Consider the following 115,343-nt stretch of genomic DNA (forward strand, 5'->3'; position numbering starts at 1 on the left):
GCCATAAAACGTCAGGGTGCCGCCATTCAGGTCTACATTGCCGACAGATTCGGTGGTGGTCACCCCGTTGCTGCCGACCGTCGCATGACTGCCCGTGCCCAGATCCAGCGTCGCCAAGGTTAACGCGTTGGTGTTATCACCGGCGAGGGCAAACAGGGTATTTTGTAAATTCACCGTACCGGCAAACGCACTGCCCACCGTACTGCCAAAGTTAAACCCGCTGTTGTTGGTGTCGACATTGACATCCCCCAACCCGGTCAGCGCATTGTTGAAGGTCAACGCCCCGGTGGTGGTGATATTCAAGTCACTGCCGGTATCGGCCACATTCACTCTGGCGGCACTGTTGAGCACGGTGTTGCCGTCAAGCGTCAGGCTGGCGCCATTGGTGATATCTATAACCCCACTCAAGCCCTGTGCATTACCGCTATTGCTCAGATTGATATGGCTGGCATCCAGCATCCAGGTGCCCGCCCCGCTCAGCGCGTTATCCAGGGTGCTTAATGCTCCGTTGGCATAAGCGCTAAACAGCAAGTTGCTGCCACTGGCGATGGCGACCGAGCCATTGCCCAATTGTGGGGCTTGCGTCACCGTCAGGGTGCTGTTATCCACCAGATCAAACAAACCGTAAAAATTGCTGTTATCCGCAGACAGGGACATCTCAGCCCCATTGCTGATACTGACGGTGGAATCAACCACCCCAGTGAGTGCATGAGCCACATCCTCCGTCACACCACTGAAATTCAGCACCGAACTGTCGGTGGTCAAATCCACGGTGGCGCTGGCGGCCCCCAGATTATTGGCATCAGTAACGGTTAAACGACTGTCTGCGCCAATCACCTGGGCACCGCTAAACGCACTGTTATCACCGGTAAGTTGTACATCTGCCAGGGTATTGAGGGTGCCGGCACCACTGAGTTGGTTGGCAAAACTGCCATCACGGGCGAAATTGAGGTTACCGTCCACGTTCACCTCACTGCTGCCCAAAGTCCCGGCATTGTTCAGCACCAGCGTCGCGCCGCTGTCAATGTCGGTATCAGCGGTTAGCCCACTGTTGGCGGCACTGACGGTGAAAGTGCCGGCTTGTACCTGTAACAAACCCGCACCGGTTAAGCCATCGGTCGCACTGGAGGTGCCCCCCGCAGTAAGCGCTAGCGTGCCGGTCCCCAGGTTAAGGGTGCCGTTGTTGGTTAACGCCCCACTGGTCAGCACACCGCTGCCTAACAGTACCGTGCCCTCATTGGTGGTGCTCCCCACCGTTTGGTTGTAGTTATTGAGGTTAAAGGTACTGCCGCTGTTCACGGCCAGTAAATAGGTACTCCCCAGCGCCCCACTGGCCCCCAGCAACACGCTGCCCCCACGGATGGTGGTACTGCCGCTGTAGCTGTTGGTGCTGTTGGAAAGGGTTAATGGTGCCAAGGTGCCATCCAGTACAAGACCGCCGGTGCCAAACACGTTAACCAGCAAGTCATTGTTGGAGCCCGCCAGCCCATCGGTCGCTATCACCAGTGCATCGTTACCGTCCTCCAGCAACTCCAGGGCGGTAAGGGTATAATCCATATACAGGCCGGCGCCATTATCCCCGCTGTTGCTCAAGCCATAATCATAAATCCCGTTGGCAACATGCACGCCATTCTGTTCAATTTGGTCTGAGGTATTTTGCCCAACGTTAGTACCATTAATCTGCAAGGTCAGCAGGTCAGCCCCCGTCGCCGTGGTGGCACTCACCAGTTGCATGGCATTATTGCCGGTCATTTGATTGAGCAGTGAGCCACTGCCGGGGGTGTTATCTATCGCTGCATTGCCTAAAATATTTACTGTACCGCCGGTGGCGATAAAATTATCGGTACTGAGCAAGCCATCTGAACGCAACCCCGGCAGGTCGCCATAAAACGTCAGGGTGCCGCCATTCAGGTCTACATTGCCGACAGATTCGGTGGTAGTCACCCCGTTGCTACCGACCGTCGCATGACTGTTGGTGCCCAGATCCAGCGTCGCCAAGGTTAACGCGTTGGTGTTATCACCGGCGAGGGCAAACAGGGTATTTTGCACATTCACCGTACCGGCAAACGCACTGCCCACCGTACTGCCAAAGTTAAACGCACTGTTGTTGGTGTTGACATTGACATCCCCCAACCCGGTCAGCGCATTATTAAAGGTAAACGCCCCGGTGGTGGTGATATTCAAATCACTGCCGATATCCGCCACATTTACTCTGGCGGCACTGTTCAGCACGGTATTGCCGTCAAGATTCAGGCTGGATCCATTAGTCAGGTCCACGACACCACTCAAGCCCTGTGCATTACTGCTATTGCTCAGATTGATATGGCTGGCATCCAGTGTCCAGGTACCCGCCCCGCTGAGGACGTTATCCAAGGTACTTAAGGCCTCGTTGGCATAGTCGCTAAACAGCAAGTTGCTGCCACTGGCGATGGCGACTACACCATTGCCCAATTGTGGGGCCTGGGTCACCGTCAAGGTGCTGTTATCGACCAGATCAAACAAACCGTAAAAATTGCTGTTATCCGCAGACAGGGACATATCGGCCCCATTGCTGATACTGACGGTGGAATCAACCACCCCAGTCAGGGCATGAGCCACATCCTCCGTCACACCACTGAAATTCAGCACCGAACTGTCGGTGGTCAAATCCACGGTGGCGCTGGCGGCCCCCAGATTATTGGCATCAGTCACGGTTAACCGACTGTCTGCCCCAATCACCTGAGCACCGTTAAACGCGCTGTTATCACCGGTGAGTTGTACATCTGCCAGGGTATTGAGGGTGCCGGCACCACTGAGCTGATTGGCAAAACTGCCATCGCGGGCGAAATTCAGGTTACCGTCCACGTTCACATCACTGCTGCCCAAGGTCCCGGCATTGTTCAGTACCAGCGTCGCGCCGCTGTCAATGTCGGTATCAGCGGTCAGCCCACTGTTGGCGGCACTGACGGTGAAAGTGCCGGCTTGTACCTGTAACAAACCCGCGCCGGTTAACCCATCGGTCGCACTGGAGGTCCCGCCCTCGGTGAGCACCAAGGTCCCGGTCCCCAGGTTAATGATGCCATTGTTGGTGAATAGCCCACTGGTCAGCACACCGCTGCCTAACAGTACCGTGCCCTCATTGGTGGTGCTTCCCACCTGTTGGTTGTAGTTATTGAGGTTAAAGGTACTGCCACTGTCCACGGTCAGTAAATAGCTACTCCCCAGCGCCCCACTGGCCCCCAGCAACACGCTGCCCCCAGCAATAGTGGTGCTGCCGCTGTAACTGTTGGTGCTGTTGGAGATAGTCAACGGGGCCAAGGTGCCATCCAGTACAAGACCGCCAGTGCCAAACACGTTAACCAGCAAGTCGTTGTTGGAGCCAGGCAAACCGTCGGTCGCTATCACCAGTGCATCGTCGCCATCTTCCAGCAACTCCAAGGCGGTAAGGGCGTAATTCATATACAACCCCTCGCCATTCTCCCCACTGTTGCTCAAGCCGTAATCATAAATCCCGTTGGCAACATGCACGCCATTCTGTTCAATGGCGTCGGAAACATTTTGCCCCACCTCATCGCCATTGATCTGCAAGGTCAGTTGGTCGGCCCCACTGGCGGTTTGGGCACTCACCAACTGCACGCTATCGCCATCGGTCATTTGATTGAGCAGCGAGCCGCTGCCAGTACTATTGGCCACTATTGCCGGACTTTCCAGATCAATAATGCCGCCAGTGGCGGTGAAGTCGTCGGTAGTGATCAAGCCATCTGCACGTTGCCCCTGGATATCACCATAAAACTTCAGCGTGCCGCCATTCAGGCTGACATTGCCGACACTTTCCGTACTGGTCACGTTGCTGCTACCGACCGTGGTATAGCTCCCCGTCCCCAAGTCCAGAGTTGCCAGGGTTAACGTACTGGTATTGGTGCCGATGAGGTCAAACAGGGTATTTTGTAAATTCACTGTACCGGCAAAAGCGCTGCCTACTGCGGTACCAAAATTAAACGCCGTGTTGTTGGTGCTGACATTAACATCCCCCAACCCGCTCAACCCATTATTGAAGGTAAAGGCCCCGGTGGTGGTGATATTCAAATCGCTGCCGGTATCCGCCACATTCACCCTGGCGAGAGTATTGAGTACGGTGCTGCCGTCAATATTCAGGCTAGAGCCATTGGTGAGATCCATCACCCCACTCAAATCCAGCGTTCGATTGTTATTACTCAGATTGATATGGCTGGCGTTCAGCGTCCAGGTGCCTGCCCCGCTGAGGGTATTATCCAAGGTGCTCAAAACACCATTGGCATAATTGCTAAACAGTAAATTGCTGCCACTGGCCATCGCCACCGAACCGTTACCCAGATTCTGAGCCTGCGCCACGGTCAGGGTACTGTTGCCAATCAGGTCATAGAGTCCATTGAAGGTACTGTTATTACCCGACAGGGACATATTCGCCAGAGCACTGAGGGTGACCGTCGAGCCCGCTACCCCGGTCAGCGCATTGGCCACATTCCCTGTCACGCCATTAAAAACCAGGCCAGAGGTGTTGCTGGTTAAATTCACTCTCGCTGCTGACTGCCCCAGATTGTTAGCCGCATTGACGGTTAACCGGCTATTCGCCGCAATGACATGATTACCGGTAAAACTGTTATTACCGGTGAGTTGCACATCCCCCAGGGTATTGATGGTGCCGAGACCACTGAGTTGGTTGGCAAAGCTGCCATTACGGGCAAAATTGAGGTTACCCCCCACATTCACCGCACTGCTGCCCAGGGTCCCCGCACTGTTCAACACCAGGGTCGCCCCGGTGGCAATGGTGCTATTACCGGTTAAACCGCCATTGGCGGCACTCACTGTCAAGGTCCCACCTTGGAGATTCAACAGCCCATTACCGCTTAACCCCCCGGTAGCACTGGACGTCCCCCCCTGGGTCAGTGTCAAGGTACCGGTCCCCAGGTTAATGGTGCCATTGTTGGTTAATGCCCCACTGGTGAGCACACCGCTGCCCAGCAATACCGTGCCGTCATTGGTGGTGGTCGACACACTCTGGTTAAAGCTGTTGAGGTTCAAGGTACTGCCGTTGTTCACCGCCAGTAAGTTGGTGCTCCCCAAAGCCCCACTGGCCCCCAGCAAGACGGTACCCCCACGGATGGTGGTGTTACCGCTGTAACTGTTGGTGCTGTTGGAGATGGTTAACGCAGCCTGGGTGCCATCCAGTACAATGCCCCCGGTACCAAACAGGTTAACCGACAGATTATTGTTAGACCCTACGACCCCATCGGTGGCGATCACCAAGGCATTAGCACTATTGACCAACAACTCTATCGAGCCAAGGTCATAGCCCATATAAAGACCCTGACCACTACTGCCGTTATTCAATAAGCTAAAATCATACAGCCCGTTGGCTACACGCTCACTATTTTGAGTAATGCCATAGCGCACACCTGGGTTCACTGCAGCCCCATTGAGCTGCATGTTTAACCCACTGACACTGCCGGCGCTGGTGGCGTTCACCAACTGAGTCCACTGGGTATTTATATTCTGGTTAAGTAAAGAACGACTCCCTATTAACGTATTGGCATTGATGGCACCATCACCCACAATATTAATGGTGCCACTGGTGGCGGTCAGGGCGGTGGCGCTAATAATGCTATCCGCACGATCACTGAATAAATTGCTATAAAACTCTGCTGTGCCACCGGCTATGCCCAGGTTGCCGATATTTTGCGTACTGGTTGTTCCCGCCGCACCCACCGTGGTCCGATTGCCACTGCTTAGGGTGAGTGTCGCTCGGGTTAACGCTGTCGTATTATTACCGGTCAAAGCGAACTGGCTGTTTTGCAGATTCACGGTACCGGTAAAAGCACTACCGGCATTGGCACCAAAACCAAAGCTCAAATTCGCATTGCTGCCATTGACATTAATTTGCCCTGCACCGGTAATGCCATTATTCAGGGTATAGTTGGCGGTATTATTAATCAGCAAGCGGCTATTCGCATTGGTCATATTAAACCGGGCATTGCTATTTAATGATGTGGCGTTATTCAGGGTTAAGCTGGAGGTGTTAGTTTGGTTAAAAATACCGGTAAAGTTGCTGGCGTTGGTACGGCTGGCCATACTGATATTACTGTTATTTAACGTCCAGGTCCCCGCACCCGTTAATGTATTGACAAATGCTGTCCCGGAATAGCTGTTAAAGAATAACACCGCACCATTAGCAACACTAATTGCCCCATTCCCCAATGCGCCGTTAGTGCTCGCCTGCAATGTACCAGCCGAAATAGTCCATGGCGAAGTAGTAGTACTGCTACCGCTTAGGGTCCAGGTACTCGTGCCGGTTTTTTGTAATGCCGTGAAACTACTGAATTGACCACCGAAAAGGGACATATTAAAGGTAGCGTTGGTCGTACCGCCCAACGTCAAGGTATTGGTTCCCCCCCCCCCGACATTACCGTTAATCGTGTGGCCCGCCCGTAACTCCAGGCGATTAGTACCCGTAGTAAATGCAATGGCATTGCTGCGCGCACCACCGGTGCTAGTTAGACCACCGCTGATAGTACCGGTGTTAATGATGGTCATATTACTGCCAGTGATACCAACGCCACCCGCCGCCAGTGCCCCCTGTGTACCTGTGGCACCCGTGCCACTTGCTCCGCCACTCCCCCCCTGAATAGTTCCGGTGTTGGTGATGGTCAATGATGACCCGGTTATCCCTGCGCCACCGACCCCACCAGAACGACTAGTTGCAGTATAAGTACCACTTGCTCCAGTACCACCAGTGCCCCCGGTAATGGTCCGGCTATTAGTAATACTGACGCCAGTACTCATCAGCCCACTACCACCTCCACCACCAAAGCCAGAACCAGCACCACTACCAGCAGCAGGGCCGCCATTACCCCCCGAACCACCAAAAATATTATTATTCACCGTGGTGGTGCCGGTCCCTGTCAGCACGATACCGGCACCACCGCCACCGCCACTCCCCCCATCCATACCACCACTCGCTAAGGCATTACCGCCATTACCCCCATTACCACCCCGGGCAATCGCTGTAACTGTGTTTAATGTGCTACCCACAAAACCAGCGCCCCCTCCCCCCCACCACCAGCACCAAAACCACTCGTACAGGAAGGTGTGCAGGTAGCATCACCTCCGGCACCACCAACTCCACCTAGCGGATTACCTGCGCTACCGACACTTCCACCTGAGCCTCCCGCCCCCCAAGGGTCACTGTTGTCATTCGCGGTACCTCTTGCGCCAGCGCCGCCAGTACCATTGGCTAAACCAGCGGAACCCGCTATAGAACGGGGACTAGGTTGCCCACCTGCACCATTAGCGCCCCCACCCCCGCCGGCTCCACCATAAGCGCCATTCCCGCCCCTGAAAGAAGCGTTATCGCCACCCGTACCATTGGCAAATACCCCCTGCGAGAATAAAACCAGGCAAACCGCACTCAGCAGTGGCCAACCACGTATTGATAAAGCGCTTTTTTTAATTGTTTGACTCTCTGTAGCGTGACGACCAGCACCTTCAACCACGGTCTGACCAGAGGATGACTTACCCGTACGGCGTGTAAACTCAGAAGCCACCTGCATAAGCCCTAAGGCGTAGTTAAAAACAACACGGTATACACGATTCATAGTGTCCATCCCCTCTATGCCAGCGTTGCTCTAAATGAGGTGACAATATCTTGAATTTATTGGTTATATGATGATGTCACCCATCGTATGACTCTTTGCGTAACACTGACACAGGTTTGTTAAATAAATTGAGTTAATGTTTTATAGAATAGCGTGATAAGGTGTGAACTCTTTATGTCCTGCCACACTCAAGTTACCGGTAAAGCCCTTTCGCACCCACATCACCTCTGGCGCCGAAACGAGTAATTACAGGGAACCAGGCTGAATAACTCAACCAACAGCCCTGCAATTGAGTATAGAGAGCCTCATGAGCATCAGGTTTGAGACTCATTCGCTTCTTAAGAAAGTGTAGTAGAAAAAAAAATCAGTTAACCATTCTTTTACATACCCAAACTTATGCAAAGTGCAGAACAAAATGCAACGACTGGGGCAGTCATAGGCGGGAAGTACCGAATGATAAACATTTGAGCGGAAAATTTTCACTCAACGTATTGAAGGTAACAGCCTGACGTTAAGAACTCGCATTAAGCGTTTGGTGCGTAGAACGATTTGCTTTTTATGCTCAATGAAGTTGCATGAAAAGTCATCGGGGCATTCATCGAAAGTCTATGTTCTACTCATTGGAGTCATTACCTCCCCCTTTATCTCGACAAACCCTGTCATTATTCAGAGTTCAACGTATAGAGCAGGTCGGCATAAATCTCGGCTAACACGCCCCCCGGTTTAAACTGCTTTTTGATCCACTGTGTGACCTGCCCGGTTGCTGCGTGCTGTGTCGCCAGCAACATACGGGAATCCTGGCGCGGGTTATGGATGGTGCGGATGATCAACAGCCCCTCTGCTACCGCATCACTCACCATATACTCCGGCAAAAAACCGATACCCTCACCCAAAATCTGGCACTGGCATTTAGTATTGAAATCTGGCACCAAAATCGCTTCCTGCCCATGTAACAACCAACCTACTTTCTTATTCAGGGTATGTGCCGTGTCCTCAACCATAATGTTTGGGTAGAGCCTGAGTTGGCTCTCTGATATGGGCTGCGGCATAAATGCCAGAGGGTGATCAGGGGCAATGGCAAAGACCCAGCGGATAGCTCCAATATCGGTGTAATCAATACCTCCCCCATCCAGCAGGGTATCTGGTGCCCCAACGGCAATGTTCGCCTGATTATTAATGATGGAGTCCCAAACACCATTGTAGACCTCCGTCGTCACCGTGATATAGCAGGTCGGGAACTGTTTCTTCAGTACCTGCAACAACCGGGCAGTATGGCGAGGGGTATAGAGCAACTGGTTAATGCAAATACGCACCCGAGCCTCTATCCCTTGAGAGATAGTGTCGATGCCACGTTTGATGGCATGGAAATCATTAAGTAGATCAGTCGCTTTACGGTAGAAATAAAAACCTGACTCCGTCAGTTCAATGCTGCGCGTGTTACGATTAAACAGCACCACATCAAGGCCGGTTTCCATTCGCTTGATGGTGTAGCTGATCGCTGAGGTTGTCAGGCCCAGTTCCACCGCTGCCTTGCTGAAGCTGGCAAAGCGCGCCGCGGTGGTGAATGCCAAAAGATTCTCTTCGGTAAAAATCGAGTTCATTGGTTACACTTGGCTCCATTCCCTTGCTGGATGGCGGCGGTAGAGCAAGGGGAGATCTAACCCAACCGCCTTTATACCCAAACTCCTGCCAATGTGGCAAACAAGCGTGGTCACAGTATTGAACGTAATTTAACACTGTCTTTACAACTTACTTGATGGGCTTCACATTTCTGATGATTGGTTTCCCCCTCGACGTTGCAGACAGCGAAAACAAGGGGATTAAAGCAGCATTTACCCTAAAAAAAGAACCAACCCGCAGAAAAATATTGAGCTGTCGCACGCTTTGTTATTGTTGTTGAATAATATTCAACAATCAGCTGCTTTGCAATGAATGCTTTTTAACCGGATGTTCTTCTTAGCTGTTTATTGATACTCTTGCTATCAATAAATAGCAGGCAAAAACACAAGAAAAAGGAACAATATATGTCTGATACTTCAATGAATAGCGAATTCCTTTATGCTGCAGAACAAGGGGATATTGATACATTAAGAAAATGCATCAGCAATAATGTCAACCTTGACTGTACCAACCGTCAAGGTCGTACCGCAATTACTTTGGCTAGCCTCAATAAACACTACGATTGTGTTGAGTTATTAATATCTGCCGGCGCAGATGTTGACAAGCAGGACCAAACTTGCTTTAACCCTTTCCTATTAAGCTGCCTCAATAACGATTTGACATTATTACGCTTGGTATTACCCGCCAAGCCGGACCTGGATCGTTTAACGCGTTTTGGTGGTGTTGGTATTACGCCTGCCAGTGAAAAAGGCCATGTAGAAATTGTGCGTGAATTATTAACGTGTACCGATATTAATCTTAACCACACCAATTTTGTTGGCTGGACTCCGTTGCTGGAAGCCATCGTACTCAACGATGGTGGGCCGAAGCAGCAGGAAATTGTTAAATTGCTGCTTGAGCATGGTGCCAATCCTCATATGACCGATAAATATGGCAAGTCACCACTGACGTTGGCTAAAGAAAAAGGCTATCACGAAATCGCTGAACTGCTGATAGCGGCGGGCGCATAAAGAGGATAAGCGGACAATTGCCATGTTCATTCAAGTTGCTGGTAAGTGGTAATTTGAACTAACCTGGGGCTATAGCAAATAATATACAACACCCCTGTTCTAAGGTTGTTTTATCAGAATAGGGGTGAAATAAAAAAGAATAAATACCTTTATTCTATTTTTTTCGCATTAAAAAACACAAACCATTTTAAATTTCATGGAGCCAACCTTACATAAGGTCATTCGAAAAGGAATATGATCGTCGCATTATATTAAAAGTGCATGACGAACCACCCTATTAGTAACATCACTACAGGCGTTATACATCAAGTTGCTTGGGTATTTGCTATGACGGTGCATTTTTATAAAGCATCCGTACAGCGCTGTTCAAAAACGAGCTAGGTTTTTGTCATACAACTCAAGTTTCTTTAAGTATAACGAGAATTAAAAGAGCGACTGAAATTCAGGTGGGAACATGCTGTATAGCATAGCTGACACCTGTTTATTGGCCTCATATTTTGGAGAAAAATATGTCCATCAGGATTATTGTTAAACAAAACACGTGGTTTGATTCCATTACACTGATGTCGATTTCCACCAAAGCCAACAAATTACCTGGGGTTGAACAGGCATTTGTCGCTATGGGTACGGAAATGAACAAAGGGATACTCAAGGATCTCGGGTTACTAACACCAGAACTTGAAGCGGCTAAAAATGGCGACCTGATGATGGTGATCAAAAGCGGAAGCGATGATGCTAACCAAGCCATTCTGCAAGCCATTGAGGAGTTGTTCACCCATAAAGACCAAAGCACCCACCATGAAGCGCGTTACGCGACTATTGCCAGCGCCAAAGCTCACATCCCAGAAAGTAATCTGGCGATGATCTCAGTAAATGGTTTGTATGCAGCGCGAGAAGCTCGCCAGGCATTGCAAAATGGGCTCAACGTGATGCTGTTTTCCGATAATGTCTCCATTGAAGACGAATTGGCTCTCAAACAGCTGGCGCACGACAAAGGGTTGCTGATGATGGGCCCAGACTGCGGCACCGCCATTATTAATGGTACCGCTCTCTGTTTTGGTAATGCGGTACGTCGTGGCAGCATTGGCATCATTGGTGCTTCCGGCACCGGCAGCCAAGAGGTGAGTGTTCGTATTCATGAGTTTGGTGGCGGGATTTCACAGCTGATTGGTACCGGTGGGCGCGATCTGAGCGAGAAAATTGGCGGTCTGATGATGCTTGATGCCTTGACAATGTTGGAAGAGGACGAAAAAACAGCCGTTATCGTGCTCATCTCCAAACCCCCAGCACCAGCAGTGGCAGATAAAGTGCTGGAGCGTGCCCGAGCCTGCAGTAAACCCGTGGTGGTCTGTTTCCTGGGGCGCAACTCCCCACCCGCAGATGAGGCTGGATTGCTGTTTGCCCGTGCAACCAAAGAAGCTGCATTAAAAGCGGTGCTGCTCAGCGGCATCGACGAGAGTTCCCTCGATCTCCACCCACTTAACTGGCCTTTAATTGAAGAAGTCCGCGCCCGTTTAACGCCGCAACAGAAGTATATTCGCGGCCTGTTTTGTGGTGGCACGTTGTGCGATGAAGCAATGTTTGCTGCGCTGGAAAAATATGATGACGTCTACAGCAATATTCAACCCGACCCCACTAAGCGCTTGCAAAATGTGAACCACAGCGTGGCCCATACCTTCCTGGACTTCGGTGATGATGATTTTACCAACGGTAAACCACACCCGATGATCGATCCAACCAACCGTATCAACCGTTTGTTGCAGGAGGCTCGCGATCCGCAAGTGGGCGTGATCGTGATGGATTTCGTGCTGGGCTTTGGCTCACATGAAGACCCGGTGGGTGTGATGATCGATGCAATAAAAGAAGCCAAAGCGATTGCGGCCCGTGAACAGCGTCCCCTGGAGATCCTCGGCTATGTGCTGGGCACCGATCTCGATACGCCCTCATTACAGCAGCAGTGCCAAATGCTCACCGATGCGGGTGTCATCTGGGCGAGCAGCAGCACCAATACCGGATTACTGGCACGCGAATTTGTCTATCAAGGGGAGAAAGCCTAATGAGCCAATCATTCTTCAATCAACCACTGAATGTCATCAATATTGGTATTGAAATGTTCAGCGACGATCTTAAAGCCCAACATACACCGGTCACCCAGCTCAACTGGACACCCCCTGGACTGGGTAATCTGGCCGTGATAGCCGCGCTCGATCAGATCGCTTCCCCCGAGCTTGCAGAAAAAATTGCAAGCGCCAACCAACTGGCACTGACGCGGATTATTCAATCACATCCGGTACTGGTGGGCTTTGATCAGGCAATCAATGTTGTACCCGGCATGACACGCAATACCATTTTGCATGCGGGCCCACCCATCACCTGGGACAAGATGTGCGGCGCAATGAAAGGTGCGGTTACCGGGGCACTGGTATTCGAAGGTTTGGCCACGACTCTGGAAGGCGCGGCCAATTTGGCGGCCTCCGGTGAAATCATCTTCTCCCCATGCCATGAACATGATTGCGTAGGCTCAATGGCCGGTGTGACTTCTGCCTCAATGTTCATGCATATCGTTGAAAACAAGACCTATGGCAACCGCGCTTACACCAATATGAGCGAACAAATGGCGAAAATCTTGCGCATGGGGGCCAACGACCAGAGCGTGATCGACCGTTTGAACTGGATGCGCGATGTGCAAGGGCCAATGCTGCGTGATGCCATGAAGCTGGCAGGGGAAATCGATCTGCGACTAATGCTAGCGCAAGCGCTGCATATGGGCGATGAATGCCATAACCGCAACAATGCGGGAACCGCACTGCTGATCCAGGCGCTGACCCCTTGGATCATCCAGACCGGTTACCCGGTCGAGCAGCAGCGCGAGCTGTTTGACTTTGTTGCCAGCAGTGATTACTTCTCCGGCCCAACCTGGATGGCAATGTGTAAAGCTGCCATGGATGCCGCGCATGGCATTGAATACAGCACCGTGGTGACCACGATGGCACGTAACGGCGTGGAGTTCGGTCTGCGCATCAGTGGGTTACCCGGTCAATGGTTTACCGGCCCGGCCCAGCAGGTCATTGGCCCGATGTTTGCCGGTTATAAACCAGAAGACTCCGGGCTGGATATCGGTGACAGCGCCATTACCGAGACCTACGGCATTGGTGGTTTTGCCATGGCGACTGCCCCGGCCATCGTGGCCTTGGTTGGCGGCACCGTGGATGAGGCGATCGATTTCTCACGCCAGATGCGGGAAATCACACTCGGTGAAAACCCTAACGTCACTATTCCCCTGCTCTCTTTTATGGGGATCCCGACCGCCATCGACATCACCAAGGTTGGCAACAGCGGTATCTTGCCGGTGATCAATACCGCCATTGCCCATAAGGATGCCGGTATTGGCATGATTGGTGCCGGTATCGTTCACCCGCCGTTTGCCTGCTTTGAGAAAGCGATACTGACTTACGCTATTCGCTACTGCCAATAAGCGGCCCCAACATTTTCAAGGAGCAGCCAGGTGACCGGTTGCCCTCGCTCCGGGGCTCCCTGGGCTGGGCAGCATAAACCAACAACCTGGCTGCATAACTTAAGCACGAGTGGAAAACAGGGCTGGCTCCGATGCTGACCTGGGTCACTAAAACAAAAGTTGTTCATCTGCTGGAACGAAAGTGCTCCCGTCGATCACAACCTACGTTTTAACGACCTGCGAAGGAGGGTTTATGAACAAAATAAAATTAGAGTGGAAACGTGGTGATTGGGCTGCCTACTTTGGGCTGATGACCAATAACCTGACCAACCTGCTAACAATGATGGGATTGCTGATTTTCGTGGTCGGGATCCCCAAAGAGATTGTGTTCGGCCGTATTGCCCCAGCCTTTGGGCTGGCGGTGTTTATGGCCAGTATTTGTTACACCTGGTTTGGCCTGGAGATGGTGCGTAAAACTGGGCGCAGCGATGTGACCGCACTGCCTTCCGGCCCTAGTGCCCCGTCAATTTTCACCGTGACCTTTCTGGTGCTGATGCCGGTGTATCAACAAACCGGTGATGCGGACTTTGCGATCCAGATTGGTCTGGTATGGTGTTTTGTTGAAGCACTGATCCTGGTTGGGGGTTCATTCCTCGGCGAGACCATCCGCAAGATGATCCCTCGTACGGTGCTACTTTCCTGTCTGTCCGGCCTGGGGTTGTTATTGTTGGCAATGAACCCGATGCTGCAAGCATTTGAAGCCCCTACCGTTTCCTTTATTGTTCTCTTGCTGATATTTATTAACTGGTTTGGTAAAAAGCCGATCTTCGCTCGCATCCCGACTGGTTTATTGCTGCTGGTTGCGGGTACGGCTCTGGCGTGGATTTCTGGTTTACAAAGCCCTGAAGCCATTAAAGCCTCCATGTCCTCTTTTGGCTTTAACCCACCGGGGATCCATATTGATGGTTTTCTGCAAGGGGTGCCTCATGCTCTGCCTTATCTGGCCTCTGCCGTCCCATTGGGGTTGGCAAACTACATCTTTGACCTTGAGAACATCGAAAGCGCACACGCCGCAGGGGATAATTACAATACCCGTAACGTCATGATGGCCAACGGCCTCTCCTCGATGCTGGGCTGCCTGATGGGTAACCCGTTCCCGGTGACCGTTTACGTCGGGCATGCCGGCTGGAAAGCCATGGGAGCCAGTATCGGCTATACCCTGGCTTCCGGTGCGACGATGTTTATCGTTCCGCTATTCGGCTTGGGGGCTTTTATGTTGGCTATCATTCCGATGACCGCCATTGTTCCTATTCTGGTTTTTATCGGGGTGGTCACCGCCAATCAGGTCGTGCGGGAAACACCGAAAATCGAAGTTCCGGTGATCTTCATCTGCCTATTCCCGTGGATTGCCAACTGGGCACTCACCATGGTCAATAGCATTATGGGTGCGGCGGGTACCTCAGCGGCCAAGCTAGGCGCCGAGTTGCTGCACAGTAAAGGCGTGTACTATCAGGGATTGGTATTTTTAGGCAGCGGAGCGCCACTGGCCAGTATGTTGTGGGGCTGCATCGCTATCTTCTCCATCCTCGATAAACCATTACGCGGTGCGGTAGCTGCGGCAACCGGTGCCTTACTCGCCCTGTTCGGTATAATTCACTCCCCGATGGTGGGCTTTGCTACCGGTAGCTCGCTGACGTTCACCGTAGCCTATTTGATGATGACCGCCCTGTTTGTGGTGAAACATTTCCTGGATAGCCGCCAAGAGGTTCCTGCCGCTGCGCTATCGCCAAGCAAAACAATCTAACCCTGGCGGGGTTCGCCCCGCTTCTGAACGGATAACGTCAATGAAAGAGCTTATGGTCGTTGCCATTGGCGGCAACGCAATTATTAAAGATAATGCCAGCCAGTCTATCGAACACCAGACCGCCGCTGTGAAGGTTGTAGCCAGTTCTCTATTGGAAATGCTGGCATCAGATTACCATCTGGTACTGACCCACGGTAACGGCCCGCAAGTGGGGTTGGATTTACGCCGGGCAGAAATTGCCCATGAGTACGCCGGGTTACCACTGACTCCGTTAGCCAACTGTGTGGCAGACACTCAGGGCGGTATCGGCTATCTTATCCAACAAGCCCTTAGCAACCAATTGGCAAAGCATGGTGAGCAGAAAGCCGTTACTGTAATCACCCAAGTGGAAGTTGATCCTAACGATCCCGGATTCATGCAGCCCACTAAACCGATTGGTGCGTTCTTTAGCCAAGAACAGCGGGATACCTTATTGCAACAGCATCCAGATTGGCATTTTATCGAAGACTCTGGCCGCGGTTATCGTCGGGTCGTGGCCTCACCCGCTCCACAGCAGATTGTGGAGGCGGCGGCCATTAAGGCGCTGACACAACAAGGGTTTGTCGTTATCAGTGCTGGCGGTGGTGGGATCCCGGTGATCCGTGGCCCGCAAGGTGAGTATCAAAGTGTAGACGCCGTGATCGATAAAGATCTCTCGACCGCACTACTGGCTCAGGAAATCCATGCTGATGTGCTGGTGATAACCACTGGCGTAGAAAAAGTATGCATTAATTTCGGCCAGCCGAACCAGCAAGCGCTCCATCGGGTCAGCGTGGCACAGATGACGGGTTATATGGCGGAGGGGCACTTTCCTCCTGGCAGTATGTTGCCTAAAATAGCCGCTAGCCTGGCATTTTTGCAGCAAGGAGGGAAACGCGTGGTGATCACGTCACCTGAGTGTCTAGCCGCTGCTCTGCGCGGTGAAACAGGAACGCATATCGTCAATACCTAAGAGGGAAGAAAAGATGATCCAGAATAACAGTCGTCGAGATTTCTTGAGCCGCAGCACCAAGATAGCCGCTGCCTGTGCGCTGTTTGGTGTTACTGCCACTCATGCCGCAAAATCAGCCATAGCAAGCGGCGAACCCAACCACGGGATGAAAATTAGCAGCCCGCATTATTATCTGGACAATGTATTGCTGGAAAGTGGCTTTGAGTTTAACGGGGCAACCCCCATTAGCACCCGGACCGAGCTGAAAACGCTGGAGATCAAACAAGGTAAGATCGTCGCCCTGCTGGATAATCATCTCCATGCCAATCACACACTCGCCGTTTATGACGCAGGTGGCAAGCTGATGCTGCCTGCGATGCGTGATATGCATATTCACCTGGACAAGACCTTTTACGGTGGCCCATGGCGATCCCTTAATCGCCCGGCTGGCACCACCATCAAGGATATGATCGCCCTGGAACAGAAGCTATTGCCAGAGTTGCAGCCCTATACGCAACAGCGAGCAGAGAAGTTAATCGATTTACTACAATCCCGTGGTTCCACCATCGCTCGTAGCCACTGCAATGTCGAACCCACCTCGGGGCTGAAAAACCTGGAGGCACTACAAGCCGTTCTGGCTCGGCGGAAGTCAGGCTTTAGTTGTGAGATTGTGGCTTTTCCACAACACGGATTGCTCTATTCAAAATCGGAACCACTGATGCGTGAAGCGATGCAAGCGGGCGCGCACTATGTGGGGGGGCTCGATCCCACCAGTGTTGATGGTGCGATGGAAAAATCCCTGGATACTATGTTCCAGATCGCACTGGATTATAACAAAGGTGTAGATATCCACCTGCATGAAACCAGCCCGGCAGGCCTGGCCGCGATAAATTACATGATGGATACCGTAGAAAAAACGCCACAACTAAAAGGTAAGCTGACCATCAGCCATGCCTTTGCCCTGGCAACGCTAAATGAACAGCAAGTTGATGAACTAGCGAGCCGTATGGCCGCGCAGCAAGTGACTATCGCTTCCACTGTCCCCATCGGCACGCTGCATATGCCACTGAGTCAATTGCGGGAAAAAGGGGTATTTGTCATGACAGGCACCGACAGTGTTATTGATCACTGGTCACCCTATGGCCAGGGTGACATGCTGGAAAAAGCCAATCTTTATGCTCAGCTTTACATTCGGCCGAATGAAAAAACCTTGTCCCGTGCACTGGCTATTGCCACAGGCGATGTATTACCGCTCAATGATCAAGGGGAACGTCAATGGCCTAAAGCCGAGGACGAGGCAAGCTTCGTGCTGGTGGACGCATCCTGCTCCGCCGAAGCAGTAGCTCGGATCTCCCCAAGAACCGCCACTTTCCACCGGGGGGAGATAGTCTGGGGAAGCGTAGAGGGATAAAAGGGAACACGCTGTTCCCCTTCTCTGATCTCAATAACGTCAATATCGCCGATCTGGTGGCAAAATTTCTAAAAGAGAAAAACCTTCAGTAAATAATCCAATCAGGGAGCTATCTACCGCTCCCTGATGCTTTACACCCTTCATACCTCAAACTGCGTGGCTTTAACCACAGTGCCACGTTTGCCGATAAAAAGGCTATTCCAGTGCCAGCATGGCAAAACTTGCTAGCCAGTGCCCACCGCTGTAATGGCTTCCTACAACATGGTCAAGGCTTGCTGCTAAGTGACGGCTAATAGCGGCTTGTAATGCCGGTTGGGTTGGGTGTTTAGCAGGTAATGCCGCAGAAATTCGCTTAAAACACCACGCGCGACTCAGATTAAGACCATCAAGATGGGCGATTTTAGGATCCGCACGATCGCTCACGATAGCGGGTTGCATCAATGTATCAATGCTCGCCAGTTGCGGTAGATAACGGTCAAACCAGGCTGGGAAACCCTCCGTCACCTGGCTCATTAACAAGGCTTCAACTAATGCGCCAGAGATGTATTCATCCCCACCCGGTTCAAAATGAGCCGGGTAATCGACATCTTGTAAATAAAAACGATTAGCACCATCAATAATCGCGTCCTTCAACTCTTTATCATTACTTGAAATAGCGTAGTCCAAGCCCAAAATCAGTGCAAAAGCCGTGTTGTAATGTGTGCCAACACGGATTGGATACGTTAATTTTTCCAGATAACCAATCAAACGCGTGCGGATATCCTGTGTCAGTGGCTCAAGCAGGGCCGACCAGCGCTGAGCCTGCGGGATGGTTGATTCTGCTAATTCCTGTGCCAGAGCAAGAAGCCAGCCATAACCATAAGGCCGTTCAAACGAGGCACGGGATGGTGCTGTGAAGTAAGCCAGTTCACGGGCAACATTCGCTTCGCTGAAGTGTTCATCAAACAGATTGATGATCGCTTCACGGCAAGGGAGCGTAGGGTAGCGTCGCAAACAACGCAGTAGCAGCCAGTAGCCATGCACTGCGGAGTGCCAGTCATAGCAGCCATAAAAAATAGGGTGCAATTCCCGTGGCGGCAACACATCATCATCACCATTAAGCAAATGCATAATATGATTTGGATATTCCTGCCGCAAAAACGTCAATGGCATGCTAGCAAAAGCCTCAGCCTGAAGTGGGCTTAATGACATAAAAACTCCTGTAGACGTATATCGCTATTTAGCGGAATGAGAGAAAGTACATCAGGAATACATTCACCAACAGCAATACTAATGCGGTTGGTATCTGAATCTTAATGACCTGATATTTATCTTTGAGCTCCAGAAGCGCTGCTGGAACCATGTTGAAGTTAGCGGCCATAGGGGTCATTAACGTACCGCAATAGCCTGCATACATCCCTATCGCCAACAATGGGGCTGGATCCGCATGATGGATAGTAATCAGAAACGGTACAGCGATACCCGCAGTTAATACTGGGAAAGCAGCAAAAGCATTACCCATAATCATGGTAAACAATGCCATTCCCACGCAGTAGATGATGACTAATGCGAAACGGTTTTCCGGATTGACAAATAATTCAACGACCTTGCGAACCGACTCGCCGGTATTGGCTACGATAAATACCCCCCCTAGCATCGCCAGCATTTGTGGTAAAATGATCGCCCATCCCACGGTATCGACAATGCGGCGTGATTGCGCAATAGCCTGCATTGGCGAGCCTTTAGTTAACCACCACCCAGTTAAAATTGCCGCTACACTGGCAACGCAAAGTGATGCCAGTGTTAGCTGCTTTTGATCAAGCAAATAAACGCCACCAATGGAGATATTCTTCATGAATAACGTGCATAACACGGTAATGATGGGAATTAATAATGCGGGTAAAAACAGCCAGTTTTTGAGCCGAATGGCTGAAGTTTCACGTTGTTTTTCTGTGGACATCGGATAATGCCCTTTGCCTATCAACCCACAACCTGCCAGTAGGGCAATAATAATGACGCCCGCACCAATCAATCGGTAAGCCAATGATTTTCCAATGTTATCTACCATTAAATCACCGAACAGGAATATTGCGCCAAATAAAAACCAGAATAAAGCCGTGGTAAAACGCTTTGGATTACCTTTATCACGAAGTGTCATCACGACCAGAATCATGACGATAATACCAATCAGATAATAAACTCGGTTGATGGTTAAAAGAGTGCTCATTTTGCTGCCCCTTTCATTTCGAGCTCCTGTTGTACACGCCATGCCATCATATCTCGATGAATGCTGGCATCCAGTCTAGTGAGGCGGAACATATGAATGATTAGAGCCGAAATGGCGGTGGGTATAGCCCAAAGTCCGATATGTAGCGGCTCAATATCGGCGATACCATTTTCTTTTAAAAAAGCATCAATCAGCAGAACAGCACCAAAGGCGATAAAGATATCCTCGCCAAAAAAGACCGCGATATTGTCACATGCGGCGGCATGAGCGCGTATTTTATCGCGAATGTGCACGGGGAGTTCCCCGTACTTATTCAGTGCTGCACCTTCCGCCATAGGTGACAATAGAGGACGAACGGTCTGCGCTTGCCCCCCTAAAGACATCAATCCGAGTGCTGCGGTTCCTTCACGGGCAATAAAGTAGATCATCAATATACGTGCTGAGGTCGCGCTAGCTATTTGGGCAATCCATGTTTGAGTGCGCTCTTTCAAACCGTAATATTCAAGAAGGCCTATCACTGGTAGAATCAGAATAAAGGTTGCCAGTGAGCGGCTGTTATAAAATTTCTCCCCGAAGGTTTCCAACAGCATACCAACGTCCATTCCTACGGAAAGTCCTGTGATTAATCCTGCAATAACAACAACAATTAGTGGATTGAACCGTAATGCAAAACCAATAACAACAACGGGTATACCGATGAGCGGTAAAAGAGTGGCACTATCCATTATTTTCACCCTGCTTATATATGTCGTGTTTTTTAGAGTCCATAAATACCTTTTCCCTCTATTTTTCTGAGGGATAGACATTTCCGTTGATAAAGTCGCTGAATAGTAAAACCTTACGCATCATCGATAGGCGGTACGTTAGTTCACGTATCAAAAATTTTCAATTCCCTATTGCAGTGATACGATGGCACCACCGTAATCCAGGTCACCGGATTCTATTGAAAACGGATCTTTGTGGTGTAAAAAACGAATAAACCACACGATTTTATGTAAAATAAGTCAATGTGCTCAATCTGGCAGCAGACACACTTTGTTCTCACACGAGTGCTTGAACAAAGCCAATCTGCCTCGCTACTATTCGACTACTCGCACGATTGCTCTACAGTTCAGTCAGGCAAAATGGCAGACTGTTGATCCATATGTCACTGATTCGAGCACAGTCAGAGTGTCATATATACCCGAAAATTATTTTGGATATTGACATTACCAAGGTAAACACACCAACTCTTGGCTTTATCACTGACCACAGCCACATTTCGTTCACCATCGAAGTATTTGCCGTTGAAAACGTTATCGTTGTGCCCAGTTAAATACACCGAGGACAATAATATGATTGCAGTGCTTTTCGAGGCAGAAATCGTTCCTCATCAGCAGGCGCGTTATTTCCAGCTTGCTACGGAATTAAAACCGTTACTTAATGAAATTGAAGGGTTTATATCCATAGAACGTTTTCAAAGCCTGACAACGCCCGAGAGGATACTTTCATTGTCGTGGTGGAGGGATGAGGATGCGGTATTAAAGTGGAAAAAAAATGTTCTACACAAAGCTGCTCAGACTGAAGGGCGAGAATCTATCTTCTCTTTTTATCGCATCCGAATTGCCCATAGCGTAAGGGATTACTCATCAGAAACCAGAGGACGCACCGATGTATGATATCCATGTTATTTTGCATAATACGCCAGGTGAACTGGCATCGTTGGGGTCAACATTGGGGCAAAACGGTATTGGTCTTGAAGGTGGTGGTGTATTTACCATTGCTAACCAAGCACACGCACATTTTCTTGTTGAAAACGGTTACCAAGCCAAAGAGGTACTTGAAAATGCGGGTTTTCATGTTGAAAATGTGTGTAATCCGCTGATCCGAAAACTCAAACAAGAGCGTCCCGGTGAATTAGGCGCCATTGCACACGTATTGGCGAGCAATGGCGTCAATATCCTGACTCAATACAGTGATCACGCCAATCAACTGATTCTGGTGACAGACAATGATATCGTGGCTGACCAGGTGACAAAAGAATGGGCAGTATTTGAATAACATGCTTAAACATGTTGGTTTAATTGATAACAACGAGGCTCTCGTTCATTCAATGGCTGCCCTAGCGGCAGCCCTATCCGATCCTTCTCGCGTAAAAATTCTTTGTGCCTTGATGGACGGACGTGCGTGGACAGCGACAGAGTTAAGTGCAGTAGCTGAGATAACGGCTTCCACTACCAGCGCTCATCTGTCCCGTCTTGTTAGTGGGAAGCTGATCACCTCCCTTTCCCAAGGGCGTCATCGTTATTACCGTCTGGTGGGCAATGAGGTTGCTGAGCTGATTGAAAAAATCATGGGAATATCATGGAGAGTTCCATCAGCAGTCAAAATCAGCACCCCATCCTCGTTACAGGTTGCTCGAACTTGCTATGACCATTTAGCGGGTCAAATCGCGGTAAAAATTTATGATTTCATGCTAATTGAAGGTTGGTTAGCAATTGATGGAAACTCTCTCACTCCGTCTGGGCAAAAAATGTTCCAACAGTTAGGCATTGCACTTACCCCCAAACCTCGGCGTAAAGCCTGTATTGCCTGCCTTGACTGGAGCGAAAGGCGGTTTCATCTGGCTGGGGACGCAGGTGCCGCTTTTTTTACCCATTGCGAACAAAAAGGATGGTTAATCCGCGTACCGGGGTTTAGAGAAGTCAATCTCACCCCCAGTGGGAAACGGGCCTTTAAAAAATGGTTCGGTGTGGTTTTGTGAAATCTCTATGATGAGTGAGCTTTGATCGCGGAGATCACTATTTGTCATCAGCAGCCCATCACATACCGTACTTCCTCCGCGCCCTTAATCGCTCTTTGGCTTTTTCCAACGCCAATTTGGTGCGCCCAGGAAACAACGCCCTTAGTTCGTCGTAAGGCCAGGCCAGATGTTTTTCCAACAAACGCCACTCGGCGTCGCTCCAACGCAGGGGCGGTGCTTCTCGGGGTTTTACTTTATGGTATTTCAGCCCTAACTCACTGGCCCTGATTTTAACCGCCTCACGACTTCTAAGGGGGAGTTTTTTGGCAACTTTGGTGCCTAACGTGGGGTAAAATTCGCGTAAAATGCGTTCTTCATCGGCATGCCAACTGCGTACCCGGGTTACCCCTATCTGGTTTGCCATGGCCTCTATGGCGCTTTTCCCCCGACCCGCCAATAAGGTTTGCATATCATCAATGCTTCTACCATCGGCATAGTATTTGCGCAGAATGTCGAGCTCCTGCTCCGACCACGCACCCGATTGTTTTTTGCAAAGCCCCAATGACTGAGCCGCCGACCTCACCGCACTGATCCCCCGGCCCAACGTCGCCGCCATCTCCCGGGTCGATGTTTTGCCGTAGTGGGCTTCGACATAGTTCAGTTCTGTTATCGTCCAGCGTGAGCGGCCATTTCGCGGGGGAGATTCTATACTCACCGCTGTCTTGGGCTCGGGTTTTTGAAGCTCAAGCCCTAACCGATGCGCCATCGTCCTCAACGCGCCAAGCGTACGCCCCAGCCTGACCGCTATCTGGGTGGGAAGTAACTTGGCATGAGATGCCTTAAGAAATTCAATTTCATCCGGCGTCCAGAGTACGCTGTTCCTTCTGGTCTTAGCGGGTTGTTCCATCATCCTCACCCTTCTCCTTAGTTTTCAACCTGACTGCGCTGAATCGGCTGGTCTTTGAGTTATCAGCATATAGCGGTTAAGCAGTTGTGCAAGGCGCTACTGGATTACGGCGGTTTACCGCTGGACAAAAATCGGTGTGAGCGAGCTATCCGTCCCGTGGTAATGGGGTTAACGTCGGTATCGTAACCCAAGTTTTTTTGTTTGATGCTTGATAGCCGGTAGCGTTCTATGGGGTAGTTTAGAAATAATGCTAGAACCCAGAACAGGATAAAACTCTCGCAAAATTATATCTTCATACGGTTGCCAGGGTCGTCTTCCCGTCAGATCCATTTTGCTTGCCTGCGCTCTGATGGCCCCTTTTGTGCGACCAGGTAAGCGTGACTGGACATACGTAATACCCAACCCTCGGTCATAATGATCACTCAACACCGCCATTTCCTCTTCAGTCCATGGCCCAACGGACTTTTTACCCAAGCTCAATTGATTGACGGTCACACGCACTGCGCTGACACTTCGCCCCAGGGTGGCTGCAATTTTCCTGGTGGGCATCTTACCGTAGTGTTCCTTTAGAAAACGCTTTTCACTGGCACTCCAACTCTCTCTTCCGGTGATGCCAAGCTTACTGGCCAGTGCGGCAATCGCACCTCTGGTTCGCCCAGGTAACAGTGATTGTATTTTCCCAAGCCCCGCTCCCTTTTTATAATGGCTGTGCAACAACGCGATTTCCGCTTCGGTCCATGGCCCAACCGACTTGTTACCCAGTCCTAACAAGTGGACAACCCTTCTTATGCCATTGATACTTCGACTCAGTTGATCGGCGATGTCCTGCGCGGGCAGCTTGCCATAGTGTTCTTCGACAAAGTGAAGCTCTCTGATAGTCCAGCGCGAACGGTGATTACGGTATTTCTGCGATGGTTCCATCATCCTTCCCCCTCTCCTTTGTTTTCAACCTTACTGCGCTGAATCGGCTTGTCTTTGAGTTATCAGTATATAGCGGATAAGCCGTTGTGCCAGTTGCTGATCTGCCTGTTACTGCGCACCCTGTTGCTGTACCAGACTCTCCGCTTGCCGCTGGACCAGTGAATCGGGCTCACCCAACTGCCCCGCCGGACGCGGGAGTTCCGGCAACGGCGTTATTGATGCCACCAGTTGTTACTCCACCGCCGTGGGCGAATGCAGGTGCTGCCAGCCCCAGTGCAAGTGCCCCCGAGCTAATTTCATCCCTTAAAGGAGGACAGGGATACAGTCTAATAAAGTGACCGGCTATCCATCAGTTGTTGTTGCCGCAGGTGGCGCAACAACACTTTGCCTTGTGGGGTAAATTCGGTGCCATAGCGCACCAGACCCACACCTTTCAGCTCGGCATCAATGGCATAGCGTAACTCACCGGGGGTGCTCTGTTCCAGCATCAGCACATCAATCCTCTTCAGGCGCGGCTCATATTTCAGCAACACGTCAGACAGGGTAGTGATTAACTGGTGAGCGGTACCGGGCATCCCCTGCAGGATTTTGCTCATATCCGGCAGACCGTAGTCCGGTAAATGCGACAAGGTCCCCGCACGGCAGTTGAGTATACGCTGCATATTGTCCAGCACCGACATAATCAGCTGGTTCTCTTCACTGATTTGGTGTAAATCCAGCCCCCCGGCAAAGTTGCCGTAGAGGGTTTCATATAATGAGGGACGGGGCATGGGTTACTCCTTGACCGGGAGCAGGGTCAGGTGGTTACTGCCCGCTTCAATCACCCGTGGCTTGTCCGGGTCGAGCTCTTCACGCTGCAGCACCAGCTTCCAGTTGTTTTTGGCCATATCCGGGTGACGGAACATCCCCACCACCGCCACAAACTGGGTATCGGGGTCCATCGGTGCATCCAGCGAGGCATCGCCCCCGGGCTTCAACACCACCTCACGGCTGGCAATCAACTCCGCCGCCAGCAACGTCTCCCCGTCCTTCAATAACTGTTGGTAAACCAGCTTATCAAACGCTTTACGGTCTTTAAGCTGATAGACCCGGATAACCACCGACTCTGACAGAGAGTTATTTTCATGGGCATCGATATTGAGTGCTTCACGCGCCGTGAAGTCCAGGCGCAACACCTTTATCTTCTTATAAAAAATCGACGATACGGCGGATTTGGTGCCATCACTGACGCTCTGGGTCAGGCCACACCCTGACAGTGTGCCCACCAGAACCGGCAACAGCAGCCAGCCTGCAGATTTAGTCAAACGGGTACGTAACACGTTGGTTTCCTTTTGTCTCTATTGCCGGGCATAAACCTTTATAACCACCCAGCTCCATGGTGAAAGTGGTGGGGATATCCTCAGGGACACACTCCCCTTCGACCCCCAGTACGCCGCTCATCCCCAGCCAGAAGGGGGCTTCCCCCAACGGCGGTACACTGAGCAAGCGCGTGTTGACCGTCAAGCGTATCTTGGCCTTGAAGCGCCAGCCCAGATAGACGCGCAGCATCACCAGAAAGTCCTGATACAACTGCCCCTCGGGCATCCAGCCGTGGGCTTCATCCTGGTCGTCGGTACTCAATTCAATCAGCAGTTGGCTGCTGGTATCCATCACCTCATCCCCCAACGGGGTGTTGCCATCCAGCACAAAGCCCCCTTCGTCGGTGAACATCAACGGGGTGGTGATGGCGATGGGCCGCAGGCAATAAGGGTGAACACGCACCCGGGTGGCCGGGGCCAGCAGTTGCACCAGCGCCTGCATCCCCTCTTCGGTCTTGCCCGGTTGGCGCAGCACACCGAGCAACGCCAGAAAGCGCGATACCGGGGTGGCAATATGGTTGGCGGTCCCCGGAATGCCCAGCCCCACCAACCCTAATAACGATTGCGAAATGTTGTCGGTGCCCCCCGGCGCAAAGGTGGCCGGGTAGGAGTATTTGCGCCAGATACGGTAGAACTGGGTCAAAATACGGTGGCTGAAGATATCGAGAAAACCTTGCAACGCCTCGTGCCCTTCCCGGTGCTGGGCAATATCATCCAGGTAGGTGGTGGGCAGGGGCGAGTCCACCCCATACAGCCCCATAAAGGTGGTGCGTATCACCGGCGGCGCGGCATCATCCTCTTCATTGTATTCCACCGACTTGAACTCACTGGCGGGAAAGCCCATCCCCGGCCAGGGCGTCAAGCGCACCGGGTCATCCGTCGGGTGGCTACTGCTGCCTAACGGTGGCCGCGCCGGGTGCTGCTTTTCCAGCAACTGGCAGAAGCGGTAAAAGTTCATCCGCGTCAGCTCGGCTTCCAGCCGGGGGGTTAACCGGGAATACGGCGGTTGTGTTTCTCTTCCCATTCCAGTCGTTCTCCGGTCGGTTGCAGAATGATAATCAGGCGGTTAAACAGGTAGATATCAGTATACAGGGCAAAGAAGCGGCTCAACATCTCGCCAAACAGGCTGATATCCCCCCGCCCGGCAAACCCCTGGCTGTCCAGCGTCACCTCTATCTGCACGCCACGCAGCAGGTAACCCTGCTCAAAGCGTTCGGTTTCACTGTGCCGCACCTCGACAATCGCTTCCAGGCGACGGCGGTTCATCTCACTATGGGTCCACTCATACAGGGCCAGCGTACCGCGCAGCACTTCGGCATTGTCCATCATCGACAAAAAGTTGCTGCCCAGGTGGCTTAACACCCGCCAGTGAAAACGGTCACGGTCAGGGGGATAACACGGCAGTGTCGGTGCACACAGGTTACGCACCCGGATACTGGCGGAGGTGGTTTTCATCACCGTATCGAGCACCGTGCTTTGCAACGCCCGGCGCGGCAACTGGCCGTTGGTGCCGGTCAGGGTCAGTGACAGGCTCTCATCGGCTGGCACCGTATGCTGGTCAAAGGCCTCACCACCGAGAATCAGCCAGGTGTTATACAACCCGGAGGGGCCACGGCGCATGCGGGTATGGTAATAATACTCCGGGGCCTCATGGCGCATCATGCCCCCTTTGTGGCGGAAGCTGGAAAACGGCACATAGGTATGGCCCCCCGACGACATCACCGAATCCACCGAGTAAATCTCGGTATGCCCATCCTGCACCCGCATCGGCCGCAGCAGGTATTCGGTCTGCAGCGAATCGAGAGTCAGCGGGTCGGATTCCAGCGGGAACAGGTTAATCACTGGCACACAATTGAGCCGCAGGTGCTTTTCGTTAAAGCTGAAATCATGCTCCCAGCGCTCCGCCAGCACCACGTCCACTTCAAACCACGGCAACTCCGCCGGCAAAGCGACGTTTTCCAGCCCACGCAGGGCGGTGAACATAAACTTTTCCCGGAAGGTAAAATACTCCAGCAGCAACTGATAACCACTGAAGCTGCTGTTGCCTTTTGGCCACAAGTTATCCTCGTTACCAAACCCCAGTGTGGTGAAATGCCCTTCCAGCGGGCGGCGGTCCATCTCCCCCGGCAAACGCAGCCATAGCCGCGCCACATTGAGGGTAAAGGCCTGGTGCATGGCACACGCCAGCGGTGCATCCGCATTGAAGTAGAACGGAATGCGACTCAGGTCGATACGGCTCCAGTCCGCCAGATTGCTGCAGTTAAAGCGCAGGTTGACCACCGAGCGACCATCCGGGTCGGTGGTCAGCCTGGCGTGCTCCAGCGCTAACGGCTGCAAGCTGATTTCTTGGGTGGTGGTATACCGGCAGCGGGTCTTTTTCTCGCCGATGGGGCGGGAGAGCACCTCAAAGCCTTTGGTGATGCGCATCATCTCTTTCATTTCCTGCCAGTCGGGTGTGAACTCCACCACTGACAGGGAAGGAATGGTGCGTAAATAATGGGGCCACAGCAGGCTGACCAGCCCTTCGGTGAGTTCCGGCAGGTCGTCATCGAGCTTTTCACGCAACCGCCCCATCAGAAAGGCAAAGCCCTCAAACAGGCGTTCAACGTAAGGGTCTCGCGCATCCGCTTTATCGAGATTCAGCATCGCCGCACGGTCCGGGTGAGCCTGGGCAAATTCTTCACCGGCTTCAAGCAGGTAGCGCATTTCGGCGTCGTAATAACGCAGGGTTAAGTCGTCCATAGGAACCTGAGTGATGTTGGGTTACAGTACGCTACTCCAACGCAGGGATACCCCTGAGAAAAGGAGAAAAGCGCAACACAATGCACAAATTTTTAATGATGTCAGGGCTCGTAAGTCCGCTCTAACAGTGACGGAACCAATTTCGCGCTACAAGGACAACTGCTGACGCTGTTCAGCGTGCCAGCATATTTCCGCCCATTCACCGAGTTCTGCGGTATATGCCCGACAATGGCATAGGTTCCGGCATGTTTACCACAGGTCACGGGATCACCTTCACGTGCCACGGCGATCCCCATCAAGGTGTTGGTCGGATCACCTTCGAGTATTTTTCCACCACAGGTTGTCGCATCGCCTTGAACCAGATAATTGCCTTTTGCCATGTCATTTCCTTTTAATTATGAAACCATTCAACCACACAACACCGCCAGACGCACCGGGTCGGGGCTGATAAGCCCGGAGAGCAAGTACGCCATCTCCGGTTGCAGGCGGGTTTTATCCGCTTCACTGCGCGCCGCTTTTAGCCGCAACAGTGTCAGGCGGCAGGCCTTCACTGCAAACATCGGTTCCGGCGTCTATTGGCCTGGGTCTGTTTCCCCGCCTAGCTAGCCGCCATTAAACTTGCAGGTCGGCCATTATTGTTCCCCCTCCTTCAGGGCAATATTACTGTTACCGCTGCTGTTACCGGACAGGGCGTTCTCCGCCACCCCGGCGTCAACACTGAAAATCTGATCCGGCAGGGTAAAATTGCGTAGCTGCAACAACGCCAACGGGCCATTGCCCAGTTGTGAACGCAGTGCCCATTGCAGGGTCTGGCCGTCTGGCGTGGTAAAGCTCATCATCCACTGGCTGTGGTCCAGTTGCTGGCGTTTACCTTGCTCCAACCAGCGGATAAAGCCCCAGGTGCCGCTGTAATCACCAAACAGCCTCGCCCCGGCATTGGTGGTGGTCCAGGTCAGCATGGTGCCCGGTTTATAGGTATCACCGGGCCAGCGGAAGCTCTGCCAGTCCGCCATCTGGTTAAAGTAGTGCAGTTTCTGCCCATCAATGGTCAGTTGGGTTTCCGTAACCTGCGGTGCCGGGCGGGCCTGCAGTTCAAAGCTGATCCCCTGGCTACCGTCGGTAAACAAAATATCGGACAACTGGCTTAACTGGTTGATAGACTTAAGGAACGCCGGGTTAAAGGTCAACCCCTGGCTGTGCGCGGTGTCCACGACCCAGACACTGCCTTCCTTATGCAGCACCCCGCCCAGTTCGCTGGTGAGGAAGCGCTCAAGGCGGCCACTGTCCTTGCGGATAAACTCGGCCAGCATCGGCAGCGAGGAATCACTCTTGCTGGCGGCAAACGGATAGCGGCCATCAAAGGCGGTATGCCAATTGGCCACCACCGCCCGGCTCCAGCGGTCATTAAGGCTGGCGGCCGAGGGTTGCAACACAGTTTGCCACGCCTGGGCCAGCGGTTGCACAAACAGGGTGCGGCCAAAGCTGCTCCACTCTTCCCCCAGGCTGGCGGCCACCAGGCTGCCGTATTGCTGGGTGTCGGTCAGATCAACACTTTTCCCCTGAAACACCGTTTGGGCCAGGGTTTGCATCATCTCCTGCGGATCTGAACTGCTGGCCACCTGTTGCAAACGCAGTCGCACACGGGTGATGCGCGTCAGGTAAGTCTGCAGGCTGAGGCTGTTATCCGCCGACATCACGTTACCGGCCTTGTTTTTCCCCATCAGGGTCAACAACGGGCCGAAGGTGTCATCCAGTGGGCCCTGAGGCCCGGCGGCATTCTGGTCAATGGTCGGTTTCTCCTTGTTATTGATCAGGTCCTTAGCCGACTTGATAAGGGAATCCGATAACCCTTCACTCTGCTGCCCGGTCTGCCCCTGCCAGGACAGGGTATTCATCAACGCAATCATCGGTGATTGGCGGACATCACTCATCAGCGTCAATTGGTCGGTGACATCGGCAATATTATTGGTGGGGTTGAGGCGCAAGCTGTTGAGGAAACTGAGCCAGCTACCGGCAAAATCGGCAAAATAACGTTGGGTCAGGCGGGCTTTCAGCGCCTCGGGGGAAATTTCGGCCGTGATGTTATGACCGCTGTCGCTAAGCACCCAGTCGATTTCATCGCGGCGGGAATTGGCGGCCTTCTCAATTGCCGGTTGAATGCCCCCTTCCCAGGCCTGACGGGTAAACATGCCCGGCACCACTTCATCAGTATTGAACAGGCGGCGAGCGTCGGTACCGCTGGTCATGTCCTCCAGCGTCACATCGGCAAAATTGCGGCGTACCGATTTAAGCATGTTTTCATACAGGGTCCCTTCGGCATTACGCCGACCAATCTGTTGCAACAATACCTGGCGGCTCTGATTCACCAGCGGTGCCTCCGGGGTGATTTTCCACCCCGGTTGGTGGGGCAGCTCGGCAATATAAAATGCCCATAAATCCGGTGCCAGGCTCTGCCATAACCCGGGGGAGAGCCCCTGGCGGGTGGGTTGCACCGTGTTCAGGGTATCGGCATAGAAGCTGGCATCCACCTTATCGGGGCGTGCCATCATCAACCAGGCTTTCAACGCGTCATAACCGGATTTGGCCAGCTCCGCACGCTCTGGCGTGTTGGGGGCCGAGTTGACCAGGGTGGTCAGTTGCTGTTTAAGGGCCAGGCTGGCGGGGTCACGGATCAGGCGATTATTGGCTTCACCATACCAGGGCATCATCGCCGCCAGCAGCGAGGCATTGTGGTCCAGGCCGAAGCGCAAGTACCACGGCGTCCCTTGCTGAACACGGTACTGCAGCCGCCCTGCATCGTTACGCAGATCATGCAATGCGGTCAACTGCTCATCAGTGACCGCCGGTTGCGCCACCAGGGTGTGGGCTTTCTCGGCAATAGTGATCATCTGCTGGCGGTTAAGCACAAACGACAGCAACAGACCCGCCCACCAGAGCCCTATCACGGTCATCAGCGACCAGACCAGGGTGCGTTCCCAGGCCGTCCCCACCCGGCGACCACGCACCTTGCCACACTCGTCAATCACCCCTTGCCAGATGGCCGGCAGGGTCAGTGCATGGGGAACGGCGTTCGGCGTACCCGGCCCAGCGCGCTCGGCACTGTTGGGCTGCGGCAGGCTGAACATCAGGCCACGTAACGGCACCCGTTGCTGCGCGGCAAACAGCCAGGGGGTCAGTTGAACTTGCCAGCGTTCGATACCACCGGCTTGCAGTTGCTGCCCCAGACGCAACAGAAAGTCATGCTGCTGATGCTCCAGCACCTGCTCTACCCCCTGCTGGCGTAGTTGCGGCAACAGTTTATTCAGTTGACGGGCAACATCATCGGGCATGGCACGCCAGGGGAACGAGGCCCCCACCGCCTGCTCGATACGCCCGGCTTGTGACCAGGAGCTGTCACACAGTTGCCATAACCACACCGGGGGTTGGTAACGCAACAGTTCGCCGATTTTCTCCAGCCCGCGCAGGTCATTGTCACTGACTTGCGGTGTCAGGTTCTGCTGCGGGCCCAGTACCCGGATAATGCCATCCAGCGGGCGACCCCGGCGTAACTTGCGCAGCGCGGTGTATTGTTCGCTATCAACCTGGGTGGTCAGGCTGCCGCCATAAATCAGCACCGTGCGGCTGCCTTCCTGCCACTGGTTCTCTTTCAGGCCCGGTGCCAGCAATGCCAATTCACTCTCATCCCCAGTGACCAACAGCAGGCGTACTTTACGCCGCCAGAACAGGCCATAACGGCGGGCGAGGTGTTTTTTGAGTTGGGTGAGTGAGTCTGGCCCCCCACTTTCTCCCTTCACGTCTTTTGCGGGCGCACGCTCGTCGTCCCCATGAGCCTGATAGCGTACCTCATCAAATTGCTTTTTCCCGGACTGGCGTGTACCGATAAACGACAACAATGCACTCAAGGCCAGCACCCCGGTACCCACCAATGACCCGGTCAGCCAGCGGTTATGCGCTGGGGTCCCCTCAATTAACCCCACCCGATCCGGATGTTGCCAGACCAGCCAGCACAACACCGCACCCGCCAATAAAAATAGCAGGGCGACCATCCAGAACCAGGTTTCTGGCTTTTTAATCGGTAAGGCAATACGCTTCACGCTTGATTCTCCTTGTGAGAAGCGGTGGGGGCGACAACAGTGCACCAGACAGCATCACTCTCGCTGCCGGTGTCACCACTGATAACCATATGGGGTGCTGGGGAATGGCTGATAACTTGTGCTGCCGCCGCTATCGCCAGCCAAGGCCCGGCACTGCCAGGGTCACCCAGAAATTCATCAAAATTATGTACGTTAGAGCCTACTTCAATCAGGGATAACGGTGCCTTGCCCTGAACGTTAATCGCATTTCGATAAGCTTCGCTTTCAGCAGGCAAGCCCGACAGCCAAAGGTGCTGGATCACATCCGGGGCTAAGGGTACCCAATCAGCCGCTTGCAACACAGCTTCCTGTAATGAGGCCGATGATTGAGGTGTTCCCTCAGGCCGATGTAATAAAGCTATCGGGGGGATAATTTTTTGCGTCAACCGGTTGCCAAACAACAGCCCCACCATCGCTTCACCGGTCATCTCGGGATTTTCAGGGGCAATTTGCATGGCAATCACCAACAGGAGTGCATTATCTTTAATACTGTAATCGAGCCAATGGTCAATCACTGCCAACCCTTTGCCTTGAGCAAAAGAGATAGGGTGAGGTAAAGCGCTCGCTTGCCAAGCCTGTTGCCAAAGCCGCTGTATCGTCTCTTCTTTAATCGAGGAGTTAGAATCCAGCAAAATGACAATCGGGTTATCTGGTGGAACAAGAGATAAAACCGCAGAAAAATTTGCCAAAAGACTTGAAAACACCATCAATACTTGCACTTCCGGTAACGGATCGCCGTCATGTGGCAACCTACTATGCAGCATGTCGTTTCGGCTATTCCAGGCCGGCTGATGTGTTATTTTGTTCTGATTACTCAGTAACGCATCGGAAATTTCAGTAAATTGGTTATCCACAGCATGTGCCGTACTACAGGTTGCGGCCAGAATTTGCAGTGCTCTGCGCCCACGACGGGTTTCCTGTAAAATAACCTCTTCACGACGTTGATCCCAGGCGTTCGCCTGGATCAACTGCATCGTATAAATAGCCAAACGAAAACCCATAATAACCAGCCAGAAAACCGCAGGAACTCCGATGGCAAACCACCAGAAAGTGTTTTCCTCCACCAGTTTCCCCAGAAAACGCATCAGTAATATCCCTGCTGCAACCAAGCTAAGTAACGCTACCAGCCAGCGTAACGGTTTGGGGGGAGAGGACGCCAGGCAGGGCCGGGTATAGTATTTAATTTTACGGGCATCAGAAAGACTCAATCAACATTCTTTAAAAGGAAAATGATGGAGGCACATACCTCAATTCATTCAGATTTAACCAAAACACCAAGGCAGTAACAAAGGGTAGACCTCAGAAGTGTTCGTCATCATCCCTAACTCCTTGAACTAACTAAATGAAATCAATGAAAAAGTCAACCATAGAATAGTCTCATTCTACTCAGTTATCACCACAATAATAAGGGTAACGCCATAGCACTAAACAATATCACTGACAATATCGCATACAGGACCATCTTAAACTTGGTTAAGTAACCACACACTTCAACGATATAGAAAATAAAGGTGAAAAACGCCATAAGGATATAGGGAGAAGCATCCCAGCAGGATTGTCAATATATTTAAATAATGGACCAATGCCACCTGAAATAATATAGAAATCACCTGCATGAAATAAAAAAACCAGTAATTATCATCCATACCCTAGAAATAATATGTGATTTCATTTTTTAACTTCCTTATACTATTTTTATTCACCACCATATGCCTTTAAATCGTCTGGTGCCGTGGTGGACTCAAGGTCCCGTTCTGCAGGCCAGTGAATATTATTGATTGGGCACCAACTCCAGGGGGCTTTGCTCAGCAGAGGTTTTTCCGGTACTGGCTGATACAGCCTATATTGGCAACAGTGGCTCCATAACCCACGGATCACCCGGTAATCTCCCACTGTCCAGCTTAGGGTAAACCGATCGACCACCTCATAATTTCTCGGTTTAACCACCGGTTATAGCCATTTTACTCTCTTCCAATTGCTGTTGCGGAGCGGTGGTAGATTCTTGCTGCATATCGGCAGGCCAGCGGTCCGCTTTACGCGGCTCCCAGCCGACTAATCTGCCACGGCATCCCGGCTCCGCAGGCACCGGCTCATGCTTCATATACAAACATAAATAACTCCATAACTGGTGCATCTGGTTTGGTGTACCACCGGTGACCATAAACCGCTTAATCACGTTATAAGTCCCCGGTTGGCAGATGGAGAAATAGAGCTGAAAACCGCCACTATAACGATCACTGGATAAGCGGATTTCACCATGTACATCCGCCCAGTTAAATGCATGGATGGTGGTGGGCCATTTACCTAAAGGATTCCAAGCTTTTCTTTTATATTCAAAGATATATATTTTTTTTCGTTTTCGATTAAAACGAATGGGTTGATCGCGAGGTTCACAAAAATACATTCTTATAAAAAAAATTATATACGCAATACCCAAAAACTCTGTGATAACAAATGTGGAATTCATACTCAGGTCAGTACTATCAAATGGCAAAACAGTCACGAGACAAATAATCATAAAAAGTAACGCAATGAACATCATAAAAAGCAGCCCATCCCAGGCAATGGGGCTATAACGGGGAATTTCCAGCCAGATATCATCACGATGATTGAGCCATATCAACCGTGGTGGTACCAACTGTGGCTGGTTATTTTCTGGCATATCTTCTTGCCAGCGATAAATAGGGGGATTCAACCTTGGTTCGGGTTCTTTCTCTAATAATTCAAACGGCTGCGGGGACATACGTTAATTTCCTCCATATTCATTGCCCTCCATGGCACAATCACCGTGATGACCTCAGTCATTTCTCGGTTTAACCACCGGTTATAGCCATTTTACTCTCTTCCAATTGCTGTTGCGGAGCAGTGGTAGATTCCAACTGCATATCGGCAGGCCAGCGGTCCGCTTTACGCGGTACCCAGTCACCTGGGCGACCGGGGTATTCCGGCTCCGCAGGCACCGGCTCATGCTTCATATACAAACATAAATAACTCCATAACTGGTGCATCTGGTTTGGTGTGCCACCGGTGACCATAAACCGCTTAATCACATTATAGGTACCGGGCTGGCAAATGGAGAAATAGAGCTGAAAACCACCACTATAACGATCACTGGATAAACGGATTTCACCATGTACATCCGCCCAATTAAATGCATGGATGGTGGTAGGCCATTTCCACCACGGTGCAAACGGCCTTCTTTTATATTCGAAAACATAGATTTTTTGTCGTTTACGGTTAAAGCGTATAGGCTGATCTCGAGGTTCACAAAAATAAATTCTTGCACATAAAAAAACGAATGAAAAAAAGATTAACTCAATAATGACAAGGGAGCTAATCATACCCAGATCAATATGAGAAAATGACAAAATAGTCACAAGTAAAATGAACATACCAAATAACATAATAATCATCAAAAAAATCATCCCTCCCCAAGCCATAGGGCTATAGCGAGGAATTTCCAGCCAAATATCATTCAACTGGTTTAACCACACCACCCGTGGCGGTACCAACTGTGGCTGGTTATTTTCAGGCATATCCTGCTGCCAGCGATAAATCGGCGGATTTAGCCTTGGCTCGGGTTCTTTATCTGATAATTCAAACGGCTGTGATGACATAAAGTCTTTTCCTCCATATTCATTGCCCTCCATGGCACAATCACCGTGCTAACCTCAGTCATTTCTCGGTTTAACCACCCGTTATAGCCGTTTTGCTATCTTCCAATTGCTGTTGCGGAGCGGTGGTAGATTCTTGCTGCATATCAGCAGGCCAACGGTCCGCCTTACGCGGTACCCAGCCGACTAATCTGCCACGGCATTCCGGCTCCGCAGGCACCGGCTCATGCTTCATGTACAAACATAAATAACTCCATAACTGATGTATCTGGTTTGGTGTGCCTCCCGTCACCATAAAACGCTTAATTACGTTATAAGTCCCCGGCTGGCAGATGGAGAAATAGAGCTGAAAACCGCCACTGTAACGATCACTGGATAACCGGATTTCACCATGTACATCCGCCCAGTTAAATGCATGGATGGTGGTAGGCCATTTCCACCACGGGGCAAAGGGCCTTCTTTTATATTCGAAAATATAGATTTTTTGTCGTTTACGATTAAAGCGTATCGGCTGATCTCGAGGCTCACAAAAATAAATTCTGACGCATAAAAAAACAAATGAAAATAATATAAACTCGCCAATAATGACGGAAAAAATCTCAGCGCCATCATCAAATGGTAGCGAAGTAATGAAAGCAATCACCATACAAAAAAACATAATAAATGCCAAAAAAATCATCCCTCCCCAAGCCATGGGGCTATAGCGAGGAATTTCCAGCCAGATATCATTCAACTGGTTTAACCACATCAACCGAGGAGGCACCAACTGTGGTTGGCTGTTTTCAGGCATATCCTCCTGCCAGCGATAAATCGGTGGATTAAGCCTTGGTTCGGGTTCTTTATCGAATAATTCAAACGACTGCGGGGGCATTAGGCTCTCCTGAATTAATTTTATAAGGTGACAGCCAGTGACAAGTTATCATCGGGTTGGGTTTTATCCGGCCAATAAGTCACCTTGAGTTCCGCATGGGTAAACTTGGTTGTATCCAGGGCAAACTCCCCTTTAAGTAATAGCCCGATTTTCTCATCCCAGGTGGGTTTTAGCGTCGTATCAATCGACTTCGTGTTTGAGATGATGACATCCTTGCGTACATATCTTTTAGCTGTATAAGTTTGTTGCATCGCGGTGTTTAATGCAGATTGCTTTGCGGGTGAGGCGGCACTACTAATTAACTGGTTATCGGATTGACCATGGGCAGTCAGTTCAACCAACCAGTCTGAACCAGTGATACTGCAGCCCGGTAATTTAATCAATACTGCCGCCAACTTTACGTTCTCGGCGTGTTGCGATATTTCAGTCCCCCATTGCCGCTGGATTTGCGCTGATACACCGCTAACAATGGTGTAGTAAGCCTTCATGGCTTCTTGCAAGTCCTTAAGACTGTTCGCATCCCAGACTTTATCATGTTCACCGCGAGCAGTGGTGATACCAAAGCAGGTATCACTAAGCCATACTTCCAGTGGCGAGCGCACCGCCTCTGCTGCCATATTAGCCAACACCACCCCTATAATCGCCAGCCCAATAACAATACCGACCGGCCCTAAAAGGGCAAAATTAGCTGTAAGCCCGGCATAAATAGCAACTCCGCCAGAAACAACAGTGGCAATCCCTCCCCAAAAATAATATGTGGCTGCATCACTATCACCTTGTTTTTTAGCATCACTTCTTTTCATAAACATCCCAATCCCATCCACAATGGATGCTACACCGCCAATCACCCCGGCAACGCGGATTAAGGGATGTATATAGAGCTTTGTGGCACCAACGGTCACATTAGGTGCTAAATCCCAAGGAGCCCAGCGCACCACCATATGCCCAAAACCAACCACTTCCACAGCGGCAGCACTGCTGGCCAGTACGCTGGTAGTGAGCTTTAATTGTGCCTGCGGGTCACCGGCGATGGTCTGTTTTAGCGCTTTGATATTATCTGCCGTGGCCTTTGCCTGCAGCCCCAGCATCGCGGCCCCCAGCACCCAACCCAGGCCGTTGCTACTCAGTACTCGGCGCGGCAGTTGGTATTGCTGGCCGGCAATCCTCAGCGACTCACCCAGCCCCATTCTTATCTGCCCGGTCTTTAAGGAGTTATCGACCCTATCAAACTCCGGGATCAAGTCCGGCAGGCTGGCAAGGCGACGACTATCTGTCAGTAGGGTGCCTTTCTTCAAAGCATTGGCGCTGGTGCCCACTCGACGAGCTGCCTGCTTAAAGGCAGGGGATTCAATATCTTTTAGTAAGGTGGCGAAACGCACCTGTATTTTCTGCTCCAATATTTCTGGGTCCGTCACCTGCAGCCAGTTGCCCATTTGCGCGGTGCTGGTGCTGCTTTTGCCCCCTTCTCTAAAGGTCTCCCATTTCGGGCGGCCCAGTCCGTCAAGCTGGTTGCGTAAAATAGCCTGGTATTCACGCACCGTCATTTCACCCACAAAAATGGTCACCGTTGGCCCGCCTTCTGCCACATAGGCCAGTGCCTGCATCACCCGTTCAAAACCTCCATGGGCCTTGTCTGACAATGCCGCATTTACCTGGCTAAATGCGCCGCTCATTGACATGGTTAAGGCGCTAACCTCAACTTTAAATTTTATGCTGTCAATAAAATCGCAAACCTCCTGACTATTTAAGATACCTTTCAGGTTGCTATAAGTCGCCGCTCCCTGATACACCGCATTAATAAGCTCAGGCTGTATGGCCAACAACGCCTTATAGAGGGGGCTCCCGGGGCTTGCAAACCACTCTTTCCAAACTGAATCTTTTTCTAGATCAAACCCTGCGGTGCCCCCCTGCAAGCTGCTGGCCAATGTGCCCAATTGGGCTGACCAACTGATCACACTGGAGGCGGGGGAGTAATCCTGTTCAATAATTGCCCGCCATAACGCGGAGCGATACCAGGCTTCCAGGTCTGTCGCCACCGACTTCATGGTGCGCGTATAGCTCTCAATGGTAGTATTATACAGACTGGCAAAAGACGCCCGATCGGCCTCGTTATAAAACTTCTGCATCCGTTTCATTGCCGATCGTTTTGTGTCTTCAACCATATCGTCACGACTGATGACGTAAGGAGATTCGTATCCATCAGTAGCTATCGGCACCTCAAACTGCTTAATAGATTTATCTGCCTCAATCTGCTTTTTCATCACGGCCTGAATACTGACAATGGCTTCAGAAATGGTGCTCTTATGAAAAATTTCCGGCTTTGAACGGTATTTGGCCAACGCCTCGACCACATCCAGGCGCGCATGATTCAACTCCTGGATTATCCCCACCGCATCATCTAGCACAATGGCCTTGACGGGGGTTTTATATTGCTGTGTCAGTTGGGCTATTTTACCGCCCAATGCTATCTGTTTGTCTTTATCCATCCGAGGGTGAAAACCATGCGCCCCCCCATTGGCCTCTTGGTTATTAGCGATATTGGGAAAAACCGCTGTCGCAAACTCTAATACGTTCGTTTTCAAGGGAGTCAGTGCCGGGTCAAGGGTCAGGCCGCGCCCTTCATCGGGTATCGTCACCTCGTTATCTGACAGCGTCAGTTTAGTAAAGCGGTTAGCCGGGCGTGGGCCTTTTTGATATTTTGCCAGAACTTGTTTGGTCCACGGGTCACTGCTAAAGGCGATTTCCGCTTGTTTATATCCCTTTTCGATGGTGATAAAGCTGGCACTGATATCGTGGTTGGCGGTTCGGCATGCCTGGCTCAGTGGTTCGATTTTTTCGGCTTGCGGCATGTCCATGGGGACAAATGCGCGCAAATAACCTTCTGCCGTCACCTGATAGGCCTGCCAGGCTTTATTATCCAGCAAAACATAGAGGTAACCCGCACGCATTGTACGTAGCGCATATTTAAAATCACCGCCAGTTAGCACTACATTTTGCGCCGGGACCTGGGGCCGCCAAGCGCTATTGACCGCTAATTTTGGTACCACTGCTACACGGAGTGGATAAATGGCTACACCTGGCCGCTGGCAAGCCTTACAACCTGACGGCGTACAGGCCGCCTGCTGGCTCGCATCTGCATTTTTTATTGCTTGTTCTTTTATGCCCATCATTAAAATTCCTTTTCCTACATCACTATTAGCGCTCAAATTCCTGCCAGACCGCATCAGGCAGCGTCAGTAACAGTTGGTTAAAATACAGTTCCGGGTGGTTAATCGCCTGTTGCAATAGCGCCTGGACCTCTTTATGCGCCAGAATATCTGTGGGAAATGTCAGGGCGTTAATCGCAACATAAATGCGGTCACGGTCATGATGCAACCCCATCTGGCTCGCTTTAATCCAGGCATCAGCAGCTAATTGTGCTGCATTATCCGGTAACACTGGGGTGACCTGCTGCCAGGCAGAGAGCACTTTAGTAATATCACGGCTCGCGTTTTGCACCTGCTCCATACGCCATTGAAGCTGCCACTCCGGCCCTTCAATGGTACTGCCATGCAGCAGTGCCAAGTGCCCATTGCAGGAGAGCCAGCCCCAAAGGCTGATCGGCCCAATCAAAGAGGCCAGTGCCGCCGGTTGACTGGTGGCCTGCAACAATTCCAGACGCAGGGGTTCAAAAAACGGAATAATGATACCCGGCTTGATCTGGCGGCAAAGATCGGCCAACCGTTGTGCCAATACATCAGGAGCCAGTGGGGTACTGATCCAGCCACAGATATAACGCCTCTCAAAGAGTAACTCGTCACGGGAATACGCCTCGCTTCTCTGGATGATATCTTCAGTGCAATCTTCTCCTGGAGAAGCCAATAATAATAGCCTCGGGCAGTAATGTGGTTCATGCAGCAGATCAGGCCGGAGCACCGGGCGTAATGATTTACGGCCCCACTCCGCAGTCAGATTATCCAACTGCAGTGGGTTCCATGACACCGGCGGTTTAAGTTGATCCAATAATAAATAGCGATACTCATCCTGCCTGGCGCTCAAAAGTTCAGAGACTGAAGTGATAGTTTCCATTAGCGGTTACTCTCTGCACAGGTTGCTTCTGGTGGTAATATCGGTGGTGTCGGGCTGAAGCTCTGCGCTGCCTGTTGATTAAAGCTTGCGCACTTGGCATTCACTTCACCCGGAGAAAGAATGGTAACACCGGAAGGTTCAATCACCAGTGCGGTGTTGCCACAACACAGGGTGACTTTTTTACTCGCCTGGATCAGCACCTCATCATCCTTACTGCTGATGGTCATTCCTTTGAGTGAGGTCAGCGCCATGGCATCCCCTTGAGCCTGAATATCCACCTTACCCTTGTTGGCATAAATTTTGATGCCCAGGGTTTTGGCAAACAGGCTGATGATTTCCCCAGCGGCTACCGTGAATTTTTTGAAAACACTAAAATCACTGTTTTCCCCGGAAGTCTGAATAAAGTTCTGCCCGCTACTGATCTGAATACTTTGTGGCGAGACCTGGGCAATACCATCGGGGGCACTCATCAACAAGGTGGATTGTTGCAGATCCTTAAGTGCGGATTCGAGCAGCGTCTTTTGTGCCTGGATCTGTGCCAGTTCGGCCTGAGCAGTCGCAACCGCATCACTTAACGATTTAGCCAGCCCTTGTGCCTGATTCAAGGTCCCTAGTGCAGCCTCCATCGCCAGTTGCTGACCCTGGGCTTTAATTTGCCCATCCGCCGAGATAAACAGCCCTTTCTGGGCGCGTATCGCACCCCAACTGTCGGTGCGTAGTTCAAAGCCCTCACCGCGCTTGTGTTTCTCACTGTCCACCAGGTGGCCGAGGTTCAGTTGGCTCTTGCCCCCGTACTCGGTTGAGATTTTCACGTGCTCCTGACCGCGGTTATCATCTAACCTTATTTTGTTGTTCGAGGGAGTCCTGAGGACATTACGCTTGTAGTTGCGGATGGTGACGTGGTCGCCGTGCGCCGAGTCATGCAACACCCCAACGATATACGGGCGGTCGGGATTGCCATCCTCAAACCCTATCGCTACCTCGGTTCCCGCCAGCAGCGGCAGGTGCAGGCCATAGGTGTCCCCGGCATAGGGGCGGGACTGGCGTACCCACAGGCTTTCAAAGCCGGTTTCCCAACTGGCACGGTCAAACAGCATGTTGACGCGGTAACGGCCCTCCTTGTCGATGTGCCCATAGGTGTCGTTTTCGGTGGTGCTGGTGACCCGTGCCGGCAAAGTGCCCGCCATCACCGGGCGTGCGCCGGGCTCGGGGCGGAAGCAGTAATCGGTGTTATCTGGCAAGGCGGTAAAGTGAATTTCAAAACTGCGGTCACGCCGTGCCTGACTGTGGACTTGGGTAATCAATACCCCTTTGGTGAAGGTGTCGGTAACTTCATAGCCGCCGGTGACCTTCAGGACCTGCCCCGGTGACAGGGTGGCACAGCTGGTGATACCGGTCAGTTGCGTCTGCTGATTCAGGTAGCGTTCATGGCGAAGACGACCATAAAAGGCACCGGACTCCGGTGCCGGTTGGCGTTCATGGCTGCTGCCGGCCGTCAGGTAGTTGTCGGCATAGTGATAGGCTTCACCGTAAGTGGTGCTATCGCCGTGAGTGACATCCACCTGGGTGTCCATCGCCTCGGTGGCCTGGCGGTAGTTGTAATCCCGGGTAGAGACCTGTTGTTGCACCACCTGATGGTGGCTGGTCATGCCCCAGACCGATTCTACCCCCTGGTCATGCTGACCGGACGGCGGCACCGAGGGCAGTGTCAGCCCCTTCTGATACCCTTGCTGGCTGTCGTAAAACTCCACCACATCAATGTTCAGCCGGGTGTCGGTGGTAAAGCGGAACCAAATCCCCACTTCGCCCAGCAAGCGGGTGATAAAGTGCAGGTCATCTTCGCCGTACTGCATCACCTGCTCACGGCGTGGGTACTCCGCCGTCAGTGAAAACAGAAAATCCTGACCGCGCATGTTGTGGCGCTCACGCAGGATTTTTTCCACAATCTGGGGCACCGTCATGTCCTGGTAGATGGCATTCTGGTGGGCGCGGTCCAGCAGCGCCAGGCGGGGTTGCAGGGTCAGGGCATAGCGGGTTTCATCTTTGGAGGTGCTCAGGCGTTCAAAGCCGGTCACCACCCCTTGTATCACCCGCAACGGCTGCTGGATTTTAATGCCAAAGCCCTGGTCCACCGGGGCCTGTAGCGTCAGCGAGGCCGCCTTCATCAACATCGCTTCACGGCGGATAGCCTGGTCGGCACTGGTAAACTCAATGCGGTAGCTGAAAGGTTGACTTAAGGCTTCCTGACCTTCAAACACCAAGACATCCAACCCGCTGTTGCAGCCTTTGACTGACAGCAGATGATGACTGTGATTGAACATTAATAACGGCGCAATACTCATGGCTGCTCTCCTGATGTGTGTCCGCTGGCGGTATCAAACTCCAGCACAATCCCTTCTTCCTCATCCCAGCCCAGGGTCAGGGTCTTGGGTTTTTGCTTCGCCGCCATGTAGGTTAACAATTGCTGGCTCAGTACCGGCAATATCTGCTGGTTGAGCAGGCTGTCGACATTACGCGCCCCGGTATCGGGCAGCAGGCAGGCGTCGGTCAGTGCGTCATACAGGCTGTCACCTATCTGGGTAGTGAGGCCGTAATGGCGTTGCAGGCGCTGGCTGACCTGATTCAGTTTCATTTGTACAATGGTGCGCATCGCCGTGGCGTCCAGTGGGCGGTAAATCACCGTCTGGAAGCGCGCCAGCAAGGCGGGCTGGAAGTGGTCGCGCAGCACCGGGCGCAGCAGTTCATGCAAATCCCCTTCACTGGCCTCCGGCTGTTCATCCGGCAACTGCATCAGCAAGTCACTGCCGAGGTTGGCGGTCATCAATATCACGGTGTTACGAAAATCAATCTCGCGCCCTTCACCATCGCGCATAAAGCCCCGGTCAAACACCTGATAGAACAGGTTCATCACATCCCGGTGGGCTTTTTCCACTTCATCGAGCAGCACCACGCTGTAGGGGCGCTTGCGTACTGCTTCAGTCAGTATGCCGCCCTGGCCATAACCCACATACCCCGGTGGCGAGCCTTTCAGTTGCGAGACGGTGTGCGGCTCCTGATATTCCGACAGGTTGATGGTAATCAGTGATTTCTCGCCACCGTACAGGCCATCGGCCAGCGCCAGCGCGGTTTCGGTTTTCCCTACGCCACTCGGCCCAACCAGTAAAAACACCCCTTGCGGGCCATTTTCCGGCGTCAAGCCGGTTTTGGCGGCGCGCAGGCGTTGGGCAATGGCGGTCAGGGCGGTATCTTGCCCCACCACCCGCTGACCAATCTCCCCTTCCAGGCTCAGCAGTTCGGTCTGTTCGTCTTTCATCAGTGAAGAGAGCGGCACGCCAGTCCAGTCGGCAATCACGTTGGCCACGGTGCGGGTGTCCACATCCACCTGTATCAGGGGTTCCGGCTGTTGCAACTGTTCAAGCTGATGTTGCAGCGTGGTCACTTCAGCCTGACGGCTCAGGTCCTGGCGGCAGGTCATCAGTTGTTGCACCAGGGCTTTTTCGGCGTTAAAGCGGCGGTCTAAGGTTTCCAGTGCGGTATCCAGTTCGCCACGCTGAATTTCAATGGCACTCAGGCGCTCACCGTGTTGCTGGCTGCCAGTGGCGATATCTTCCAGCAGGGCTTGCTGCTCCAGCTCCAGGGCGGTCAGTTGGGCTTTCAGGCGCACAATGGCTTCCGGCAGCGTGTCCAGGCTCATGCGCACCCGGGCAGCGGCGGTGTCCAGCAGGTCCACCGCTTTGTCCGGCAGTTGGCGACCGGTGAGATAACGGCGGGACAGAGTGACGGCGGCGCGTACCGCATCGTCGGTGATATGCACGCCGTGGTGTTCGGCGTAGCGGGATTTCAGGCCACGCAGCATCAGGCAGGCGGTGTCATCGTCTGGCTCGTCCACTTTCACCATCTGGAAGCGGCGTTCGAGAGCAGCATCACGCTCAAAATACTGTTTGTATTCACTCCAGGTGGTGGCAGCAATGGTGCGCAGTTCGCCTCTTGCCAGCGCCGGTTTCAGCAGGTTGGCGGCATCTGCGCCACCGGCCTGATTACCGGCACCGATAATGGTGTGGGCTTCATCAATAAACAGCAGTATCGGTGTCGGTGACTGTTGCACCGCATCAATGACATTTTTCAGCCGCTGTTCAAATTCCCCTTTAACCCCGGCACCCGCTTGCAGCAACCCGAGGTCCAAAGTACGTAGCGCCACCGGCTTGAGGCTTTCCGGCACATTGCCCTCGGCAATACGCAGCGCCAGCCCTTCCACCAGGGCGGTTTTCCCTACCCCCGGCTCCCCCACCAGAATCGGGTTGTTTTTGCGGCGGCGAGAGAGGATATCCACCATCTGGCGGATTTCGGTGTCACGGCCAAACACCGGGTCAATCTGACCTGCTTTGGCTTTGGCGGTGACATCCAGGGTAAATTTGTCCAACGCGTTCTGCAGGGCGGCAGACAGTTCGCCGGCCTTGAGCGCTGTGTCAGGGGTGGCGTCGGTGTGCAGTTCCGGTGAGTGGCCACTTTGTGCCAATTCTGCTTCCTGCTGCACTTCCGGACGTTCCTCCGACTGCATATCCAGCAGTGGGCGCAGGCGCTCCAGTTGGCTCTGCCCCAGGGTCAGCAATGGCCACAGCGCATCGCAGGCTATCAGTTTGGGTTTATCCACCAACGCCATCAGCAGGTGGACACTGCGGATAGACTCTTCCCCCGCCAGCGAGGCACGCAACCAGGCTTCTTGCAGCAAGGTCTGGGTGGTTTGCGCCAACTGCGGGCGGCTACGCACCGAGCGCGGGCGATTATCCAGCCAGGCCAGCAGCTCTTGCCACAGGGTGTCCAGCTCCCACTCGTAACGACGGGCCAGTACCGTGATATCCCCTTCCCCCTGTTCCAGGAGTTTCAGCAACCAGTGCTCCGGCAGGATTTCCGCATGGGCGCGGGTCTGGCACAGTGAGGCGGCCCCTTCCATGGCACGGGCACAGTAAGGGTTAAGACGACGTAACAGGATGGCTGGATTTTCCATAATTTTGTTCTCTCAAGGAATTACGTAACACAAGGGTATATCTGCTTTTATCGTGATAGGTTTCGGTCGCCAGACGTTTTATCTCTTATGCATACACCGAGCCTGCGACCGAATCAGGGGCCAAAGGCGTGGCCCCTGATAACCCGCGCCTGCGCCAACTCAGGCGGTCGCTGGCGCGACTGCTTTCACTCCGCTGCGGCGCATGACGGCCGGCTGCTACAGACGTATATGGACGCTCCCGATAATGCGAGTGTTTTCTTGAAAAAAGTGAACAGGTATTGCAGCCATATATCCGGTTTCTTTCTGGGTCTTGTTGTGACCCGAACCATGATGAAATCCGCCAGGTGAGTTCCTTACATCCCTACGGGTCAAAATACCCTCGTCTGTATCGGATTGTCTCACCTGCGGTCTTACCTGTTTCGCCATCTTCTTGATTACACATGCAACTACCGGACTGCGTTTTACTCTTGCTGACCCGTTATCACCCTTTGAGCTTGTCTCAATGGGTGATAACGGGTCGATATTCTGTTTCTTTCACCAGCATTGACCACAGAATACGTGCCGTTTTGCTCGCCTGCGCCACCACCGCTACGTTGTAGTTTTTCTTTTGCAGCAAGGCGAATAACCACGGCATGTCTTCTTTATGGCGTTCAATCACCGAGGCTACAGCACGGGCACCGTGTACCAGCAAATATCGAAAGTAGCCATCGCCTCGTTTGCTGATGCTGCCTAGCCGCTGTTTACCACCGCTGGAGTGTTCACGTGGTGTCAGGCCCAGCCAGGCGGAAAACTGTTTCGCACAATGAAATTGCTGTCCGTTACCAACCGACGCAACCAGATAGGTCGAGGTCAGCAACCCGACACCCGGCACTTTCATTACCCGCTGACAGGCTGGCTGGGTCTGCGCCCACTGGCTGAGCTCTTGCTCAATCAAGGTGACTTGGTCTTCCAACGACTGGATATGCTCAAACTGACGAGCAACACTGCGTCGAATAAATGGCGATAGCTCGATATCCCCATTTTCCAGAATATCGGGAATACCTTGATTAAACGCTTTCCGACCAACTGCCATAATGAGGCCAAACTCGGCCAGTATAGCCCGTAGGCTGTTTACACAGGCGATACGTTCCCGAATGAGGATGTCTCGCTCGGTATGCAAAGCAAGAACTGCCTGCTGCTCAGCGGTTTTTACCTGCACAAAGCGCATGTTGGGACGTGTAACTGCTTCACAAATCGCTTCGGCATCAGCAGCATCGGTCTTGTTGGTTTTGACGTAGGGTTTGACATATTGCGGTGGCATCAATTTGACCTGATGGCCAAACTGAGTCAGCACCCGAGCGAAATGATGACTCGAAGCACAGGCCTCCATCCCAATAAGGCAAGGTTCCAGTTGCATGATAAAAGGCACGAATTTATCGCGAGTCAGTTTTTTCTTCAGAACCGTCTTGCCATTGTGATCAACGCCATGAAGCTGGAAAACATTTTTTGCCAAGTCGATACCGAGGGTAGATACTTTCATTTGGACGCTCCTTCTTTTGAGTTTTCACGCTCACATTTTGGCACTTTGATGCCGTAAAAGTTGGAGCGTCCATCTCATTATCCCTGTCTGTCTCGCCTAAACTCACCATCCATGGCGAGTTTGCCTATGCGCCGCATCTGCGTTCAACGCCTTCAATGGCGTCAACCACCGTGCTCACTTGAATGACGGATTTATCGGTTGTCGGATCTCCCTGAATGATTGGCAAGTATTACTCTGAAATTAATTGCCATTAATTTTCCCTCTGTAGCTCGGTATGGCTTTCGAGCGCTGGATGAGCGGTGTTCCATTCACCACCGAAGAATGCGCCCGAGCAGGGGGCTCAAGAGCCAGCCCCCTGCACCCCGGCCCTGTGCCAGATCAGGCGGTCGCTGGCGCGACTACCCTCACTACGCCATGGCGCATCACGGCCGGCTGCGATTCACGTCCCTGTTCATCTCGCCTGAACCCGCCCTCCATGGCGGGTTCGCCTATGCGTCATGCCTTCGTTCAGCGCCTTAAATGGCACTCACCCCTCGAGCACATTTTACCTTCAGAGACGTTATGGGGTTATTGCAGCTCATTTCTTATCAGTGCTTATACCGATTATTTCGCCTTTTTGTCTTGCAGCACGGAAGCGTCTGTTTTGACACGCTACCGCCCTTCGCTATCAACCCAAGCGCACGAGGTTCAGTGTCCGAAATGTGTCGCACACAGAACAGAAGGTTCGTGTGCGAGGTCTAACCACTTTGCTCAGTACCCGTCGACAGGTACTCAGAAAAGTAAAGGGCGGACAGGCGAACCTGTCCGCGCCGGTATTACGCGGTAGTACGTTCGTTCCAGGAATCGGAATGAATGATGTTGCCGTCTTTGTAAGTCCAGGTGATTTTTTCGTAGCGCAGCTCTAACTGCTCCAGGTGGTTGTGTTTCTCATACGCCGGGTCTTTGATGTCGTGCATCACCGGGTTGACTTTCACGACCTTGACGTTTTCCAGTTTGGTGTTGAAGTACTCCACTTCCTGGCCCGCGTCATTGATTTTGTACCACTTGAACTCCGCTGACTTCAGGGTCTGACCGGTGGTCACTGCCTTGTACAGGTACGGGCTGGAGGCATCGATTTCCTTGGTAAACAGGAACGGGGTGTGAATACGGGTCCCCGTCAGTTTGCCGGTGTTGTTGTCAGTCGGGATATACAGGTTATGCTGCTGAGCAACGATTTCGATGCTGCCTTCACGGTCTTTGACATCAACAGAACCCTTGATGTCGGCACCGCCGTCATCCTTCAGCCACAGATATACTGGTATTGCCATTGGTTTTTCTCCATTTATACCGTCGTCATTCAAATTGCTGCGTTGTTGACTGCCTTCTCTCACCCGAATTACTTACTCCAGTAAGCTCATCGGGATTCGTTCAGTTGCCGCCTAGCTGCCACTCGAATGAGCTTGGGTACCTTGTTGTGTACCGTCACCATCCAGTGATGACGGCGGGTTGTTGTCCGGTACCTGGCAGGCGTCTGCCTGCGGTACCAGACTGATTTCGACACGCCGGTTTTGTGCCCGTCCGGCGTCCGTGTCATTCGGTGCCAAAGGTCGGCTGTCGCCATACCCCTGCACCGCAAAACAGCTTTCCGGCACATCACCGGTATCACGCATCCAGTTACGCACCGCTTCGGCACGTTGCAAGGAGAGCGTCTGGTTCTGTTTGGCATTGCCGGTGTTGTCGGTGTGCCCGCTGACCACTATCAGCCAGCCCGGTCTGGCCTTGATGCCCACCAGGGAATTCACCAGCATTTTGGTGGAATCGGGCTTCAGTACCGCCTTGCCGGAATCAAACAGCGACAGGCTGTCGAGGCGAACGATTTTCGGCTCGGCTTCCGTTTGCGGGGTCGACGGCGGCGGGGGCGGAATATAGGCGCGAATGGCCTCCAGGACCGGCAGATGCAGGCGCCCCCCCTGGTACAAGCCAAGGCTTATCCCCAGCGGGGCCCCATTGCGTGCCCAGTGGTCCAACTGCTGGGCGTCTTCACGCAGCACCTTGACCGCCTCGGCTTTCGGGGCGTAATTGTCCATCGAGATACCGTCATAGTGCGCAATATCAAAGCTCAACCGCTGTACAAGATGGCGGTTGTTCCAGCCACTGCTGCACAAGGCAGCGATGGCCGCCAGCGTGAACAGGGCAATCCCGCCACGCCAGGTGCGCTGGCGCGGGGTCAGGCCCCGCCCTTCCGGCAGCAGCGGCAGCACAAAATCCGGTAACAGCGAGTTGTCGGTGATAACCGCCTGGCCCGGCAACCAGCCTGCCGAACGGTTGAGGGCGGTCTGACGAGTCAGCCAGTGGGTCCACAATGACTGCGGCAGCGCGTCCGCCAGGGCCGGGCCCATGCCCCAGACTACCGCACAAGGCACAATGGCCGGGATATCCGGGTTAGGGGCACTGAATACGGACTGGACATGTTGCTCAAACCAGGCCATCAGGCTGTTGAACAACACCTGTTGTTCCAGTGCCGAGGTGCCCTCCGCCGTCACCCAGCGGGCCACCGAACAGGGTGCCGCCGACTCACGCCACACATTGACCTCGTCACCCGTCATGGCCGATTGCCACACCCGGTCACGCAGCAGGGCACTCCCCGCCTGACCATTGAGTACCAGCGGCACGCGATGCCCGGTGTCCCGTTGCAGTTGGCTGATTTGCCAACGCAACATCAGCAAGTCGCTGGTCAGCGTCTCGCTCTCCGGGTGTTGTTGCGGACACACCGTGACCATCACTGCCAGTTGGCGCCCCCAGTCGGGCCGTAACTGCAACAATTGACGGGCGACTTGAGCCACATCCTGACCGGCCTCCACCCGCACCCAACAGCCTTGCGACACCACCAGAACAGGCGAGGCGGCAGGCCAGGGCTGGGCTAAATCACCGCATACCAGCACTACCGGCTGGCGATAACTGGCCTCGGGCAGCGCATCCAGGCTCACCGCCACGCCACGCCCATGGCGGCGGCTGGCCAGGCGCCAGCACAGGGCAATCAACAGCCAGCACAACACCATCAGCCCCAGGGAAGACAGGCGTGACAGGGGCAGAAAAACCAGGCAGACCACGCTGACCAGCAACGCCGCCCACAGCGCCAGCAAACGGTGTTGTAACGCACTCATTTCACCGCCCCCGGCAACAGGGTGGCCAATATCTGGCTCAGCCAGTGGTCAAGCCCCCACCACAGCGCCGCCAGCACCAGCACACTGAACCCCATCCAGGCAGGCCAAGAGGCGAGCCAACGGCCCAGACGACTGCGCCCACCACGGGCCGACGCCAGCAGCGGGGCGTTCTGCGGATGGCTGAAGGGGGCGACCTGCTCACTCAGTGCCTTGACCAGTTGGCGCCGCGCCGGATCATCCAACTGCCGATAACCGCCGAGAAAACCCAGTATCATCACCCGGTGGAAACAGGTCAGCACCGCGCTGTCCGGGGCCGGTTCATGCAGCACATCACGCATGCGGTTGCACAAGGCATCCCCCGCTTCCAGCGTCCCGAGAAAATGACCCTGCAACGGCACGTCGTACCACTGTACGCAGGCATCATCCTGCACCCCGCGCCCCTTGACCACTTCGTCAATCAGCGCGCACTGGGCATACAGGATATGCTGGCGATTGGCCTCGCTATAACCGGCCTGTTTCAACGCCTGCTGGACCTGTTCAACGTCCGCCACACAGCGTTCCCACAGTACACGCCCTTCCCCTTCCTGAAACTCGGGGCCATGGCGCAGGCTAATCACCTGCAGCCAGGTGTTTTGCAACAGCGCGTCAATATCACACTTTTTTATCTGACTCATAGCGTTCTCTGGCTCATGTTCTCAGCACCGCAAACAGCTCAAGCTCAGGCTCGCCAAGCATGCCTGGGACATAGAACATACAGTTGCCACTCTCCAGCATCTCGCGCGCCGCCGGGTGTGATAAATCCAGGGAGAAATACTGGTTTTCCAGGCGCAACGGGATAGCCGCAGGGACGTGACGCAGCGGTTTGAGGGGCACGCCCTGTTGCGAGGCATTCACCAGGCTGGCGACATAATCGGGACTGCCCACCTTGCACTGGCGCGGGAACTGCTCCTGAAGTTGCGCCACCGGCAGCGGTGAACGCACCGAGAGGTAATAATCCGCCCCTTCGCGCAGACGCGGGTCTTGCAGACGCGCCAACCACTGATGCAGACGCTTGTCGTGCTCGAGCTCAATGGACACCACCCGTGATGGCAGGCTGGCTTCCAGCAAGTCACTCAGCAAATCAAACAGCGGCGGAAACACCTCATTGAGTTGCTCATGCTGCCAGGCCGGTATCGCACTGACCTGATGCTCCAGCGAGAACGTCAGCAGACTGCCCGCCAGACGCGCCAGTTCAGGATAGAGCCGCTCCGGTGGACTTTGGGGAAAACGCAGGAACTGCCCCAACACCGGTTCGGCACTGTTGAGCGCATTGAGCAACCAGAACAGCGACACATCGGCCACGGCAAAATCTGCCATGCGTTCATTGCTCTCACGGCGCATCGCCATCAGGCGGGTCAACCGCGCGCGCAACTGGGTCATCAGTTGTTCAAGCTGGTTCAACAACCAACGGCTGCTTTCCACCTTCAGCAACGGCGGCAGAAAAGTATCATCCAGTGACCAGGCACCCTGCATATCCTGCTGCAAGCGCGCCACCGGGCACACCAGGTAGTCACTGTTATTCTGGTGAGCAAAACGTAATGTCAGTTCGGGCTGCAAAATGGCTATCTGGCGGGTGTCATCGCCAAATTGATTGCGCACATCACGCCAACGCTGACGATAACGGGTCGGGCGCTCCGCCACTTCCTCCGGGGTAAGGCAGTTGCCGCCGTTGGCACGCAACATCGGCAACGCCAGCACCACCACCACCTCCTGCTGTGCCGTATCGAGTGCCAGTACCGGCGGCAGGCTATCGGCATTGTCGGTATCGACCAACGTGCCATCCTGAAAGCGCACCTGCAAATGGCGCCCCTGAAGGCGCCCCAGTTTTAACGCGTCAAGGTCAAACGCCGCCTGGAGCACGCCCCAGGGATGCGTCAAACCCATCTGTGCCAGACATTCCGTTGACCAGGCCGCATACGCGGCCTGCTGCTGGAAATGCTGGGGCGAGACCATGATCCCCCGCCCCCATAACGGTTGTTCCGTTTTCACACTTCACCTGCCTTAGGCTTTGGCTTTTGGCATCTGCGAAACCAGTGACAGGTTGATATCCATCCCTTCCACCTGGAAGTGCGGAATGGCGTACAGTCTCACGCGGAAGAAGCCCGGGTTGTCCTCGATGTCTTCCACAATCACCTTCGCATCGCGCAGCGGGTGAGAGGCTTGCAGTTCATCACCCGGGTCGGTCATCTCGGTCACCAGGCTACGTACCCAGGTATTGAGCTCCAGCTCCAGCAGACGGCGGTCCTTGGTGGTACCGATGTTTTCACGCTGGATCAGCTTCAGGTAGTGAGCGATACGCGACAGCAGGAAGATGTACGGCAAACGCGCGTTGATGCGGCTGTTGGCAGTGGCATCGGCGGTGTCGTATAGTGCCGGCTTCTGGGTGGAGTTGGCGGAGAAGAAGCAGGCGTAATCGCGGTTTTTGTAGTACGACAACGGGATGAAGCCCAGGTTGGCGAAATCAAATTCACGGGTTTCCGGGATCATCACTTCGGACGGGATTTTCACCTGATTGCCAGTACCCAGGTCATACAGGTGAATCGGCAGGTCTTGCACCGCACCACCGGCCTGCGGGCCACGGATTTGTACACACCAGCCGTTATTAATGAAGCTGCGCACCATGTTGGCGGCAAAGGCAAACGAGGCATTGGTCCACAGGTAACGGTCATGGTCCGGGCCTTTGACCTCTTCCACGTAGTTGAAGCTGCGTACCGGCACGGTATCTGGGCCATACGGCAGGCGACCCAGCACGCGCGGCATCACCAAACCAATGTAGCGGGAGTCATCGGTCTCGCGGAAGGATTTCCACTTGATGTACTCGGCGCGGTCAAAATAGTTGCCAATGTCTTTGATAGCGGCAACATCGGCCATATTGTCTTTCAAGAAAAATTTGGGCCCGGCTGAACCGATAAATGGCATATGGGCAGCGGCAGAGACTTTTGATATATTACGCAGCAGCGCCACATCTTGTGCCGAGGCATCGAACTCATAAGAAGAAATCAGTGCAGCAATCGGCTCGCCACCAGGCGTATCGTATTCATCAATATACGTGTGCTTGTACAGCCCGGTCTGGATAATCTCCGGCGCATCTTCAAAATCCTGACGCAAATCTTCCTTCGACAAGTCCAGCAGTTCAATGCGCACGTTCTGGCGGAAATCGGTCTTGTCCACCAGGGATTTGACGCCGCGCCACAATGACTCTACCGCCTGAAACTCTTCATGATGCAGCACCGCATCCAGTTGGCGGCTGATCTGAAAGTCCAGTTCGGCGATATGGTGGTCAATCAGGGTTTTATCCAGTTTTTCCACTTTGGTGCCGGCCAGGCGCAGACGCTCGAGGAACACCTGCACCCCGGCGGTCAAACGTTCATCGGCCGTGGCATCAGACATCGCCTGGGCATCCTGCCAGCTGTCCAGCGCACTGAGGTGGGAAACCGGGCTCAGGTTGATTTTTTCAAACAGGGAGGCATAAACACCGCCTGCTGCTGGGCGCTCTAATACCACGCTTTCACCCGCGGTCGCATTTTCATGTTTTACAGTCATTAGCATTATCTCGTGTTAATCCATTAAAAACCGGTCGCCGGTTAAGGCTGTTGAGGCGCCAGGGCAGACAGTTCAGAACGCAGTTCATTGCTCAGGGCAGGGTCACGCAGGATTTTTTCCAGCTCTTTACGGAACGCCTGGTTATCCAGCAGGTTGGATGTGAGGTCACGCAGCAGACTGCGCATCGCCAGCATGGCTTTCAGTTGCGGGATTTGACGAGCAACCTGTTCCGGGGTAAAGTCTTTCATGTTCTGGAAGGTCAGGCAGATATTTTCTTCACTGCCATCCCCCGCCAAGGTATTTTCCACCGCAATATTGACAGAAGGTGAGAAATCCTGTAGGACGCTATTAAAATTATTTTTGTTAATATTTTGCTTTTCGCGCTCAGACAATGAGGCCGTCTCTTGACCATGACTAAAGTCACCCGCCACCAACAATTTCAACGGTAATTCGGTCTTCTTTTGCGCCCCTCCTGTATGGAGGTTTAATTTCAGGTTGATCCTGGCTTTCGGTATTTCATTTTGGAAGGAATTTGACATAGCTAACCCTGTTCAACAAAGAGAATGAAGAACGGTCTGCCCCGGAAAATAAACCGGTATGGCCCCTTGCCAAACAACCACTTCCTTTTGCATCACCGGATGCAGACAACAACAGGGTCACCAACCAACCTATTTATATAACAAGATAAGGGCAGAGCGCTGTGTATCATAAGTTTTTCTGAGACTGGAAAAATGGTCAGATAAAAACCTATGGCGACCACAATAGAAGCATTAAGGAAATTAATAAACAAGATAATTGTAAGTAAATATTTCAAACCCCACCAGAGCGCATTATACCTCACTTCAATGATTTATAAGATTTTTCTTAATATGACTCCCAGGGAATCCCAACAATGCTTTGCGCTGTAGCTGCATTAATCAGTAGCCGATTAACACAGAAAAAATTGTTGTGCTATAGGCATTTTTTCTTAATAAGCTGCCGACCAGTGATTGTTTGTGCAAGATGTCTCAACGTATCACTGAGTTCTATGGCGTTCCTCACTAGAGCCTCTCCGCCTATTGTGGCAATATTGCCGTCTTCGATCAGCAGTGCCACATCTATAAATGCCGTCTGTAAGTGCCAGGGTCTTTGAATACAACGCTATAAGGAATTTTCGTGATGCTAAGTGTTTTAAGTTTTACCTGGTTTGAGGTGTTTATGATATTAGTACTGCTGTCGACCCTCTGTATTGCGGCGGGAGTGCTTTTATTTTTACTGGTAAAGTCACTCAGGCATTCTAGAAGCCGTATCCTTTTGCTATGGATGGTGTTACCTCAATTGCTAGCCATACTGATCATTTGGTGGTGGCTAAATTTCTACAACGTCGACGAAACTTTCAGCATGTTTATCGCCGCTTCTATAGCCATGCTGCTAGGGATAGTGATTGGTTCTTTCGTCTTCAGTACGCTGAAGTCGATCACTTATGGACTATTATTTGGCCATTTCTTTGCACTGATATTATTTATCTTCTTCTTTGGCATCTCAGAGACAAATTTGTCTACCAAACTACAGACTGGCAAAGATATGCGCCAGCTACGTGATATCGACCAAAGTAGTGAGGCATTTAATCGCCGACTTGAGGATCCGGAATTCCTCCAGGAAATGTTGCACAAAGCCGTAGAGAGCTCGGATATGCCTGAAGCCACGTTTCGTGAATTGCTGGCCAGAGGCGCGGACCCATTTCAGACACATGCCTATGATGGCACCATCTTCTCAATAGCGGTAAAACGTCACAATCTTAATGCACTACGTGCGTTTAGCGAGTTGTTGGATGGTGATGATGAACAGGCAAAAAACAACCGTGCCTTTCTGCGCCAGGAAAATCCGTTAGATCAGAATTTCTACTTTTCGGATATACCAACGAAAGAAGAAAAGCAGCAGTATAAAACTACCGCGAAAATTATCCTCGATAAAATACCTGAGCTCCTGAGCAATGAGGTTTACGCCAGAATTTTACCGGAAGCCAGTGTGGAACTAATTCAGTTTTTATGGGGGTACCATCCTCCTGAAAAACCCGTTTACCGTATTCAGGCCGAAGCACTGCTGGGTATGGTGGCTGTTGCGGATAAAATCGCCGCCACTCCTGGCATTCTTAAGGAGAAACCTGCCGCCCATCACGCTGAATCACTGTTGGAATACCTGATTGAGTATGCTCCACGTCCGGTGATCCAAGCCATTCTTGAACGCAACGTAATTCAGTGGGCGGATTATAAAGATAGCGACGGGAAAAACCCGGCACTGGCGGGGGCTATCCGAAATAGGATTCTGTCACCTTAAACCAGAGATTAAAGAACACTCTCGGTTAACCGTGTAGGTCCGCCATAGCCAGAAACCAATATTACCATTCAAGGCAACGGGGAACACCTTCCCCCATGCACTTAGCTATGAGTGATAACGATTTTCCCCACGTGTTGGCGTGAAGCAAAACGTTGCCAGGCTTGTTTGGCTTCGGCAAATGGAAAAACGCTATCAATGACCGGGATAATTTTGTGTTGAACCAGTACTCTATTCATTTGTTCAAAATCTTCACGTGAACCAACACTAATCACCCGAAAGCGTGCGCCATTCTTGAACAGGCTGAAGAAATTGATTGCCTGCGCATCATGAGCCACAAAACCGACCAACGCCAGTTCCCCCCCAATACAGATAGAATCGATTGACTGGTTTAGCGTACCGGGTCCCCCGACTTCGATCACTCGGTTAACCCCCTGCCCAGCCGTTAAGCGTAATACTTCCTGACTCCATGCTGGGTGTTGCACATAGTTAATGATTTCATCTGCGCCCAATGCCTGTAACTGTGCGGCTTTACTTTCACTTGAGGTAGTGGCAATAACCCGGGCCCCCATTGCTTTTGCTAACTGTATCGCAAACAGTGAAACGCCACCGGTGCCTAAGGTTAGTACCGTCTCCCCCGCTTTTATCGGCCGATCACCGTTAAGGGCCGACCAGGCAGTGACTGCAGCACAAGGCAGCGTTGCTCCCTGGTCAAAGCTGAGGTAATCGGGTAAGGGTAACAGTGACTCCTCGCTAACCACCTTATATTCAGTAAGCCAACCATCGCGATTACTGCCATAAACCTCATCCCGTGCCGAGGCCTGAAAAGAGCCGCCAAACCAGCGAGGCATGAAAGTATTCACCACCCGATCGCCAACGTTAAAGCGTTCGACACGTTCGCCAATTTGCATCACTTCACCCGCCGCATCTGATAATGGGATATGTCCAGGGCTAGACGGCAAGGTGTATTGGCCGTTCATAATCGCCAAGTCTCGATAATTCAGCGAAGTTGCGCGTACCCGGATTAACACCTCCCGAGCCTGCGGCACAGGTAAGTCCTCCTGATAAAGGCCTAAGTGTTCAAGATTGCCAAATTCTTTGAAACGATAGCTTTGCATCTGAGTATTCCTATGGCGATAAATACGCTACTTCCATATGTATTAGATTGCTAACAAGTGCATAACACTCTCTTGATAACGAGTACCGCTGGCTGCTCCCAGAGGAAAGGCGGCATCAATCGAAGCCAGTTCACTGTTCGTCAATGTCACGTTTAATGCTGCGATATTTTCCTCAAGATTGTTGATTCTGCGAGTGCCAGGAATCGGCACCAAATATTCCCCCTGTGCCAATACCCAGGCCAGTGCTAATTGTGCGGGTGAACAGCCTTTATCCCGCGCCATGGCCTTGATTTGTTCAACCAGGTAAAGATTGCGGGCAAAGTTATCCCCTTGAAAACGCGGGTTGTCTCGGCGAAAATCATCAGCATCAAAATCTTCTAGCTTTTTAATCGCTCCGGTCAAAAAACCGCGACCTAGGGGGCTGTATGGCACAAAACCGATGCCTAAGCGTTTACAAGCCGCCAATACTTCATTTTCAGGATCTCGGGTCCATAGCGAATATTCACTTTGCAGCGCAGTGATCGGGTGAACTTTATGGGCTCTCTCTAGCGTTGGTGCTGATGCTTCACATAACCCGAGATAACGCACTTTCCCTGCGGTTACCAACTCAGCCATGGCGCCAACGGTTTCTTCAACCGGAACATTAGCATCAATACGATGCTGATAATAAAGGTCAATACAGTCGACCCCCAGGCGTTTTAAACTGGCATCACAACTTGCATGAACATATTCTGGCCGACCATTCACATGGCGCAGATGAAGGTCATTCGCGTCCAACTGAATACCAAATTTGGTGGCCAAAAATACGTTATCACGCCGCCCTTTAATGGCGCTGCCAACCAGACGTTCATTAGTATGTGGGCCATACATATCTGAGGTATCAAGGAAATTAATACCACGCTCCAAAGCATAGTGTAGCGTGATGCGTGATTCATTATCATCATGAGCACCATAGAATGCGCTCATCCCCATACAGCCAAGCCCGATGGCAGAGACTCGCGGGCCATCTTTACCTAATGTGCGCCTTTGCATCACTCCTCCTTGTTTCTCAGTGGATAACTCAGAAAATTGGCTTATCGCCAACAACTACCGGCTTAATTGCTGGTGATGAATGGCGGAAATGGATTCAGTAAGCTCAAGAGCGAAGAAATTCAGGGTGTAACTTTTTTCCAGATGTTCCTGCAACGCTGACTGGTCGGTAAAAATTTCCCAGAGAGTAAACTCTTGCGGGTTACTCTCATTTTGAAAAATCTTAAAAAGCTCACATCCTGGTTCTTTTACTGTTTCCTCGATTAAATCCAGAATGGCAGATTTCAGTTCAGCCTCTTTGCCTGGTTTGGATTTAATTAACGCCGTTGCTTCAGCCTTGTGGTTCATGGTCATTCTCCTCTGGTAAAAAACATTTATCGCAATCGATGAGAAATTGTAGACAAGGCGGATTAATGAAACTAGATTGAATAATTAAATCTTAAATTCCATATATGAAATCATGCTGGATGAATTAGCACTGTTTGTCAGTACGGTTGAAGCGGGCAGTTTGCGGGCAGCAGCCGAGAAAGTCTCTATGCCGGCCCCGACGCTCACCCGTCGCTTGCAGAAGTTAGAACAGCACTTGGGTTGCCGTCTGTTGCATCGTAGCGCGCGACGGATGACCCCGACCCGCGAAGGCTGGCAATATTATGAGCTGTGCCGACCACTGATACATTCTCTGCAGCAAGCCACCGCCAAGCTGGATGTAACACTGCATGAAGTTAGCGGGCTGATCCGCGTATTGGCACCAACGGATTTAGCCAATGATAATTTGGCTCCAGCCTGGATATCATTTATGACGCAATATCCAGAAGTGCGGCTCGAGCTGGAACTGAATAATTACACGCAGGATTTAATCGGCAGTGGTGCAGATCTCGCGATCCGTGTCGGCGCTCAACCAGATTCATTACTCAATATGCGGAAATTAGGGCAGAGCAAAGCAGTCCTGCTGGTAGCGTCTCCCGGTTACCTGGCTAAAAATGGCACCCCAGAATCAATAGAGGAGCTAAAGCAGCACGACCTGCTGATTAGTACCCCATTATCCACCTGGTCAATGCGGCACCGCCAAAGCGGCGAATCGGTAAGCTGGCAACCTCAAGGGAAGTTTTGTGTTAACGGTGTCTATCTGGCACTACAAGCCGCCTTAGCGGGATTAGGGATCTTGTTTTGCCCAGAAAGTTTGTGCCATAACCCACTGCAACGAGGGGAGCTTATTCAACTATTACCAGAGTGGCAGACCTCCTCACGTGAGATTTATGCTGTATGGTCCCAGCAACAATATGTTCCCGCCAGGGTCCGCGCGCTAATTGAGCATCTAGCCACCTTTTGCCAGCAAAACCCCTTGTTGATGGTATGAATCTGTTGCTTAACCTACACTGTCTGTACTTTTTACTATGCTGAGATGTTGCAAAAACCAGGGGACACCATGAGCACACCGCCAGAAACCACGCTAACGGCAGAGCAAGCCCTCGACAAACTTGAGGAGATGTACAACGCTTCGGTATCTGCCTTGCGTGAAGCCATCAAGGATTTTATCGCCCATGGCACCTTGCCAACAGCACAGGCACGGGATAATGGGCTGTTTTCTTACCCTGAGCTGCGCATCCACTGGGAAGGGGAACCGCCAACCCCGAGTAAAACTCGGGCTTATGGTCGCTTTAATCGACCAGGTAAATACACCACCACCATTACTCGCCCGCAGTTGTTGCGCCCTTATTTAGCCGAGCAACTTGCTTTGCTGGAAAGTGAATACACCGCAACCATTGAAGTGCTGCCCTCACAACAGGAGATCCCCTTTCCTTATGTGATCGATGGTTCCAATCTGCTGTTGGATAGGAGCATGAGCGCCAGCCTTGCCAAGCACTTCCCTACCACTGAGCTGGCACAGATCGGGGATGAAACCGCTGATGGGTTGTTCCATTTTGCCAAGCATTTCCCCCTTTCCCATTTCGATGCGCTGCGTACCGATTTTTCACTCGCACGCCTGCGCCACTATACCGGCACGCCGGTAGAGCACTTTCAACATTTTATCTTGTTCACCAACTATACCCGGTATGTTGATGAATTCGTCCGTTGGTCCTGTAGCCAAATCGCCGATCCTGACAGCCAGTACCATGCCTTGTCCTGTGCTGGGGGGCACTATGTGACAGCAGAAAACCTCAATCAGCAACAAGCTGCCTCTGATTTGGCCTGGAAAAATCACCAGATGCCCGCCTATCATCTGATTGCCAACAATGGCCAAGGGATCACTCTGGTCAATATCGGTGTCGGCCCTTCAAATGCTAAAACCATTTGTGACCATCTGGCGGTACTGCGCCCACATGCCTGGCTGATGATTGGCCACTGTGGTGGTCTGCGGGAAAGTCAGTCAATCGGTGATTATGTGCTGGCACATGCTTATCTGCGTGACGACCATGTTCTGGATTCCGTTCTACCGCCAGATATTCCGATCCCCAGTATTGCTGAGGTACAACGTGCGCTATTTGATGCTACCAAAACAGTGAGTGGTATGCCGGGGGAAGCGGTCAAACAGCGGTTGCGTACCGGTACCGTGGTCACTACCGATGACCGTAACTGGGAGCTACGTTATTCCGCTTCTGCACGGCGCTTTAACCTTAGCCGAGCCGTGGCGGTAGATATGGAAAGTGCGACCATCGCCGCGCAAGGATACCGTTTCCGGGTACCTTACGGCACATTGTTATGCGTATCGGATAAGCCATTGCATGGTGAGATCAAGTTACCTGGTCAGGCAAACCGTTTTTATGAAGGAGCGATCTCCGAGCATCTGCAGATTGGGATTTGCGCCATCGACCTGCTCAGGGCTGAAGGAGAGCGCCTGCACTCCCGCAAGCTTCGCACCTTCGATGAGCCTCCATTCCGCTGATCACCCCAGCGCAATTCAAGCCGCAGCGGTGTTGGTTCAGCCAACGCCAACCGCTGCGGCCTGGCCTTTCCGGTTACTGAACCTCTCCTGACTGATTGTTGTTATCGTTATTGCTGGTTTGACTGGCCGATTCGGCTATCACATCAAGGATCCGTAGGTTATAGACCATCGTCGCTGCTGGCGGTATATCGGGTGCAAAACCGTTATCACCATAAGCCAACTTTGGGGGCACCACCAGGGTCATGTTGCCATGGTTCTTGAGCTTACCCATTGCCTCGCGAAACAGCGGTGGATAGGCGCTTAAAGGTTGTGAAATTGAGGTGCCAGTCAGTTCCATGTCTTTGATCACTTTGCCATCCGTCAGGCTCTCTTTCACCACCACTATCACCGTATCTTGCTCACTAAATTTTTGGTCACCGGCATAATTGATACGATAATAAAAGCCTTGTTCAGACTTAACGACTCCCGGCTGTTTTTTAAACTTGTTGATATATTGGCTGCCTTGCTGCTCATTCTGTCGTTTGATCTTTTTATACTGACTATCCAGCTCAACTTCACTGGCCTGTAAAGCCGTAACAATCTGCTCTTGGGGCAATTTTGGCTGGCCATTGATCACATCGGTGACACCCGCCAGCGCCAATTGATGATTAACCTCCACCCCTTGTGATTTTTTGCTATCCAGTAACATTAGAATGTCACTACCCAAGGCGGTGCCGATGGCATAGTCGCGTTTTTCCTGCTCACTTTTAGGGTTGATTGCAGCAACCACCAGCTTGGTTTGATGCTTCTCGCTATCAGTCAACTTTTGTTGGAGTTGTTTAAGAGAGTCGGTTTTCTGCTGATTCTCTTTGCTCTGCGTAGCCAATTGCCCCTGTAACATCGCATTTTCCTGCTGGCTGGCTTGTTGTGCCTGTTGCAACTGCACAAGCTGCAATGATTTCTGCTCACCATCCTTAGTTTGTGCGGCTAACTGTTGCTGTAATCGGGTCAGTTCCTGCAGAGCTTGTTGCAGTTGTGTCAATTGCTGAGATTGCCGGGCATTATCCTGGCTGGTTAACGCCAGTTGTTGCTGTAACTGCTTTATCTGTTCAGCTTGCTGTTGGTTATCTTGGCGCTGGGCTACTAACTGCTGTTGCAGCAGCGTGCTGGCTTGTTGATCTTGCTGGCGTTGTTGCGAATGTTCCTGGCCGGTTAATGCCAGTTGTTGCTGTAACTGCTTAATCTGTTCGGCTTGCTGTTGGTTATCTTGGCGTTGGGTCGCTAACTGCTGTTGTAGGAGTGTGCTGGCTTGTTGATCTTGCTGGCGTTGTTGCGAATGTTCCTGGCCGGTTAATGCCAGTTGTTGCTGTAATTGCTTAATCTGTTCGGCTTGCTGTTGGTTATCTTGGCGTTGGGTCGCTAACTGCTGTCGCAACAGCGTGCTGGCTTGTTGATCTTGCTGGCGTTGTTGCGAATGTTCCTGACCGGTTAACGCCAGTTGTTGCTGTAATTGCTTAATTTTATCTGTTTTTTGCTCATTCTGTTTGGCCTGTACCGCCAATTGCTCTTGTAAACTCACCAGTTGCTGCTGATTTTGCTGTGACTGTTTTATTAACTGCTGTTTGTCACTGTTATTACTGAGTTGTATCAACCATTGCTGCGGTAATTTCAATAATGCCTGCTTCAAGCTGGCGTATTCAGAAGCCTGAGGTTGTTGCTGTGATGGTTGTTGCAGTAATGACTGTTGCTGTAATGATTGTTGCTGTAATGATTGTTGCTGCGATGGTTTTTTACGCAATGCCTCCAGGTCTACTTCTTGCTTACTGATTTTCCCCTTTAGCTGACCAATAGTATCCTGCAGCGCCTGTATTTTTCGGATATCACCTCGGGTACTTTCATTGGCGGGCTTAATTAATACATCAGGTGAATTTGCTGGGATAAGCTTGCTGCTTGCAGGGTATTGCGTAGCACTGGGTGAAGGTATCAAAAGCAAGACTTCAGGTGAAGTGCTCTCTTGATTGGTAAGCACTTCCAGTAAGTTCAATGTCTCCGCGGTGGTCGTCGCGGTTCCCTCGGCCCTTACACCACCCAGCGGCAGCGCCAATGTCATCAACACACCGCAATATATCCTGCGTTTCACATCAACCCTCCCCCTTCTGTATCAAGCCTTGCATCACTTCGCGCGCAATATCGGCACATAATTGATTGGTCTTATATTTGTACAAGGCGTCAATCGTATCTTTGGTCGCCGGGTTGACCTCACCGCGCACGCTGTTATAGAGCGAGGCATTATTAACCAAACGATTGAAGTGAGCTTGCTTGGCTGCATAAGCCTTCGGGTTGATCTGCTTCAGTGAGGCAAGTTCACTCTGACACAAGCCAATCTGGCTGGCTTTATGTTCCTCAACCACTTTCGGGGTGGCAACCTCGCTGTTGGATTTAACCGGAGCCTGTATGTTCACTGTCTCCGGCTGATGGGTTTTCTTTGCAGTAGCCTGACAGCCCGCCAACAGCAAAATACCGCACCATAACACGCCTAAATAGAATTTCTGTTGACTGCTTCTCATGGAAAATACCTTTTAAAAATGGTCATACTTAAAATTAATTCAGTTAAATCTAAGCAGGCGTGGCAAAGAGAAACCTTCTTAGAGACACATTGAAATAGGGCCGACACATCACACGGCTGATTAAAACTGTACTAGCCCTGCAACTCACATTATTTTTACCTAGATACATCGATAGTTAACTTAGCGCATTGCGGCAATATAATACTGATATATTTTCACTCCGGCAACCCTTAGTGTTTTAAGGGCTTTCTATTTAGGTGAACAACTAAACCTTACCGATACCACTTTACAAATCCACCACAACAAATTAATTAACCTCATAGAATCAACTTAACATGATGATTTTTATTGATAAATTAAAAAATAAAAGAATAAATAAAATTAAAATTGGCGGAGTTTTACCAGCATTAAACCATTCAGAGAAATTACTATTTTTTTAAATAAATTCACCGAGTGAATAATAAATCATTAAGGATGGCATCAATAGTTCTTTTGATAATCAGAATATAGCAAGTGAATAGTTAGAATTTTCCTAAATAATATTTTTTACATTCACGCCTGATATGATGCAGAAATTAATTATGGTGATGGCACCAATGAGCCATCATCCTAGAAAATATTTGTGGCGATAAAGACAACATGCCCCCCTATAACCTCTCCCCCATTACAGCGCCTTGCGCAAGGTGATATTGATGCGGTGTGAACCCACCAACGAGTGATAGCCCTCTTTCACCGGCATAATACCGTGAAAACAGAGACGTGAAAGCCCGCCCCACACCACCACATCGCCATGAGCGAGGGGAATACGTCTGGTTTTGTCACTGCGTTGCAAACCACCAAACTGAAAAATGGCCGGTAGCCCCAGCGATATCGACACAATCGGTGCGCTAAAGTCACATTCATCTTTATCTTGATGCAATGAAAGTTTACTCCCAGGATCATAGCGATTAAATAAACAGGCATCGGGCACATAGTGACCAAAACCCGCTTGCATCGCTGCTTCATCCGCCAGTGCCATCAGGATTTCGGGGATATCAGGCCAGCATTTTCCGCTACCCGGGTCACGTTGCGAATAACCATAGCCGTGGCTGTCACTATTCCAGCCGTTGCCACACCAGCTCATCGCCACCGACATGGTAAATCCTCCTGGCGTCGTCATATGCCGCCAAGGTACCTGATCCACCACACTATTCACCGCTGCCAGCAATTCGGCACCATGGTTGCGGGCAAAGCCATGTAGCACCAGCGCACCGGGAGCGATTTCTTCACGCCATGGGGGAGGAAGTGCATCTTCAAACAGGTCGATCGTCATTGCCTACCTATCATTACCAATGAATTAATTTTGTGACAATGTCACAAAGCAGTGCAAGCGGAGAATATAATATACCAGATTGCTTAAAATGCAGGTAAAGGGCACAGCACCCTGTGCCCCGTCAGACTGCCGCTAGAGCATCGTCTTCATGGTTTTTTCAAAATCACTCCAGGCGCAGAACCCTTGTTTATCGATAGGGCAACCTTCCAGCGCCAAGGTGACGCGCTGTGGTGGATTTTGCAGCGTTAACGGGGTAGCGCCCCGCAGTTGCTCGGTAGATTGATAGACATACTCTATCTTCAACAAATCACGATTATCCTTAGCGTCGTGCCAACGCTGAAACACTAATTTGCCGCCAATGGGGGTTTTCTCATATTGGTTCGGTAAATGGTAAGGTTTGAATTTCATCGCCGAAAGCAGTGAAGCAATATTGGAATCATGCCCCACCAGCAGCGTCAGTTTGGGGGAATCGGATTTACGTTCCCCTATCAACACCGAGTTAATATAGGTGAGTAGCGGTTTAGCAACGTTCTGAGCCACTACCGGCGAGGTGAACAGCGAGTCCTGATAGCCATCTTTCAACTTAGCTAACTGCTGCCACTGCTGTGGCGTGGTGACTTTGCCCCAAGCCACCTCCTTGATGGGGAAACCTTCGTAGTATTGCAGCATAAAGGCATCCACCAACGAATTGCCTACTTTCAATGGCCCGGACACCCCCGGTTCTTTGCCCGCTACCGCACTCATTTTGCTCGGTTCAGCCGTCAGGTCGCACTGCTTATCCTGCGTGCAGGCGGTAGAGTGCGGATAATCGATAATCTCTGCCAACTGCTTATAGGACGCGTCCAACTTTTGTGAAGCCAGAGCGGCATTCATGGCACTTAACGCCTGTTGATTAAAAGCTTCGCTGGTATCAGTGATAATCGGGTTAAAGGTGGGGTCCATCTCGCCCATTTTATCTTGATGATGAACGGTGATATCACAGCCAGGAAAGGCCCCGCTGGTAAAGAACTGTGCGGTCGCCACGGTACGTTGCAAACTGTTGGCATAAACATAAACGCTCTCTTTAGCCGGGCAACCTTCTGCTGGCAATACCCCGGCCTGCTTGAGCCAGGCATTAAAGTAGTGCCCCATATACACTTCCAGCACGCCACCTTTGGTGGTCAACAAACCACCCGGTGTATCCCACTGTGGCCAGGCTTTCGGGGTGGACTGCGCCAATACACTGCCATTGTTCGCCAGCGGCGCACGTAAATTATGGCGGCTCATCACCAGCACCTGTTCCAATTGATAATGGTGAGTTTCAGCAACAACGGTGGCACTAAACAGTAGAGGTAAGCAGAATAATAAACGGTTGTTTTTCATTAGCGAGGCTCCCTAAATATGATTATTTTTAAAGGGTTAATGTTCACTGGCTATCATGGGGGCATTAGAGAGGAAAGTATGTGAGAGGTATCACGGTGAGGGGGAACAGCAGCCATCGGTGGATGGCTGCTGATTCAATCAATACCACAGGCTGAGAATTGGCCAGCCAATTAACAGTAATGCCGAGATATAGACCACGCCAAGGATGCCCCCTAGCCGCCAATAATCTTTCGATTTCACATAGCCACAGCCGTAAATGATCACCCCCGGGCCGGTGGCATAAGGCGTCAAGACCCCCATGATACCGATAGACAGCACCAGCAGAATGGACAGATGCTCCATCGGTACCCCTGGCAACCCTTTACCCACCGCCAAGATCACCGGCAGCATAGTTGCAGTGTGGGCTGAAAGGCTGGCAAACAGGTAGTGTGCATAATAGAACACCAGCACCAGCATAATCACCGTCATTTTTGGTGAGAAACCGTCCAGATGCGTACTCATGGTGGCCGCGAACCAGTCAATAAAACCGGAGCGCGTCAGGCCACTGGCCATCACCACCAGCGTTGCCAGGTTAACCAAGGTATTCCAGGCACTGGAATACTTGGTAATCGCCTGCCAACTCACCACTCTCAGTGCCAGCATCAGTGAAACCGCCAGCAAACACACGGCTGTGGCGTCAACCAAATGACCACCAAATACCCACAGACTCAGGCTAAGAAGTACCAGACCAATCAGGGTATATTCTTTACCCGTCAGTTTGCCCATCTCCCCCAGTGCCGTGTCCGCCCAACTGGCCACTTCATTACTGTGAGTCACTTCTGGCTTATACAAGTAGTAGGAAATCAACGGCGCAATGATCAGCAACAACAGCCCCACAGGCAGGAAAGCCAAGAACCATTGCATCCAACTGATGTTTACCCCGGCAATTTTGCTCACGAACTCAATACCTAAAACGTTCGGTGCCGCACCGGTAATAAACATCGAGGAACTGATACTGGTGCCAACCACCATCATCCACATCAGGTAGCCGCCAATACGGCGTGAAGAGGGATCATTAGGGAAAGAGTCGAACAACGGTGGTAAGTTTTTCACCACCGGGAATACCGTTCCCCCGGTACGCGCGGTGTTCGATGGAGTAAAAGGTGCCAGCAGGATATCGATAATCACCACGGCGTAACCCAACGTCAGGGTGCGTTTACCCATAAATTTTACCAGGAACAGGGCAATGCGCCGCCCCAACCCGGTGGCTTCATAGCCCAAGGCAAAGATAAAAGCGCCAAATACTAGCCAAACGGTGGTGCTGGAGAACCCAGCCAGCCCCCACTTCAGCGCCTCTTTACCGGCCTTAAACCCCGGGTTAGCCAGTTCTTCCGCCCCGAACAGCACCCAGTTGGAACTCAGCACGCTGACCGTCACCGCAATAAAGCTGATTGCCGTTGCTGGGATGGGCTCCAGGATCATACCGACAATCATCGCCACAAAGATGGCGAAATAACGCCAGGCTTGTGGCGGCATCCCCTCCGGCGCGGGTATCAGTAGAAGCACCGCAAGCACCACTAACGGGGCCAGTGCTTTCCATATTTTCTCTTTGGTTTCCGACATACACACTCTCCTGAAGCTTTGTTATTTTTCTCAATCCAATTGGGTATCACTAGATGGCTGTGGTGGCTGTGGTGGTGGTTGTAGTGGCTGCGGCAGTTGTGCCAGTAACCAAGTCACGATCAATAAATCGGCGCTGCCACCGGGGCTCAGGTTGCGGGCAATACAAGCGGCATCAAACTGGCGCAGGCGTGCGATACCCTGCGGTGCCCCGGCCCCACCTAGGTTCAATAATTGCTGTGCATACTGTTGTAACCAACGCAACCCGGCGATGCCGCCCCGAGAAGCGACGTTGGTGTCATCGTTAAAGGCCATCAGCCATAGCAGGCTATCGAGCAGCGCAATCTGTTCACTGCCCCCCTCCGCCATTTTTTGTTGATACTGTGGCAACGCCCCGTTGATCACCTGTTGGAAGCCCGATTCAGCTTCACCGCGCGCCCCACTCAAGCCAAACTCGGCGAACAAGCGCTGGCCCGCCGTTTGCCCAGTGTTGTTATGTAACAACTCGCGGTTAACCAAACCACGACAGATCTGAGCCACCAGCTGGCACAGGCTGGCGCTATCAATCTGCTGCTGTTGCTGTTGCAAACGGCCAAACGCGCTGCACAGTAACCCCAAAGAAAATACGCTGCCTTTATGGGTATTAACGCCCCCGGTGGCCCGGTACATCTGTGCTTCACAAGCCAGGCCCAGTGGGCGAATACGTGCCAGTTGCTGTTCCACTGGCAAACCTGCATCCGCCTCGCCCTGGCGGATAAAATGGGGTAACCACCGGGCAATAGCCCGTGAACTGCGGTAGAAATGGCCAAGGTTCATATCACGATGGGCACCATTATTGCGGCGATCCACCAAACCGGGTTTCGGGGTTAAATTCACCTCCACCAGTAATGCCTGAAAGGCATTGTCGGCAAAGTGCTGGCTGGTGGAACAGAGGTTCAGTGCTGGCGAGCGTTCAGATTGCGAGAGCAACATTGAGCCTCCTTTGCATTTCATTAAGCAGTTGTTCAGTGCTATGGAGACGTTGGCGGGCACAGATTTTGGCTGGCTGATCACACAGCAAACACGGGCGTTCTGGCAGCCCAAGATCAGAACGTGACAAAATTTGCCCTTGGGGCGTCAGTACGTCGATATCCCACAAGCGGCCAACCGGTTGCTGCTGTTCTAGCTCAATGGTGGCTTTCTTCACTGCATAGGCATCGGCCTGCAACGCCAGATAACCTTCACACCCGGTTGATAATGCCCATGTTTGCTGCTGTAGGCTGCACCAACCCAGTTGCTGAAACCTGTGCTGTAAAGCCTGCCACCCCAGGTTGAAAACCTGCCGCGTCATTGGGCTGTCTTTCACTGCCCCGGGCACTACCAGCGTCAAGACCAACAGCGTGCTTTGGTGGCGCGCCAACCACGCCTGTTGCCGAGCCTGCCGGCATTCACGGCTGGAAAGCAGTTCCGGCAACTCAATGGCGTGGCTGGTGGCCAATTCAGGGGCGATGTGCAACATGGCGTTACTCTGCGACCTGATGCACAACATCGATGACCGACCCGTCACGATAACGCACCACCGCCACCACCTTATCGGTAAAGGCAATTGGCTGAGGTTCACCGGTCAATATCAGGGCGCGTTCCCGCAACCATTGAATGGTGACCACCTCCAACCCCGCCTCACGTAGACGTTGCGCCAACTCAGGGCGTGCCGGGTTAACCGCAATACCATGATCGGTAACCAAAATGTCAATGCTGGAGCCCGGTGTTACACAGGTAGTGACTTGCTCCACCAAGGTTGGAATACGCCCGCGCACCAACGGGGCGACAATAATCGCCAAACGTGCCGCGGCTGCGGTGTCGCAGTGACCACCCGAAGCGCCACGGATCATGCCATCTGAACCGGTCAAGACGTTGACGTTGAAACTGGTGTCAATTTCCAGTGCGCTCAGCACCACCACATCCAGGCGATCAACCGAGGCCCCTTTAGAGCTGAAGTTGGCATATTGGTTGGCGCTGATCTCGATATGATTAGGGTTACGCGCCAATGAGGTTGCTGCTGCACGATCAAAACTTTGCACATCGAGTAATTTATGGATCAGCCCTTTCTCATGCAGCTCGACCATGGTGGAGGTGATGCCCCCCAAAGCAAAACCAGCACGCACCCCGCGCAGGCGCATCTTATCTTCCAGGAATCGGGTTACCGCCAGAGAAGCGCCGCCAGTTCCGGTCTGCAAAGAGAAACCATCCGTGAAGTAACCTGAGCCGACAATCACCTCCGCCGCCCGGCGCGCAATCAGTAATTCACGCGGGTTAGAGGTCATGCGTGTGGCATCGGCACCGATTTTGTCGGCATCCCCCACTTGGGCCACTTGAACGATCAAGTCCACCTGATCTTGCGCCAAGCTGGCAGGATGATGTGGATAAGGCACGATAGCCTCAGTCAACAGCACCACATTACGTGCCACAGCGGCATCCACCTTGGCATAACCCAACGAGCCACAGCAGGCCTCACCGGTATAGCCGTTGGCATTGCCGAACTCATCGCAGCTAGGTACACCCAGGAAGGCAACATCAATCTGTAATTCGCCAGACTCAATCAGATCAACACGGCCACCGTGGGAATGGATCTGTACCGGCTGTTGCAATAAACCACGTGAAATAGCATCAGCCAGCGGCCCACGCAGGCCAGAGGTGTAAATACGGCTCACCACTCCATTGCGGATATGTTCAACCAAGGGAGCATGGCGATCGGTTAACGAGCTGGGTGCCAGTGTCAGATTGCGAAAGCCCATGGCGGCTATCACTTCCATCACTTGATTGAGTGTTAAATCACCACCACGGAATGCATGGTGGAACGAGATGGTCATACCATCTTGCAAACCGCTGCGGCGAATAGCCTCTTCCAGCGAGTCGCAACGTTTGATACCCCGTGGTTTCCGCGCCTGTTGGTTGGCCTTGGAGACGTCCTGATAAAGCTTCATGCCCGCGAGATTATCCAGTGTTGATAGGCGTTGTTGGCGTTTCATGATGCTTCCTCGCTGCGGTTCACTTCTTCGCGCACACCGGAAAGTGCCGCACGTTGCAATACCAGACGGGCTCGTTCGATGACTGGGCTGTCCACCATCTTGCCATTGAGCGAAACCACCCCACGCCCCTCTTTTTCTGCCGCTTCGGCCGCATCCACCACCCGTTGGGCATGGTCGACTTCCTTAGCGGTGGGGGCATACAGGTTGTGCAGCAATTCAATTTGGCGTGGGTTAATTAGCGATTTGCCGTCAAAACCCAACTGTTTGATCAACGCTGCTTCTTGCAGGAAGCCCGCTTCGTTATTGGCATCGGAATAGACGGTATCAAAGGCTTGAATACCTGCAGCACGGGCAGCTTGTAGCAAGGAACAACGGGCAAATAGCAGTTCTACCCCTTCCGGCGAGCGTTCGGTCCGCAAATTGCGCACATAATCTTCTGCTCCCAGAGCCATGCCCACCAGCCGTGGGGATGCATGAGCAATAGCCACCGCATTGGTGATACCTTGGGCTGACTCTACTGCCGCCAGCAAACCGGTACTGCCCACCGGGCGGCCGCAGGCGCGTTCAATGGCAGCAATTTCATGCTCCATATCCACAACGTCTTGTGCCGTGTCGGTTTTGGGTAAACGGACGATATCCACCCCAGCACGCACCACCGCCTGTAAATCAGCCACACCATAGGCAGAATCCAGCGCGTTAACCCGCACAATGGTTTCCACTTCCTGATACAGCGGGTGTTGCAGTGCGTGATAGACCAGGCGACGAGCGGCATCTTTCTCACGCAGGATCACTGAGTCCTCAAGGTCGAACATCAGGGCATCTGCCTGATAGATAAATGCGTTACTGACCATCGCCGCATTGGCACCCGGTACAAACAACATGCTACGGCGCATACGGTGTTTATTCAGCGTTTTCATGGCGATCCCCCCATGGCAGGCTGGCGGTGTCACTGGCGCGCATTAATGCCGTTTCCAACCGCGCACGCAGCACACAATCCAGTGCACCTTTGTCATCAACCATGACCTGGACTGGCGGCACGTTGTATTGCTGCAACACTTGCAACAAGGTGCGGCGGATGGCGTCACCAAACTGTTTCTCCACACTGCTGGCAATCAGCAAGTCATGTGCGGGGCCTTCTGCTGGCGCGATGCGAACCATCACATCACTGGATTCCAACGTACCGGCCATGGCCTCTCGGATTATTTTCATTCTTCACCTGATTAAGCAGATTCAATTTTTTGTTCTGTTACCGTTGAGCGCCGCTGTGTCTGCAGATCCTGCAAGTAGTACAAGGTATCTTTTGGCACCAATGGCGCAGCGGCGTGAAAGTCACCCGCTGCCAGTAGCTTGCGCACCCAGGAAGCGGAGATCGCGGTACCTTGATATTGCAGGCGTTCGATCTCTAGCAGCTCGATAGCTGGACTCGGCAAGGTGGGGGTTTCTAACCAGTAGCGCATATCGCGGTTGTATTTCGCCGTCACGGCACAAAATGGCTCATTGCCAACAAAGCGGTGGGTAATCCCTAATGCTGGGGCCAGATACTGGCGGAATATTTTTAGATCGATTTCGGTGTAACAATCATCGGCAACCCCTTGTTCTTTGATGAAATAACAAGGAAAGGTGGCCCGAGAGATAACGTACTGTGAGCCTTCATGCACCGTCAGGTTTTCAATCCCCTCGGTGCCTTTCAATACCAGGTCTCGGCGATCTTCATAGGGGAAGCGAGAGGTATTCTCCTTTACCAGAAACAGGTGGAGCCAGTCACAACGGGCTGCGGCTTCCCTTATCAAATATTGGTGACCACGGGTAAAAGGATTGGCATTCATCACAATACTGCCGATGGTATCCCCCGGCTGGCGCAACTTGGCCAGTTGCGTGGCATAACGTTTCAGGCGGCACGGACTATTTTCCATCAACACCACAATGCCTTGCACATTGGCTATTGGGTAAAAGCCGCATTGGCGAAATAACGCCTCATTTTGCACTTTGGTATAGATAAACAACTGGGTGTGATGGCGCTCATAGGCCAGATTAACCAACTCGGTTGCCAGTGACAGTGCCAACCCTTCACCCCGCATCTGCGGGCTGATGGCAACACATTTGATAATATTTTCGGCAATACCCCCGCAGGCAACTAATTGTTCGCCTTGTGTCACGGTAATAAAAACCTCCACCGTGGTGTCAATATTCAGATCGTTACTGCGTAAGAAAGCATTAATTGCCGTTATATTTTTGTGATCTGATCTTTTCACTCGATTAAATAGGGTATCACCTAACATACTGGTCTCTCTAAAATAACCTGAAAATAACAATTAAAATACAATAAGAATGTTAACCAATAGCAAACAAATTAAATAACCAATTTAAAACAAGGCATTGATTTACAAAGTGTTGTTACTTTAAAAATCAAACCGCATTAGGTAGCAAGCTAACAAGTCCCATCTGCCCTATCCTGCCCTGTCGCGAGATAAACCCCCGCTGCTGATATAGAGTGCAAGCAGAATGGTAATAATTAGAAAAAGAGCTAATGGTGCTATGTTAAACATAAAAATGGCCTTAATTATTGACCTATTTCACAAACCCTCCAGTGTATATAAATTGTTTAATGGTTTTTATTTTCTTAATTATTTTTATTGTTTTTACTGAGCCGGTAGTGTTTAATTAAATCGCGTTTAATCAGTATCCGTTAAATAATTCAAGCTGTAGGAAGTGAAAATGGAATGGCTTAACATTCTGATCGTAGAAGATGAAACCCCACTGGCAGAAATGCATGCGGAGTTTATCAAGCAACATGGGGGCTGCCGGCAGATCTGGCTGGCGGGCACACTGGCGCAAGCACGCATGATGACCGAACGTTTCAAACCTGACATGATCCTGCTGGATAACTTTTTGCCTGATGGTCAAGGGATTGAATTGCTGCGTGAATTAACGCTACAGGGCTTCGAGGGGGGGATTGTGTTTATTACTGCCGCCAGTGATATGGATACCGTGGCAGAAGCACTGCGCCATGGCGTTTTTGACTATCTGATCAAACCACTGGCCTATGATCGGTTAGCCCAAACCCTACAGCGCTTTAGCCAACTGCGCGAGGCGCTAAAAGACAAAGCACGGCTCAACCAACGCCGCATTGACGAGATGTTTAATACCTATGCACGCGGTGGTGAACAAATCTCCTTACCCACCGGTATTGATAGACTGACCTTGATGAAAATACGCACCTTATTTGACGATCCACAAGCGCGCCATACCGCAGAGAGCGTCGCGCAGCAAATCGGCCTGAGCCGCACCACTGCCCGTCGTTACCTGGAATTTTTCACCGCCAGTCATCAATTGGTCGCAGAAATTATTTACGGCAAGGTGGGCAGACCACAGCGTATTTATCGCTCTGCGGACAGCAGCGAGCCACTCTGATCCGGTTATCAATGGATTTCAAAGTGGGATTTAACAGGCTAAATCTGTTAAAACTTCAATGGGTTGCGCATTCTTTAAGCAAACAATCACAGAATGCATAATCCTCCTTTGACTTCCTTGCGGCACCCCGTTATGATTCTTGCCGTTCACACGATTCCTCTGTAGTTCAGTCGGTAGAACGGCGGACTGTTAATCCGTATGTCACTGGTTCGAGTCCAGTCAGAGGAGCCAAATTTAGAAAACCCCGCTTAGGTAACTAAGTGGGGTTTTTGCATTTAGGTTTGGTGAAGAATATCGATATTTTAAGTGAGGCTATGGCGGTTCTGGATGGCGTACAATCTTGAACCATTGCCCAAGTTGAACCAAAGCCATCCTTAGTGTGTTAAGCGATACTTGCTGCAACCCATCTATTAAACTCATCTCTGGAAGATGCTTCATTCATATCATCTGGGTGTAGCACAATCCCCCATCCGGTTAATGGCACCGTGACTGTACCAAGCACCCGATCAACTTTTCCATTCTTCGTTCTCTGGTAGCCTGCACTGATCGGCCCATGCAGCTGACTCGAATAGGAATGGGTGACGCAACGCGAGTTCACCGTTCTGTTACCGTTTAAATCAAGGAACCGTTATTACGAATGTCTATTGATTCAATTACTGTAAGTACACCGTCTTAATCCCTTTAAAAGCAGGGAACCGTTATTACCAATCCTTGCCCGTATCGCCGCCATTGCCGCTTCGTCTTAATCCCTTTCAAATCAGGGAACCGTTATTACATACGTTCAGCATTCAGTTTGACAATAAAATGCAGTCTTAATCCCTTTTAAATCAGGGAACCGTTATTACGCAAGCAGATGCAATATACGCACAAATGGAAGGTCTTAATCCCTTTTAAATCAGGGAACCGTTATTACAGTTGTACAGCGCAAAAGATGAGGCGGTTAGCGTGTCTTAATCCCTTTGAAATCAGGGAACCGTTATTACCCAGTTCAAGAATCTGGCTAACTTCACACTTCAGTCTTAATCCCTTTCAAATCAGGGAACCGTTATTACAATAAAGCGCGGTCATGGCCGGAGCCTAAAGACGTCTTAATCCCTTTCAAATCAGGGAACCGTTATTACCTATCTAACATGCATGTTTATAACGACGAAATCGTGTCTTAATCCCTTTCAAATCAGGGAACCGTTATTACACGGGACGCAGCACAGGACGCAGCATGGGACGGTCTTAATCCCTTTTAAATCAGGGAACCGTTATTACTTATTGGCGATATGTATGTTGTTGTTTCTGACTTGTCTTAATCCCTTTTAAATCAGGGAACCGTTATTACCTAAGGAATGAAACATTCAGCGCGATTAAGTACAGTCTTAATCCCTTTCAAATCAGGGAACCGTTATTACCAGAACAAGAATTCATCTCAAACATCGACACAGTGTCTTAATCCCTTTCAAATCAGGGAACCGTTATTACACTTCCTGCCTGAAATCACTAACACTGAAATCGAGTCTTAATCCCTTTTAAATCAGGGAACCGTTATTACAACAATACGAGGAAGCATTAGCCATGAAAAATAAGTCTTAATCCCTTTCAAATCAGGGAACCGTTATTACGGTAAGTTGGCTTGGCAGGAAGTAGCTGCAGAAGAGTCTTAATCCCTTTCAAATCAGGGAACCGTTATTACGACAAAATATTGGACTGGCGAGTTGTACAAGTGAAGTCTTAATCCCTTTCAAATCAGGGAACCGTTATTACTATACATCACCTACCTCACCTCTTACAGCCCATAGTCTTAATCCCTTTCAAATCAGGGAACCGTTATTACGCAAGTGAAAGACATGACAGAATGGCCTGGGTTTGTCTTAATCCCTTTCAAATCAGGGAACCATTATTACATATTCTAGCTTGTTCACCTAAAGGCCGATTTGGTCTTAATCCTTTCAAATCAGGGAACCGTTATTACACAAATCATAGTTTTTTATATTTATCAGCTTTATGTCTTAATCCCTTTCAAATCAGGGAACCGTTATTACGATTCAGGCCATCGATAACAGCGTGACCGTTGATGTCTTAATCCCTTTCAAATCAGGGAACCGTTATTACAGGAGACGCGAGAAGTGGACATTGAAAGATTGAGTCTTAATCCCTTTCAAATCAGGGAACCGTTATTACCGACTTAACACTGCAGCCCTTGTAGCGCAAGGACTCTGAGGGGCCCTTATTTCACCCAGCACATCACACCAAATAGCCACTAAAAACAGCCATTCAAAGAATATAAAACCATTATATTCACCCCAAACAGACTTTTTACCATTAACGCCGAATGGCGCAAAAAGATCAAAGAGATAAACTATGCCACCTTTATTCAATATCCGGCAAACTATATTGTTAAAGAGCTGAAAAATCAAGGCAGTAATCCAGAAAAAATGTAATTTTTACACCTGGTTATGCTAACAACCGATATTTGCCTAGCCCAAAGGTTGTTTTACCACCAAGCTGTAAGACCTCACCAGCCTGTAACCAGGGTAGTGCTTCACTAATTTCGCCTTGATAGCTGATCTGGCCCTTAACGCCGCCAAACGGTAACATGCCATCAGCAACCGCTGAGTAACGTTGCCAATCCTCAAAATAGAGATAGTGCTGCACCGCGTAGTCACTCATTTTTGGCAGATCGTGGTATAACCTGTTGTACCATTCGGGCTGATCCGCGACCCAAAATGTACCCAATAACTTGATACGCCGTTGAATATGGCGGATCCAAACATCTAAAGGAAATGCCTGCGGCGGCTGGATCTGTCCGTTGAATTTCCAGCGCATCGGTGTTTGCAACTGTAAGGCGACTTCTATTGCCCCTAGGGCGGGTTGAGGATAGAGCCACTCCGCCAGCAGGGTAGGATGCAAGCCTGGCCGATAACGCCCCGGCAACTGCGAACAGACAGAGATTAATACTACGGGCGTGCGTTGCTCACCTAAACCGAGTTTTTGCCCATATTCAAGCGCTTCCAGCACCCTAGGTGCTAGGCTGGTCGCTTCGCCGATCAGCAACAGTTCAAACGATAAAATTTCATGTTTACACCACTGCTTTTTTAAATCTTCATTCGGGCAAATTACATAAGGCTTCGGTTGTTGCACCGCATGTTGACCATAGAGCGTGGCGTAAACTCGCTCATCCACTGCTTTCAGCGCCTGACCCAACCAACCATGCCACATTGACCCTTTAAAAGCAGGTAGTTGCGTATCTTCAGTGAGTTGCAAGGTAATGTGCAACCGCAATAATTGGAAATGGCGCGCTACTTCAAGCAATGCAACTGACATCAGCAGCTTTCCTCAATACCGTATTTTTGTTTTAACATAGTGATGTTATGTCTACGCTCTTTCACTTTCTTATTAGTGATTTTGCGGTATCGGCTACTCTCTTCCAATTGTAAAAAGCGTGTCACCAGCACCTTATCAGACTGTTGTTGCAAAAATTGCTTAACCAAATCATCGATACGTTTAATCGACTCATCATGTTGTTGCTGATCAGTGGCAGCTTTCTCTAATGTATCCCGTAACTGTTCTATTTTCCTTTCATCTTCGGGCAACGCTGCCAACTCGTCCTTCCTTATCTGCTGTCGCTCTTGCTGTTCACGCTCTATTTTTTGCTGTTGCTCTTGTTGCTCACGTTCTATTTTTTCCTTTTGCATCCCTGTAAACCAGCTATCGTCCTTATCTTTACTGGTAATCAAATTGGCTAAGCGCCCCCGAGTAAAGCTGGTTGGTACTGGCGGCGATGCAGTTATCTCCTCGCTGCGCGACAAAATATCACCCTGCCATTGTAAAGGGGGTAACGGGGCGTTTCTTCCTTTATATTCACCCAATTGCATATAGCTTAAATCACGCTCGGTATTGGCTGAAAGTGAGGCCATACACAACAAGTGCTGTAATTGGCTACTATTTTGCCAGCTTTGGTTATCTGCCCCCGGGTGTTGCTGATCCATATGGGCAATAAATGCGTTTATCAGTTCTTCACAGCCGAGTTCTGCATTGTTTTCACGGTCGTTCGGAATAACCTTGAGGGTTTTAACCGCCAACTGAACAGCTCCATAGCCCAAAGGTTTGCCGTGCCCTAGCCCATGCACACGCTCACTGTTTTCTGCCGTTCTACCCAGTTGCAGCACCCATAACAGGGCCCCTAATTCTTCTTTTTTAAGGTTATGAAATACCAGCTCACCAGTAAATTCACTCCCTGCTTTTAATAACTCCAACTTGGATGTGACATTGTTATTTTCACTCGTTTCGGTATCGGTATTTTGACTAATTTTTTTAGTAGCAATATAACGTTTCCACCCTGACAAGCGAGAATTTTTATTATTATAATCCTGTTCCTGTTTTTCATCTTGTTCCAGATAGGCAGCTGCAAAGGTTGGTTTGGGATTATTCAATATTACCGGGCCACTCTCAAAAACCGCCTCTTTCCCATTCAATTGCGCATCACCAAACCAAACTCGGCTCTTCAAGCTTAACCCTTGCTCACGTAAGGTGCCAAACATCAACTCAGCCATATCAAAATAGTGTGGGCTATTATGCCCCCGATGCTGCGCTTCGACCAAATTCAAGGTGGATTGATGATAAGCAATACGTGGCATTTTCGCCAAACCTAAATAATGTGGTGTTCTTTTATTTCCCTCTGTTAAGGCAAAAACCGGGATCCCCAATTGTGGCTGCGGATTTTGTTCCAAATAACGGAGGTGTTCATTTTGATGGCTGAATGTAAAATTTTTATTAACTTCGCTATTAACATCTAACGTTTGTTGTTCCACATCGTAAAAGCAATAACTGAAATTGTAGTCTTCTTCCTTCCCTTTACCTTTTATTCTTTCATTAAGAAAAACCACCTGGGATTGAATTATACCAAAGCCAATATCACAAGCATAAGCCACCTTCTCCTCTTTATTGCTCCCTTTTTCTTTCACCTCACTCTTTATATTGATTAAAAGATCTCTTTTAAGTGGGAATAATTGATATTTCTTGAGGGCTGACAAGCTATTTTTCAGTCCCCCCGCGTCTTTGCCTAAGAACTCATTCAAATCAGCATGTTTGATTTTCACAAACTTGCAATATCTTATTTTCCACTGTTGGCTTTCCGCATGGTATTTTAACCAACCCGCTCGAACTATATGTTTATTATATTCTGATAAATAACTGTTATTCGCATAAGAAAGATCCCGATATGAGAAGCGCTGATCGTCAATGGCTGCAAACTTGCCAAAACTGGCGATTTCAAGCACAGTGCGCAACATCCCTTTCAGACTGGAACCGGGGATAATCAGCCTGCCTGCCGGGTCCCGCGCCCACTTCACTACGGTTGGCTGATCGGTTGCAGGTTGGTATTGCTCTGCGCCAACCAACAGTGGCGTCTTGTTATGCAGCCGATACACAATTTTGCCGCTGTAACCTTGGCGAAATGGCACGTCATGGCTAACTTGATGTGCCCATGCAGGCATATAAATCCAGCGCGATAATGGCACAAAATGATAAGGGCCGTGGGTTTCGTTCTGCTTGCTCATGTTGCACTCCCCTCAAAGCAAAAACCGACAAACTGCTGTACCAGCGGTAACCAACGCCCTTCCTGCACTCCTTGCTGTTCCCGCTGCCACCAGAGGCGATAGCATGCCTGATTAACCCCTTCCTGCTTTAACGTGTCACGTAGATAAATTTTCTGTGCACTATAGACTTGCAGAGTCTCACCCACCGCTATAGGGCAGAGTTGTATCACGCGGTAGCAATCATCGGCGATCAACTTCACCTGTAACGACTGCCCGTCGCGATACCACTCACCTTCTAGCAAGGATACGGGATTAACAAGGCCGGCATTGATTACTATCTGATCGCGGCTACTGTACCAACCCTCATACGCCTGAAATTCACCAATACGCTGAACCACCTGTTCAAGAGTTGCAGTAGTGCCTGTAATGCTGATAGCCGCAGACGTCAATTGGGATACAACATCTGACTCTTTGCTGCCCTGATACAGTCGTTGATATTCCTGAATACTCATACTGTTTCCTTCTCCTGACAAAGCTGGGGCATGTTCACCAGACACTCCCTCTGCCTATCCTGTTGCACCAGGCTGGCACCTCTTCCACTACCAGCACCCAACGGTAGACGACCCTCACGCAGATCATCCAGGGTATATTCCAGCGCCTGTTGCAGTTCTTGCGATAAATGAGTATCGGGGGCCAACCACAAACGCAACTCAAAACTTGGTTGATAGAGTAACTCTTCGCTATAGAGCTTCCCTTGCCGTACACCACCGGTAAAACGGTCGATGCTGTTATAACGGCGGATATAAGTGTGTTCCGGTTTAATGGCGATAGGAACATCATCTACAAACAGTCTGCCTGCCACGGCACTATCACTATTCGGTTCAACATTACCGAGCAGTTTCCATAGCTCTTCAGGCCGTTTTTCCCACTGTGTGTTATCAGCGATATCCTCATACTCTTCAGCCCAGTTCTGGGTTAAGCGCCGGTAGTGATAGGCCAGACGATGGCCAAGAATACCTTTAATCGAACTGCCACATAGCACGGGTTGCGGCGCTGAAACCGTGCCATGATCGCCGTCCCAGTCAATACGTCGCTCACTGTAGGTAAAGCTGCCAACATGATCGTTTTGCTCTGCTTGCCCACCATTCTCTTTAGCGGAAGAGCGCTTAACTTCAGGCCCCAAGCGTGTTTCACCACGACCACAACGCCAGGCACCCAATGCTTTTAGCGGCAAGGTAGCGAATGGCGACTCTGCACATTCCATGGCTGGCGGTTGCGACGGGCTCAGCTTACGCTGAATAAAATCGGCCAAACGCTGCCCCATAGCTGGATTTCCAGCCAGATCCAGGCATTGGCTATGATGGGCGATCACTTTGATCTGTCCCAAACCATTGCGGGTACTCCCGCCCAAGGCAAAACGACGCACCTGCCAGCAGGCCAGTAACTGTTGCCATTCTGCCTCCAGTTCTGGTTGATGTTGCTCAGCTCGCCAGTGAATATTGACACTGAAACGTACACCAGCTGGCAGCAGAATCTGGTCAAACTTACCTTCATGGCTCGCCACACCACGATCATTAATCCGCACTCGTTCACGATGGTGTGGCCGTTCTTGCAGCAATAACGATAACAGTGGATCCTGTGCCAACTCGTCAGGTGCGCGTAACCCTATCACCGGGCAGTTATGACTATCATGGATCACTCCATCACTGATGATTAGGCGCGAAGCATCACTGTGTTCATCCAAGGAGCCAAACCAACGCTGTTGCAGTTCCTGGTTAGCCAAATGTCGCCAAACCCCTGCTAATGCCGTCGCAGGCAAATAGGGTAAGCCGTTTGCATCCCGCGCCAATTGAGTATCAAAACCGATTTCCCGCCCACCACTATTGATAGCCATGGGGGATTGTGCTTCCAGCAATAAACAGCAGGTGTAGATCACTGTCATGATGCTATCTCCTCTCGCGATATTTTCTTCACCAGTTGCAAGCCCTCGGCGGTGGAAAGGTCTTGTTTAGTGACCTTTTCCAATAAAAGCAGCATCACCGAGCGTGGTTGCTCCGCAACCAATTGCTGAAGATGAGTGGCGAAGCTTTTTACGCTGTTATGCTCATCTAACCAGGAAAGCCCCCAACCCAACGGGTCATTGCTGCTTTTGCAGATCGCACTCTCCCCGTCAAACAGACTCTGTTGCCATGACTGATCATCCGTACTGTATTTGACAACCGCTTCAATACGGCGCCATTGAGTCATTGAGGGGCCAGCCTGATGCCGAGGGGAGATCTTGTTATAACTACGAACCTGCTTGTAACTGCTAACAATCTCTTGCAGCAAACACGCCACATTTTGCTGATCTTGCTGCTGCAGTTGTTGTCTTTGTTGTTGCGCCGCTACCCATTGGATTAGCGGGGAATGAGCGATCTCACCTACCTCTGTTTGTGGCGTTTTGATGTCCGGCAATCGAATAGCCCAAGAATGAAACAGTTCATCCTTGGGTAATGCACTCTGGCGCGACCAACTGGGGTTGAGTGCAACCCAACCAAGCCCTTGCTGACGATTAAGCCCGGTGCCCTTCTGGGTTATCTCTTGCAATACTTCATCTGAAATCGGTTGCTCCAAGGTATAGGTCAGCACGCTGCCCTTGCTGATTAGCCACTGTTCGCTATCGAGCCCCTGCCGTTGCTGGTTAAAACGACGAAGGCGTTGCGTGCGGATAAAACTGCGCTTCCTATCCAAGTGGCCACACAGTGATGGATGGATGTCGGCTGCAGAGGGGCTCAACGTTGGCATACCGAGACTATTGATAAACTCACTGTCACTCAAACACCAGACCACCAACTCTTGCTGCCGATTTTCCACCCTCGGCAATTCAGGCGTATCCACAGTCTGTAATTGCACTTGACCAAACTCGCTATTACGTGAGCGCCCAATGCGTAATTCCTGTTGAAGCGATCCCATCAAGCGGTTTAGTAACTGCCTATCTTCTGCGTCAATCCAGCCGACAAAAGTCTGGCCAGGCTCGATATAAGCATAAGAGAATAATGCGCCCTCTTTGGCACGCCGCTGTGCATTAAGCGCGGTGCGGGTGGTCACCCCTCTTTTCACCGAGGCGACTTTCCCCTGAGTGGTAATATAACCTGAACGCAACTGCTGCCTTTGATTACCTGGGCTCTGCTGAAAATCCCCTGCCGCATGGTTGTAGATATCTGGCAAATTACACCGCAAGTGTTCGTGCTGTTCAAACCATGGTTTACCTTTTTCAATATGCCAACTCAACGGTAAAGGTAGGGCAATTTCACCGTGGCAGAATGGATAACAGGGGCTGAAACGGCAATGGCCTGAATGAAACAGTTGCCAACTTTCTGCACTAGAGAGGTCACCATAATGTTGTGCTGCCAGAGCGCCAAGAATGGTGCTACCAGGTATGTAATCCAGACATTCATGGTTATTGGTGGTCGCGTGACTCTGGCTGAGGATCACCGGGGTTTTGGTGGTCAGCGTATAATAAATTCTCATCGTCCAAGTCCCCTATTCCGTCGTTGTAGTCAGTGGTGATACGGTGATTTGTACCGCCCCTAACCCACGGTTACGTTTAGCCCCCAGCTCGGTGATCAACATAACTGCCTGCTGCAACCAACAGGCAAATTGTTCAGCATAATCAGCTTGCCACTGGCGATGAGCCGTGTTCAATACCAAACGCGCTTGTAGCTCCATGGGGACAACGGTTTCAACCACACGTAAACTCATGGTTTTCGCCACCCCCGTTGACTGATCAATCGCTGTATTGCTGCGGGTACGGTAAAGCAACCTCTTGGCGCAATGCTCGATCAAAAATTTCTGCTCGCCGTCTATCAGCTCCGCACTCGAAAGCTGAATGATCCCAGCAGTGTCCATACCTTGGGTGCCTTCACAGCCGAACAGACGTTGGATATCGGCATCTGTTGCACCAGGCAACCAGCAGTTCTTTAACGCCTCCTCAAATGCATTACGCAACAGCCCTTTGATGCTTTTACCTGGGATAAAGGGCAAGCCGTCACTATTTTTAAGGGCAGTGCTATCGGCATAGCTCCCCTGTTCACGGCCACTTCCAATATGCCATTCACTCAATAGCTGGAATTTCAGATTAAAAGACAACATTATCTACCCTCCTGGTGGGGGCTGGGGTATTACAAGAGAACCCGTCTTCTTTAGGTTGGAAACGCGCAACCACTAACAGGTCCTCAATCAAACAGTACCTTTGCTCTTCTTCTTGCCAGTACCATGTCGAACTATGGCGATGACAGTCAGTCAATGCTGTTTCCCAGTTTTTTTTCTGCTCAGGAGAAAGTCGTTGCACCGCACGCTGGTAAATATTATCCGCTTCTGCCTTATCCCCAAGCGCGAGACAGGTAGACATCTGCCGCCATTTATTGATACCAAGAGGATGCCCAGGTTCGCTTAACATCCTGGCGAGTTTGATTAATTTATTCAGGTTAGGTTGAGGCGTCTCATCCCCTATAAAATAGGCCTGTTGTGCCAACCTGATTGTTCGCTGGTCGTTCAATAACACATGCTGGGTGTTTTCTCTCAATACGGTCACGTCATCCGCCACCGCCCGTGATAAACGGTAAAAAGCCAGTGCCGCACGCTGCGAACCCTGTTGTTTGGTCATGGTTTTTGCTTCACGGCATAAGCCTTCAACCAAATGGTGGCTATAGGTAAAAGGGTGGCCCGCTTTATGGTAGAGAATACCGCCACTGGCTGTGAGCGAGGCGGGTAAACCTTTGCCCATCAATTCATTTTGCTGATAAAATTTGCCTAACCGTGTTGCCGATTGCTTTTCGAACTCCTGGCAAAAACTCTGGCTAAACCCTAACGCCAAGTCGGCCCGACAAAGCACGGTAATATCATCGCCACCCAGTACCAGCGGTCGCATTGGCAAAAGATCTTCAGAGTTTAAGTGACGACATAACTCTGTAGTGGCTTTCTGTGACGCCATTTTAGTGGCCTCTGCCACTACATTTGAGAATGCCCGCATCGCATTGGCATACTGCTCATCTGTTTTCTTTGTTAACAACATCCCTAATTTTTTCAAAAGATTACCAAGGCCATTGCCATCAATATGGATCAACGCCAGATCTTTCACTGCAGTATCTATTCTGCTGTCATCCTCTACGAACGGGAAGTCAGCAAGATTAATGGGATAGCCGACTTGTTGCTTTAACTCTTCAGGTTCAGGGATAAATTTACCCAATAGTTGTGTACGCAACCCCTTGTCCTGATACCATTCGCGTTGGCGAACGGTATCTAAATCCAGCGCAGTGCGGGTTTCTTCTTCCCTCATGGTTGCGCGCTTGGCCAATGGCGTTATTGGCACCGCTGCCCCTCCGCTACGCTGATAATGGCCACAAATCGCGGTACTAATAGGGAAAGTAATGAGGTGATTTTGCGCGTCATTTGCGAGGGATGCCCGCCCTGTTGCCATAGCTTCTTGCAAAGAATGCCCCTGCGACAAAGCATCTGCAAAATGTAGCGAGGGCAGTAGTTGCGTCACGGTGAGCGTCCACAATGAACGCAGTGCCAGTAACGCTTGTCGCTCATCGCTCCACGCGTAAAAAGCGCCCCCTTTGCAGCGAATAAAACGAATGGTTGGCTTTCCTTGCCCTTGGTTGAGGACCAGGTCTGAGCTGAGATCAGACGCCTTTAACACCGCATAGAGAATACTTTCTTGGTTATCATCCACCAATCGGTCAAGGCAATCACTGGCGGCTATCACATCCCGCAAGCGACCAGAGCGGAACAAATAAGTTTGTATCGATTTGGCTTCAAAAAGATAAACATAAACCACGTGAAGCTCCTTTTAGTTATCGATGGACTGAGGACTGTATCCAGTTTTGTATATATTCCCCGAGCTGGTTGATGTTGCTCCCTTCCAGCACATCTATTTTCAATGCATTAGCTCGAGCTTTTGTTTCAGCCTCATCGGCTAACTTAATCGCGCTTAACAGTAACGTCTTTCCAAATAATCCTGCCACGCGGCCACCCACAGCATCTAATTTCTGCACGTCATTCTTGTCTGTCTTACCCGATTTGCACTCAATCACTAAGAGACGATTATTTTTATACAATACGCCATCCAGTTCGTTTTTCACTTCACTAGATGTCGATGTGTAGACTTTCATCCCCACTTTAAAATCATCACTAGGTTGTTTACGTAGCATTAACCAAATGAACTCCTCTAGCCACTTTCCGGTGCAATAGCCTTCAGCATTACTCGAATAGAAAATATTTGGGCTAGATTCATTTTTAGGCCAGTAAATCAACTCCGCCTGATTCAATTTCTCTAACGCCAGCTTGATTAAATCAGGTAAAGACGCATCCGACATTTCTATGTGAAATTTATTTTTATTATTTTTATTTCTATTAATACAACTAAAAAGGTTTTCCAACTCTTCGACATTTTCAGCCAGCCACAGCGTTAATTGCTCTCTCGCCAGTGCAGTCTGTACCCAAGCGGGTTTATCAGAATCCGGTAAATGTTTACCACCCCTGGGAGTAAAGCCATGAGCCTTTACACTGGTTTCCAAATCGAGCAAATCAGAAAATGGGATAGGCTGAGTATCGATCGGATGGAGAAAGTCAAACTGTTGATTTTCGCTATCGGTATAGATAATACGATGATTAGTTAATGATGATAATTTACTGGCTAACAGCAATGCCATCTGTTTAGTGCCACCTGTCGCATTATAATCTACTGTCACCCCAGGGTATTTCTGCTTTATCTCTTCTACCAAGGTGTTAAAAAAGCTATCAAGCAGGCGACTATCACCACTTGGCATGCGTTTATCGCTTTCTATCGAAATATGCGGCATCTTTTCTTTAATTAGTTGTTCCAATACTTTTGCTTTCTCAGCCATCTCTGCAGAAACCAGCAACATCACTTTCTGCGGTTTTAACGCCAGGATCGGTAATAAGTTAGCCAGTAACTTTTCAGATACAATACACAGCTGAATACAATTCATCACTTTATCCCTATTTGATAATCACAACTTGATAAAGTTGCAGCACCCGCCCTGGCATACAGGGGGATTATGGCGACGTTATGTTGTGTTACTTCATTGAAAGCCCCTAGCCAGATGTCTGGAACAAGCTAAACAATCAACAAGAAGTAACGCGGACAAGCCTTGCAAGGGAACAGCGGGTAAGGATAGCGAATCAACCCCTTCTTCAGCTCTAACACCTGCCTCCAGATGCCCAGATATGAATAAAGGTGAAGAGAGCACAAAGGCCGCTTCCAGTTTGTGGATCACAGATTCACCTCCTTGTTATGCTGGCTTACTCAGGTATGGCCATCGTCAAGGTCAACACACTACCAGTGGCCTCAAAGTCATATCCGCAGCAAATTATATGCTGGATCAGTAGAAGAATTATTAGTATTTTTTAACTGAATGGTCAATTGAACTTTTGCTTATGCAGCAAAAACTTACAGAGTCAGCTTTTTCACCCTTATTTTGCCAATGGCAGAGCCGAGGTTTTTGTAGGTGTTGCCACAGGCAGCAAGGCTAACAGCAATAGTCAGTGCTATGTACCCTTGTTTCGCTGGACTCGGTATAGGATGGTAACGGTTTTACTCGCAACTATTGGCAATGAACATTGTCAGACGCTGATTGCGCTCTTTAACAATTGGGTTAATAATCCGAGTGCCACAGGCCCTAGGTCATTAGTATCATACCAACCTTGGACGTCTAGCCTAGAAAATAGCCATTTATTGACTACACTTTAACCACCCCAAGCAGGCAACTTAAAGGTAGACAATGCGTCATTATCTGGCTTGTTATGATATTCGTGATCCACGGCGGTTAAGGGCAGTTCGCGAAGGTAATAATGGTGCCCTGCTTTTAAAGGGATTAAGACCAGTGAAAATGCTGTCTTCAAACAGCCATTGTTGTAATAATGGTGCCCTGCTTTTAAAGGGATTAAGACTATTGAAACTTTGCGTCTTCATCCCGCTGAACATGTAATAATGGTGCCCTGCTTTTAAAGGGATTAAGACCCATTTTACACCGCCGTTATGATTGCGAAATCATGTAATAATGGTGCCCTTCTTTTAAAGGGATTAAGACACATCAGGATCGTAGCCATTCTCTTCTGCGTAAAGTAATAATGGTGCCCTGCTTTTAAAGGGATTAAGACGCTGTATCAAACCCGTACTTCTCAAGCGCCTCGTGTAATAATGGTGCCCTGCTTTTAAAGGGATTAAGACAAGTCTTGAATAGCCATTTTGTACTCTCCAGATAGTAATAATGGTGCCCTGCTTTTAAAGGGATTAAGACATAGCGGTAAAAACATCAATCACCCCCTGCTGGTGTAATAATGGTGCCCTGCTTTTAAAGGGATTAAGACACCTCTCCACGAAACACCACACACAGGTCTTCACGTAATAATGGTGCCCTGCTTTTAAAGGGATTAAGACATGATGCATAGCCTTATCTTCTGTCATGTGAGGTAATAATGGTGCCCTGCTTTTAAAGGGATTAAGACTGAATTTGATACGCAGAAATGATTTGTTATTAAGTAATAATGGTGCCCTGCTTTTAAAGGGATTAAGACTGAATTTGATACGCAGAAATGATTTGTTATTAAGTAATAATGGTGCCCTGCTTTTAAAGGGATTAAGACTGGCTTAACAAGTGGTGTCAACTCAACTGAAAGAGTAATAATGGTGCCCTGCTTTTAAAGGGATTAAGACTCCGTGAATTCGTCGTTGATATCAGCAGTATCCAAGTAATAATGGTGCCCTGCTTTTAAAGGGATTAAGACTTGACCCCGCAGCTGCATATAATGCAGAAATAGTGTAATAACGGCACCTGCCTTTAAAGGGATTGAAACTGTTAGAACTTGCGTAGTAGTTCATATTATGTAATGTCGGATTGAACATTAACCACTGATCTCAACTCTCATTTTTATTCAATTTAAATGGAATGACAGTCTTCAATCCCTTCCTTCCGTCACAAACACCAACCAGCAAAAATTACTGTTGAATCAGAATTGAGACGAAATGCAACATCGTGAGCACCGAATAATCGGGCTGAACTCGTCATTACCTTCGGCATAATGACCAAAAGGGAACAGAAGGGGGAACAAGGGTAAAGGCATTATCATGAACACTCGTATCGAATTTAAAGCAGCCTTATAGGTAATTAACTTTATTTTCCAACTGAAAAGTTTTAGCCTCTGTTTATTTCAGCAGAAGCTCATCTCGCAGGATAATATCCTGCCATTAAATTCTTAGTGTGACTTTAAGAATTATTATTACTCCACCTATTCAATGGTAAACAGGGCTCCAAACAGTGACGAACTCTAATAATTCAGTTATCCGAATCAGTCAAAAACACCTCACAAGCACTTACTCATACGTAGGTACTTAAGGTCATAAATCACCCACTACAGCACCCGAGTAAATATCTAAGCCCATTGAAAATAATGATGTTTCTTTATCCCGTTTGAGATTTGCTCGTCGCGCATGTTCTGCCAAAAATGCCACTGTAGTACACAGAAAATCCTCTAGAACCACTGGGTTGAGTAAGGCTTCAAGAAGGTTCTGCATCCAGAGTAAGCTGCATCGGGCCACCTTTTGAGTTGAAATACAGACACCTGCAATCAGTCCAGTAGTGAAAGCCACACTCCTCTTTAGTAGAACGGCCAACATACTGCCCCAGACCAGGGTTTGCACAATGTTTTTATCTCGTGTAATGAACGTTTTCAGACCACAAAATGATTTTAACTCTTTGAAAAATAATTCTATCTGCCATCTCATTGAGTAAAGATGACAAATGTCCCATGCAGAAAAGTCACCCCGAGATAAATTGGTGATCAGGTAACCGGTACGTTGGTTCCGTCTATCCCAAAAGGCGATCAGCCGATAGCTTCCAGGACGATTACTCCACTCGAGGCTTAAATCTCGATATTCACCCGGCTCTACGGTTAACTGATTGAACTCACCCTTTTTCAGCTCCATCACGGGTTTACCAAAACAATCCCGAACAATACAGGAATCTGGTTTGAGATTTTTTTTCGCTCGGAAAATGTAGTAACCCCCTGATTGGTTAATGTTATAGCAATAGTTGAGGCTAAAGTAGCCTGCGTCCATCATCACCAAGGTTTCTTTCAATTCATGGGCATAGGGTTGGTATAACCGCTCACTCTCTTTATCGGCATCAATCCCCAGGTAGTTTGCGGTGCCACTCATCAGATCAAGAGTCATATGAAGCTCAATGGCGGCAGGTGCGGTTGGAAATCGCCCCGGGAATACATCCCGAAGGTCAGGATGTAGAGTGAGCGAACTGCCGTCATGTATATGTATATATTTAAATGGAAATTTTTTTGGTAGGTCCTGTTGAAACGGTTGGATTAGCCATTGTGTCATCGCCTCTTCAACCAGTTTTTGCATGAGCCTTGTCAACTGCGGTTTTTTTAATTGATTGTGAAAAGGTTTATAATAAATCAGTGAGTTAGAGATACTTCCCAATGTCCTATGGATGTCAGCCAAATTGGCATGACGCTGATCGCTGAGTGTTCGGACAATGGCAAAAACCATATGGACAGGTTGTACATTACGTAATCGTTGAATAAATTTAAAACTACGAGCTAATTCAAGTAGATAAAAAGGGTTAAACAGGGCTTTTAGCGTATCGCTCAGCGTGGTAATCTTCATAGGTGTCGTGGCCTTGAGTGGACCTTTTTGTGGTGAAAATATCTGATCATAGTCACGGCGCAACTTCAAGTTTTTTCTGATTTTTATCAATGTATTACGCTAAGATCCTACCTATGAGCACTTACTATGCCCTCACATATTTATTGATAAAGTGATATTTTATTTTTTATATATTCATATAGCTGCAGGATATCATTTTCAGATGCAAATACTCTTTCCGGTATCACAATACACCGATTATCTTTCATTTGAATAAAAATAAACCCTTCTTTTCTGTATGTTCGCTTAATATAATCCCAGTATACTTTCCCGCTCCCATTGTGTTGTATTGTTTCTATATAAAATCTATTTATTTTTATTCTCAATGAAATCTCTTCATCCTCTTTTTCCTTTTCATCATTGTTTTTTATCATTATTTTAAAAATGTAATCATGAATTTCATTCAGCAAAATAAAAAAACCAAAAAGAGAAATTGCAATAATAGAAAAAACTCTTTGTTTGTCCAAGAATGCAGCATCCTGGTTTTTTTTAAAGATTAATGACATCAGTATCATAAAGATAATTAGGCCACTGAATGCCAGTACAATAAAAGCAGCCTTTTTTACGTATAAAATTAAATCATACGGCTTTATCATCTCTTTCTTTTCATGTTCTTTAATGAATTTGCTCGCTTCCGTTCTCTCAAGAACTGATAAAGAAAAATCAAATATGAACCTGCTTTTTGATATCATACATAACCCCATAGATTTTTAACTAGCACAGCACTTTGCTCTGATCAGGCTGTTTTTTAAGGAGTATATCATCGAGCATACGACTTTAGTTTGACCAAAGCCAACCATTATGGCAACTCGCCGTCAGCGACTGCTATTCTCGCGCCACACACTACACAACGGCACTGAGTTCGAGAACAGGCGACACACATCTTCCACGCATTATTCCGATAATGTGCGCCATTGCCGCGATTTACACCATCCCAGATTTCATGACATTCCGAGCAGGTTCCGAAAGATCGGTAAAGTACAGTGTTTGCACATGACTCAGAGCAATAGAGTGGTTCAAAATTAAGCGGCATAATTTATCTCAAACCGATGACTTGGCTTACCGCCTGTTGAACCGAAATACACCCACTTTTCCACCTGAAGTTACTCCTCTAAACCTATAAGCTGTTATTTATTTCTGACAATAAATAATAGCGGAAATACCCTATTTTCACTGGTTACCAGGCGGTTTTGAATTGATTGATCGGCTACTGATATCCACTCGTTCAGCCAGAAAATCCAGAAAAGCGCGCACACGCAACGGCAGATGACCACCCTGCCCGACATACACGGCATGGATTTCTTCGATATAGCCAGGATTGCAATCTTCGAGTACCGGTATCAGCCGACCAGCAGCGATATCCTCACACACCTGAAAGGCGGCAAGACGCGCCAACCCTAACCCAGCCAAAGCGAGGCGACGCATCGCCTCACCATCACTGACTTGAGCATTACCACTAATAGGTATCACCGTATCCTTGTCACCCTGACGCAATAACCAGCCAGGTTGGGCACGCACGTAATTCGGCCCGAGACGATTGTGCTGGTATAAATCTTCTGGCGTCACTGGGGTACCATGGCGAGCCAAATAGTCAGGTGACGCAACAATTATCTTGCTTGTCTGCCCCAATTTGCGCGCCATCAGGTTAGAGCTTTTGAGCGGCCCCGCACGCACGGCCACATCGGTACGCTCCTCCAGAAGATCGATGACCTCATCGGTCAGCATAATATCCAGCATAACCTCAGGATAGCGCGCCATAAATTCAGGTATCAACGGCAGCAGGAAGTGATGCCCAAAGGGCACATTGGCATTGACCCTTAACCGGCCACGTGGCGTGGTGTTTTCACTGGCGCAGCGATCTGCCTCGTCCAAATCAGCCAGGATGCGCACTACGCGTTCGTAGTAGGCACAGCCTTCTGGTGTCAGTTGCAGTTGTCGTGTGGAGCGATTCACTAGCCGCGTACCTAGCCGTTGCTCCAGTCGTGCCACCAGCTTGCTGACTGCTGAGGGGGTTATGCCACAGGCACGGGCGGCGGCAGAAAAACCACCTAGCTCAATCACACGCACAAATACTTCCAATTCGCCGGAACGGTTGACTTCTTGGCGGGCCATGGCTGCCTCCTTGATGAAGTTAATTCACAAATGTTATTCCAATAAGCCGTCTATCGCCATAATGTCTTTTAATTCACAATTAATGCACAATTTAATTTTGAGTTCATTAGTATGAAAAACCACTTTAAATCATTTTTTACCACTTCATCCCAGGTAGTACTTACTTGGGCTCTGGTAATAAGTGCTGTCACAGTAACCACCACTGCGGTAGCGGCCTCGCCTTCCTGGGTGGCAACTTGGGGTGCCAGTCCACAGCCAGTATGGGGGTCAGATTTTCCGCTTCCTACCAATATTCCCACTGAGCTGCATGATCAAACCGTGCGCCAGGTGGCGCGCATCAGCCTGGGTGGCGAGCGTTTTCGTCTCGTGCTGTCCAATACCCATGGCAGCCAACCGCTCACCGTCGGCAAAGTCACCTTCGCACAGGCGCATAACAACCACAGCATTGCTGCCGATAGCTTACGCACGGTGACATTTGGTGGCCAAGAAACAGCGACGATCCTCCCTGGTGCTTTGTTGATCAGCGATCCTGTGGCATCACCCATCCCCGCCCTGAATCAGGTGGCAGTAAGCGTTTATCTACCGAAAGCTACCCCTATGAGTACCTTCCATTGGGATGGCCGCCAGACTAGCTGGATTGTTGCAGGCGATCAAACCTCGGCGCTGGAACTTAAGGTGACAGAGGCTTCCGCCCAGAGCACCACGGCACGCCCGCTGTTGGTGGGGGTTCAGGTCAAAACTGAACAAACGGCACAGGCCGTTGTGGTGCTCGGCGATTCCATTACTGATGGTAATACTGCCAGTCTGGATAAAGACAGCCGCTGGCCTGACTTCCTGGCTAAGCGCCTTGCCCCGCAGGGTGTCAGTGTTATCAATGCTGGCATCTCCGGTGCTCGTCTTCTGTCTGACGGTATGGGGGTCAATGCATTGGCACGGTTAGAACGTGATGTGCTGGCGCAACCAGGCGTGCAAAGCGTTATTGTCATGATAGGGATTAACGATATTGCCTGGCCGGGTACCATTTTCGCCCCGCAAAGTCCAAAACCTACATTTGAGGCATTAACAGCGGGTTATCGCCAACTGGCTGAGCAGGTTCATGCTCGCGGCCTGCGGGTGATCGGCGCTACATTGACACCATTCGAAGGGGCATTGCCCGGTACGCCGATGGACAATTACTACCAGCCGGATAAAGAGGCCTTACGCCAACAAGTGAATGCCTGGATACGCCGGAGTGGCACCTTTGATGCCGTTATTGATTTTGATGCGGTGTTACGTGACCCTGTGCATCCTACCCGCCTGCTGCCGCGTTTTGACTCTGGTGACCGGCTCCATCCTGGCGATGAAGGTAACCGAGCGATGGCAGAGGCCGTTGATCTTAAAATGTTATTTCCTGGCAACAAGGTCTTATTAAAGGCAGCTCACTGACAGGAGCACTAAACCAGGCTTTCCCGTTATTGACTGGGCAATCTGGAGCGTTTCGTCAGCCGCCCATAACCTATACGGATGCCGATAACATCCCTACCGCACTAATGGCCGAGGGTTATGCACAACGCACCTCGGCCAGACTTATCATTACCGAAGGGCATAAAGATCAGCCAGTCAGAGCAAGGTCTGGGTACCGGTTATTCACAACCCGGAACAGCTGGCTGGCTGGCGCAAATAATGTTATCAAGCCGCGTTCAATCTAATAATCAAATCTCTGAGCCAGCGATAGCCTATATGTCCGTGGCTACGTTCATGCCAGATAAGGCTGACTTCAAAATCTTCCTTGAGCCAGGGGAGTTCCACAACCCTCAGTGGGGTAAAGGATTCCTGAATTAATCGTCGCGGGACTAGCGCAACCAAATCACTCCTTGAAACTATCCCAGGGATGGTCAGGAATGACGCAGCAGACATCACCACTTTACGCTGGAAACCTGATGCTGCCAGAACAGCATCAACAGGTGTGGTAAATCCCCCACCGGAAGTTGACACGATAATATGCTGTTGTTTAGCAAAATCATTCATTGTCATTGTGTCATTGAGATCAGGATGGCCTAAACGCCCAATCAGGACATAGGTTTCATAAAATAAATGATGAACTCTGAGATTTGTTTGCACCTTGTCAGGCGTGGCAATGACTGCATCGACTGTTCCCTCCATTAATTGCTGTTCTAACTGATTCGGGTCATAGTTTCGAACAGCAATCCGTACCCCTGGAGCCATGTTTTGCAGGGTCAGGACCAGTGGCATTACTACCGCTGCCTGTACGTAATCGGTACAAGCCAGTGTTGCAGTCAGTGAGGCACTGTCAGGATTAAAATCTTCCAGCGATTGCATGGTATAACGTATCTTTTCCAGTGCCTCCCTCAGTGGAGCTATAAGCTCAAGGGCTTTAGCTGTCGGCGTCATTCCCCGTCGTCCTGGAATAAGCAGCGGATCTTTAAAGATTTGCCTGAGTCGATTGAGTTGGGCGCTCACCGCAGGTTGGCTGAGATGGAGCCGCATCGCTGCCTTGGTCACATTCTGTTCAGCCAGTAAAGTCTCCAGAGTCAGCAACAGATTTAAATCCAATTTTCTGGTATCCATATGATGGATTCCTTGACATAAATAAATCGATTTCACTTATCCCTCATTCGTTCTGATAATGCAATCACGGCATATCTGAGAAATAAGGTGAAATGATGTTATCTGACAATAGACCACGTATAACCGTTTTTGGCGCAATGAGTAAACAAGGGCGCAGCGTTACGCGCACGTTACTGCAATGTGGGCGCTATCGTGTGCGAGCATTAACCAGAAATAGCGGTTCATCAATAGCTTTAGAACTGGCGCTCCTTGGTGCCGAACTCAAAGAAGTCTCCATTGAGCCCAACATGCAACATAATCTGGTTGAAGCATTTAAGGATTCATTCGGCGTGTTTTTAATGACTCCAGGCTTCATTCCTGAATCCCGCCATACGGATACAAACGAAACAGCGTTGGGACGACAACTTGCTGATGCTGCTGTTGAGGCCGGGGTGGAACATATTATTTTCAGCAGTCTGGAAAATGTTGAGCAGATATCAGGTGGTACGTTATGGGTCCCTCACTTCACTGATAAAGCCAAAATTGAGGATTACATCCGCACCTTGCCTGTGATCTCCTCGTTTATTCAGATGGCCTTTTTCTATACCAACCTGCTCGAATATTATCAACCACGTAAAGAAGGTGACCATCTGGTTTTTCCCATCTATCTTCCAGAGGATTTTCGCGCACCTTTTGTCGACCCACTCACTGCCACCGGACCGGCAGTGCTAGAGATGTTTGATCATTCAGAAAAATATTCTGGGTGCACACTCCCGGTTATCGGAGAATTTCTTTCCCCTCGGGAACTGGTTGAAACATTCAGTCGGGTTACTGGAAAGAAAGCCGTTTACAGTTCAGCCTTTAGCCGAGATGAATTGCTGCAGCATTTTCCTGCCTTTGCCGAGAATAATGCGTTGGTTGATGAGATGACCGGGATGGCAGAATATGCGGTCAAATATGGCTACTTTGCTAAAAACCGCGACTTGCAGTGGAGCAGGGAAATCAACCCAGCCACCCTGACGTGGGAAGACTTTCTGATAAATTCAGGTTGGCAAGGAGATGCACTCTCTTTTTCGGCTTAATTAAGCTGAAAAATGAAATCGCACCTACAGATATATTCTGCAGGTAGAGGTTTACTTTAATAGTTAACCGCTTTGATCATGAAAATGGTTTGCTGCATGGTATTGAACTTTCGGGCTATTGTGCTGCTGATGCTCCCAGTGTTTATAAACCGCATCACTGCCAATTTTTGTTATTCATTCCGTGGTGAAGGATGGCTATACGCATCGTAATAAGGACCCTCGGAAAAAATGGCCCTTTGCTCTGAAACAAAAGGCCGCCGCCGTTTGGTCAATTGATAACGCACCCTAGCCGTGCGGCATCCGCTCGAATGCCTGCAATGAGGGATCGATGGTGTCCCACTCCAACCCACGGACGTGGTAGGTAAGCGCCTGTGGTGCAAAGCGGCCGGGCTCATCCAGGCTACCGGCCGGGACGGCGATCAACTCTGGCATGGCGGCAAAGCGCAAGTAGACAGGCGTTCCACAGACCGGGCAAAAAGCATGGCTCTTCACGTTGCCGTTATCGCCCGCCACTTCCCAGTGCGTCGCCTCGCCGGTGATCATCATGTCGCCCTGCGCGGGAAAGGTCAGCCAGGAGCCATGCCCGGTGCCACTTCGCCGCTGGCAGTCGCGACACTGGCAATGATTCTGGAAGATGGGTGCTTGCTTGGTGGTGTAGCGAATCGCACCGCACGCGCATCCGCCGGTATAAGGTTGGTTCATGAGTGACTCCCGTTTGAGGTCGCCTTCGGTTTAGCGAAGACGTCAATGCCCTGCCCGGTTTCCAGCAGCGATTTCAAGCTGGAAAGCACGATTGGCCAGCCCTTCTGAATGCCCATAGCCATACTGCTGCCGGCCTCGAGTTCATCGTGGGTGACGGTCAAGCGCACCATGTCGTCGTAATCCTCAATGTCGAAACTCACGCGGCTGATGTTGGCCGGATCACTGGCCTGCGAGGGGCTCGCCCAAGTGATGACCAAGCGAACTGGCGGCACCACCTCAACCACCTTGCCGACAATATTGACGTCGCGCTGTTCGTCGGCACGTACATGTTCCCAGTCCGACCCGGGCTTCCAGTCGGAAAGGTTCTCATGCCCCCAGTAGCGCTGCGCAACCTCCGGCTTGGTGATGGCCTCAAACACCTTTTTCCGGCGTCGAACGGATGTAGGTCACATAAACGAAACTCGTCTGTTCTTTGCTCATCGTTATTCCCCTTCAAGTTCTTTCTTCAGGTCGTACAGCAGGCTGAGCCGCTGACGTTCGAATTTACGCACCCACCGCTCATAGACTTCATGCAGCGGTACCGGATTGATGAAATGCAGCTTCTCCCTTCCCCGCCAAACCGTGTTCACCAGATTGGCCTCCTCCAGAATCCCGATGTGCTGGGTGACCGACTGCCGCCTCATGTCCAACTGCTCGCAGAGCTGGCCCAGCGTCTGCCCATTGTTCTCGCACAACAGGTCGAGCAACTTTCTGCGTGTCGGGTCGCCCAGCGCTTTGAAAACTTTGTCAGTGTCCATTAGTTGTCTATGTGTGAGGTGTGAAACGTGAGAAATTATATGCAGGTAATTACCTGCATGTCAAATTATGCATCAGCTTATATTCGGCAAAATGGCTCACCTGAAGCTATACGGTGCTATCGCCATGTGCCACAGCAAGATCGTCATGGTCTTCTTAGGCCCAACTGCCTCTGTGCCAAGACAGGCGATGGGTCAATTTTAGCGCCTTCAGGAAATCGTCATCGTGCGATACCACCAGCATGGCACCAGGAAAATTCACTAATGCCGCTTCCACCGCCTGGGTCGATACCAAATCCAAGTGGTTGGTTGGCTCATCCAGCAATAACAGTTGGGCTGGCTCACGGCACCACAGCATGCAGGCCAGCGCCGCTTTCAACCTTTCTCCACCACTCAATGACGCTAACGGCAGCATGACTTGTTCTGCATTCAACTGCAATTGGGCCAATTGGCTACGTAACGCCCCTTCTGCCAACGGCGTATTTTGCAAACCAAGGTGATCAAGCACCGAGCGCGTCAGATCCAGTTGAGACAAGTCTTGATCGAGATAGGCCACCGTCACCGAACAACAGCAATTACCAGCACTCGGGGAGAGTTGACCCAGAATTACTTTCAGCAGTGTGGACTTGCCACAGCCGTTTGGTCCGGTAAGTGCCACGCGCATCGGGCCATTCATTCGCCAATTGAGTGGAGGCATCGTAGTAAAAGGTAATTGCAGTTGTTCAAGTACCAATACCTGCTTGTGCGTAGCCACCGCACTACCCGGTAAGGTCAGCATCACCGGATTATCCTCTTCAACCCTTGCACGAGCGGCTTGTACGGCCTGATCCAGCGTATTTTTTTGCCCCTGATGTTGCTTGCGCAGTGAGCCCATAACATCACGGGCTGCCGCTTTACTTGCTGATTTTTCAGGAGAGGATAGGTTGAGTGTGCCTACCTTTTTCAGCTTATGGGCGGCATGGCGTTGGTATTCATCATGTTTTTTCTGTAACCGAACCCGAGTACGCCGCCTTTCCAACACCGCATGTTCCAACTGAGCTTGTGCCGCTTGCTGCTCCTGTTCTCGTTGTCGATAGTAATCATGGTAATTACCCCCGTAGTTGCGCAAGGCGTCAGGAGTCAGTTCCACAATTCGCTGCATTCGAGTCAGTAACTGCCGATCATGACTGGCGATCAATAAACCCCCTCGCCAGTCTGCAATCTGCTGATACAGCCATTCACGGCCAGCAGCGTCAAGATGGTTGGTCGGTTCATCCAACAATATGAAATCAACTTTGGTCAAAAACGCGCCGCACAGTATGGCTCGCATACGTTCGCCACCGCTCAAATCACTGGCTGGCCGCTGTGGTTCAAAAGCAGGTAATCCTGCATCGGTAAACGCCACTTTAAGGCGTTCAGCCAGATCCCACTGCCCGTCAAGATGTTCGAAATCGTCCAATTGCGGGCACCCCTGCTCAAGACGAACCTGTGCAGCAAAAATCTGTTCATAGCCAAGTAATTGCGACAGTGAGGTCTGCTCAATGATAGACGATTGTTGTGCGACATAAGTAAAGGAAGCTTTAGCTTCAATATGCCCATCAGCAGGTAGATCTAACCCAGCGATCATACGTAATAGACGTGTTTTCCCAACACCATTACGCCCTACCAACCCATAATGCTGTTGTTCAAAAGCAAGATTAAAAGGACCAAACAGCGTTTCACCGTTGGCAAACTGGCAGGTTAACTGGTGTAAAACAAAATAAGGGGATTGCGCAAAATGAGCCATAAGCACTCCTGAGTGAAATCAAAAATATCCCCTACCGCACTGGTGTGCAGGATATGGGGCAAGATATCAACAGGTGTGAATATTCATTTTTCGCTAATGGCTCCAGAAGGTGGTGGTCTTAAATGTATCCAACAAGGTTGCTGAATATAGCTTGCAGATATTAATCTCATATTTACATTTATTGCAAATATCATTAGCACCTATGGCTAGCGGATGGCCTCTTTTTGGGCACTGCCCATCCCTGGGCCAGGCAAATCATCCATAGTTTTGCTATCAGTGAGAGTCTGTTTTAGAAGGTATATTTCACCCCCATCATTACGGTGGTATCCGTCACACTGTGTTGACCAAACAGTTGCGATACACTGCCCCAGGTAGAGAAGTTCTTATTGATATTCCCTTCTGCCCCCAGCTTCAGTTCTACCCCACTACGCCGGCCCCCTTGTTGCTCAAGAGTACTGTCATCCATCCGCACATGCGTCAACTTGTTCTGGTAAGGCAAGTTGATGGCACCATAAAGCGTTAACGGTTGGTCGCTGTCTTTAATGGCGATGTCATACCCCAGTTTGGCACCAATACGCGCCTGTAGCGTGCTTTGGTTGTTCAGGTCCACTTGTGTCCCGTTCTGCTCTTGATGTGAACCGCCGGAGATATCGTTCCAGGTCAGTTGTAGCTGAGGTTCAAGGTAGAGCTTGCCATGAGCGTAGTGGGCCAAAGGCAAACGCCAACCGGTTTCCACCGAGGCAATAACCCCAGACATTCTGTAATCCTCTTTTTGCAGTTGTTGCCCTTGCACTGAGCCCTGTAGCCAGGCGTATTGCAACGAACCGTCAATATAAAGGCCATCTGCGTTACGGCCATTCTGATACCAGGTGCCGTAAACCCCGAGGCTGGTACCATCAATATCCGCATAAGAGGTGTAATCCGTCTGGTTAGAACGGCTGTTTGAATGGGCGGTCCCGTAGGCAAACATCACCCCCGCCACCAGGTGTTCTGTCTCATAGACATCACCACCTATTTGCGTGACAAAGCGGCTGGTACGGTTATCGATTTGCCCCGAGGTATCATCAAAGGTACTGTGCCCACCCACCTGCCGTAGCCACATATTACTGCCCGCCACCCGCTGGCCTCGATCTTCATGACGCATCGCGAACAGGTTTTGTGCCGCCACCTGATTGGCGAGATAACCGCCCGCTTCCGGGCGATAGACTGGGGTGTTGTTATCCGGTCCGGTTGAGCGCAGATACCAGGAGCCCTCACCCGGATTCGCCGGGGTCCCTTGATACAGGTTATAGTCGAACGCCCCGGCAACCAGCCGATTCTCCAGCGTAAACTGCCCAGCAGATTGGCCGTTCACCTGAATCAGCAGGATACCTTGTTGCGTTTGTTCACCACTGCCTCCCACCTGATTGACGATCACTTTGCTCTGCCCGCTAGTACTACCATTAATGGTCAACCGATCCGTGGCGGCGTTATCCCCCGCCAATGTGGTATTAAACAACAGCGCGCCGTTGTTGCCGGTATAGTTGCCATTGACCGTCAGGTTGGCAAAACTGCCGCCAGTAGCGGCTTGCCCAATCAGTACGCGCCCCTCATTTTCAAGGCTACCATTGATCACGCCCGATGCCCCCAGGCTACCCGCTTGAAGGATTTGTACTGAACTGTTGAGTTGAACAGGTGTTGCTGTGGCGCTGCTGGCCCTACTTTGAATGCTGCTATCCAGCAACAGCAACCCAGCTTCGACGCGGGTCAGGTTGGCCTGAACATTGTTTCCGGCAATCTGCAACCTGCCGTCACCTTGTTTGACCAACGTACCGTTGCCGGTGACCGAGTGGGTGAGTAGCCAATTTTGTATGGCATCCAGTAGCAGCGTGCCGTTATTGTCGATACTTGCCGTCCCGAGTTGCCCGGGTTGGCTGGCGCTCAAGCGGGTACCACTTTCAGTGCGGAAAATACCCGTAAAGGCGTTGTTATCAACACTCAACGCCACATTGGCCCCCCCACTCAACAGCGTGACACCCGCGCCTTGCAGAACATTACTCAGGATCCCTTGCGCCCCTTTAAAATCGAGCGTGCCACGGTTATCGATCCCGCCAGTGCCCAGGGCATCGGTCTGTGCCAATTGTGCTGTGGCGGTGGCTGCAATGGTGGTCATGGCACTCATGCTGCTGTTATGCCCGGTCACCACTAACGTGCCACCGTCCAGTTGCAATGCCCCACTCCCCGTCAGTTCGCCGTCATTCAGGCCACCATTACGGACTGTTAAGGTGCCACCCTGCAGATCCAGCTTACTCCCCACCGCTGTATTCAGCTTACCCACGGTTTGCTGATACCCATTAATATCCACCAGGGCATTGGCACTCAATGCCAGATCAGAGGTCTGCCCAAGTACTCCATCCGCCATCAGGCGCAGGGTGCCGGAACGTACCAGCGTGGCTCCAGTGTAGTCATTACTGATATTGGATAGCGACACCTTGTCACCGGGAACAGCGGCAATCGCCAAATCACCCGAGCCGGTGATATATGAGGTGAGGTCGGCAGCATCGCCAGTGGCACCCGCCCGCGGTGCCAGTACCAGCGCATTGGCCCCGCTCCCCATCAGGTCAAGCTCAAACAGCCCATAATTGATGTAAAGCCCAGTGATTTCATGACTTGCCGTCAGCCGGTAGTCATAGTGCCCTTCTGCCACGATGGGCCCGGTATCGGTATTGGTCAGACCGATTATGGTTTCATTAGTAATGACATTGCCATCCTGATCAATCAACGTCATGTTGCCTGCCCTTCCCTTGACCTCACCATTGGCCTGGATCAATTTGACCAGCAGGTTTTGATCATCCTGCTCCAGAATGGACAGGCTGGTATCTACCGTAGGGGGTTCCACTGAGAAACTCGGCGGAACCGCTACCTGTGCGGTCCCGGTGCCTGAGACATCCAGTGTGCCCGTAGTTTCAATCACGGTATTGGCTTGGTTAGTCGCCGGGGGCTGGGCATCAAAATCCACCTTGCCACCGGCAAAGGTCAGATTGGCAATGGTCTGATAACCGTCTCCGACCACGATGTCACTGCCTGCCCCCGCCACCAGGGTTGCCTGGGTCAACGCGGTGGTGTTACTGCCGGAGAGATCAAAGGTACTGCGCCCCAGCGCCAAAGTACCGGTAAAGGCCGAACCCGTGGTACTGGCAAAATCGAAGGTATTACTGCCATTTTGCAACGCCACTGAGAGCACGCCTGCACCGGTTAGCGGGTTGGCAAGAACGTAGTCCCCGCCATTGGCGGTAGTTTGGTCAATGGCAAACGTCGCCCCCGCTGCGATAGCCACCGTACCGCTACTGCTGATGGCCCCAGTATCGGTCAACCTCAAGGTACCTTGAGCCACGGTTGTGCCACCGGTATAACTATTGGCACCGGTCAAGGTCAGCGTACCACTACCGTCTTGCACCAGCCTGCCACTCCCCCCGATGATGCCGTCATAACTCAGCGCATCGCTACGATCAAATACCACGGTGCCATCATTAAGGATATCCAGCGCACTACCATTGGCCGGGTTCGCCGCATAGCTACCCGCGGTACCGCCAATACCAATTTGCAAGTAAGCGCCGCTGTTAACCTGGGTTTCCCCGATATAGGTGTTGATCCCGGTGAAAAACAGCGTGCCGTTTGATACCGTCAATAATCCGTCACTACCCGCAACGATCCCGGCAAAGAACCCACCATTGTCGACAGTCAACGCCCCCCCATTGATATTCAGCGTGCCGGTACCAATCAAGCTACCGACCGACTGGGTGAAACCATGAATATCAGTCACGGCCCCGGTATTGATGGCCAATTGGCGAGTGGATCCCAGTGCGTTATCTGACCCCAGTTGCAAAGTCCCGCTGGTCACCGTGGTACTACCGGTGTAGTCGTTGCTACTGTTATTGAGGGTGATCACGCTGGTCGCCGCAATGGCCAGATTGCCGGCCCCAGTAATCAGTGCCGACATATCATCGGCACCTGGAGGCGTGGTGCTATCACCAGAGAACGTCAGTGTCTGACCAGTTTGTAATGCCAGTTGAGTCAAGCCGACATTAACAAACAGCCCGGTCGCATTGGCCACCAAGGCATAACCGTAATCCCCAATGGCGACGATATTGCCCCCCTGGAAGATATTGACCGCCGAGGTGGTTAAATTGCCGCCGGTAAGATTCGTCAGCGTCAGGTTGGATGCAGAACCGGTGACACTGCTGGCGCTCACCAACCGCTCCAAAACGCCCTCATCCTGTTGCAGCAGATTACCCGCGTTATCCGCCACCACCGTCGGGTCCAGCTGCACCGAGCCGGCATCCAATACCAGAGCACCGGTGGTGACTTGCCCACTAGGCAGATTAGCAAAACGTAATGCACCGCCATTCATCGTCAGATTACCAATAGCCTGACTCCCCAACCCTACCGTGGTGGCGTTACCGGTACCTATCTCTAGGGTGGCAAGACTCAATGATGAGGTGTTACTGCCTGACAAGTTAAAGCTGCTGGAGCCCAGCGCCAGTGTACCGCTAAAGGCAGAACCCGCCGAGCCGGTGAAATTGAAAGTGTTGCTGCTGTTTTGCAGTGCTACCGACAACAACCCCGCCCCGGTTAACGGGTTGGCAAAAATGGCGTTACCGCCATTACCGGTGGTCTGGTCAATGGCAAAGGTCGCACCAGCGGCAATGTTCACCGCACTGCTGGGATTGATCGCTCCAGCTCCGGTCAGCCGTAGGGTGCCGTCCGCCACCGTGGTACCGCCGGTGTAACTGTTCACCCCGGTCAGGGTCAAGGTACCACTGCCATTCTGGGTCAGGTTGCCGTTACCACTGATAACCCCGGCATAGCTCGCCGCATTAGAACGGTCGAACACCACTAAACCGGCGTTGCTGATATTACCGACATAACTACCGTCAATACCCCCATTGCCAATTTGCAAGGTCGCGCCACTCCCCACTGTGGTGGTCCCGCTATAGCTGTTTGCCCCGGTTAATATCAGGGTACCACTGGAGGCGGTTAGGGTACCCGTCGTGCCAGCAATCACCCCACTAAACAACCCACCCTGAGCTACCGTTAGAGCCCCCCCATTAACCGCCAGCAGACCTGACCCGGTCAGGCTGGCTATCGTCTGGGTGAAACCATTGATATTCGTGGCCGCGCCCGTGGCAATATCCAATTGGCTGGTAGCTCCCAGCGCATTGTTCGACCCCAATTGCAACGTGCCACTGTTGACAGTAGTGCTACCACTATAATTATTCAGCGCATTAGCCAAAGTCACTACCTGTCCTACCACTCCGGTTATTGCCAGGCTCCCTGTTCCAGTTATCTGAGCAGATAAATTAAGTGCGTTGCCGGTTGCTGTTGCATCAGGCGTCAGCGTCAGGATTTGCCCAAAAAGCAGATCAACCTGCTTTAAGGCATAAGCAACATAAAGGCCATTATTCAGCGCCCCGGTATTCAACCGATAATCGTAAGTGCCTACCGCGACCGTATTGCCCCCTTCGGCAATCGACACGCTCTGACTATTGGAAAGCGCATTGCCACTTTGATCAACCAGGGTCAGAGCCCCCCCCTGGCCATTAAGCGTTCCCCTTGCTGTCAGTGCAATCAGTTGGGTATAAGCGCCCCCATCGTCTTGTGAAAGGATATTGGTATTGTCCAAAACCGGTGGGTTAATGACACCGGGAGCGGGGGAAGATCGATAGCGATACGTCCGACCCCAGTGAGGTTTAGATTGGCGACGGTTACCATGCCATTAGCCTGTTGTTGCGCAGGCACGGTGGCATCAAACTTCAATTCACCGCCATTAAATTGCAAACCGCCAATCACCTGTTCGCCTATGCCCACTGTGGTGATGTTGCCAGTACCCAATTCCAACGTGGCTTGGCTCAGCGCGGCAGTATTGGTGCCCGACAGATCAAAGCTGCTGCTACCTAGCGCCAGGGTGCCAGTAAAGTCAGACCCGGCAGTATCGGTAAAATCAAAGGTATTTCTGCCGTTTTGCAACGCCACCGACAGCACCCCGGCCCCGGTTAACGGGTTGGCAAAGCTGTAATTGCCGCCATTGGTGCTGGTCTGGTCAATGGCAAAGGTCGCCCCAGCGGCAATATCAACCGCGCTGCTAGCATTGATCGCGCCAGACCCGGTCAGCCGCAGGGTGCCGTTAGCCACCGTGCTATTCCCGCTATAACTGTTGCCCCCGGTCAGGGTCAAAATGCCACTGCCGCTTTGGGTCAGGCTACCGTTACCGCTGATAATGCCGGCATAGCTCGCCGCATCAGTTCGGTTGAACACCACCAATCCCGCATTGCTGATATTGCCAGCATAGCTGCCGGTAAGCCCGCCATTGCCGATTTGCAAGGTCGCACCACTGTCAACCGCTGTGATACCGCTGTAGCTGTTGGCCCCGGTCAGCACCAGCGTGCCGGTTGCGGCGGTCAAGCTGCCGGTTGTTCCTGACACCACACCGCTAAACAGCCCGCCATCGGCGACTGTCAGGTTGCCGCCGTTGATTGCCAGCAGCCCTGCCCCCGCCAAGCTGCCCACGGACTGAGTAAAGCCGTTGATATCGGCGGTGGTGCCGGTGTTAATCGCCAGTTGGCGGGTGTTGCCCAGCGCATTATCTGAGCCCAACTGCAAGGTGCCCCCGGTCACCGTGGTGGTGCCGGTATAATCGTTACTGCTATTGTTGAGTTCAATCAAGGTGGTGGCATCAATTGCCAAGTTACCCGACCCGGTAATCAGTGCCGTCATATTATTGGCACCGGCAGGCGTGAGGCTATCGCCCGATAAGGCCAGGGTTTGATTGTCTTGCAGCGCCAACTGGGTCAGCCCTACATTGATAAATAGCCCGGTCACATCGTTGGCCAATACGTAGCCGTAGTCACCGATGGCGACAATATTACCCCCCTGAAGGATATTCACCGCAGCTGTCGACAGCGCCGCGCCACTCAGGTCAGTCAAGCTCAGGTTAGCAGCAACTCCGGTGACACTGCTGGCAGTGACCAACCGCTCTTGGGTGCCTTCATCCTGTTGCAGCAGGTTCCCTGAATTGTTGGCAACGGTAGTCGCATCAGCCTGTACCGTTCCGGTATCCAGGGCCAAGGCCCCAGTGGTCACCTGCCCGGTGGGTAAGTTGGCGAACCGCGCGGTACCGCCATTGAAGGTCAGATTGCCTACCGCCTGATCGCCCACCCCAATAGTGGTGACGTTGCCGGTACCCAGCGCCAACGTGGCCTGGCTCAGTGCGGTGGTATTGCTGCCGGAGAGGTTAAAACTGCTGGTGCCTAACGCCAAGGTACCCGTAAAGGCCGACCCGGTGGTGCCCGTAAAATCAAAGCTATTACTGCCATTTTGCAGCGTTACCGACAGTAATCCAGACCCGGTTAACGGGTTGGCAAAGGTGGCGTTACCGCCATTGGCGCTGGTCTGGTCAATGGCAAAAGTCGCCCCGGTGGCAATATTAACCGCGCTGCTGGCATTGATCGCGCCAGCTCCGGTCAGCCGTAGGGTGCCGTCCGCCACCGTGGTACTGCCGGTGTAACTGTTCACCCCGGTCAGGGTCAAGGTGCCGCTGCCGCTTTGAGTCAGGTTGCCGTTACCGCTGATAACGCTGGCATAGCTAGCCGCATCAGTTCGGTCGAACACCAGCGAACCCGCATTGTTGATATCACCGCTATAGCTACCGTCTGTGCCCCCATTGCCGATTTGCAAAGTGGCGCCACTGTCAACCGCCGTGACTCCGCTATAGCTGTTGGCCCCGGTCAGCACCAGCGTACCGGTTGCGGCAGTCAAACTGCCGGTTGTCCCCGACACCACACCGCTAAACAGCCCGCCATCGGTGACCGTCAGGTTACCGCCGCTGATTGCCAGCAGCCCTGCCCCTGCCAAGCTGCCCACGGTCTGGGTAAAGCTGTTGATATCAGCGGTGGTGCTGGCGTTAATCGCCAGTTGGCTCGTATTGCCCAGCGCATTATCTGAGCCCAACTGCAAGGTGCCCCCGGTCACCGTGGTGGTGCCGGTATAATCGTTACTGCTGTTAATCAACTCGATTAGGGTGGTGGCCTCAATCGCCAGGTTGCCTGAACCGGTGAGCAGCGCCGTCATGTTATTGGCACCGGTGGGGGTGAGGCTGTCACCCGATAAGGTCAGGGTTTGATTGTCTTGCAGCGCCAGTTGGGTCAGCCCTACATTGATAAATAGCCCGCTGGTGTCACTGGCCAATGCATAGCCGTAGTCACCGATGGCGACAATATTACCGCCCTGAAGAATATTGACCGCTGAAGTCGCCAACGCGCCTCCACTGAGGTCCGTCAGATTCAGGTTAGCGGCTGATCCCGTCACACTACTGGCGGTCACCAACCGCTCCAGCACGCCTTCATCTTGTTGCAGCAGATTACCGGTATTATCAGCCACCTCGGTGGGATCAACCTGTACTGAACCCGACGCCAAGGCCAACTCCCCGGTAGTGATTTGACTGGCAGGGAAATCAGCGAGACTTAATATGCCACCATTGAAAGTCAGGTTGCCCACCGTCTGGTTAGCGGCCCCCACGGTGGTCCTATTGCCAACGCCCAGTTCCAGCGTAGCTTGGCTCAGCGCGGCAGTATTGATACCCGACAGATCAAAGTTGCTGGTGCCCAGCGCCAGGGTGCCAGTAAAGTCAGACCCGGCGGTGCCAGTAAAATCAAAGCTATTGCTGCCGTTTTGCAGCGCAACTGACAGCACCCCGGCCCCGGTTAACGGGTTGGCAAAGCTGTAATTGCCGCCATTGGCGCTGGTCTGGTCAATGGCAAAGGTCGCCCCAGCGGCAATATCAACCGCACTGCTGGCATTGATCGCGCCAGAATCCGTCAGCCGCAGGGTGCCGTTAGCCACCGTGGTATTACCGCTATAACTATTGACCCCGGTCAGGGTCAAGGTACCGCTGCCGCTTTGGGTCAGGCTGCCGTTACCACTGATAACGCCGGCATAACTCGCCGCATCAGTTCGGTCGAACACCACCAATCCCGCATTGCTGATATCACCCACATAACTGCCAGTAAGCCCGCCATTGCCGATTTGCAAGGTCGCGCCACTGTCAACCGCAGTGATACCGCTGTAGCTGTTGACCCCGGTCAGCACCAGCGTGCCGCTTGAGGCGGTCAAGTTGCCGGTTGTCCCCGATACTACGCCGCTAAACAGCCCACCATCGGTGACTGTCAGGTTGCCGCCGCTGATTGCCAGCAGCCCTGCCCCCGCCAAGCTGCCCACGGACTGAGTAAAGCCGTTAATATCGGCGGTGGTGCCGGCGTTAATCGCCAGTTGGCTCGTGTTGCCCAGCGCATTATCTGAGCCCAACAGCAAGGTGCCCCCGGTCACCGTGGTGCTGCCGGTATAATCGTTACTGCTATTGTTGAGTTCAATCAGCGTAGTGGCATCAATCGCCAGGTTGCCTGAACCGGTAATCAGTGCCGTCATATTATTGGCACCCGCTGGCGTAAGGCTGTCACCCGATAAGGCCAGGGTTTGATTGTCTTGCAGCGCCAACTGGGTCAGCCCTACATTGATAAATAGCCCGGTCACATCGTTAGCCAAGGCATAGCCGTAGTCACCGATGGCGACAATATTACCCCCCTGAAGGATATTCACCGCAGCTGTCGACAGCGCCGCGCCACTCAGGTCAGTCAAGCTCAGGTTAGCAGCAACTCCGGTGACACTGCTGGCAGTGACCAACCGCTCTTGGGTGCCTTCATCCTGTTGCAGCAGGTTCCCTGAATTGTTGGCAACGGTAGTCGCATCAGCCTGTACCGTTCCGGTATCCAGGGCCAAGGCCCCAGTGGTCACCTGCCCGGTGGGTAAGTTGGCGAACCGCGCGGTACCGCCATTGAAGGTCAGATCGCCTACCGCCTGATCGCCCACCCCAATAGTGGTGACGTTGCCGGTACCCAGCGCCAACGTGGCCTGGCTCAGTGCGGTGGTATTGCTGCCGGAGAGGTTAAAACTGCTGGTGCCTAACGCCAAGGTACCCGTAAAGGCCGACCCGGTGGTGCCCGTAAAATCAAAGCTATTACTGCCATTTTGCAGCGTTACCGACAGTAATCCAGACCCGGTTAACGGGTTGGCAAAGGTGGCGTTACCGCCATTGGCGCTGGTCTGGTCAATGGCAAAAGTCGCCCCGGTGGCAATATTAACCGCGCTGCTGGCATTGATCGCGCCAGCTCCGGTCAGCCGTAGGGTGCCGTCCGCCACCGTGGTACTGCCGGTGTAACTGTTCACCCCGGTCAGGGTCAAGGTGCCGCTGCCGCTTTGAGTCAGGTTGCCGTTACCGCTGATAACGCTGGCATAGCTAGCCGCATCAGTTCGGTCGAACACCAGCGAACCCGCATTGTTGATATCACCGCTATAGCTACCGTCTGTGCCCCCATTGCCGATTTGCAAGGTGGCGCCACTGTCAACCGCCGTGACTCCGCTATAGCTGTTGGCCCCGGTCAGCACCAGCGTACCGGTTGCGGCAGTCAAACTGCCGGTTGTCCCCGACACCACACCGCTAAACAGCCCGCCATCGGTGACCGTCAGGTTACCGCCGCTGATTGCCAGCAGCCCTGCCCCTGCCAAGCTGCCCACGGTCTGGGTAAAGCTGTTGATATCAGCGGTGGTGCTGGCGTTAATCGCCAGTTGGCTCGTATTGCCCAGCGCATTATCTGAGCCCAACTGCAAGGTGCCCCCGGTCACCGTGGTGGTGCCGGTATAATCGTTACTGCTGTTAATCAACTCGATTAGGGTGGTGGCCTCAATCGCCAGGTTGCCTGAACCGGTGAGCAGCGCCGTCATGTTATTGGCACCGGTGGGGGTGAGGCTGTCACCCGATAAGGTCAGGGTTTGATTGTCTTGCAGCGCCAGTTGGGTCAGCCCTACATTGATAAATAGCCCGCTGGTGTCACTGGCCAATGCATAGCCGTAGTCACCGATGGCGACAATATTACCGCCCTGAAGAATATTGACCGCTGAAGTCGCCAACGCGCCTCCACTGAGGTCCGTCAGATTCAGGTTAGCGGCTGATCCCGTCACACTACTGGCGGTCACCAACCGCTCCAGCACGCCTTCATCTTGTTGCAGCAGATTACCGGTATTATCAGCCACCTCGGTGGGATCAACCTGTACTGAACCCGACGCCAAGGCCAACTCCCCGGTAGTGATTTGACTGGCAGGGAAATCAGCGAGACTTAATATGCCACCATTGAAAGTCAGGTTGCCCACCGTCTGGTTAGCGGCCCCCACGGTGGTCCTATTGCCAACGCCCAGTTCCAGCGTAGCCTGGCTCAGCGCGGCAGTATTGATACCCGACAGATCAAAGTTGCTGGTGCCCAGCGCCAGGGTGCCAGTAAAGTCAGACCCGGCGGTGCCAGTAAAATCAAAGCTATTGCTGCCGTTTTGCAGCGCAACTGACAGCACCCCGGCCCCGGTTAACGGGTTGGCAAAGCTGTAATTGCCGCCATTGGCGCTGGTCTGGTCAATGGCAAAGGTCGCCCCAGCGGCAATATCAACCGCACTGCTGGCATTGATCGCGCCAGAATCCGTCAGCCGCAGGGTGCCGTTAGCCACCGTGGTATTACCGCTATAACTATTGACCCCGGTCAGGGTCAAGGTACCGCTGCCGCTTTGGGTCAGGCTGCCGTTACCACTGATAACGCCGGCATAACTCGCCGCATCAGTTCGGTCGAACACCACCAATCCCGCATTGCTGATATCACCCACATAACTGCCAGTAAGCCCGCCATTGCCGATTTGCAAGGTCGCGCCACTGTCAACCGCAGTGACACCGCTGTAGCTGTTGGCCCCGGTCAGCACCAGCGTACCCGTTGCGGCGGTCAAGGTGCCAGTTGTCCCCGACACCACGCCGCTAAACAGCCCGCCATCGGTGACCGTCAGGTTACCGCCGTTGATTGCCAGCAGCCCTGCCCCCGCCAAGCTGCCCACGGACTGAGTAAAGCCGTTAATATCGGCGGTGGTGCCAGTGTTAATCGCCAGTTGGCGGGTGTTGCCCAGCGCATTATCTGAGCCCAACAGCAAGGTGCCCCCGGTCACCGTGGTGGTCCCGGTATAATCGTTACTGCTGTTGTTGAGTTCAATCAGCGTAGTGGCATCAATCGCCAAGTTACCCGACCCGGTAATCAGTGCCGTCATATTATTGGCACCGCTGGGTGTGAGGCTATCGCCCGATAAGGCCAGGGTTTGATTGTCTTGCAGCGCCAACTGGGTCAGCCCTACATTGATAAATAGCCCGGTCACATCGTTAGCCAAGGCATAGCCGTAGTCACCGATGGCTACCGTATTGCCCCCCTGAAGGATATTCACTGCGGCTGTCGACAGGGCTGCGCCAGTGAGGTCAGTCAAACTCAGGTTGTTGGCAGTTCCAGTGACATTGCTGGCAGTGACCAACCGCTCTTGGGTACCTTCATCCTGTTGCAGCAGGTTCCCTGAATTGCTGGCGACGGTACTCGCATCGGCCTGTACCGTTCCTGCATCCAGGGCCAATACCCCGGTGGTCACCTGCCCGGTAGGTAAGTTGCCGAAACGTACGGTACCGCCATTGAAGGTCAGATTACCTACCGCCTGATCGCCCACACCAATGGTGGTGACGTTGCCGGTACCCAGCGCCAGCGTGGCCTGGCTCAGTGCGGTAGTATTGGTGCCCGACAAATCAAAACTGCTGGTGCCCAACGCCAAGGTGCCGGTAAAGGCAGACCCGGTGGTGCCAGTAAAATCAAAGCTATTACTGCCGTTTTGCAGCGCCACTGACAACAAGCCCGCCCCGGTTAACGGGTTGGCAAACGTATAATTACCGCCATTGGCGCTGGTCTGGTCAATGGCAAAGGTGGCACCGGCGGCAATATCAACCGCGCTGCTGGCATTGATCGCGCCAGCTCCGGTCAGCCGTAGGGTGCCGTCCGCCACCGTGGTACTGCCGGTATAACTGTTCACCCCGGTCAGGGTCAAGGTGCCGCTGCCGTTCTGGGTCAGGTTGCCGTTACCGCTGATAACCCCGGCATAACTCGCCGCATCAGTTCGGTCGAACACCACCAAACCCGTATTGCTGATATCGCCGCTATAGCTACCGTCTGTGCCCCCATTGCCGATTTGCAAGGTGGCGCCACTGTCAACCTCAGTAACTCCGCTATAGCTGTTGGCCCCGGTGAGCACCAGCGTGCCGTTTGAGGCAGTCAAGCTGCCGGTAGTCCCCGACACCACACCGCTAAACAGCCCACCATCGGTGACCGTCAGGTTACCGCCGCTGATTGCCAGCAGCCCTGCCCCCGCCAAGCTGCCCACGGTCTGGGTAAAGCCGTTGATATCAGCGGTGGTGCTGGCGTTAATCGCCAGTTGGCGGGTGTTGCCCAGCGCATTATCTGAGCCCAACAGCAAGGTGCCCCCGGTCACCGTGGTGGTGCCGGTATAATTGTTACTGCTGTTAATCAACTCGATTAGGGTGGTGGCCTCAATCACCAGGTTGCCTGAACCGGTGAGCAACGCCGTCATATTATTGGCACCGGTGGGGGTGAGGCTGTCGCCAGATAAGGTCAGGGTTTGATTGTCTTGCAGCGCCAGTTGGGTCAGGCCTACATTGATAAACAACCCGCTGGTGTCACTGGCCAAGGCATAGCCGTAGTCACCGATGGCTACCGTATTGCCGCCCTGGAGAATATTGACCGCCGCCGTAGACAGCGCCGTGCCAGTGAGGTCAGTCAAACTCAGGTTGTTGGCAGCCCCCGTGACATTAGTGGCCGTTACCAGTTGTTGTAGAACACCATCATCCTGTTGCAACAGGTTACCGGTACTGTCCGCCACCCCATTAGGGTCAACCTGTACCGTTCCCGCATCGAGGGCCAAGGCCCCGGTGGTCACTTGTCCGGTGGGTAAGTTGGCGAAGCGTGCGGTACCGCCATTGAAGGTCAGGCTACCAACCGCTTGATCACCCACCCCGATGGTGGTGACGTTGCCAGCACCCAGCTCCAATGTGGCCTGGCTCAGCGCTGCAGTATTAGTACCCGACAGATCAAAGTTGCTGGTGCCCAGCGCCAGGGTGCCAGTAAAGTCGGACCCGGTGGTGCCGGTAAAATCAAAGGTATTGCTGCCATTTTGCAACGCCACCGACAACACCCCCGCCCCGGTTAACGGGTTGGCAAAGCTGTAATTGCCGCCATTGGCGCTGGTCTGGTCAATGGCAAAGGTCGCCCCAGCGGCAATATCAACCGCGCTGCTGGCATTGATCGCGCCAGAACCCGTCAGCCGTAGGGTGCCGTTAGTCACCGTGGTATTACCGCTATAACTGTTGACCCCGGTCAGGGTCAAAATGCCGCTGCCGCTCTGGGTCAGGCTGCCGATACCACTGATCACCCCGGCATAACTCGCCGCATCAGTTCGGTCGAACAGCACCAAACCGGCATTGCTGATATTGCCGGCATAGCTTCCGTCTGTGCTGCCATTGCCGATTTGCAAGGTCGCGCCACTGTCAACCGCAGTAACTCCGCTGTAGCTGTTGGCCCCGGTCAGCACCAGCGTGCCGGTTGCGGCGGTCAAGCTGCCGGTTGTCCCTGACACCACGCCGCTAAACAGCCCGCCATCGGTGACCGTCAGGTTGCCGCCGCTGATTGCCAGCAGCCCTTCCCCCGCCAAGCTGCCCACAGACTGAGTAAAACCGTTGATATCGGTGCTGGTGCCGGTGTTAATCGCCAGTTGGCTCGTGTTGCCCAGCGCATTATCTGAGCCCAACAGCAAGGTGCCCCCGGTCACCGTGGTAGTCCCGGTATAATCGTTACTGCTGTTGTTGAGTTCAATCAGGGTGGTGGCATCAATTGC

At 51.4% G+C, this 115,343-nt stretch carries 77 protein-coding genes, 1 tRNA gene, 3 pseudogenes and 2 CRISPR repeat arrays (2 of these 83 running past the window's edge); of the genes and pseudogenes, 18 read left to right on the top strand and 63 right to left on the bottom strand.

Annotated elements, in window-relative coordinates:
* Together ACX9GV_RS10055 and ACX9GV_RS10060 are read right to left on the bottom strand one after the other, a co-directional pair.
* On the bottom strand, positions 1-7,047 hold the 5' portion of the coding sequence (locus ACX9GV_RS10055; RefSeq protein ID WP_473195401.1) for a beta strand repeat-containing protein. It extends 2,619 nt beyond the left edge of the window; the window shows 7,047 of its 9,666 coding nt (coding positions 1-7,047); it begins with the start codon at positions 7,045-7,047; its stop codon lies off the left edge, out of view.
* Positions 7,032-7,610, bottom strand: coding sequence for an ESPR domain-containing protein (locus ACX9GV_RS10060; RefSeq protein ID WP_473195402.1), 579 nt, complete (start codon positions 7,608-7,610; stop codon positions 7,032-7,034). Before ACX9GV_RS10060 ends, ACX9GV_RS10055 begins: the two co-directional genes overlap by 16 nt.
* A 419-nt stretch (positions 7,611-8,029) precedes the next feature.
* On the opposite strand from ACX9GV_RS10060, the pseudogene ACX9GV_RS10065 reads away from it, so the two are divergent.
* A pseudogene (locus tag ACX9GV_RS10065) lies at positions 8,030-8,213 on the top strand (IS1 family transposase); the annotation flags it as partial.
* A gap of 59 nt (positions 8,214-8,272) precedes the next feature.
* On the opposite strand, the gene ACX9GV_RS10070 reads toward ACX9GV_RS10065, so the two are convergent.
* On the bottom strand, positions 8,273-9,211 hold the full coding sequence (locus ACX9GV_RS10070) for a LysR substrate-binding domain-containing protein (RefSeq protein WP_473195403.1): 939 nt from the start codon (positions 9,209-9,211) through the stop codon (positions 8,273-8,275).
* 423 nt (positions 9,212-9,634) lie between these two features.
* Here ACX9GV_RS10070 and ACX9GV_RS10075 point away from each other — a divergent pair, with 423 nt between their 5' ends.
* The 7 genes and pseudogenes from ACX9GV_RS10075 to ACX9GV_RS10105 form a co-directional block, all read left to right on the top strand.
* Entirely contained in the window at positions 9,635-10,240 is a 606-nt protein-coding gene (locus tag ACX9GV_RS10075; protein ID WP_473195404.1) for an ankyrin repeat domain-containing protein, read from the top strand.
* 509 nt (positions 10,241-10,749) lie between these two features.
* The gene (gene fdrA / locus ACX9GV_RS10080; protein ID WP_473195405.1) at positions 10,750-12,297 is read left to right on the top strand and encodes an acyl-CoA synthetase FdrA; all 1,548 of its coding nucleotides are present in this window, start codon (positions 10,750-10,752) and stop codon (positions 12,295-12,297) included.
* Complete coding sequence (locus tag ACX9GV_RS10085; protein ID WP_473195406.1) at positions 12,297-13,715, top strand: YlbE family protein; 1,419 nt, start codon at positions 12,297-12,299, stop codon at positions 13,713-13,715. Before fdrA ends, ACX9GV_RS10085 begins: the two co-directional genes overlap by 1 nt.
* A 232-nt stretch (positions 13,716-13,947) precedes the next feature.
* A complete protein-coding gene (locus tag ACX9GV_RS10090; RefSeq protein ID WP_473195407.1) occupies positions 13,948-15,498 on the top strand; it encodes a xanthine permease in 1,551 nt (516 codons plus the stop codon).
* A 40-nt stretch (positions 15,499-15,538) separates the two neighbouring features.
* Positions 15,539-16,489: a carbamate kinase family protein gene (locus tag ACX9GV_RS10095; RefSeq protein WP_473195408.1), complete on the top strand. Its 951-nt coding sequence runs from the start codon at positions 15,539-15,541 to the stop codon at positions 16,487-16,489.
* A gap of 13 nt (positions 16,490-16,502) precedes the next feature.
* A complete protein-coding gene (locus tag ACX9GV_RS10100; protein WP_473195409.1) occupies positions 16,503-17,879 on the top strand; it encodes an amidohydrolase family protein in 1,377 nt (458 codons plus the stop codon).
* Positions 17,873-17,971: pseudogene (locus ACX9GV_RS10105) on the top strand (alpha/beta hydrolase); the annotation flags it as partial. The gene ACX9GV_RS10100 and the pseudogene ACX9GV_RS10105, both read left to right, overlap by 7 nt.
* A 103-nt stretch (positions 17,972-18,074) precedes the next feature.
* On the opposite strand, the gene ACX9GV_RS10110 reads toward ACX9GV_RS10105, so the two are convergent.
* From ACX9GV_RS10110 to ACX9GV_RS10120, 3 genes are read right to left on the bottom strand one after another with little or no spacing between them, the layout of a single operon-like run.
* A complete protein-coding gene (locus tag ACX9GV_RS10110) occupies positions 18,075-19,070 on the bottom strand; it encodes a DUF2891 domain-containing protein (RefSeq protein ID WP_473195410.1) in 996 nt (331 codons plus the stop codon).
* Between the two features lie 28 nt (positions 19,071-19,098).
* A complete protein-coding gene (locus ACX9GV_RS10115; RefSeq protein ID WP_473195411.1) occupies positions 19,099-20,085 on the bottom strand; it encodes a DUF979 domain-containing protein in 987 nt (328 codons plus the stop codon).
* Positions 20,082-20,810 carry a DUF969 domain-containing protein gene (locus ACX9GV_RS10120; RefSeq protein ID WP_473195412.1) on the bottom strand — a complete coding sequence of 243 codons (729 nt, stop codon included), beginning with the start codon at positions 20,808-20,810 and terminating at the stop codon, positions 20,082-20,084. The genes ACX9GV_RS10115 and ACX9GV_RS10120 overlap by 4 nt, the downstream gene beginning before the upstream one ends.
* A gap of 609 nt (positions 20,811-21,419) precedes the next feature.
* Here ACX9GV_RS10120 and ACX9GV_RS10125 point away from each other — a divergent pair.
* From ACX9GV_RS10125 to ACX9GV_RS10135, 3 genes are read left to right on the top strand one after another with little or no spacing between them, the layout of a single operon-like run.
* Entirely contained in the window at positions 21,420-21,743 is a 324-nt protein-coding gene (locus ACX9GV_RS10125; RefSeq protein ID WP_473195413.1) for an antibiotic biosynthesis monooxygenase family protein, read from the top strand.
* Positions 21,736-22,125, top strand: coding sequence for an amino acid-binding protein (locus ACX9GV_RS10130; RefSeq protein ID WP_473195414.1), 390 nt, complete (start codon positions 21,736-21,738; stop codon positions 22,123-22,125). The genes ACX9GV_RS10125 and ACX9GV_RS10130 overlap by 8 nt, the downstream gene beginning before the upstream one ends.
* Position 22,126: 1 nt before the next feature.
* Positions 22,127-22,828, top strand: coding sequence for an ArsR/SmtB family transcription factor (locus ACX9GV_RS10135; protein ID WP_473198016.1), 702 nt, complete (start codon positions 22,127-22,129; stop codon positions 22,826-22,828).
* Between the two features lie 58 nt (positions 22,829-22,886).
* On the opposite strand, the gene ACX9GV_RS10140 is transcribed toward ACX9GV_RS10135, so the two are convergent.
* The 25 genes and pseudogenes from ACX9GV_RS10140 to tssB form a co-directional block, all read right to left on the bottom strand.
* Complete coding sequence (locus ACX9GV_RS10140) at positions 22,887-23,717, bottom strand: hypothetical protein (protein WP_473195415.1); 831 nt, start codon at positions 23,715-23,717, stop codon at positions 22,887-22,889.
* A gap of 165 nt (positions 23,718-23,882) precedes the next feature.
* Positions 23,883-24,638, bottom strand: a complete 756-nt coding sequence (locus tag ACX9GV_RS10145; RefSeq protein ID WP_473195416.1) for a hypothetical protein — start codon at positions 24,636-24,638, stop codon at positions 23,883-23,885.
* A 323-nt stretch (positions 24,639-24,961) separates the two neighbouring features.
* The gene (tssE, locus tag ACX9GV_RS10150) at positions 24,962-25,405 is read right to left on the bottom strand and encodes a type VI secretion system baseplate subunit TssE (protein ID WP_473195417.1); all 444 of its coding nucleotides are present in this window, start codon (positions 25,403-25,405) and stop codon (positions 24,962-24,964) included.
* A 3-nt stretch (positions 25,406-25,408) separates the two neighbouring features.
* A complete protein-coding gene (gene tssJ / locus ACX9GV_RS10155) occupies positions 25,409-25,954 on the bottom strand; it encodes a type VI secretion system lipoprotein TssJ (RefSeq protein WP_473195418.1) in 546 nt (181 codons plus the stop codon).
* Positions 25,932-27,017, bottom strand: coding sequence for a type VI secretion system baseplate subunit TssG (gene tssG, locus ACX9GV_RS10160; protein WP_473195419.1), 1,086 nt, complete (start codon positions 27,015-27,017; stop codon positions 25,932-25,934). The genes tssJ and tssG overlap by 23 nt, the downstream gene beginning before the upstream one ends.
* A complete protein-coding gene (tssF, locus tag ACX9GV_RS10165; RefSeq protein ID WP_473195420.1) occupies positions 26,981-28,735 on the bottom strand; it encodes a type VI secretion system baseplate subunit TssF in 1,755 nt (584 codons plus the stop codon). Before tssF ends, tssG begins: the two co-directional genes overlap by 37 nt.
* 101 nt (positions 28,736-28,836) lie before the next feature.
* Positions 28,837-29,115, bottom strand: coding sequence for a PAAR domain-containing protein (locus ACX9GV_RS10170; RefSeq protein ID WP_473195421.1), 279 nt, complete (start codon positions 29,113-29,115; stop codon positions 28,837-28,839).
* A 27-nt stretch (positions 29,116-29,142) separates the two neighbouring features.
* Positions 29,143-29,307, bottom strand: a pseudogene (locus ACX9GV_RS10175) (type VI secretion system protein TssA); the annotation flags it as partial.
* A 60-nt stretch (positions 29,308-29,367) separates the two neighbouring features.
* Positions 29,368-32,829 (bottom strand): ImcF-related family protein, encoded by a 3,462-nt coding sequence (locus tag ACX9GV_RS10180; RefSeq protein ID WP_473195422.1) that lies wholly within the window; start codon positions 32,827-32,829, stop codon positions 29,368-29,370.
* Complete coding sequence (locus ACX9GV_RS10185) at positions 32,826-34,076, bottom strand: hypothetical protein (RefSeq protein ID WP_473195423.1); 1,251 nt, start codon at positions 34,074-34,076, stop codon at positions 32,826-32,828. The genes ACX9GV_RS10180 and ACX9GV_RS10185 overlap by 4 nt, the downstream gene beginning before the upstream one ends.
* A gap of 487 nt (positions 34,077-34,563) precedes the next feature.
* On the bottom strand, positions 34,564-34,791 hold the full coding sequence (locus ACX9GV_RS10190; protein ID WP_473195424.1) for a hypothetical protein: 228 nt from the start codon (positions 34,789-34,791) through the stop codon (positions 34,564-34,566).
* Positions 34,792-34,807: 16 nt separating this feature from the next.
* Positions 34,808-35,530 (bottom strand): DUF6708 domain-containing protein, encoded by a 723-nt coding sequence (locus ACX9GV_RS10195; protein WP_473195425.1) that lies wholly within the window; start codon positions 35,528-35,530, stop codon positions 34,808-34,810.
* Positions 35,531-35,681: 151 nt separating this feature from the next.
* A complete protein-coding gene (locus ACX9GV_RS10200) occupies positions 35,682-36,485 on the bottom strand; it encodes a DUF6708 domain-containing protein (protein WP_473195426.1) in 804 nt (267 codons plus the stop codon).
* Between the two features lie 70 nt (positions 36,486-36,555).
* A complete protein-coding gene (locus ACX9GV_RS10205; RefSeq protein WP_473195427.1) occupies positions 36,556-37,353 on the bottom strand; it encodes a DUF6708 domain-containing protein in 798 nt (265 codons plus the stop codon).
* 20 nt (positions 37,354-37,373) lie between these two features.
* Positions 37,374-40,523, bottom strand: coding sequence for a T6SS effector BTH_I2691 family protein (locus tag ACX9GV_RS10210; protein WP_473195428.1), 3,150 nt, complete (start codon positions 40,521-40,523; stop codon positions 37,374-37,376).
* Positions 40,524-40,548: 25 nt separating this feature from the next.
* Positions 40,549-41,421, bottom strand: coding sequence for a hypothetical protein (locus ACX9GV_RS10215; RefSeq protein ID WP_473195429.1), 873 nt, complete (start codon positions 41,419-41,421; stop codon positions 40,549-40,551).
* The gene (locus ACX9GV_RS10220; protein WP_473195430.1) at positions 41,421-43,763 is read right to left on the bottom strand and encodes a type VI secretion system Vgr family protein; all 2,343 of its coding nucleotides are present in this window, start codon (positions 43,761-43,763) and stop codon (positions 41,421-41,423) included. The genes ACX9GV_RS10215 and ACX9GV_RS10220 overlap by 1 nt, the downstream gene beginning before the upstream one ends.
* Positions 43,760-46,426 carry a type VI secretion system ATPase TssH gene (gene tssH / locus ACX9GV_RS10225; protein WP_473195431.1) on the bottom strand — a complete coding sequence of 889 codons (2,667 nt, stop codon included), beginning with the start codon at positions 46,424-46,426 and terminating at the stop codon, positions 43,760-43,762. The genes ACX9GV_RS10220 and tssH overlap by 4 nt, the downstream gene beginning before the upstream one ends.
* Before the next feature lie 499 nt (positions 46,427-46,925).
* Positions 46,926-47,945, bottom strand: a complete 1,020-nt coding sequence (locus ACX9GV_RS10230) for an IS110 family RNA-guided transposase (protein WP_473195432.1) — start codon at positions 47,943-47,945, stop codon at positions 46,926-46,928.
* 815 nt (positions 47,946-48,760) lie between these two features.
* The gene (gene hcp, locus ACX9GV_RS10235) at positions 48,761-49,252 is read right to left on the bottom strand and encodes a type VI secretion system effector Hcp (protein WP_037383271.1); all 492 of its coding nucleotides are present in this window, start codon (positions 49,250-49,252) and stop codon (positions 48,761-48,763) included.
* 111 nt (positions 49,253-49,363) lie between these two features.
* Positions 49,364-51,088 carry an OmpA family protein gene (locus ACX9GV_RS10240; protein ID WP_473195433.1) on the bottom strand — a complete coding sequence of 575 codons (1,725 nt, stop codon included), beginning with the start codon at positions 51,086-51,088 and terminating at the stop codon, positions 49,364-49,366.
* The gene (gene tssL / locus ACX9GV_RS10245; protein WP_473195434.1) at positions 51,085-51,762 is read right to left on the bottom strand and encodes a type VI secretion system protein TssL, short form; all 678 of its coding nucleotides are present in this window, start codon (positions 51,760-51,762) and stop codon (positions 51,085-51,087) included. The genes ACX9GV_RS10240 and tssL overlap by 4 nt, the downstream gene beginning before the upstream one ends.
* A gap of 13 nt (positions 51,763-51,775) precedes the next feature.
* On the bottom strand, positions 51,776-53,116 hold the full coding sequence (gene tssK / locus ACX9GV_RS10250; protein WP_037386069.1) for a type VI secretion system baseplate subunit TssK: 1,341 nt from the start codon (positions 53,114-53,116) through the stop codon (positions 51,776-51,778).
* 12 nt (positions 53,117-53,128) lie between these two features.
* Positions 53,129-54,676: a type VI secretion system contractile sheath large subunit gene (tssC, locus tag ACX9GV_RS10255; RefSeq protein ID WP_473195435.1), complete on the bottom strand. Its 1,548-nt coding sequence runs from the start codon at positions 54,674-54,676 to the stop codon at positions 53,129-53,131.
* Positions 54,677-54,711: 35 nt separating this feature from the next.
* Positions 54,712-55,209: a type VI secretion system contractile sheath small subunit gene (gene tssB / locus ACX9GV_RS10260; RefSeq protein ID WP_473195436.1), complete on the bottom strand. Its 498-nt coding sequence runs from the start codon at positions 55,207-55,209 to the stop codon at positions 54,712-54,714.
* A gap of 619 nt (positions 55,210-55,828) precedes the next feature.
* Between tssB and ACX9GV_RS10265 the strand changes: the two genes are divergently transcribed.
* The gene (locus ACX9GV_RS10265) at positions 55,829-56,986 is read left to right on the top strand and encodes a hypothetical protein (RefSeq protein ID WP_473195437.1); all 1,158 of its coding nucleotides are present in this window, start codon (positions 55,829-55,831) and stop codon (positions 56,984-56,986) included.
* A gap of 101 nt (positions 56,987-57,087) precedes the next feature.
* Here ACX9GV_RS10265 and ACX9GV_RS10270 read toward each other — a convergent pair whose 3' ends face one another.
* The 3 genes from ACX9GV_RS10270 to ACX9GV_RS10280 are packed head-to-tail and all read right to left on the bottom strand — an operon-like array spanning position 57,088 to position 59,478.
* Positions 57,088-58,101, bottom strand: a complete 1,014-nt coding sequence (locus tag ACX9GV_RS10270) for a zinc-dependent alcohol dehydrogenase family protein (RefSeq protein ID WP_473195438.1) — start codon at positions 58,099-58,101, stop codon at positions 57,088-57,090.
* Between the two features lie 42 nt (positions 58,102-58,143).
* The gene (locus ACX9GV_RS10275) at positions 58,144-59,133 is read right to left on the bottom strand and encodes an aldo/keto reductase (protein ID WP_473195439.1); all 990 of its coding nucleotides are present in this window, start codon (positions 59,131-59,133) and stop codon (positions 58,144-58,146) included.
* A 54-nt stretch (positions 59,134-59,187) separates the two neighbouring features.
* Positions 59,188-59,478: a putative quinol monooxygenase gene (locus ACX9GV_RS10280; protein WP_473195440.1), complete on the bottom strand. Its 291-nt coding sequence runs from the start codon at positions 59,476-59,478 to the stop codon at positions 59,188-59,190.
* A gap of 112 nt (positions 59,479-59,590) precedes the next feature.
* Here ACX9GV_RS10280 and ACX9GV_RS10285 point away from each other — a divergent pair, with 112 nt between their 5' ends.
* Positions 59,591-60,487: a LysR family transcriptional regulator gene (locus ACX9GV_RS10285; RefSeq protein ID WP_473195441.1), complete on the top strand. Its 897-nt coding sequence runs from the start codon at positions 59,591-59,593 to the stop codon at positions 60,485-60,487.
* Between the two features lie 69 nt (positions 60,488-60,556).
* Positions 60,557-62,014 (top strand): AMP nucleosidase, encoded by a 1,458-nt coding sequence (locus ACX9GV_RS10290; protein ID WP_473195442.1) that lies wholly within the window; start codon positions 60,557-60,559, stop codon positions 62,012-62,014.
* 73 nt (positions 62,015-62,087) lie between these two features.
* Here ACX9GV_RS10290 and ACX9GV_RS10295 read toward each other — a convergent pair whose 3' ends face one another.
* From ACX9GV_RS10295 to citC, 11 genes are all read right to left on the bottom strand, one after another.
* Positions 62,088-64,133 carry an FKBP-type peptidyl-prolyl cis-trans isomerase N-terminal domain-containing protein gene (locus ACX9GV_RS10295; RefSeq protein WP_473195443.1) on the bottom strand — a complete coding sequence of 682 codons (2,046 nt, stop codon included), beginning with the start codon at positions 64,131-64,133 and terminating at the stop codon, positions 62,088-62,090.
* 1 nt (position 64,134) lies between these two features.
* Positions 64,135-64,560, bottom strand: coding sequence for a hypothetical protein (locus ACX9GV_RS10300; RefSeq protein WP_473195444.1), 426 nt, complete (start codon positions 64,558-64,560; stop codon positions 64,135-64,137).
* 664 nt (positions 64,561-65,224) lie between these two features.
* Entirely contained in the window at positions 65,225-65,872 is a 648-nt protein-coding gene (alkB, locus tag ACX9GV_RS10305) for a DNA oxidative demethylase AlkB (protein WP_473195445.1), read from the bottom strand.
* Between the two features lie 132 nt (positions 65,873-66,004).
* Positions 66,005-67,234 carry a bifunctional glucose-1-phosphatase/inositol phosphatase gene (gene agp, locus ACX9GV_RS10310; RefSeq protein ID WP_473195446.1) on the bottom strand — a complete coding sequence of 410 codons (1,230 nt, stop codon included), beginning with the start codon at positions 67,232-67,234 and terminating at the stop codon, positions 66,005-66,007.
* A gap of 138 nt (positions 67,235-67,372) precedes the next feature.
* Complete coding sequence (locus ACX9GV_RS10315) at positions 67,373-68,836, bottom strand: anion permease (protein WP_473195447.1); 1,464 nt, start codon at positions 68,834-68,836, stop codon at positions 67,373-67,375.
* 30 nt (positions 68,837-68,866) lie between these two features.
* The gene (gene citG, locus ACX9GV_RS10320; protein ID WP_473195448.1) at positions 68,867-69,805 is read right to left on the bottom strand and encodes a triphosphoribosyl-dephospho-CoA synthase CitG; all 939 of its coding nucleotides are present in this window, start codon (positions 69,803-69,805) and stop codon (positions 68,867-68,869) included.
* A complete protein-coding gene (gene citX, locus ACX9GV_RS10325) occupies positions 69,786-70,331 on the bottom strand; it encodes a citrate lyase holo-[acyl-carrier protein] synthase (RefSeq protein ID WP_473195449.1) in 546 nt (181 codons plus the stop codon). The genes citG and citX overlap by 20 nt, the downstream gene beginning before the upstream one ends.
* Positions 70,332-70,335: 4 nt before the next feature.
* Positions 70,336-71,841, bottom strand: coding sequence for a citrate lyase subunit alpha (gene citF / locus ACX9GV_RS10330; protein WP_473195450.1), 1,506 nt, complete (start codon positions 71,839-71,841; stop codon positions 70,336-70,338).
* Positions 71,838-72,758, bottom strand: a complete 921-nt coding sequence (gene citE, locus ACX9GV_RS10335; protein ID WP_023492526.1) for a citrate (pro-3S)-lyase subunit beta — start codon at positions 72,756-72,758, stop codon at positions 71,838-71,840. Before citE ends, citF begins: the two co-directional genes overlap by 4 nt.
* On the bottom strand, positions 72,742-73,050 hold the full coding sequence (gene citD, locus ACX9GV_RS10340) for a citrate lyase acyl carrier protein (RefSeq protein ID WP_023492527.1): 309 nt from the start codon (positions 73,048-73,050) through the stop codon (positions 72,742-72,744). Before citD ends, citE begins: the two co-directional genes overlap by 17 nt.
* 11 nt (positions 73,051-73,061) lie before the next feature.
* Positions 73,062-74,120 carry a [citrate (pro-3S)-lyase] ligase gene (gene citC / locus ACX9GV_RS10345; protein ID WP_473195451.1) on the bottom strand — a complete coding sequence of 353 codons (1,059 nt, stop codon included), beginning with the start codon at positions 74,118-74,120 and terminating at the stop codon, positions 73,062-73,064.
* Between the two features lie 436 nt (positions 74,121-74,556).
* On the opposite strand from citC, the gene dpiA reads away from it, so the two are divergent.
* Entirely contained in the window at positions 74,557-75,252 is a 696-nt protein-coding gene (gene dpiA / locus ACX9GV_RS10350) for a two-component response regulator DpiA (protein WP_473195452.1), read from the top strand.
* A 155-nt stretch (positions 75,253-75,407) separates the two neighbouring features.
* Positions 75,408-75,483 (top strand) — tRNA-Asn (locus ACX9GV_RS10355).
* Positions 75,484-75,921: 438 nt separating this feature from the next.
* Positions 75,922-77,421: direct repeats of the CRISPR family, unit length 36 nt; unit sequence GTCTTAATCCCTTTCAAATCAGGGAACCGTTATTAC.
* 273 nt (positions 77,422-77,694) lie between these two features.
* Here the strand turns inward: ACX9GV_RS10355 and cas6 are convergent.
* The 11 genes from cas6 to ACX9GV_RS10410 all read right to left on the bottom strand — a co-directional run bounded on the left by cas6 (position 77,695) and on the right by ACX9GV_RS10410 (position 93,615).
* Positions 77,695-78,564, bottom strand: coding sequence for a CRISPR system precrRNA processing endoribonuclease RAMP protein Cas6 (gene cas6, locus ACX9GV_RS10360; RefSeq protein ID WP_473195453.1), 870 nt, complete (start codon positions 78,562-78,564; stop codon positions 77,695-77,697).
* Entirely contained in the window at positions 78,564-80,798 is a 2,235-nt protein-coding gene (locus ACX9GV_RS10365; RefSeq protein ID WP_473195454.1) for a TIGR03986 family type III CRISPR-associated RAMP protein, read from the bottom strand. Before ACX9GV_RS10365 ends, cas6 begins: the two co-directional genes overlap by 1 nt.
* On the bottom strand, positions 80,795-81,289 hold the full coding sequence (locus tag ACX9GV_RS10370) for a hypothetical protein (protein WP_473195455.1): 495 nt from the start codon (positions 81,287-81,289) through the stop codon (positions 80,795-80,797). Before ACX9GV_RS10370 ends, ACX9GV_RS10365 begins: the two co-directional genes overlap by 4 nt.
* Positions 81,286-82,719: an RAMP superfamily CRISPR-associated protein gene (locus ACX9GV_RS10375; RefSeq protein ID WP_473195456.1), complete on the bottom strand. Its 1,434-nt coding sequence runs from the start codon at positions 82,717-82,719 to the stop codon at positions 81,286-81,288. Before ACX9GV_RS10375 ends, ACX9GV_RS10370 begins: the two co-directional genes overlap by 4 nt.
* Positions 82,716-84,287 (bottom strand): hypothetical protein, encoded by a 1,572-nt coding sequence (locus ACX9GV_RS10380; protein ID WP_473195457.1) that lies wholly within the window; start codon positions 84,285-84,287, stop codon positions 82,716-82,718. The genes ACX9GV_RS10375 and ACX9GV_RS10380 overlap by 4 nt, the downstream gene beginning before the upstream one ends.
* A 12-nt stretch (positions 84,288-84,299) precedes the next feature.
* The gene (locus tag ACX9GV_RS10385) at positions 84,300-84,908 is read right to left on the bottom strand and encodes an RAMP superfamily CRISPR-associated protein (RefSeq protein WP_473195458.1); all 609 of its coding nucleotides are present in this window, start codon (positions 84,906-84,908) and stop codon (positions 84,300-84,302) included.
* Entirely contained in the window at positions 84,895-86,598 is a 1,704-nt protein-coding gene (locus ACX9GV_RS10390) for a Cas10/Cmr2 second palm domain-containing protein (RefSeq protein WP_473195459.1), read from the bottom strand. The genes ACX9GV_RS10385 and ACX9GV_RS10390 overlap by 14 nt, the downstream gene beginning before the upstream one ends.
* A 16-nt stretch (positions 86,599-86,614) precedes the next feature.
* Entirely contained in the window at positions 86,615-87,772 is a 1,158-nt protein-coding gene (locus ACX9GV_RS10395; RefSeq protein WP_473195460.1) for a Card1-like endonuclease domain-containing protein, read from the bottom strand.
* Between the two features lie 856 nt (positions 87,773-88,628).
* Positions 88,629-89,570: direct repeats of the CRISPR family, unit length 36 nt; unit sequence GTAATAATGGTGCCCTGCTTTTAAAGGGATTAAGAC.
* Positions 89,571-90,180: 610 nt separating this feature from the next.
* On the bottom strand, positions 90,181-91,464 hold the full coding sequence (locus tag ACX9GV_RS10400) for an IS4 family transposase (protein ID WP_473195461.1): 1,284 nt from the start codon (positions 91,462-91,464) through the stop codon (positions 90,181-90,183).
* Between the two features lie 140 nt (positions 91,465-91,604).
* The gene (locus ACX9GV_RS10405) at positions 91,605-92,195 is read right to left on the bottom strand and encodes a YcxB family protein (protein WP_473195462.1); all 591 of its coding nucleotides are present in this window, start codon (positions 92,193-92,195) and stop codon (positions 91,605-91,607) included.
* Positions 92,196-92,673: 478 nt separating this feature from the next.
* On the bottom strand, positions 92,674-93,615 hold the full coding sequence (locus tag ACX9GV_RS10410) for a LysR family transcriptional regulator (RefSeq protein WP_473195463.1): 942 nt from the start codon (positions 93,613-93,615) through the stop codon (positions 92,674-92,676).
* Between the two features lie 111 nt (positions 93,616-93,726).
* On the opposite strand from ACX9GV_RS10410, the gene ACX9GV_RS10415 reads away from it, so the two are divergent.
* On the top strand, positions 93,727-95,040 hold the full coding sequence (locus ACX9GV_RS10415) for an SGNH/GDSL hydrolase family protein (RefSeq protein WP_473195464.1): 1,314 nt from the start codon (positions 93,727-93,729) through the stop codon (positions 95,038-95,040).
* 243 nt (positions 95,041-95,283) lie between these two features.
* Here the strand turns inward: ACX9GV_RS10415 and ACX9GV_RS10420 are convergent, their stop codons facing one another.
* A complete protein-coding gene (locus ACX9GV_RS10420) occupies positions 95,284-96,183 on the bottom strand; it encodes a LysR family transcriptional regulator (RefSeq protein WP_473195465.1) in 900 nt (299 codons plus the stop codon).
* A gap of 92 nt (positions 96,184-96,275) precedes the next feature.
* Between ACX9GV_RS10420 and ACX9GV_RS10425 the strand changes: the two genes are divergently transcribed.
* Entirely contained in the window at positions 96,276-97,244 is a 969-nt protein-coding gene (locus ACX9GV_RS10425; RefSeq protein WP_473195466.1) for an NmrA/HSCARG family protein, read from the top strand.
* A gap of 285 nt (positions 97,245-97,529) precedes the next feature.
* Here the strand turns inward: ACX9GV_RS10425 and ACX9GV_RS10430 are convergent, their stop codons facing one another.
* From ACX9GV_RS10430 to ACX9GV_RS10455, 6 genes are all read right to left on the bottom strand, one after another.
* The gene (locus tag ACX9GV_RS10430; protein WP_473195467.1) at positions 97,530-97,946 is read right to left on the bottom strand and encodes a GFA family protein; all 417 of its coding nucleotides are present in this window, start codon (positions 97,944-97,946) and stop codon (positions 97,530-97,532) included.
* A complete protein-coding gene (locus tag ACX9GV_RS10435; protein WP_473195468.1) occupies positions 97,943-98,365 on the bottom strand; it encodes an SRPBCC family protein in 423 nt (140 codons plus the stop codon). Before ACX9GV_RS10435 ends, ACX9GV_RS10430 begins: the two co-directional genes overlap by 4 nt.
* A 63-nt stretch (positions 98,366-98,428) precedes the next feature.
* Positions 98,429-98,743: an ArsR/SmtB family transcription factor gene (locus ACX9GV_RS10440; protein ID WP_023491716.1), complete on the bottom strand. Its 315-nt coding sequence runs from the start codon at positions 98,741-98,743 to the stop codon at positions 98,429-98,431.
* 154 nt (positions 98,744-98,897) lie between these two features.
* Positions 98,898-100,505, bottom strand: coding sequence for an ABC-F family ATP-binding cassette domain-containing protein (locus tag ACX9GV_RS10445; RefSeq protein ID WP_473195469.1), 1,608 nt, complete (start codon positions 100,503-100,505; stop codon positions 98,898-98,900).
* 289 nt (positions 100,506-100,794) lie between these two features.
* The gene (locus ACX9GV_RS10450; RefSeq protein ID WP_473195470.1) at positions 100,795-106,167 is read right to left on the bottom strand and encodes an autotransporter outer membrane beta-barrel domain-containing protein; all 5,373 of its coding nucleotides are present in this window, start codon (positions 106,165-106,167) and stop codon (positions 100,795-100,797) included.
* Positions 106,113-115,343 carry the 3' portion of an autotransporter-associated beta strand repeat-containing protein gene (locus ACX9GV_RS10455; RefSeq protein WP_473195471.1) on the bottom strand. It continues 7,830 nt past the right edge of the window, so the window shows 9,231 of its 17,061 coding nt (coding positions 7,831-17,061); its start codon lies beyond the right edge, outside the window; the stop codon is at positions 106,113-106,115. The genes ACX9GV_RS10450 and ACX9GV_RS10455 overlap by 55 nt, the downstream gene beginning before the upstream one ends.

It is taken from the genome of Serratia sp. 25CWL12 (assembly GCF_055790885.1).

Coding starts and splice junctions, on each gene's coding strand:
- ACX9GV_RS10385 (WP_473195458.1), bottom strand. CDS start 84,908: ATGTTGTCTTTTAATCTGAAATTCCAGCTATTGAGTGAATGGCATATT.
- ACX9GV_RS10145 (WP_473195416.1), bottom strand. CDS start 24,638: ATGATGGAACCATCGCAGAAATACCGTAATCACCGTTCGCGCTGGACT.
- ACX9GV_RS10135 (WP_473198016.1), top strand. CDS start 22,127: ATGCTTAAACATGTTGGTTTAATTGATAACAACGAGGCTCTCGTTCAT.
- ACX9GV_RS10400 (WP_473195461.1), bottom strand. CDS start 91,464: ATGAAGATTACCACGCTGAGCGATACGCTAAAAGCCCTGTTTAACCCT.
- tssL (WP_473195434.1), bottom strand. CDS start 51,762: ATGAGTCAGATAAAAAAGTGTGATATTGACGCGCTGTTGCAAAACACC.
- ACX9GV_RS10210 (WP_473195428.1), bottom strand. CDS start 40,523: ATGATGGGCATAAAAGAACAAGCAATAAAAAATGCAGATGCGAGCCAG.
- ACX9GV_RS10275 (WP_473195439.1), bottom strand. CDS start 59,133: ATGCAAAGGCGCACATTAGGTAAAGATGGCCCGCGAGTCTCTGCCATC.
- tssG (WP_473195419.1), bottom strand. CDS start 27,017: ATGGGAAGAGAAACACAACCGCCGTATTCCCGGTTAACCCCCCGGCTG.
- ACX9GV_RS10240 (WP_473195433.1), bottom strand. CDS start 51,088: ATGAGTGCGTTACAACACCGTTTGCTGGCGCTGTGGGCGGCGTTGCTG.
- ACX9GV_RS10230 (WP_473195432.1), bottom strand. CDS start 47,945: ATGAAAGTATCTACCCTCGGTATCGACTTGGCAAAAAATGTTTTCCAG.
- ACX9GV_RS10090 (WP_473195407.1), top strand. CDS start 13,948: ATGAACAAAATAAAATTAGAGTGGAAACGTGGTGATTGGGCTGCCTAC.
- tssC (WP_473195435.1), bottom strand. CDS start 54,676: ATGCTAATGACTGTAAAACATGAAAATGCGACCGCGGGTGAAAGCGTG.
- ACX9GV_RS10200 (WP_473195426.1), bottom strand. CDS start 36,485: ATGTCATCACAGCCGTTTGAATTATCAGATAAAGAACCCGAGCCAAGG.
- ACX9GV_RS10060 (WP_473195402.1), bottom strand. CDS start 7,610: ATGAATCGTGTATACCGTGTTGTTTTTAACTACGCCTTAGGGCTTATG.
- ACX9GV_RS10170 (WP_473195421.1), bottom strand. CDS start 29,115: ATGGCAAAAGGCAATTATCTGGTTCAAGGCGATGCGACAACCTGTGGT.
- citG (WP_473195448.1), bottom strand. CDS start 69,805: ATGTTGCTCTCGCAATCTGAACGCTCGCCAGCACTGAACCTCTGTTCC.
- ACX9GV_RS10205 (WP_473195427.1), bottom strand. CDS start 37,353: ATGCCCCCGCAGTCGTTTGAATTATTCGATAAAGAACCCGAACCAAGG.
- ACX9GV_RS10425 (WP_473195466.1), top strand. CDS start 96,276: ATGATGTTATCTGACAATAGACCACGTATAACCGTTTTTGGCGCAATG.
- ACX9GV_RS10140 (WP_473195415.1), bottom strand. CDS start 23,717: ATGATGGAACAACCCGCTAAGACCAGAAGGAACAGCGTACTCTGGACG.
- ACX9GV_RS10420 (WP_473195465.1), bottom strand. CDS start 96,183: ATGGATACCAGAAAATTGGATTTAAATCTGTTGCTGACTCTGGAGACT.
- ACX9GV_RS10370 (WP_473195455.1), bottom strand. CDS start 81,289: ATGAGTATTCAGGAATATCAACGACTGTATCAGGGCAGCAAAGAGTCA.
- citD (WP_023492527.1), bottom strand. CDS start 73,050: ATGAAAATAATCCGAGAGGCCATGGCCGGTACGTTGGAATCCAGTGAT.
- ACX9GV_RS10130 (WP_473195414.1), top strand. CDS start 21,736: ATGTATGATATCCATGTTATTTTGCATAATACGCCAGGTGAACTGGCA.
- ACX9GV_RS10380 (WP_473195457.1), bottom strand. CDS start 84,287: ATGAGAATTTATTATACGCTGACCACCAAAACCCCGGTGATCCTCAGC.
- ACX9GV_RS10440 (WP_023491716.1), bottom strand. CDS start 98,743: ATGGACACTGACAAAGTTTTCAAAGCGCTGGGCGACCCGACACGCAGA.
- ACX9GV_RS10285 (WP_473195441.1), top strand. CDS start 59,591: ATGCTGGATGAATTAGCACTGTTTGTCAGTACGGTTGAAGCGGGCAGT.
- tssF (WP_473195420.1), bottom strand. CDS start 28,735: ATGGACGACTTAACCCTGCGTTATTACGACGCCGAAATGCGCTACCTG.
- ACX9GV_RS10085 (WP_473195406.1), top strand. CDS start 12,297: ATGAGCCAATCATTCTTCAATCAACCACTGAATGTCATCAATATTGGT.
- citC (WP_473195451.1), bottom strand. CDS start 74,120: ATGTTAGGTGATACCCTATTTAATCGAGTGAAAAGATCAGATCACAAA.
- ACX9GV_RS10395 (WP_473195460.1), bottom strand. CDS start 87,772: ATGAATTGTATTCAGCTGTGTATTGTATCTGAAAAGTTACTGGCTAAC.
- ACX9GV_RS10100 (WP_473195409.1), top strand. CDS start 16,503: ATGATCCAGAATAACAGTCGTCGAGATTTCTTGAGCCGCAGCACCAAG.
- hcp (WP_037383271.1), bottom strand. CDS start 49,252: ATGGCAATACCAGTATATCTGTGGCTGAAGGATGACGGCGGTGCCGAC.
- ACX9GV_RS10125 (WP_473195413.1), top strand. CDS start 21,420: ATGATTGCAGTGCTTTTCGAGGCAGAAATCGTTCCTCATCAGCAGGCG.
- tssB (WP_473195436.1), bottom strand. CDS start 55,209: ATGTCAAATTCCTTCCAAAATGAAATACCGAAAGCCAGGATCAACCTG.
- citX (WP_473195449.1), bottom strand. CDS start 70,331: ATGTTGCACATCGCCCCTGAATTGGCCACCAGCCACGCCATTGAGTTG.
- ACX9GV_RS10095 (WP_473195408.1), top strand. CDS start 15,539: ATGAAAGAGCTTATGGTCGTTGCCATTGGCGGCAACGCAATTATTAAA.
- ACX9GV_RS10075 (WP_473195404.1), top strand. CDS start 9,635: ATGTCTGATACTTCAATGAATAGCGAATTCCTTTATGCTGCAGAACAA.
- ACX9GV_RS10300 (WP_473195444.1), bottom strand. CDS start 64,560: ATGAGAAGCAGTCAACAGAAATTCTATTTAGGCGTGTTATGGTGCGGT.
- agp (WP_473195446.1), bottom strand. CDS start 67,234: ATGAAAAACAACCGTTTATTATTCTGCTTACCTCTACTGTTTAGTGCC.
- ACX9GV_RS10215 (WP_473195429.1), bottom strand. CDS start 41,421: ATGGAAACTATCACTTCAGTCTCTGAACTTTTGAGCGCCAGGCAGGAT.
- ACX9GV_RS10115 (WP_473195411.1), bottom strand. CDS start 20,085: ATGAGCACTCTTTTAACCATCAACCGAGTTTATTATCTGATTGGTATT.
- dpiA (WP_473195452.1), top strand. CDS start 74,557: ATGGAATGGCTTAACATTCTGATCGTAGAAGATGAAACCCCACTGGCA.
- citF (WP_473195450.1), bottom strand. CDS start 71,841: ATGAAACGCCAACAACGCCTATCAACACTGGATAATCTCGCGGGCATG.
- ACX9GV_RS10270 (WP_473195438.1), bottom strand. CDS start 58,101: ATGCAAAGCTATCGTTTCAAAGAATTTGGCAATCTTGAACACTTAGGC.
- ACX9GV_RS10290 (WP_473195442.1), top strand. CDS start 60,557: ATGAGCACACCGCCAGAAACCACGCTAACGGCAGAGCAAGCCCTCGAC.
- ACX9GV_RS10430 (WP_473195467.1), bottom strand. CDS start 97,946: ATGAACCAACCTTATACCGGCGGATGCGCGTGCGGTGCGATTCGCTAC.
- citE (WP_023492526.1), bottom strand. CDS start 72,758: ATGAAAACGCTGAATAAACACCGTATGCGCCGTAGCATGTTGTTTGTA.
- ACX9GV_RS10110 (WP_473195410.1), bottom strand. CDS start 19,070: ATGTCATTAAGCCCACTTCAGGCTGAGGCTTTTGCTAGCATGCCATTG.
- ACX9GV_RS10195 (WP_473195425.1), bottom strand. CDS start 35,530: ATGCCAGAAAATAACCAGCCACAGTTGGTACCACCACGGTTGATATGG.
- ACX9GV_RS10265 (WP_473195437.1), top strand. CDS start 55,829: ATGCTAAGTGTTTTAAGTTTTACCTGGTTTGAGGTGTTTATGATATTA.
- ACX9GV_RS10445 (WP_473195469.1), bottom strand. CDS start 100,505: ATGGCTCATTTTGCGCAATCCCCTTATTTTGTTTTACACCAGTTAACC.
- ACX9GV_RS10070 (WP_473195403.1), bottom strand. CDS start 9,211: ATGAACTCGATTTTTACCGAAGAGAATCTTTTGGCATTCACCACCGCG.
- ACX9GV_RS10405 (WP_473195462.1), bottom strand. CDS start 92,195: ATGATATCAAAAAGCAGGTTCATATTTGATTTTTCTTTATCAGTTCTT.
- ACX9GV_RS10315 (WP_473195447.1), bottom strand. CDS start 68,836: ATGTCGGAAACCAAAGAGAAAATATGGAAAGCACTGGCCCCGTTAGTG.
- ACX9GV_RS10120 (WP_473195412.1), bottom strand. CDS start 20,810: ATGGATAGTGCCACTCTTTTACCGCTCATCGGTATACCCGTTGTTGTT.
- ACX9GV_RS10280 (WP_473195440.1), bottom strand. CDS start 59,478: ATGAACCACAAGGCTGAAGCAACGGCGTTAATTAAATCCAAACCAGGC.
- alkB (WP_473195445.1), bottom strand. CDS start 65,872: ATGACGATCGACCTGTTTGAAGATGCACTTCCTCCCCCATGGCGTGAA.
- tssH (WP_473195431.1), bottom strand. CDS start 46,426: ATGGAAAATCCAGCCATCCTGTTACGTCGTCTTAACCCTTACTGTGCC.
- tssE (WP_473195417.1), bottom strand. CDS start 25,405: ATGCCCCGTCCCTCATTATATGAAACCCTCTACGGCAACTTTGCCGGG.
- ACX9GV_RS10365 (WP_473195454.1), bottom strand. CDS start 80,798: ATGAGCAAGCAGAACGAAACCCACGGCCCTTATCATTTTGTGCCATTA.
- ACX9GV_RS10220 (WP_473195430.1), bottom strand. CDS start 43,763: ATGAGTATTGCGCCGTTATTAATGTTCAATCACAGTCATCATCTGCTG.
- fdrA (WP_473195405.1), top strand. CDS start 10,750: ATGTCCATCAGGATTATTGTTAAACAAAACACGTGGTTTGATTCCATT.
- ACX9GV_RS10415 (WP_473195464.1), top strand. CDS start 93,727: ATGAAAAACCACTTTAAATCATTTTTTACCACTTCATCCCAGGTAGTA.
- ACX9GV_RS10410 (WP_473195463.1), bottom strand. CDS start 93,615: ATGGCCCGCCAAGAAGTCAACCGTTCCGGCGAATTGGAAGTATTTGTG.
- ACX9GV_RS10375 (WP_473195456.1), bottom strand. CDS start 82,719: ATGACAGTGATCTACACCTGCTGTTTATTGCTGGAAGCACAATCCCCC.
- cas6 (WP_473195453.1), bottom strand. CDS start 78,564: ATGTCAGTTGCATTGCTTGAAGTAGCGCGCCATTTCCAATTATTGCGG.